Annotated in this window: 91 protein-coding genes and 1 pseudogene (2 of these 92 cut by a window edge); 56 read left to right on the forward strand and 36 right to left on the reverse strand. The window is 43.5% G+C overall.

Annotated features, from left to right (window positions below):
• From pilQ to ACTQ9T_RS00510, 7 genes are all read left to right on the forward strand, one after another.
• On the forward strand, positions 1–354 hold the final stretch of the coding sequence (pilQ, locus tag ACTQ9T_RS00480) for a type IV pilus secretin PilQ (RefSeq protein ID WP_440463744.1). Its footprint begins 2,007 nt before the window's first position; 354 of the gene's 2,361 nt are visible here — the last part of the coding sequence; its start codon lies off the left edge, out of view; it ends in the stop codon at positions 352–354.
• Positions 355–519: 165 nt separating this feature from the next.
• On the forward strand, positions 520–1,080 hold the full coding sequence (gene aroK, locus ACTQ9T_RS00485; protein WP_026037374.1) for a shikimate kinase AroK: 561 nt from the start codon (positions 520–522) through the stop codon (positions 1,078–1,080).
• A gap of 144 nt (positions 1,081–1,224) precedes the next feature.
• A complete protein-coding gene (gene aroB / locus ACTQ9T_RS00490) occupies positions 1,225–2,352 on the forward strand; it encodes a 3-dehydroquinate synthase (RefSeq protein ID WP_440463745.1) in 1,128 nt (375 codons plus the stop codon).
• 65 nt (positions 2,353–2,417) lie between these two features.
• Positions 2,418–3,524: a hypothetical protein gene (locus ACTQ9T_RS00495; protein ID WP_440463746.1), complete on the forward strand. Its 1,107-nt coding sequence runs from the start codon at positions 2,418–2,420 to the stop codon at positions 3,522–3,524.
• A gap of 898 nt (positions 3,525–4,422) precedes the next feature.
• Positions 4,423–8,886 carry a glutamate synthase large subunit gene (gltB, locus tag ACTQ9T_RS00500; RefSeq protein ID WP_440463747.1) on the forward strand — a complete coding sequence of 1,488 codons (4,464 nt, stop codon included), beginning with the start codon at positions 4,423–4,425 and terminating at the stop codon, positions 8,884–8,886.
• Between the two features lie 192 nt (positions 8,887–9,078).
• Complete coding sequence (locus tag ACTQ9T_RS00505; RefSeq protein ID WP_189585753.1) at positions 9,079–10,500, forward strand: FAD-dependent oxidoreductase; 1,422 nt, start codon at positions 9,079–9,081, stop codon at positions 10,498–10,500.
• A 187-nt stretch (positions 10,501–10,687) separates the two neighbouring features.
• Positions 10,688–11,899, forward strand: a complete 1,212-nt coding sequence (locus ACTQ9T_RS00510; RefSeq protein ID WP_439293055.1) for an FUSC family protein — start codon at positions 10,688–10,690, stop codon at positions 11,897–11,899.
• A gap of 70 nt (positions 11,900–11,969) precedes the next feature.
• Here ACTQ9T_RS00510 and ACTQ9T_RS00515 read toward each other — a convergent pair whose 3' ends face one another.
• Entirely contained in the window at positions 11,970–13,103 is a 1,134-nt protein-coding gene (locus tag ACTQ9T_RS00515) for an ABC transporter substrate-binding protein (RefSeq protein ID WP_440463748.1), read from the reverse strand.
• A gap of 358 nt (positions 13,104–13,461) precedes the next feature.
• Between ACTQ9T_RS00515 and ACTQ9T_RS00520 the strand changes: the two genes are divergently transcribed.
• A complete protein-coding gene (locus tag ACTQ9T_RS00520; RefSeq protein WP_189585745.1) occupies positions 13,462–14,274 on the forward strand; it encodes a 3-oxoacyl-ACP reductase in 813 nt (270 codons plus the stop codon).
• A gap of 51 nt (positions 14,275–14,325) precedes the next feature.
• Positions 14,326–14,586 (forward strand): hypothetical protein, encoded by a 261-nt coding sequence (locus ACTQ9T_RS00525; RefSeq protein WP_440463749.1) that lies wholly within the window; start codon positions 14,326–14,328, stop codon positions 14,584–14,586.
• Between the two features lie 100 nt (positions 14,587–14,686).
• Here ACTQ9T_RS00525 and ACTQ9T_RS00530 read toward each other — a convergent pair whose 3' ends face one another.
• Positions 14,687–15,517, reverse strand: coding sequence for an HAD family hydrolase (locus tag ACTQ9T_RS00530; RefSeq protein WP_440463750.1), 831 nt, complete (start codon positions 15,515–15,517; stop codon positions 14,687–14,689).
• A gap of 252 nt (positions 15,518–15,769) precedes the next feature.
• On the opposite strand from ACTQ9T_RS00530, the gene ACTQ9T_RS00535 reads away from it, so the two are divergent.
• Both ACTQ9T_RS00535 and ACTQ9T_RS00540 read left to right on the forward strand, forming a co-directional pair.
• Positions 15,770–15,973: a hypothetical protein gene (locus ACTQ9T_RS00535; RefSeq protein WP_440463751.1), complete on the forward strand. Its 204-nt coding sequence runs from the start codon at positions 15,770–15,772 to the stop codon at positions 15,971–15,973.
• A gap of 335 nt (positions 15,974–16,308) precedes the next feature.
• The gene (locus ACTQ9T_RS00540; RefSeq protein WP_440463752.1) at positions 16,309–16,773 is read left to right on the forward strand and encodes a BLUF domain-containing protein; all 465 of its coding nucleotides are present in this window, start codon (positions 16,309–16,311) and stop codon (positions 16,771–16,773) included.
• A gap of 504 nt (positions 16,774–17,277) precedes the next feature.
• Here the strand turns inward: ACTQ9T_RS00540 and ACTQ9T_RS00545 are convergent.
• Positions 17,278–17,766 carry a hypothetical protein gene (locus ACTQ9T_RS00545; protein WP_439293048.1) on the reverse strand — a complete coding sequence of 163 codons (489 nt, stop codon included), beginning with the start codon at positions 17,764–17,766 and terminating at the stop codon, positions 17,278–17,280.
• A gap of 54 nt (positions 17,767–17,820) precedes the next feature.
• On the reverse strand, positions 17,821–20,127 hold the full coding sequence (parC, locus tag ACTQ9T_RS00550) for a DNA topoisomerase IV subunit A (RefSeq protein ID WP_440463753.1): 2,307 nt from the start codon (positions 20,125–20,127) through the stop codon (positions 17,821–17,823).
• Positions 20,128–20,488: 361 nt separating this feature from the next.
• Between parC and ACTQ9T_RS00555 the strand changes: the two genes are divergently transcribed.
• The 6 genes from ACTQ9T_RS00555 (at position 20,489) to ACTQ9T_RS00580 (ending at position 29,428) form a co-directional block, all read left to right on the forward strand.
• A complete protein-coding gene (locus ACTQ9T_RS00555) occupies positions 20,489–22,282 on the forward strand; it encodes a vWA domain-containing protein (protein ID WP_440463754.1) in 1,794 nt (597 codons plus the stop codon).
• A gap of 360 nt (positions 22,283–22,642) precedes the next feature.
• A complete protein-coding gene (locus ACTQ9T_RS00560; protein ID WP_189585723.1) occupies positions 22,643–24,370 on the forward strand; it encodes an AMP-binding protein in 1,728 nt (575 codons plus the stop codon).
• A gap of 503 nt (positions 24,371–24,873) precedes the next feature.
• Positions 24,874–26,658, forward strand: a complete 1,785-nt coding sequence (locus ACTQ9T_RS00565; protein ID WP_201591874.1) for an AMP-binding protein — start codon at positions 24,874–24,876, stop codon at positions 26,656–26,658.
• A 259-nt stretch (positions 26,659–26,917) separates the two neighbouring features.
• Positions 26,918–27,634: a ribonuclease PH gene (gene rph, locus ACTQ9T_RS00570; protein WP_439293044.1), complete on the forward strand. Its 717-nt coding sequence runs from the start codon at positions 26,918–26,920 to the stop codon at positions 27,632–27,634.
• A 163-nt stretch (positions 27,635–27,797) separates the two neighbouring features.
• Positions 27,798–28,289: a hypothetical protein gene (locus tag ACTQ9T_RS00575; RefSeq protein WP_440463755.1), complete on the forward strand. Its 492-nt coding sequence runs from the start codon at positions 27,798–27,800 to the stop codon at positions 28,287–28,289.
• 302 nt (positions 28,290–28,591) lie between these two features.
• Positions 28,592–29,428, forward strand: a complete 837-nt coding sequence (locus ACTQ9T_RS00580; protein ID WP_189585711.1) for a hypothetical protein — start codon at positions 28,592–28,594, stop codon at positions 29,426–29,428.
• Positions 29,429–29,540: 112 nt separating this feature from the next.
• On the opposite strand, the gene hemJ is transcribed toward ACTQ9T_RS00580, so the two are convergent.
• The 6 genes from hemJ to serB all read right to left on the reverse strand — a co-directional run bounded on the left by hemJ (position 29,541) and on the right by serB (position 35,250).
• Positions 29,541–29,975, reverse strand: coding sequence for a protoporphyrinogen oxidase HemJ (gene hemJ / locus ACTQ9T_RS00585; RefSeq protein WP_010201681.1), 435 nt, complete (start codon positions 29,973–29,975; stop codon positions 29,541–29,543).
• A 76-nt stretch (positions 29,976–30,051) separates the two neighbouring features.
• Positions 30,052–31,122 (reverse strand): biotin synthase BioB, encoded by a 1,071-nt coding sequence (gene bioB / locus ACTQ9T_RS00590; RefSeq protein WP_189585824.1) that lies wholly within the window; start codon positions 31,120–31,122, stop codon positions 30,052–30,054.
• A 335-nt stretch (positions 31,123–31,457) separates the two neighbouring features.
• Positions 31,458–31,964 (reverse strand): SCP2 sterol-binding domain-containing protein, encoded by a 507-nt coding sequence (locus ACTQ9T_RS00595; protein ID WP_189585708.1) that lies wholly within the window; start codon positions 31,962–31,964, stop codon positions 31,458–31,460.
• Positions 31,965–32,204: 240 nt separating this feature from the next.
• Positions 32,205–32,606, reverse strand: a complete 402-nt coding sequence (aciT, locus tag ACTQ9T_RS00600) for an AciT family ciprofloxacin tolerance protein (protein ID WP_227669887.1) — start codon at positions 32,604–32,606, stop codon at positions 32,205–32,207.
• Between the two features lie 238 nt (positions 32,607–32,844).
• Positions 32,845–33,834 (reverse strand): DUF368 domain-containing protein, encoded by a 990-nt coding sequence (locus ACTQ9T_RS00605; RefSeq protein WP_440463756.1) that lies wholly within the window; start codon positions 33,832–33,834, stop codon positions 32,845–32,847.
• 225 nt (positions 33,835–34,059) lie between these two features.
• On the reverse strand, positions 34,060–35,250 hold the full coding sequence (serB, locus tag ACTQ9T_RS00610) for a phosphoserine phosphatase SerB (RefSeq protein ID WP_440463757.1): 1,191 nt from the start codon (positions 35,248–35,250) through the stop codon (positions 34,060–34,062).
• Positions 35,251–35,815: 565 nt separating this feature from the next.
• On the opposite strand from serB, the gene ACTQ9T_RS00615 reads away from it, so the two are divergent.
• From ACTQ9T_RS00615 to ACTQ9T_RS00645, 7 genes are all read left to right on the forward strand, one after another.
• Positions 35,816–37,396, forward strand: coding sequence for a hypothetical protein (locus ACTQ9T_RS00615; protein WP_440463758.1), 1,581 nt, complete (start codon positions 35,816–35,818; stop codon positions 37,394–37,396).
• A gap of 194 nt (positions 37,397–37,590) precedes the next feature.
• Complete coding sequence (locus tag ACTQ9T_RS00620; RefSeq protein ID WP_010201674.1) at positions 37,591–37,824, forward strand: PA3496 family putative envelope integrity protein; 234 nt, start codon at positions 37,591–37,593, stop codon at positions 37,822–37,824.
• A 520-nt stretch (positions 37,825–38,344) separates the two neighbouring features.
• Positions 38,345–38,902: a YecA/YgfB family protein gene (locus tag ACTQ9T_RS00625; RefSeq protein ID WP_010201673.1), complete on the forward strand. Its 558-nt coding sequence runs from the start codon at positions 38,345–38,347 to the stop codon at positions 38,900–38,902.
• A 97-nt stretch (positions 38,903–38,999) separates the two neighbouring features.
• The gene (locus ACTQ9T_RS00630) at positions 39,000–39,524 is read left to right on the forward strand and encodes a hypothetical protein (protein ID WP_440463759.1); all 525 of its coding nucleotides are present in this window, start codon (positions 39,000–39,002) and stop codon (positions 39,522–39,524) included.
• Positions 39,525–39,549: 25 nt separating this feature from the next.
• Positions 39,550–40,002: a heavy metal-binding domain-containing protein gene (locus ACTQ9T_RS00635; RefSeq protein ID WP_440463760.1), complete on the forward strand. Its 453-nt coding sequence runs from the start codon at positions 39,550–39,552 to the stop codon at positions 40,000–40,002.
• Between the two features lie 49 nt (positions 40,003–40,051).
• Positions 40,052–40,540, forward strand: a complete 489-nt coding sequence (locus tag ACTQ9T_RS00640) for a YbjQ family protein (RefSeq protein ID WP_440463761.1) — start codon at positions 40,052–40,054, stop codon at positions 40,538–40,540.
• Between the two features lie 390 nt (positions 40,541–40,930).
• Positions 40,931–41,854 (forward strand): bile acid:sodium symporter family protein, encoded by a 924-nt coding sequence (locus ACTQ9T_RS00645; protein ID WP_440463762.1) that lies wholly within the window; start codon positions 40,931–40,933, stop codon positions 41,852–41,854.
• 140 nt (positions 41,855–41,994) lie between these two features.
• Here the strand turns inward: ACTQ9T_RS00645 and ACTQ9T_RS00650 are convergent, their stop codons facing one another.
• Positions 41,995–43,122, reverse strand: coding sequence for a formate/nitrite transporter family protein (locus ACTQ9T_RS00650; RefSeq protein WP_440463763.1), 1,128 nt, complete (start codon positions 43,120–43,122; stop codon positions 41,995–41,997).
• A gap of 356 nt (positions 43,123–43,478) precedes the next feature.
• On the opposite strand from ACTQ9T_RS00650, the gene ACTQ9T_RS00655 reads away from it, so the two are divergent.
• From ACTQ9T_RS00655 to ACTQ9T_RS00675, 5 genes are all read left to right on the forward strand, one after another.
• Positions 43,479–46,436 carry a valine--tRNA ligase gene (locus tag ACTQ9T_RS00655; protein ID WP_440463764.1) on the forward strand — a complete coding sequence of 986 codons (2,958 nt, stop codon included), beginning with the start codon at positions 43,479–43,481 and terminating at the stop codon, positions 46,434–46,436.
• 408 nt (positions 46,437–46,844) lie between these two features.
• Positions 46,845–47,369 carry a hypothetical protein gene (locus ACTQ9T_RS00660; RefSeq protein WP_193009053.1) on the forward strand — a complete coding sequence of 175 codons (525 nt, stop codon included), beginning with the start codon at positions 46,845–46,847 and terminating at the stop codon, positions 47,367–47,369.
• A gap of 24 nt (positions 47,370–47,393) precedes the next feature.
• Positions 47,394–47,702: a hypothetical protein gene (locus ACTQ9T_RS00665; RefSeq protein WP_193009052.1), complete on the forward strand. Its 309-nt coding sequence runs from the start codon at positions 47,394–47,396 to the stop codon at positions 47,700–47,702.
• 4 nt (positions 47,703–47,706) lie between these two features.
• Complete coding sequence (locus tag ACTQ9T_RS00670; RefSeq protein WP_193009051.1) at positions 47,707–48,102, forward strand: protein-export chaperone SecB; 396 nt, start codon at positions 47,707–47,709, stop codon at positions 48,100–48,102.
• Positions 48,103–48,224: 122 nt separating this feature from the next.
• Complete coding sequence (locus ACTQ9T_RS00675; RefSeq protein WP_440463765.1) at positions 48,225–48,401, forward strand: hypothetical protein; 177 nt, start codon at positions 48,225–48,227, stop codon at positions 48,399–48,401.
• A 226-nt stretch (positions 48,402–48,627) separates the two neighbouring features.
• Here the strand turns inward: ACTQ9T_RS00675 and ACTQ9T_RS00680 are convergent, their stop codons facing one another.
• Positions 48,628–49,758 (reverse strand): sterol desaturase family protein, encoded by a 1,131-nt coding sequence (locus ACTQ9T_RS00680; protein WP_440463766.1) that lies wholly within the window; start codon positions 49,756–49,758, stop codon positions 48,628–48,630.
• A gap of 302 nt (positions 49,759–50,060) precedes the next feature.
• Here ACTQ9T_RS00680 and ACTQ9T_RS00685 point away from each other — a divergent pair, with 302 nt between their 5' ends.
• Positions 50,061–50,447, forward strand: coding sequence for a hypothetical protein (locus ACTQ9T_RS00685; protein WP_440463767.1), 387 nt, complete (start codon positions 50,061–50,063; stop codon positions 50,445–50,447).
• 147 nt (positions 50,448–50,594) lie between these two features.
• Here the strand turns inward: ACTQ9T_RS00685 and ACTQ9T_RS00690 are convergent, their stop codons facing one another.
• Positions 50,595–52,667, reverse strand: coding sequence for a carboxypeptidase-like regulatory domain-containing protein (locus ACTQ9T_RS00690; RefSeq protein WP_440463768.1), 2,073 nt, complete (start codon positions 52,665–52,667; stop codon positions 50,595–50,597).
• Between the two features lie 446 nt (positions 52,668–53,113).
• Here ACTQ9T_RS00690 and ACTQ9T_RS00695 point away from each other — a divergent pair, with 446 nt between their 5' ends.
• On the forward strand, positions 53,114–53,536 hold the full coding sequence (locus ACTQ9T_RS00695; RefSeq protein WP_201591952.1) for a YbaN family protein: 423 nt from the start codon (positions 53,114–53,116) through the stop codon (positions 53,534–53,536).
• 244 nt (positions 53,537–53,780) lie between these two features.
• The gene (locus ACTQ9T_RS00700) at positions 53,781–53,990 is read left to right on the forward strand and encodes a cold-shock protein (protein ID WP_010201661.1); all 210 of its coding nucleotides are present in this window, start codon (positions 53,781–53,783) and stop codon (positions 53,988–53,990) included.
• A gap of 288 nt (positions 53,991–54,278) precedes the next feature.
• Here ACTQ9T_RS00700 and ACTQ9T_RS00705 read toward each other — a convergent pair whose 3' ends face one another.
• Positions 54,279–55,364 carry a YeiH family protein gene (locus ACTQ9T_RS00705; protein WP_440463769.1) on the reverse strand — a complete coding sequence of 362 codons (1,086 nt, stop codon included), beginning with the start codon at positions 55,362–55,364 and terminating at the stop codon, positions 54,279–54,281.
• 192 nt (positions 55,365–55,556) lie between these two features.
• Here ACTQ9T_RS00705 and ACTQ9T_RS00710 point away from each other — a divergent pair, with 192 nt between their 5' ends.
• The gene (locus ACTQ9T_RS00710) at positions 55,557–56,492 is read left to right on the forward strand and encodes a LysR substrate-binding domain-containing protein (protein WP_440463770.1); all 936 of its coding nucleotides are present in this window, start codon (positions 55,557–55,559) and stop codon (positions 56,490–56,492) included.
• A gap of 155 nt (positions 56,493–56,647) precedes the next feature.
• Here the strand turns inward: ACTQ9T_RS00710 and ACTQ9T_RS00715 are convergent, their stop codons facing one another.
• Complete coding sequence (locus tag ACTQ9T_RS00715) at positions 56,648–57,109, reverse strand: universal stress protein (RefSeq protein ID WP_010201658.1); 462 nt, start codon at positions 57,107–57,109, stop codon at positions 56,648–56,650.
• 434 nt (positions 57,110–57,543) lie between these two features.
• Here ACTQ9T_RS00715 and ACTQ9T_RS00720 point away from each other — a divergent pair, with 434 nt between their 5' ends.
• Positions 57,544–60,621: an insulinase family protein gene (locus ACTQ9T_RS00720; protein WP_440463771.1), complete on the forward strand. Its 3,078-nt coding sequence runs from the start codon at positions 57,544–57,546 to the stop codon at positions 60,619–60,621.
• Between the two features lie 72 nt (positions 60,622–60,693).
• Here the strand turns inward: ACTQ9T_RS00720 and ACTQ9T_RS00725 are convergent, their stop codons facing one another.
• Entirely contained in the window at positions 60,694–61,257 is a 564-nt protein-coding gene (locus ACTQ9T_RS00725; RefSeq protein WP_010201656.1) for an NUDIX hydrolase, read from the reverse strand.
• Between the two features lie 541 nt (positions 61,258–61,798).
• Between ACTQ9T_RS00725 and ACTQ9T_RS00730 the strand changes: the two genes are divergently transcribed.
• Positions 61,799–62,536: an NUDIX hydrolase gene (locus ACTQ9T_RS00730; protein WP_440463772.1), complete on the forward strand. Its 738-nt coding sequence runs from the start codon at positions 61,799–61,801 to the stop codon at positions 62,534–62,536.
• Between the two features lie 54 nt (positions 62,537–62,590).
• Here ACTQ9T_RS00730 and ACTQ9T_RS00735 read toward each other — a convergent pair whose 3' ends face one another.
• Positions 62,591–63,922: an oxygenase MpaB family protein gene (locus ACTQ9T_RS00735; protein WP_440463773.1), complete on the reverse strand. Its 1,332-nt coding sequence runs from the start codon at positions 63,920–63,922 to the stop codon at positions 62,591–62,593.
• 81 nt (positions 63,923–64,003) lie between these two features.
• Positions 64,004–65,203, reverse strand: coding sequence for a Na+/H+ antiporter NhaA (gene nhaA / locus ACTQ9T_RS00740; RefSeq protein WP_440463774.1), 1,200 nt, complete (start codon positions 65,201–65,203; stop codon positions 64,004–64,006).
• A 515-nt stretch (positions 65,204–65,718) separates the two neighbouring features.
• Here nhaA and ACTQ9T_RS00745 point away from each other — a divergent pair.
• The gene (locus tag ACTQ9T_RS00745; RefSeq protein WP_189585651.1) at positions 65,719–66,474 is read left to right on the forward strand and encodes a TSUP family transporter; all 756 of its coding nucleotides are present in this window, start codon (positions 65,719–65,721) and stop codon (positions 66,472–66,474) included.
• Positions 66,475–66,952: 478 nt separating this feature from the next.
• On the opposite strand, the gene ACTQ9T_RS00750 is transcribed toward ACTQ9T_RS00745, so the two are convergent.
• The 3 genes from ACTQ9T_RS00750 to radC all read right to left on the reverse strand — a co-directional run bounded on the left by ACTQ9T_RS00750 (position 66,953) and on the right by radC (position 72,907).
• Positions 66,953–68,329, reverse strand: coding sequence for a dicarboxylate/amino acid:cation symporter (locus tag ACTQ9T_RS00750; RefSeq protein WP_201591973.1), 1,377 nt, complete (start codon positions 68,327–68,329; stop codon positions 66,953–66,955).
• A 455-nt stretch (positions 68,330–68,784) separates the two neighbouring features.
• Positions 68,785–71,682 carry an acyl-CoA dehydrogenase gene (locus tag ACTQ9T_RS00755; protein WP_440463775.1) on the reverse strand — a complete coding sequence of 966 codons (2,898 nt, stop codon included), beginning with the start codon at positions 71,680–71,682 and terminating at the stop codon, positions 68,785–68,787.
• A gap of 541 nt (positions 71,683–72,223) precedes the next feature.
• Positions 72,224–72,907: a RadC family protein gene (radC, locus tag ACTQ9T_RS00760; RefSeq protein ID WP_440463776.1), complete on the reverse strand. Its 684-nt coding sequence runs from the start codon at positions 72,905–72,907 to the stop codon at positions 72,224–72,226.
• 194 nt (positions 72,908–73,101) lie between these two features.
• Here radC and coaBC point away from each other — a divergent pair, with 194 nt between their 5' ends.
• Both coaBC and ACTQ9T_RS00770 read left to right on the forward strand, forming a co-directional pair.
• The gene (gene coaBC / locus ACTQ9T_RS00765; protein ID WP_440464438.1) at positions 73,102–74,460 is read left to right on the forward strand and encodes a bifunctional phosphopantothenoylcysteine decarboxylase/phosphopantothenate--cysteine ligase CoaBC; all 1,359 of its coding nucleotides are present in this window, start codon (positions 73,102–73,104) and stop codon (positions 74,458–74,460) included.
• A gap of 39 nt (positions 74,461–74,499) precedes the next feature.
• Positions 74,500–75,282 carry a TSUP family transporter gene (locus ACTQ9T_RS00770; RefSeq protein WP_440463777.1) on the forward strand — a complete coding sequence of 261 codons (783 nt, stop codon included), beginning with the start codon at positions 74,500–74,502 and terminating at the stop codon, positions 75,280–75,282.
• Between the two features lie 48 nt (positions 75,283–75,330).
• Here ACTQ9T_RS00770 and ACTQ9T_RS00775 read toward each other — a convergent pair whose 3' ends face one another.
• The 3 genes from ACTQ9T_RS00775 to ACTQ9T_RS00785 form a co-directional block, all read right to left on the reverse strand.
• A complete protein-coding gene (locus ACTQ9T_RS00775) occupies positions 75,331–76,248 on the reverse strand; it encodes a histone deacetylase family protein (protein ID WP_440463778.1) in 918 nt (305 codons plus the stop codon).
• 118 nt (positions 76,249–76,366) lie between these two features.
• Positions 76,367–77,221 carry a YbjN domain-containing protein gene (locus ACTQ9T_RS00780; protein WP_440463779.1) on the reverse strand — a complete coding sequence of 285 codons (855 nt, stop codon included), beginning with the start codon at positions 77,219–77,221 and terminating at the stop codon, positions 76,367–76,369.
• 64 nt (positions 77,222–77,285) lie between these two features.
• Entirely contained in the window at positions 77,286–78,323 is a 1,038-nt protein-coding gene (locus tag ACTQ9T_RS00785) for a hypothetical protein (protein WP_440463780.1), read from the reverse strand.
• A gap of 133 nt (positions 78,324–78,456) precedes the next feature.
• Between ACTQ9T_RS00785 and ccmA the strand changes: the two genes are divergently transcribed.
• The 5 genes from ccmA (at position 78,457) to ccmE (ending at position 81,896) form a co-directional block, all read left to right on the forward strand.
• Positions 78,457–79,086 carry a heme ABC exporter ATP-binding protein CcmA gene (ccmA, locus tag ACTQ9T_RS00790; RefSeq protein ID WP_189585622.1) on the forward strand — a complete coding sequence of 210 codons (630 nt, stop codon included), beginning with the start codon at positions 78,457–78,459 and terminating at the stop codon, positions 79,084–79,086.
• 56 nt (positions 79,087–79,142) lie between these two features.
• Positions 79,143–79,880, forward strand: coding sequence for a heme exporter protein CcmB (locus tag ACTQ9T_RS00795; protein ID WP_352309480.1), 738 nt, complete (start codon positions 79,143–79,145; stop codon positions 79,878–79,880).
• A gap of 218 nt (positions 79,881–80,098) precedes the next feature.
• Positions 80,099–80,887: a heme ABC transporter permease CcmC gene (gene ccmC, locus ACTQ9T_RS00800; RefSeq protein ID WP_210540477.1), complete on the forward strand. Its 789-nt coding sequence runs from the start codon at positions 80,099–80,101 to the stop codon at positions 80,885–80,887.
• A 44-nt stretch (positions 80,888–80,931) separates the two neighbouring features.
• Positions 80,932–81,153 (forward strand): heme exporter protein CcmD, encoded by a 222-nt coding sequence (gene ccmD, locus ACTQ9T_RS00805; RefSeq protein ID WP_189585616.1) that lies wholly within the window; start codon positions 80,932–80,934, stop codon positions 81,151–81,153.
• 242 nt (positions 81,154–81,395) lie between these two features.
• Positions 81,396–81,896: a cytochrome c maturation protein CcmE gene (gene ccmE / locus ACTQ9T_RS00810; RefSeq protein ID WP_189585613.1), complete on the forward strand. Its 501-nt coding sequence runs from the start codon at positions 81,396–81,398 to the stop codon at positions 81,894–81,896.
• Between the two features lie 272 nt (positions 81,897–82,168).
• Here the strand turns inward: ccmE and ACTQ9T_RS00815 are convergent, their stop codons facing one another.
• The 7 genes from ACTQ9T_RS00815 to ACTQ9T_RS00845 all read right to left on the reverse strand — a co-directional run bounded on the left by ACTQ9T_RS00815 (position 82,169) and on the right by ACTQ9T_RS00845 (position 90,861).
• Positions 82,169–83,017 carry an aldo/keto reductase gene (locus ACTQ9T_RS00815; RefSeq protein ID WP_010201635.1) on the reverse strand — a complete coding sequence of 283 codons (849 nt, stop codon included), beginning with the start codon at positions 83,015–83,017 and terminating at the stop codon, positions 82,169–82,171.
• A 357-nt stretch (positions 83,018–83,374) separates the two neighbouring features.
• On the reverse strand, positions 83,375–84,334 hold the full coding sequence (locus tag ACTQ9T_RS00820) for a MetQ/NlpA family ABC transporter substrate-binding protein (RefSeq protein ID WP_440463781.1): 960 nt from the start codon (positions 84,332–84,334) through the stop codon (positions 83,375–83,377).
• A gap of 169 nt (positions 84,335–84,503) precedes the next feature.
• Positions 84,504–85,190, reverse strand: coding sequence for a methionine ABC transporter permease (locus ACTQ9T_RS00825; protein WP_010201631.1), 687 nt, complete (start codon positions 85,188–85,190; stop codon positions 84,504–84,506).
• Between the two features lie 18 nt (positions 85,191–85,208).
• Positions 85,209–85,979: a methionine ABC transporter ATP-binding protein gene (locus ACTQ9T_RS00830; RefSeq protein WP_440463782.1), complete on the reverse strand. Its 771-nt coding sequence runs from the start codon at positions 85,977–85,979 to the stop codon at positions 85,209–85,211.
• 281 nt (positions 85,980–86,260) lie between these two features.
• Positions 86,261–88,468 carry an ATP-binding protein gene (locus tag ACTQ9T_RS00835; protein ID WP_439293017.1) on the reverse strand — a complete coding sequence of 736 codons (2,208 nt, stop codon included), beginning with the start codon at positions 88,466–88,468 and terminating at the stop codon, positions 86,261–86,263.
• 111 nt (positions 88,469–88,579) lie between these two features.
• Positions 88,580–89,302: a response regulator transcription factor gene (locus tag ACTQ9T_RS00840; RefSeq protein WP_010201627.1), complete on the reverse strand. Its 723-nt coding sequence runs from the start codon at positions 89,300–89,302 to the stop codon at positions 88,580–88,582.
• 311 nt (positions 89,303–89,613) lie between these two features.
• Positions 89,614–90,861, reverse strand: a complete 1,248-nt coding sequence (locus ACTQ9T_RS00845; protein WP_440463783.1) for an efflux RND transporter periplasmic adaptor subunit — start codon at positions 90,859–90,861, stop codon at positions 89,614–89,616.
• 815 nt (positions 90,862–91,676) lie between these two features.
• Between ACTQ9T_RS00845 and pilG the strand changes: the two genes are divergently transcribed.
• The 9 genes and pseudogenes from pilG (at position 91,677) to ACTQ9T_RS00890 (ending at position 105,240) form a co-directional block, all read left to right on the forward strand.
• A complete protein-coding gene (pilG, locus tag ACTQ9T_RS00850; protein ID WP_010201623.1) occupies positions 91,677–92,054 on the forward strand; it encodes a twitching motility response regulator PilG in 378 nt (125 codons plus the stop codon).
• Between the two features lie 334 nt (positions 92,055–92,388).
• Positions 92,389–92,751 (forward strand): response regulator, encoded by a 363-nt coding sequence (locus ACTQ9T_RS00855; protein ID WP_010201622.1) that lies wholly within the window; start codon positions 92,389–92,391, stop codon positions 92,749–92,751.
• A gap of 3 nt (positions 92,752–92,754) precedes the next feature.
• Complete coding sequence (locus tag ACTQ9T_RS00860) at positions 92,755–93,285, forward strand: chemotaxis protein CheW (RefSeq protein WP_440463784.1); 531 nt, start codon at positions 92,755–92,757, stop codon at positions 93,283–93,285.
• Positions 93,286–93,833: 548 nt separating this feature from the next.
• Positions 93,834–94,880, forward strand: a pseudogene (locus tag ACTQ9T_RS00865) (methyl-accepting chemotaxis protein); the annotation flags it as partial.
• A 128-nt stretch (positions 94,881–95,008) separates the two neighbouring features.
• Positions 95,009–95,959: a CheR family methyltransferase gene (locus tag ACTQ9T_RS00870; protein ID WP_440463785.1), complete on the forward strand. Its 951-nt coding sequence runs from the start codon at positions 95,009–95,011 to the stop codon at positions 95,957–95,959.
• 30 nt (positions 95,960–95,989) lie between these two features.
• Positions 95,990–102,949 (forward strand): Hpt domain-containing protein, encoded by a 6,960-nt coding sequence (locus ACTQ9T_RS00875; protein ID WP_440463786.1) that lies wholly within the window; start codon positions 95,990–95,992, stop codon positions 102,947–102,949.
• The gene (locus ACTQ9T_RS00880; protein WP_440463787.1) at positions 102,939–103,934 is read left to right on the forward strand and encodes a chemotaxis protein CheB; all 996 of its coding nucleotides are present in this window, start codon (positions 102,939–102,941) and stop codon (positions 103,932–103,934) included. The genes ACTQ9T_RS00875 and ACTQ9T_RS00880 overlap by 11 nt, the downstream gene beginning before the upstream one ends.
• Before the next feature lie 17 nt (positions 103,935–103,951).
• Positions 103,952–104,536 (forward strand): hypothetical protein, encoded by a 585-nt coding sequence (locus tag ACTQ9T_RS00885; RefSeq protein WP_439293013.1) that lies wholly within the window; start codon positions 103,952–103,954, stop codon positions 104,534–104,536.
• Positions 104,537–104,712: 176 nt separating this feature from the next.
• Positions 104,713–105,240 (forward strand): cytochrome b, encoded by a 528-nt coding sequence (locus ACTQ9T_RS00890; RefSeq protein ID WP_210540464.1) that lies wholly within the window; start codon positions 104,713–104,715, stop codon positions 105,238–105,240.
• Between the two features lie 107 nt (positions 105,241–105,347).
• On the opposite strand, the gene minE is transcribed toward ACTQ9T_RS00890, so the two are convergent.
• The 5 genes from minE to ACTQ9T_RS00915 all read right to left on the reverse strand — a co-directional run bounded on the left by minE (position 105,348) and on the right by ACTQ9T_RS00915 (position 110,308).
• A complete protein-coding gene (minE, locus tag ACTQ9T_RS00895) occupies positions 105,348–105,638 on the reverse strand; it encodes a cell division topological specificity factor MinE (RefSeq protein ID WP_010201590.1) in 291 nt (96 codons plus the stop codon).
• Positions 105,639–105,640: 2 nt separating this feature from the next.
• Positions 105,641–106,453 (reverse strand): septum site-determining protein MinD, encoded by an 813-nt coding sequence (gene minD / locus ACTQ9T_RS00900; RefSeq protein WP_010201589.1) that lies wholly within the window; start codon positions 106,451–106,453, stop codon positions 105,641–105,643.
• A gap of 360 nt (positions 106,454–106,813) precedes the next feature.
• Positions 106,814–107,656: a septum site-determining protein MinC gene (gene minC / locus ACTQ9T_RS00905; protein ID WP_440463788.1), complete on the reverse strand. Its 843-nt coding sequence runs from the start codon at positions 107,654–107,656 to the stop codon at positions 106,814–106,816.
• Between the two features lie 111 nt (positions 107,657–107,767).
• Positions 107,768–108,895 (reverse strand): hypothetical protein, encoded by a 1,128-nt coding sequence (locus ACTQ9T_RS00910; protein ID WP_440463789.1) that lies wholly within the window; start codon positions 108,893–108,895, stop codon positions 107,768–107,770.
• Positions 108,896–109,351: 456 nt separating this feature from the next.
• The gene (locus tag ACTQ9T_RS00915) at positions 109,352–110,308 is read right to left on the reverse strand and encodes an acyltransferase (RefSeq protein ID WP_440463790.1); all 957 of its coding nucleotides are present in this window, start codon (positions 110,306–110,308) and stop codon (positions 109,352–109,354) included.
• A 420-nt stretch (positions 110,309–110,728) separates the two neighbouring features.
• On the opposite strand from ACTQ9T_RS00915, the gene ACTQ9T_RS00920 reads away from it, so the two are divergent.
• From ACTQ9T_RS00920 to ACTQ9T_RS00935, 4 genes are all read left to right on the forward strand, one after another.
• Positions 110,729–111,385 (forward strand): OmpA family protein, encoded by a 657-nt coding sequence (locus ACTQ9T_RS00920; RefSeq protein ID WP_189585567.1) that lies wholly within the window; start codon positions 110,729–110,731, stop codon positions 111,383–111,385.
• A gap of 289 nt (positions 111,386–111,674) precedes the next feature.
• Complete coding sequence (locus ACTQ9T_RS00925; protein ID WP_440463791.1) at positions 111,675–113,123, forward strand: imelysin family protein; 1,449 nt, start codon at positions 111,675–111,677, stop codon at positions 113,121–113,123.
• A gap of 446 nt (positions 113,124–113,569) precedes the next feature.
• Positions 113,570–115,225, forward strand: a complete 1,656-nt coding sequence (locus ACTQ9T_RS00930; protein ID WP_440463792.1) for a di-heme oxidoreductase family protein — start codon at positions 113,570–113,572, stop codon at positions 115,223–115,225.
• Positions 115,226–115,266: 41 nt separating this feature from the next.
• On the forward strand, positions 115,267–115,343 hold the 5' portion of the coding sequence (locus ACTQ9T_RS00935) for an imelysin family protein (RefSeq protein ID WP_439293008.1). 1,072 nt of this gene lie beyond the right edge of the window; 77 of the gene's 1,149 nt are visible here — the first part of the coding sequence; it begins with the start codon at positions 115,267–115,269; its stop codon lies beyond the right edge, outside the window.

Genomic DNA, 115,343 nt, shown 5'->3' on the forward strand with positions numbered 1-115,343 from the left:
AGCTTTAAAGAAGCGGCACTCAGCTTAGAAGCGACGCCAAACATTACACCAGATGGTAAAATTGGCTTGCAACTTGTTATTACCAATGGCACGCCAACGATTATCAATAATCAGGTAGCAATTGCCGAAGATTCAATCTCGACCAATGTCATCGTTGAAGATGGTCAAACCATCGTACTAGGCGGGGTCTTTAAAAACCGTACCACTAATGAGGTATCTAAAGTGCCTTTCTTAGGGGACTTGCCTTACGTCGGTCGTGCATTCCGTCGTGATGTCCGTAGTAACTCTAAAGAAGAGCTACTGATATTTGTTACGCCAAAACTGATCAACGATGGTGTGAGCCGTTTAAATTAATAATCGTGTTATAGGTTATGAATCAAAAAAAGCAAGCCCTAGTGCTTGCTTTTTTTATGGGTAAGTTTTTGTGCATGCGTGGATTTTACTCATAATAATCACTGCTCATTACTAGCCAGAATATCAATGACGTTGTATCATACCTAATTTAGCTGAGTGAGTGTTATGGTGGAGGAATTACCGTCGGTATTTTTAGTGGGGCCGATGGGAGCGGGGAAGACCACAATTGGCCGACTGCTTGCCAAGCAGTTAGGGCGGACATTCGTAGATAGCGATTGGTATATCGAGTCGCAAACCGGCGCTGATATTGCTTGGATATTCGCTAAAGAAGGCGAAGCGGGCTTTCGTGAACGTGAGACACGTGCCATTGATGAGCTGAGCCAGCAAAAGCAGATTGTCTTGGCAACGGGTGGTGGTGCTGTCATGGCTGCTGAAAATCGTGAATTTCTTAAGCAGCGTGGTATCGTGGTTTATCTCAATGCACCAGTTGATGTGCAAATGGCCCGCACTGCCAAAGATAAGTCGCGACCTTTATTACAACAGCCCAACCCCAGAAAAATATTGCAAGATTTATACAGTAAGCGCGATCCATTATACCGGCAAGTGGCTCATATCATTATGCCTACTGGTCATACGTATCCTCGCCATATGGTCAATCAATTATTACAGCAGCTCGAATCCTTGTGTTGCGCGCCTTCTATAACACCAGACTCTAAAGAAGATTAAAGATTAAAGATAAAAATAATAGACTATGGCGTGTCCTCATTTTAATCCATTTAGCGCGCTACCGACTGAATTGAGGACACGCTCTAGATTTATAACGATACTAAGCTAATGTTACTTCACTAAAAAATGCTCAGGGAGACTTTCATGGCAACGGCACTGTTTCATGATGGCTTAACGGTACACACGCAAAGTCATGATTATCCAATCATCATTACTGAAAAATCTGCGACAGAAGCTAGCAGTATGGCGAAGCAAGTCGCACCTTATATTAGCGGTCGCCAAGTATTGATTGTCACCAATGATATTGTGGCACCTTTATACTTAAAATCGTTAGAAGATGAGCTAGCACAGCAATTTACGGTAAAGGTCTGTGTGTTACCAGATGGTGAGCAATATAAGAACCAGACGAGTATTGACCAAATTTATGATGCCCTAATGGCTGAGCATTTCAATCGTGATGTTACGCTTATCGCACTTGGCGGCGGCGTGGTTGGTGATATGACAGGCTTTGCAGCCGCCAGCTTTATGCGCGGAGTGAATTTTATCCAAATTCCAACCACGTTATTGTCGCAAGTGGATTCAAGCGTTGGTGGCAAAACAGGCATCAATCATGCCCAAGGCAAAAATATGATTGGGGCTTTTTGGCAGCCGCAAATAGTACTTGCTGAGATGAGTACGCTAAAAACCCTACCAGCGCGTGAGCTTTCGGCAGGTCTTGCTGAAGTCATTAAATACGCGCTTATCATGGATGCGGATTTTTTGACGTGGCTTGAGCACAATTTACCGGCAATGATGGCTTTAGATTTGGCGGTACTTGGCGAGGCGGTAAAACGTTGCTGTCAGTACAAAGCCGATGTCGTCGCCCAAGATGAAAGAGAGTCGGGTGTGCGTGCGTTATTGAACTTCGGCCACACTTTTGGTCATGTGATCGAAACCCATGAAGGCTATGGTAATTGGCTGCATGGTGAGGCCGTTGCCGCTGGCATGGTACAAGCGGCTGAGCTATCACAAAAACTAGGCTGGTTAACGAATGAGGATGTGGCTCGTATTAAGCGCGTTTTGACATTGGCCAATTTGCCTATCACCCCGCCTGCTATTGACGTACAAACGGCTTTAGACTTGATGGGTCATGATAAAAAAGTGAAACACGGACAAATCCGCCTTATTTTGCTAAAATCAATAGGTGAAGCTGTGTTGACCAATGATTTTGATGCCGAGCTTCTCACTGATGTCTTGTCACAACATAGCTCATCAGAACGTCAAATTTATTGATTGTCACTGTATTGGTATGAGCACAGATTTAAAGCGTTTAACTATATTTCACCAAGGATCTCCTCATGGCAGCATCTAGCTCGTCGACTCGCACCGCTGGTCAGTCATATCGTCGTCAAGCACTGATTTGGTTGTTAGTGACCCTAGTGTTGGGCGTTGCTACGGCTTTGGTCTGGATGTTTAGTCAAACACCAGCGATGGGTGCCAAGATTGAAAATGCCCCGATATCAGCCCCGCAAACATTAAGTGCCGAACTTGAGCAGCCATTAGCCATTGAGTCGCTACATGAACTAGATACGGATGTACAGCCGATCAGTTTTGATACGACGGTTCGTGATTTACGCAGTTATCCTGATGAATTTAAAGACAAGCGTTATCTGCTGGCTAATAAAGGAAAATGGACCGTGCAGGTGATGAATGTTGCAGAAAACGAGGTGATTGTCAGTTATTTAGAAGGCCGTGAAGACCGTGAGAAGTTTTCGTACTTTCGCTATCTTGATGATAATAATCAGATCCGTTATATGCTGACTTATGGTTTGATGAGCAGTCCGCAAGAGGCTGTTGGTGCTGCCAAATTAATTGATTTTAGGCTACCGGCCAATGTGCGTGTCTTGCCTGAAGAAATTAATCGCTATGTCAGTATCATCGACAATTACGAACGCCCTGATCCGGTCAAAGACTTGAGTGCTAGACGCACACAATCTGTTAATTTGCGTCCAACCAAACGTGAATTGCCGGTCCGTCAGACAACGCAAACTAATGATAGTGTCAATGAAAAAACTGTCAGCAATAATGCCAATCGTGGCGGTCAAGAAGCAACTAATGATAGTAGCGAGGAAAGTATCCGCCAGTCGGTTGATACCTCTGCGACCTTGTCAGTCAATGAAGAACGTACTGTTGGTAATGAATCACAATCAATCTCTGAAGTACCGACTAAAAACGAAAATGAGGCAAATAGGTCTAATCAGGACAATAAAACGCCTACGACATCAGGAACGGGTAATAATCCTATAAAAAGACCACCAGTGGTAGTAGCGCCAAAACTACCAAATACGAATAGCAGTAATGGTGCAAGCAATAATTCGAACGCTACTGGTCGAGTCGCCAATACCAATCCTTCAAAAAATAATAGTGACAGCATGAAGGCGCTAATAGAAGATAAAAGTAACTGACCCTTATTGAGTGTTAATTTAATAATGAAACCCACTAACTGTCTCTGTTAGTGGGTTTTTTGATGTATTAGCACTCGTTTTGGCTGTTTTAAAGTGAGGTTTAGAGACAGCTAGGCTTTATGTCTTTTTGCAGTTAAGTCTTAAATTTCTCTCTTTGTATTAAGTTTTCAATCTGGTTTTTCATTGTCCTATAACTAATAGTAATAAGTTGTCTTACAATTTATGGCTGATGAATCGATAGAAAAGACTAGATTTTTTGTTAAGCATTAACTAAGATGAGTATGGGCAACGCTCTGTATAGTTATCGTAAATAACGGTTTAACGAGCAGTCATTTAGTAACTTATTATTAGTGGTAAGATAGTTGCTTACTAAACGGTTGTCGCTTCAAGCGCGGCGATTGGCCCTCTATAGTAAGCTTATTACAAATCGCAAAATCCCTGCTAGTGTCACTTCGATTAGGGTTACTAAGGCGCTTGTATATAGAGTGTCTGATATTCAATATTAATAAAATGCCATATTGTCGCATGCTCAACTAGCCGCTTACTAAGCCACGCTAGTAGGATGTAACACCAAGCGTTAATGAAAGTGCTAATGAGTGGGTAACTGGTATACAGGGTGTTATTTTACCCGGTTGCCATGGGCGGTTACTGACTGTTTATTGGTGCATTTTATTATTACACGAGTGGTCTGTTATTAGATTATCAAAGGATTGGTTGCCAAAGCACTGTGAGAGTTAGAGTTTCCTCTTATTCTCACAGCATAACTGTCTACTGAGCATCGCACTATTTATTAATTCGAATATACGAATATTTACCTACCAGCCCGTTCTGCCTGCGGTCACCAGTTTATACTCCGCATTGGATATATAAGCTGCCCGTTTACTCAAAAGGACAAGCTATGTCAATGATTTCTTCCCATACGCATTTGGCCACGCCGGATGACTTTTCTGATAACTGCGGCTTTGGTTTGATTGCTCATATTGAGGGACAAGCCAGTCACGATTTGGTAAAAACGGCTATTCATAGCCTCAGCTGTATGACGCACCGTGGTGGTGTTGCTGCTGACGGTAAGACAGGCGATGGTTGTGGTTTGCTATTGGCGACACCCACGGCTTTCTTCAAAGACATTGCCCGCGAGCAACAGTTAGTAGTCACAGATAATTTCGCTGTAGGTATGGTGTTTGTTAATCTCGACGAGTCCAAAGCCCAGTACAGTCAGCAGGTACTTGCTGATGAAATTATTGCTGAGGGTTTAGAGATTGCTGGCTGGCGCGACGTACCACTTGATCTAAGTATTGTCGGTGAGATTGGTCGTGAGACCTTGCCAGGCTTTAAGCAAGTATTTGTCAACGCACCTGACACTTTAGATGCGGAAGATTTTAACCGTAAGCTGTTTGTAGCCCGCAAAAAAGCAGAGCAGCGTTTGGTGGATGATGAGCTGTTTTATGTGTGCTCGCTGAACTGTCAAACGATTATTTACAAAGGCTTGGTAATGCCTTCCGATCTACCAGCGTTTTTCTTGGATTTACAAGATGAGCGTTTGGCCTCGCATATCGTGGTGTTCCATCAGCGTTTTTCAACCAATACGTTACCGCGCTGGCCATTGGCACAGCCCTTCCGTTATCTTGCCCATAATGGTGAACTGAATACCATCACGGGTAATCGTAACTGGTCTAAAGCACGTACGCCAAAATTAAAATCAGACAAACTGCCTAACTTAAATGAACTGACGCCATTAGTGAATAGCACAGGTTCGGACTCATCAAGCTTAGATAATATGCTTGAAGTACTGATGTCTGGTGGTATGAATTTGTTCCATGCAATGTCGATTCTGGTACCACCTGCGTGGCAGAATGTTGATAGCATGGATATGGATTTGCGCGCGTTTTATGAATTTTACTCGCAGCATATGGAAGCGTGGGATGGTCCAGCAGGTCTTGTGATTCAAGATGGACGCTATGCGGTCTGTATGCTCGATAGAAACGGCCTGCGTCCTTCACGTTGGGTAACGACCAAGAACGGCTATATTACCGTTGCGTCAGAGGTTGGCGTTTGGGATTACTCGCCACAAGATGTATTGGCAAAAGGTCGAGTCGGACCTGGTCAAATGCTGGTCATTGATACGTTGACTGGTCAAGTCTTAGATACGACTGCCATTGCAACCTTACTAAAAACTGCTCATCCATATCGTAAATGGCTACGTGAAGAAGCGACACGCGTCCGTGATGATGAGCGCTTAGAAGAAACCTTGGCAGCGCAAGCTTGCCGTGGTGATAAGCTAAAAGCTTTACAGAAAATGTATCACATCACTAATGAAGAGCGTACAGAAATCATTCGTCCTAACGCTGAAAATGGTCAAGAGCCAGTTGGTTCTATGGGTGATGATACGCCAATGGCTGTACTGTCGCAGCAAATTCGCCATGTCGGTGACTTCTTCCGTCAGCAGTTCGCTCAAGTAACCAATCCACCAATCGATCCACTACGTGAATCCATTGTGATGTCGCTACAGACTTGCTTAGGTGCAGAAACCAACGTATTTGCGCCATCAGCTAGAGACGCACACCGTATTATTTTATCGTCACCAGTCTTGTCAGCCAGCAAAATGCAGCAGCTTGAAACCTTGGATGATTCGGCGTTCAAAATGGCGCGCATTGATCTGAACTATGACCGTACTGTAGAGCTGTCTGATGCTATCGTGGCTATTTGTGAGCAAGTAGCGACTAGCATCCGTACTGGTAACACGCTGATCGTATTGTCTGATAAAGATATCGATGCCGACAAAGTACCAGCCAATGCCATCATGGTTACGGGCGCCGTACATCACTATTTGATTGGTCAAGGTATTCGTACTGATGCCAACTTGGTGATTGAGACAGGTCTGGCTCGTGACTCGCATCAAATAGCGGTATTGATTGGTTTTGGCGCGACCTGTGTGTATCCGTACTTAGCTTATGACGTCATCGATGATTTGGTTGCCACTGGTGAGCTACTTGGTGATCCGATTCAAGCGCGGGTTAATTTCCGAAAAGGCTTGGATAAAGGTTTGCTAAAAATCTTATCAAAAATGGGTATTTCTACCATTGTCTCTTATCGCGGCGCACAATTATTTGAAGCAGTTGGTCTCTCAGAGGAAGTGGTGGGTCTGTGCTTTAAAGGTGTGCAAAGTCGTATCAAAGGCGCTACCTTCGCAGACTTAGCTGCCGATCAAGCGCAGCTAGCAGCGAATGCCTTTAAACGTCGTGCGCCACTGGATCAAGGTGGTCTGCTGAAATTCGTCTTTAATAAAGAATACCATGCCTTTAATCCTGACGTGATCAACAGCCTACATACCGCTGTACGCACGGGCGATTATGACAATTATCGTAATTATGCCAATTTGGTTAATAGCCGTCCGGTCGCCACTTTGCGTGACTTATTGCAGTTAAAGACGGACAATCCTATCGATGTCAATGACGTCGAAGATATCTCCAAGATTTTGACCCGCTTTGACTCGGCTGGTATGTCGTTAGGCGCGCTATCTCCTGAAGCGCATGAAGCCATTGCTATGGCGATGAATACTATTGGTGGTCGCTCAAACTCTGGTGAGGGCGGAGAAGACCCAGTACGTTATGGTACCTTGCGCAACTCAAAAATTAAGCAAGTAGCCTCGGGTCGTTTTGGTGTAACTCCAGCGTATTTACGCTCAGCAGAAGTGATGCAAATTAAAGTGGCGCAGGGTGCTAAGCCGGGTGAGGGTGGTCAGTTACCGGGTGGTAAAGTCAATGCCTTGATTGCCCGTCTGCGTTATTCAGTGCCGGGGGTGACGTTGATTTCACCGCCGCCGCATCATGATATTTATTCTATTGAAGATTTGGCGCAGCTGATTTTTGACTTAAAACAAGTCAATCCAGATGCCTTGGTTTCGGTCAAACTGGTCTCACGTCCGGGTGTTGGTACTATCGCTACTGGCGTCGCAAAAGCCTATGCCGACTTGATTACCATCTCAGGTTATGATGGTGGTACCGCCGCTTCACCATTGTCGTCTATCCATCATGCTGGTTCGCCCTGGGAGCTAGGTCTTGCTGAGACGCATCAGTCATTGCGGGTCAATGGTCTTCGAGACAAAGTGCGTATCCAAACGGATGGCGGTCTAAAAACTGGTCTGGATGTGGTCAAAGCGGCTATCCTTGGTGCTGAAAGCTTTGGCTTTGGTACGACGCCGATGATTGCTGTTGGTTGTAAGTATTTGCGTATTTGCCATTTAAATAACTGCCCGACTGGCGTTGCCACGCAAAAAGCTCAACTGCGTGATGAGCATTTCATCGGCGAAGCGGAAATGTTGATTAACTTCTTTAAATTTGTCGCTACGGAGACACGCGAGTGGTTAGCAGCATTAGGCGTGCGTAGTATGGAAGAGCTGGTCGGACGTACAGACTTGCTTGACGTGCTAGAAGGCAATACTGATAAGCAGCGCCATTTGGATTTATCACCACTATTATTTAGCCATCCGGCCAGTAGTGGCAAAGCGCAGACCTGTCAGGTAGAGCGTAATGAGCCATTTGATAAAGGCTTACTTGCAGAGCAAATGATTAGTGATATGCTGCTCAATATTCGTCAAGGTAATGGCGGCGATTATAGCTATTTTGTTGGTAACTGTGACCGATCTATCGGTGCTCGTATTTCTGGCGAGATTGCACAAGTATGGGGCAACCTTGGCATGAGTGATATGCCGATAAAACTTCGTTTGACTGGTACAGCAGGGCAGAGTTTGGGCGTGTGGAATGCTGGCGGTTTGAATATTGAGCTTGAAGGCGATGCCAATGACTATGTTGGAAAAGGCATGGCAGGTGGTGAGATTGTCATTTATCCGCCAAAAGGCTCAAACTTTATCGCCCAAGAAACAGCCATCATTGGCAATACCTGCCTATATGGTGCAACGGGTGGCAAGCTATATGCTGCTGGTACCGCAGGTGAGCGTTTCGGGGTTCGTAACTCTGGTGCGCATGCGGTCATCGAAAGCACTGGTGATCATTGCTGTGAATATATGACGGGCGGCATAATGACCATTCTTGGGCGTACTGGTCTCAACTTCGGTGCTGGTATGACGGGTGGCTTTGCTTATGTGCTCGACATGGAAGGGGATTTCTTTGATCGCTGCAATCATGAATTGATTGATTTAAACCGTATCTCAAGTGAGCAGACGGAAGGTCATCGCATTCATTTACAACAAGTGATTGAGACCCATGTAGAGAAAACTGGTAGCGCGTGGGGTCAGACTATTTTGGCTGACTTTGAGCATTATGTTCGTAAGTTTTACTTGGTGAAGCCAAAAGCGGCAAACATTGCGAGTCTCCTTAAAACCACGATGGCTGACCCACAGTAGCTTGTATTAAGTTGATTCAATCAATTAATTTAATCAGAGTCGCCAGTGTTCCGTTTTAAGACACGTTTTAACTCACAGGTTTCGAGTAGGTAAGTGGCAGCAACGACGTAGAGATTTTAAGTCCTGATGTATTAAGTATCGTTGCCTGCCACCACCCATCATAGAAGAGCCTTATATTACAGAGATAACACCATGGCAAAACGCTTAGAAAATAGCTTTCAGTTTTTAGATGTACCTCGGCTTGAGCCGACCAAAAAAGACATCGCGACGCGCTCAACAGAGTTTGTCGAGATTTACAAACCGTTTGAAAATGAATCAGTGGCGCAGCAGTCGCATCGTTGTCTTGAGTGTGGTAACCCGTACTGTGAGTGGAAATGTCCAGTACACAACTACATTCCAAATTGGCTCAAACTGGCGACAGAAGGTCAAATATTTCAAGCAGCAGAATTGTGCCACCGTACCAATACCTTGCCTGAAGTATGCGGACGAGTTTGTCCACAAGACCGTCTGTGCGAAGGTGCTTGCACGTTGAACGACGGCTTTGGTGCAGTGACGATTGGTAACGTTGAAAAATATATCAACGACACTGCTTTTGCACTCGGTTGGCGTCCAGATATGTCTGAAGTGGTATGGACGGACAAAAAAGTCGCGGTTATCGGCGCAGGACCAGCAGGTCTTGGCTGCGCAGATATCTTGGTCAGAAATGGCGTAAAACCTGTCATCTTTGATAAACGTCCTGAAATCGGTGGCTTACTGACTTTTGGTATTCCTGAATTCAAAATGGAAAAAGACGTCATGCGCAATCGCCGTGTGATTTTTGAAGACATGGGTATGGAATTCCGCCTAGAAACAGAAATTGGCACAGATGTCACTATCGATGAGCTATTGGCTGAATATGATGCAGTCTTTATGGGTATGGGTACGTACACCTATATGCGCGGCGGCTTTGCTGGTGAAGAACTGACAGGCGTTTACGATGCGCTAGATTACTTAATCGCCAATGTGAACCGTTGTAATGACTGGGAAAAAGATGCCGAAGAGTATATCGACTTCAAAGGCAAGAGAGTGGTGGTATTAGGTGGCGGTGATACAGCGATGGACTGTAACCGTACCAGTATTCGTCAAGGTGCTGAGCAAGTGGTCTGTGCCTATCGCCGTGATGAAGAAAACATGCCTGGCTCACGCCGCGAAGTGGTCAATGCTCGTGAGGAAGGCGTTGAGTTTTTATTCAACCGTCAGCCTACTGAAATCATTGGCTTAAATGGCAAGGTCAATGGCGTAAAAGTAGTCACTACGCATCTAGGTGCGCCGGACAACCGTGGTCGTCAGCGTCCTGAGCCGATTCCTAACTCTGAAGAGATCATCCCATGTGATGCCGTCATTATGGCATTTGGTTTTAGACCAAGTCCTGCTGATTGGTTTGAGTCTCAGCAAGTGGCGATGGACAGCTCTGGTCGCGTATTGGCCGCAGAAAAACAAACCTTTAAATTCCAGACCCAGAATCCTAAGATATTTGCTGGTGGTGATATGGTGCGTGGCTCCGACTTGGTCGTAACCGCTATTTGGGAAGGCCGCGAAGCTGCGGAAGGTATCCTCGACTATTTGGAAGTTTAGTCAGATTTATTAAATTCAGCAATTTATAAGTAGCGTTTGAACATGAACGTCTTTTGTCTTTTGATAGGCAGAAGACGTTTTTTTTGATTAATGCTTTGTAAATAGAGAATCGACTGCTAGCATGTTTGTGAGTAACCTATGTGTTTGATCATTTATCTCGATTATCAACTAAAAAGAGTAGCCTTGCGTGAAATCAACCCTTTACCAGCGTGTTACTGCTCCATTTACTGAACCTTATGTTCGCTATCAACATGCCGATGTCTTGCATGCCATTCGCTTAGGAACGGCGGTAATATTGGCCCTATTGGTCAATACACTCACCAACCTCCCACATGGTGAATGGACGACCATTACGGTTTTTATCATTTTAGGATTATTACAGTATCAAGGCGCTATCTATACCAAGGCAAAAGAGCGCGTACTAGGGACTTTATTAGGTATTGGCACTGCTCTTGGGGTGTTGTGGTTCAATCAGAATGCGGGTGCGTGGCTATGGGTGGATTATGCACTCATCGGTCTATTAAGCGGTATCATTGGTTATTTAGCAGTTAGAAATCTTGGCTACACAGGGCTACTGACGGGTATTACCATGTTGATGATTGTCTCTGATCTAGGTAACAATAGTATCGGTCAAGACGGCATCTACCGCGCACTAAACATTTTACTGGGTACAGGCGTTTCGGTAGCAGTGACGCTGATTTTGCCGTTGAAGTCGACCTTGATGTGGCGGTTCTTGTTGAGTAGTAACCTTGACGCTTGTAGTAGCCTCTATGCTGGCGTAGGTCATCATATTGACGCAACGGATGGAGTAGTGGACGATTCTGTTCAAAAGTTAAACCCAGTAGCCTTTCCTGTTAAGGAAGTACCCGTTGATAGAGCATTGGTCACAGCGCTACAACAGATCAATAAACGCCTGCTAGCCGTGCGTCCACATATTGCTGCGACAGCAAGTGAGTCAGGAATCGAAAAAGAAACGCTAGAGACGATTCAGCGTACTCATCGTAATATCATAGGCACGATTGATTTACTATTAAGTGCCGCGCCGCGCTTGGCGAATATCGAGATCGATGAAGAAAACCATGTCCTATTGATACATTATCAGCATGAGTTGACTCAAGCCATGCACCATATGGCCGCGGTATTACGTAGTCCAAGCGATGAAGTATTTCGCCCCATTACTCGTATTGCCGTCTCAGAGTATCCGAGCGTACAGCACTTGGCGTTTGAGTGGCAGGGGTATTTTTGGTTGACACAAACTTTGCAAACCCAACTACAGCAGTTGAGCGACTTGCTACAAACCACTAAGCCGCACTGGTTTGCAGCGTCTGGTTTGGGCTATCAGCGCCGTGAGCAGCGCCGAATAAAAGAACAGGGCGGCGAGACAGATCTGCATTTATAACATACAAAAAAACGCTGATCATTTAAGATCAGCGTTTTTTATTGCTAGAATGAATGCTAAACCATGACTATTAGCGACCAGTTTTTAGCTTATCCCAGTACTGCTGATACACTTGCAACGCTTCATCACCCACATCCTCTTGGAACTCAGCTTTTGCTAGTACATCTTTGGATGGGTAAATCGTTGGATTGTTACGGACGCTTTCATCCATAAGCTCACGTGCTGCTATATTTGGTGACGCATAGCCGATCTCTTCACTCACGATTTTTGCGTTTTCAGGGCGCAATAAGTAATCAATAAATTTGTGTGCTGCATCCACCTGTTTGGCGTTTTTTGGAATGACAAAATTGTCCATCCATAAGATAGCGCCTTCCGTTGGATACTTATAAACCAAGCTGGTCAGACCTTCGTCATTGGCCATGACAGCCTCACCATTCCATGTCATACCAAGTGAAGTCTCACCTTCGATGTAGGGCATACGTGTTGCATCAGAATTGAATGTTTTGACGTTTGGCATCAATGTAGTCAGTTTATCGTAAGCGGCTTCGATTTCGTCAGGATTACTACTGTTGCCCGAGTAGCCTAGGGTCAGTAGTGCCATACCAAAGACTTCGCGTACGTCGTTGGTGAGCATCACTTGACCTTTATACTTAGGATCCCATAGGTCATTCCAGCTATTGACGGTTTTAGGATCGACACTGTCACCATTAATCGCTAGACCAGTGCTGCCCCACATATAAGGAATAGAGTATTTATTATCAGGGTCGACTTTGGTATTGGTAAATGAGGTATCGAGGTTTTTAAAGTTGCTCAATTTAGACTTATCTAACTCTTGCAACAGTCCTTCTTTCGCCATCTTTTCGACATAATAAGTCGATGGAATGGCTAAGTCATATTGGCTAGAGTCATCGAGTAGTTTGAGTTTGGCATACATCGCTTCGTTAGAGTCAAACGTGGTGTAATTAACCGAGATACCAGTCTCTTCTTCAAAACCATCTAAAATCTCTTGCGGCATATATTCTGACCAGTTATACAGATTGAGCGTCTCATTGCTCGCCACTGCGCTGCCATCCGCTGCATTGTCAGAGTTGCTACAGCTGGCTAGTGCCAAGCCAACAGCTGCCGCTAATAATGCTTTTGGCACTATGCGACCGATACGGGCCGAGGTATTAATGGTTGGATGGGACGATGATAAATGGGTCAAAATATCTCTCCTAAATAAAGATGATGCAAATCAAAAAAATTGATAAAAATGGCAAGACGATAAATGCCTAATGTCGCTAATAAAACTATTATGGTTATCGCTTTGCACAATTTAAAGAGCTATCTTCAAGACAGTACTTAGTAATACTAATAAAGGTAGCGAGTCGTGCCAATCAAATGAGTATTAAAGCTAACTTAAAGGCAGCCAATGTTTGGTAGGGCTTTTAGAAAATCGCCAACAGTGAATCGAGAGAAGGCAGTATATAACCATGCTATGATTAACGCAGGCCAAAACGCGCTAAGCCCTTAATTCTCATAATACTAAATAACCATACCACAATAATAAAGGATGCAACATCATGACTCAAATTACCTCGACTCACAGCACCTCAGTGATTCCTGCACTGCTCACAGAAAAAGTCGCTATCGTTACGGGAGCCAGTCGTGGTCTTGGCGCACAGATTGCTCAGCAAATGGCAGCAGCAGGCGCAATCGTTTGTGTCAACTATCTCAATAGTGAAGAGGCAGCTAATAGAGTGGTTGCTGATATCATAGCGGCGGGTGGGCAAGCATTTGCATATCAAGCGGATGTCACCGAGCTTGAGCAAGTACAAGCAATGGCGGCTGAAGTCGTCAGCCGTCATGGTCATATCGATGTATTGGTCAATAACGCCTTGCCAAATTATCAGTTTAATCCCAGTGCCGAGTACACCAGCATCGAGACCGTCAAATGGTCGCATTTCTCGCAGCAGATGGATGGTATCGTCAAAGGAGCGGTCAATACAGTACAGGCCGTATTGCCACAGATGAAAGCGCAGCAGATGGGTAAAATCATCAATATCTCAACCAACCTTGTTTATAATCCAGTAGTCACCTATTACGACTATACCACTGCTAAATCAGCATTGATTGGGCTGACACGCAATCTCGCTGCGGAGCTAGGGCAGTATGGCATTCGCGTAAACTTGCTGGCAGGTGGACTGCTAAAAACCACCGATGCAAGCAGTCTAACCACCGAAGAAGTATTCGATTATATCGCGACTACTACGCCGCTGCGTCAAGCGACTTCAGTGGCTGACTTTGCCAATTCTGTATTGCTCATGGCATCAGATTTGAGTTCGGCTATCACTGGACAGTCGATCGCTGTCGATGGTGGTTTGACCATGCCTTAACAATGCCTTGAGTGGTTAGTGTCATTTGATTGAGTTTAGAAGAGGAATGAGATGAGTAATCGTAAACGTACTGGGATTATTACGGCTGTGCTTGGTATCGTCGCTTTTATGGCACTGTTCAATGCTGGCTCACCGACCGCTATCATCGATTGGCCAGTTGAGACATATATGAGTTTGGTGTTTACGATTGGTTGGTTGAGTAGTGTGCCCAATTGGTTGGCTTATGTATTGGCGGCTGTGGTGCTTATTTTGATTATTGTCGGATTTTATAAAATTGGTAGTTGGGTTTATGGATTGATAGTAAGAAGATAAATTTCACCAACTTTTCCCGTTAAAAGTTATCTTGCACCCACAGCTTATCGCCTATGAAAGGTTGTAGCGTGTAACAGTTATCGCACGCTACGGTCTATTTTTATAATGCTACATGCAATCGATCAAGCACCGACTGAATACCGCGCTCTTCAATCGTACCAGTGACAAAGTCTGCACGCGCAATCAATTCTTGCTTTGCATCACCCATCGCTACCGCATAGCCGACCAAGTCAAACATCTCTAAATCATTCATTCCATCACCGAACGCCATACACTCACTGGCATCTACCGCATAATATTTGCACACATCTTTGATACCTCGTGCTTTAGACGCATCGGCTGGTAGTATGTCTGCACCAATCTGATGCCAGTGCACCAGTTTTAAATCATACTGCGCAAAATCGACGTCTTGCATTTTTTCTTGTTGATTATTAAAAAATACCGAGCACTGATAGACAGTGTTTGACTTGTAATACTCAGGGTCAACAATAGAATTGGGTGTGACAGCATTGAACTCGCGCAAACGGTCATTTTCACCTGACCATGCGATATGGGTTGCCGAGTCAAACTTATGAATTAAATCACTCTGCTGGCACAAGCGCACTATTTTATCTGTTTGTTCAGCGGACAACGGATAGTGGCTAATTCGACCGCTTTTATCAAAGCTATACTGTCCATTCATACAAATAATGGCATCTAAGACATCAGCTTCGAGCAAGGCTAAAATATCTGCTGGCAATATCGCTTTGGAGCGTCCCGTTGAAATCACCAGCTTAATATCAGTACCTGCAAGCTGCTCAAGGGTCGCTTTGTTGTGTTCGGCGATAATACCGTTACGGCTCAAAGTATCATCGATGTCAAAAAAGATGATCTTAGGTGTCGAGATTTTAGTGGTCATACTTTCTTTGGCAATTTTATCTTCGATAAACATGATGATCCTATTATTTTTAGTCGTTTCAATACCAATGATTTAGATACTACTACAACATACCCAAAGAGATAAATAACTATCGAGTAACCTGTGATGCTGAAAATTTGGCTACTGATGCAGTATTTGCTTTGCTGGCGGTGTGATCGATTAATGCTTATTCGAAGGATTAACAAAAATCCTAAACGATGTAATTAACTGAACAGTGTTGATTTATTATAAGGTTATATTTAATTATCAAAATTAATTTATAAGATGAGATGGACTGTTTTTTATTCTTATGAGGTACCAGTAGGGATTGAGATGGTCGCAGAATACCGTAGCCGTAAAGGCGAGGTGGGTGGTGCATATAAACCGCCTTGCTCAGGTGGCAAAAGTCATCTATATACGGTAGATGTGCAGGCATGGCAAGGCGATAGTGTCCTTGCTGAGACAACGGTTGAGATGGGTCGCTATTGATGCCTTGATTGTTTTTGATAGAGAGTTGGCAGTCGTCTATGATGCGTTAGGTTACTAGTTGGCCTCTATTTTGGGCTTAAGTTGCGGTTGATAGGCAAATACAGATTAGACTTTTGAACGATTAGAATAATGCTATTACACTGATTTTGACAACTTTTGTAGTACTATTTTACGGTGATAGATGCTGCGTGCTATCCCGTTAAAATTTTTATGCTATAACTCTAAAAATCATGATAGCTGATAAAAAATCGGTCAAAATCCAAAAATTTTATTGATTATATTTTATAATAAAGTGTATCTTAGTTTAGGTAAGCATTTTATAAATAAGGTTTCTTATGCATACAACGACAAGCCATACTCCAGAAAGTAAAAAAAGAAGTGGCGAGCATATTCTTATCAACATGACATATATCGCTAAAAATGTCGATTTGGACTCTGGAATTGAGCTGACTCGTGCACTTGAGTACTGGCGCAGATATTTTGAAGAAAACGATATCGTTTCAGCGTTAGTCATTAGTGAAGGCTACTTCGTTCAAAGTTTTCAAGGAACAAGGCCTGCTATCAATACTGCCTTAGAAAAAATACTTGACGAGCACTCAGCCATTTTTCCTAATATTGTCAATATAGAGGAAATAGAATCGCGTCAATGGAATGGGTTTTTAGTCAAACATCTTACGTCAAGCGCTGAAGATGAAGAGTATGCCCTAAAAAGCTTTTCAGCAGGTTCTGACTATAATCCCTATCTAATGACAAGTACTCAGATTGAAAGCTTTTTAAAAGCAATATTTGAGGAAAAATAGTCCAGCGAATTTTAGACGGGTATAGTCGATCCAATTTAAAAAGAATACAGTGATTCTGGGATAAATTTGGCGAAGCCTCTGGAGTGCGAAGCGCACAGCAAGCGAGGAAAATACATCCCAGTAGAACGCTATTTTGAACGTACCTCTTTTATATTGAACTGACTATATTCTCAGTTCGCACCTGATTTTGAGATATTAGGTCATGACTACAATTATCTCAATATGCTACTTGATACCCTGAAAATTCAAATTGATAAGCTGGTGAAAAGGGTGGTGCAAGACAAAGCGCTTGTCGAGCAATTACACGATGAGCTAGTAAAAATGACGGATTTACTGTAGCAGTATCTGACTAATGAAGAGGATTTAGTCATTTCAATTTTGGAGTTACGGCAGAGTTGATAGTTTGACTTAGTTACTTATAGGATTTTTTCTATACGCTTTTTAAGAGGCTATTACTTCAATCGGTGCGTGGAACGCACCCTACGAAAAATTAAATGCTATATATTATCTCTTATACCTCAATGGAAAGTAGTCTCCAACTTTATCAGGATGATTAATTTCTAAAAATAATTTAAACGTACTATCTATATCTTCCATTAAGGCTTTGCTTTCCATAGGTTTATAAGTATTCGTGATCAACTCAGTTTGAATCCATAATCCACCTCCTTGCCACATATGTTCCCTAATGTGAGGATCATAATCAATGCCTATATAGAGTTTAACAAACTCAATGACAATATCGTCTTTAAAAAAACTCGTACAGAGTTTAAAGTCCATTTGTTTTGATAAGAAATCAAAGCAATCTATTTTTTTATTTCTTACTCGTTCTATATCAGTAATAAAGAGTGCATAAGTTTCTAGCTCATCTGAGAGTAGCTTTCTTGAATAAGCCCACTCAATCAAGTAAAAAAAATAGATCGCATAATACTCTACTTCGATACCAGAAATATCTGAGTTTATTTCAAAGTCATCGAGTTCAAAAATTTTGCTCATAAAGCTATCCTAAGACAATTAGCAGACGTAGCCTGACTTTCTAAAATCCAAAAACTACCCAACCTCAACACTGGTCACATTCTGAAAGCCTCTTGGTAGCTGGCCACCACGATTACCACGTACACCCGTATAGTTAGCCAAGTCATTCGGCTTGAGTGTCACATGGCGTTTGCCAGCAGTAATAATAAGGCTGTCTTGCTGATTCAGTGGCGTGATAGTAAGCACCTCTTCGCCATCTTTTAACTTGATAAGTTTGTTGCCTTTGCCGCGAGCTTGCTCAGGCAGATCATCGAGGCCAAATATCAGTAAATATCCTGCATTGGTTGCGACGGCGATATGGTCAGGTGCTACGCGTGTATTGCTATTCTCACCATCAGCATTGGCAGTCGTTTCTGCTGGTGCATCAATACGTGCAACAGGAAGCAATCGGCTATCAGTGGCTAGGTTAATGACATTTTTCCCTGCCTTTTGATTGCTATCTAGATTACCGACGGTATTGATAAAACCATAACCTGCAGAGCTGGCAAGAATGATGCGTTGTTCGTCAGCACCCGTTAATAGCTGCTCAAAGCTGGCACCGGCTGGTGGCTTTAATACGCTAGTCAACGGGTCGCCTTGACCACGCGCCGAAGCAAGGCTATGCGCATCGATACTGTAGCTGCGTCCAGTGCTGTCGAGTACGTAGATTCTTTCATTAGATTTACCACGGACGTGCGCTTGATAGCTATCACCTGAACGGTAACTCATGCCAGCGGCATCGACGTCATGACCCTTAGCAGCACGAATCCAGCCTGCTTTTGATAGGATGGCGGTGACAGGCTCGCTCGGTACAAGGTCAGATTCTTTTAATGCTTGCGCTTCTTCGCGCTCTGCCAGTGGTGATACGCGCTCATTGCCATGTTCTTTCATATCGGCTGTCAGCTCGTCAATCATCAGATTGGTCAGACTGTCTGGATTGTCCAGATACTCTTGAATGATCGCACGTTCGGCAGCCAGCTCATCTTGCTCGCGGCGTAGCTCAATCTCTTCTAGTTTAGCGAGCTGACGCAGACGAATATCCAAGATGGCATTGGCTTGGATGTCAGTCAGGTCATAATCTTGCATTAACGATAATTTTGGATCGTCCTCTTCGCGAATGATGCGAATGACTTCATCAATATTAAGATAAGCAATCAGCAAACCTGCGAGGATATGTAAGCGCTTGTCGATTTTATCGAGGCGATATTGTAAGCGACGGGTGACCACTGAGCGGCGACAGACTAGCCATTCTTCTAGGATTTCTTTTAGGTTTTTGACCTGTGGTTTACCATTTAAGCCAATCATATTCATGTTGACGCGATAATTGCTTTCTAGATCCGTACTGGCAAACAAATGGCTCATGACGCGATCGACATCGACCCGTGTTGATTTTAGCTCAAGCACGATACGGCAGGCATTTTCGTGATCTGACTCATCATGAATATCAGTAATCCACGGCAGCTTTTTGTCGGTCATGAGCTTAGCGATTTGCTCTTGGATTTTGTTGCCTGAAACTTGGTAGGGTAGCGCATTGATGATGACGAGGTTTTTCTCTTTAGGATCAACATGGAACGTCGCACGCATTTTATAGCTGCCACGACCAGTCTCGTACATCGCTTGCAAGTCTTTTTTACTGGTAATGATTTCAGCTGGCGTTGGCAAATCTGGCGCTGGTATCGACTGGGTAAGCTGCTTAACTGACAGTTCTGGGTTTTTTAATAGACGAATCGCTGCGCGTACCACTTCATTCAGGTTATGCGGTGGGATATCCGTCGCCATACCGACCGCGATACCTGTTGTACCGTTCAATAGTATGTTAGGTAGGCGGGCAGGTAGGGTTGTTGGCTCTTGCATCGTGCCATCGAAGTTATCTTGCCAATCGACTGTGCCTTGACCTAACTCTGCGAGCAAAGTATTGGCATAAGCAGACATTTTGGCTTCGGTATAACGCATCGCCGCAAATGATTTTGGATCATCTGGGCTACCCCAGTTACCTTGACCCGTGATGAGCGGATAGCGATAGCTGAACGGCTGCGCCATCAGTACCATCGCTTCATAACAAGCACTATCACCATGCGGGTGATATTTACCCAACACATCACCGACCGTACGTGCAGATTTTTTAGCCTTGGCAGTCGATTTTAGGCCTAACTCGCTCATCGCATAGACGATGCGGCGCTGTACTGGCTTTAGGCCATCAGCGATGTTTGGCAGCGCCCGATCCATGATGACGTACATGGCATAGTTGAGATAGGCCTGCTCAGTGAACTCTGCGACTGAGCGAGTATCCATCGGCTCATTGGGAATAATTGGGGCGATCGTATGATCAATAACATCAGACATAAAATAGGATTCACTTATCAGTTTTAATAGGTATAGATAATTGGTGCAAGCGTACAAATAGGATAGTGCTATCGTAAAGGAAATTGGCAGAATTAAAAAGGCATAAGTCAGAATAGACGACAGGTCGTGACGCGCTTATATTTTTCTTTTATAGAGCCTTCTTATGATGTTCTGATACATAGCTTTTATGGATTAAGTTGAGTATAGTAAATCTAATATTTGTTTTTTATATTATTAATAAGTGTTCCAATATTTGAGCGCGTTTATCTTATGTCATTCATCTATCATTCATTTATCATTGGCGTAATGTGTCGATACGAACACGCTGCCATTGACCTATTTGCAATAAGGAATATCTGCCATGTCATCTGACCATTTGTCAAAAATGCTTACACCTGCCGTTATTGAAAACAGAACCAAACCCATAGGCAAAAATTTCACTAAAAATGCACTGTTAATTAGTGTTGTAGCCAGTCTAGGATTGACAGCCTGTAGTCCCTCACAAATAAGTAAGTCTGTGCCAGCCGAGACAAGCAGTACCGTGGAACAAGATGCAGCGGTGATGTCAGAATCTGTCATGGCGTCACCCATTGCCATAAACTTGGCCAGCGGACAACAGATGATGATACGTTCTGCACCCCAGACAAGTGTCATACGTCCGTCACCGAGCATCATAGTCACACCAGAGACGAAAGACAACTATCAAAAAAACGAGGCGAATCCTGTACATCGAACTACGGACATGGCGATATCGACCTTATCTATCGATACGGATACAGGCAGCTACGCCAATGTGCGCCGCTACTTAAATGAAGGACAGTTGCCACCCGTCGATGCTGTACGAGTAGAGGAGATGATCAACTATTTTAACTATCAATTTGATGATGGCAAACGCCTTGGCAACGCACCATTTGTTGTATCAACTGAAGTGGTTGATTCGCCGTGGGATAGAGCAGATCAAGGCAATAAAATCGTCAAGGTTGGCATCAAAGCCGTTGATAGTAGCTGGTCACAGAAAACTGATAAACAGTCTATGCCACCTGCCAATCTCGTATTCTTAGTAGATGTCTCAGGCTCTATGTCGTCGCGCGATAAGCTACCATTGGCACAGTCGTCGCTTAAACTATTGACGGAACAAATGCGCGCTCAAGATAGCATCAGTATCGTCACGTATTCGGGCAGTACCAGCGTGGCATTGCCTGCGACCAGTGGTGACCAAAAAGCGAAAATACTGGCTGCGATTGAAAGCTTAAGCGCGGCAGGCTCAACCAATGGAGAAGATGCACTCAAACTGGCTTACAGACAAGCTGAGCAGGCGTTAAAAAAGAACGGCATCAATCGAATTATGATGTTAACGGATGGCGATTTTAATGTCGGTATCAGTGATGTCGATGAGATGTTGGATTTGGTCAAAGACAATCGCGATCGTGGTATCTCTTTGTCTACGGTTGGCTTTGGGCGTGGTAATCTCAATGACCACATGATGGAGCAGATGGCAGACAATGGTAATGGTAACTATAGTTATATCGACAGCTTAACTGAGGCTAAGAAAGTCTTTGGTGATGAGTTAGCAGCGACATTTAACACCGTCGCTAAAGACGTAAAAGTCCAAGTTGAGTTTAATCCTGATGTGGTGAGTGAGTGGCGTTTGATCGGTTATGAAAATCGCGTACTGGCTGAAGAAGACTTCAATAATGACAAAATTGATGCAGGGGAGCTCGGGGCAGGCAAGGCAGTTATCGCCTTGTTTGAAGTGACACCAAAAGGTCAAAAAGGGTTATATAGCGATCGCCGTTATGCTAATAGCAATGCCAGTATTAGTTCGAATAACAAACAAAACTCTAATGAACTTGGCTATCTAAAAATCCGTTATAAAGCGCCTACAGGCGGTAGCTCTAAACTGATTAGTCAACCGATTAACAACACCAGTCATGCTTTGGATAAAGCCAATATTGACACCCAGTTTGTCGTGGCGGTAGCGGGCTTTGGTCAACGTTTAACCCAAAGTGAATATATTAATAATTGGCAATACAGTGATAGCACAAAGCTTGCAAAAAACAGTATCGCAGATAAACCAAGCAGTGACACAGATGGCACGCGCCGTAACTTTGTGACGTTGACCGAGCTTGGTAGTGCGCTTGACGGCAAGCGCTAATGCAACGCATATCAGACGATAGCAACTGATATAAATGGATAATTGTTTAGTAGTGAAAACTGGTGGATATGGCTATTATTTTATAGATAGGCTATTGATATAAATAGTAATATACTACGTCAAGGTGCTTTACGAACTCAGGTAGCAATCTTTTGTATTGAGTAGTTTGTACAAAGTGTGTATGTTAAAGAACAAAGGGCTATTTGCTGCTACATTGTTTACTCATCACCATACGTCGACGTCGTCAGCCTTGCCACCCTGAAGAGGGTTTGCTTGCGCTCCGATGTTTCGTATGTTTATCACTCTGTGATTGGTATGGGTGGACGATAACGCATTATTATTACTAGGAGAGATAAGATTATGGAAAATCAAGGTAACCTCATTCGTCGTAATGACAAGGTATGGGTCAAAACTTACGAAAAACTTGGTATTCAGTACAATATTGACATGCCAGCTGCTAACACCTCTTTAATTGACGTACTTGAGCAGAACTTCATCAATCACGCAGGCAAAACTGCGTTCGTATGTATGGATGTTAAGCTCTCTTACGAAGATTTAGACTGCTATAGCAAACAAATTGCTGCCTATCTACAGTCACTTGGGCTAAAAAAAGGCGATAAAGTTGCGGTCATGATGCCAAACATTTTGCAGTTACCCGTTTCTGTATTGGGTGTACTTCGCGCTGGCATGACCTTGGTCAACGTTAATCCGCTTTATACCACCAAGGAGCTTGAGCATCAGTTAGAAGATTCTGATACCAAAGCTTTGATTCTTTTAGAGAACTTTGCCAAAACCTATGAAGATATTGGCAAGGACTTGGTTGATCATGTGGTCGTGGCGTCCATGGGTGATTTGATGAGCCCATTAAAGGGTCTGATCGTTAATACCGTTGTGCGTCATGTCAAAAAAATGGTGCCTGATTATCATATTAGAGGCAGCGTTAAGTTCAAAAAAGCACTACATCGCTTCCCAGCCAAAAGCTATAAACGCCCTAACAATATCGGTCTCGACGACGTCGCGGTACTTCAGTACACGGGTGGTACTACGGGCGTGGCAAAAGGTGCGATGCTGACCCATGGTAACTTGGTGGCCAACCTGATTCAAAGCGATACGTATCTAGGTGATGCTTTTGATAAGTTTGATGGTAGTAATGAGCAGCCAGTCATTATGACCGCTCTGCCGCTATATCATATTTTCTCATTTACCGTATGTGGTATGTTTGGTCTATACCGTGGTTGTATCGGTCTACTCGTGCCAAACCCACGCGATGGTGCCAGCTTGATCAAAGCTTACAAAGACTATCCACCAGCATTTTTCCCTGCGGTTAATACCCTGTTTAATGCCCTGGCCAACAGCGAAGTTTTCCAAGCGCTAGATCATAGCAAGCTTGAGATGTCTATGGGCGGCGGCATGGCAGTATTGAAAGACACGGCCGAAAAATGGCAGAAGATTACTGGTAATGTAATTGTACAAGGCTATGGTTTGTCAGAGACTTCTCCTGTTGCCTCAGCAAATCCGCATGGTACAGGGGAGTTCTCCGGTAACATTGGTTTGCCAATGCCTATGACTGATATGGCCATCTTGGATGAAGAAGGCAATGAAGTGGCCCTTGGTGAGCGTGGCGAGATTTGTGTTCGCGGCCCGCAGGTCATGAAAGGTTATTGGAAGCGTGAAGATGCGACGGCGGAAGTCATGACTTCAGACGGTTATTTCCGTACTGGTGATATCGGTGTGATGGATGAAGAAGGTTACTTTAAAATTGTCGATCGCAAAAAAGATATGATCTTGGTGTCTGGCTTTAACGTCTATCCAAACGAAGTTGAAGACGCCATGTCAACGCATCCAAAGATTTTGGAGTGTGGTGTTATCGGTATTGATGATGAGAAGAGCGGTGAAGTACCGAAGATTTACGTGGTACGTAGTGACAACAGCCTGACAGCCGAAGAAGTCATCGCTTATGGTAAAGAAAACCTAACTGGTTACAAACGTCCTCGCCATGTTGAGTTTATTGATGAGCTACCAAAATCTAACGTCGGTAAAATCCTACGCAAAGATTTACGAGTGCTTGAAGAAAAAAACCACGGTTAGATAATCAATAGTTAATACTAGACAGTTTGTTATCAGCCGCCTTTTATTGGAGCTGATAACAACTATCGTGGTATAAAATTTCGTAATGACCAAAAATGATAAGGCCGGTTCTATACTGCCTTATCATTTTTGTTTGTTTCTATCAGCGTCAAATAGCTGGTTAATATCCCGATATTATTTGCGCTATTTTTCTTGTTTGACGGCAATTTATCTCATTTTTATCACCATTTTTAAATTGAAGACACGCCTTAGCAGAACTGCTATAGTGCCTGCCGATATATTTTCTTATTTAGCGATAGAATCGCATGAGTTTGGCGCTATAGAGCTGGCATGATTATCGTCGTAAAAACGTATTAGCGGCTTAACCTTTTTGCCTGATTTGTAGTAGGCTTAGTGATGAGTGTCAGGATTGTTCATTTATTGGAATACATAAACAATCCTGACGTTCAGGATATTTTCATCAGATTATTCTATCTTTTTAACGGTAATATTTAGGGGAAGTTATGACGGACAATATCAATAAAGAGACAACAAACGACAGCGCGGCTAAAGATGCTCAGTCAACAATTGAGACCAACACCTTTCCTACGATGCCGACGATAGCTAGTGACCGTCCTTGGCTGAATGCTTACGAGCGCTACAATATCGATGCGACTATCGATATGCCAGATGACAGTACCTCTTTACTTGAAGTGTTCGAACGCAACTTTAGCCGGTATGGACAAAAACCTGCCTATATCTGTATGGGCGCCTCTATTAGCTTTAAGCAATTAGACCTATACAGTCGCCAGATAGCCAGTTACTTACAGTCGTTAGGACTGGTCAAAGGCGACAAAGTAGGGGCGATGATGCCCAATATTTTGCAATATCCTATTGTGATGCTAGGCATCATTCGGGCAGGTATGGTGTTGGTCAATGTCAACCCGTTGTATACCAGCCGCGAATTGTCGCACCAGTTGCATGACAGTGGTGCCAAAGCATTGTTTATCGTCGAAAACTTTGCCAAGACTTACGAAGAGGCAGAAGACAAAGGTCAGGTCAAGCACGTCATTGTCTGTAAGCTCGGTGATATGCTCGGCACGGTGAAAGGAACCGTGGTCAACCTCGTCGCTCGCCATGTCAAAAAAATGATTCCGTCTTATAGTTTGCCAGAGAGCACCAGCTTTAAGCATGCGCTAAATGCGGTCTCAGCTAGCGAGTATAAGCGCCCTGACATGAATCTAAGCGATGTGGCGTTGTTACAATATACTGGTGGCACGACCGGTGTTGCTAAAGGCGCGATGTTGTCTCATGGCAACTTAATAGCCAATATGCTACAGATTAGTGCGCTCATGGACAGCGCTTTTGAAGATGATATCGAAGCTACTGATGTTCTTTTGACGGCGCTACCGCTATACCATGTGTTCTCATTTATGGTTTGTGGGATGTATAGCATGTACCAAGGTTGTGCTGGTTTACTTATTCCAAATCCACGTGATCTTGACGGCTTGATCAAAGAGATGGGTAAATACAAACCTGCTTTTATCCCTGCGGTAAATACCTTATTTAATGGCTTGGTACATAAAGACAGTTTTGCCGACCTAGATTTCTCTAACTTAAAAGCCTCGATTGGCGGTGGTATGTCGGTATTGCCAAGTGTGGCAAAAGAGTGGCATAAAATCACTGGTTTACCTATCGTCGAAGGTTATGGTTTGTCTGAGACATCCCCTGTGGTTGCTTTTAACCCGATGACCATCGCTGAATTCACGGGTAAAATTGGTATTCCGGCTTCTAGCACCGATGTGATACTGATTGATGATGATGAAAATGAAGTCGCCTTAGGCGATCGTGGTGAAATCTGTGTCAAAGGTCCTCAGGTGATGATTGGTTATCAAAATCGTCCAGAAGAAACCGCCGAGAGTTTTACTGTCAACGGTTACCTAAAAACGGGTGACATCGGTATCATGGACGAAAAAGGCTTTATAAAAATTGTTGATCGCAAAAAAGACATGATTTTGGTCTCTGGCTTTAACGTCTATCCAAACGAAATCGAAGAAGCCATGAGCGAGCATCCAGGTGTGGTAGAGTGTGGTGCCATTGGTATTCCGAACGATGATCGTGGCGAAGAACCAAAAATCTTTGTGGTCAAAAAAGGCGATGTGACTGAGCAAGAGCTGCTTGATTTTGGCAAAAAGCAGTTGACTGGTTACAAACGTCCGCGTCACGTGCAGTTCGTTGACGAATTACCAAAATCAAACGTGGGTAAAATCCTCCGTAAAGAATTGCGTAAGATGGAAGGTTTAGAATAAAGTAAGCGCCACATTTAATGGCAACAGCGGCGCAATAGCTTGAGTGAATCTTGCTATTGCGCCGTCGCCACGTTAGGATGTCGTAATATTTAGGTCTGCTAAGGCATCCAGTTATCCTTTATTTCGGAGTGTCAGTATGTTGGAATGCAAGAGTTTCGGAACTTGAGTGTTTCGCTAAATAAATACTGGCTATTACTCAAATAATGACAGACCCCTTATCTTATGACATTGCTTTTAAAACATCGTACTAGGAATTTTTATGCGTATTGACAATCGTGAGCTTGACCAACTTCGCTCGATCAGCTTTGAGCGCCATTATACTAAGCATGCTGAAGGGTCTGTATTAGTCAGCTTTGGCGATACCAAAGTACTCTGCACAGCCAGTGTTGAATCAGGCGTACCGCGTTGGCTCAAAGGTAAGGGTAAGGGCTGGATCACGGCAGAATACGGTATGTTGCCACGAGCGACCAATACCCGTAATCAACGCGAAGCGGCACGTGGTAAGCAGTCAGGTCGCACACAAGAAATTCAACGTCTCATCGGTCGTAGCTTGCGTGCCATGATTGACTTGAGCAAGCTGGGCGAAAACACCATTTATCTTGATTGTGATGTGTTGCAAGCAGATGGTGGTACTCGTACCGCTAGTGTGACTGGCGCAGCTATCGCGCTCATCGATGCGTTAGAAAGTATCCAAAAAACCAAAAAGCTGAAAGCAGACCCATTGATTGGCTTGGTCGCTGCGGTTTCTGTTGGTATGAAAGATGGCAAAGCGTATCTAGATTTGAACTACGAAGAAGACGCCAGCTGTGATACGGACTTGAATGTGGTGATGACTCAGAAAGGTGAGTTCATTGAACTACAAGGTACGGCAGAAGAAAAGCCATTCACCCGTGCGCAAGCAGACGATATGTTGGTACTGGCAGAAAAAGGCATTGCAGAGCTTATTGCGATGCAAAAAACAGCGTTAGGCTGGTAATTCACTGTTAATGTTTAAGATAATGAAATTTTTTTTTGATGCTATTGTTAATCTTCGATAGTTAAGTGTCTTTTGACAGATAGTTGTTTGCTAAAACACATGGTTGTCTTTTAAAAGATAATTGTCTCTCAAAAAACAGTGGTTCTGCAACAGGTAGTAACGCATGCTCAAGCTGACTGATGATGGTGCCAAAATCACTCTGCAGGCTCAACCGCAAACGGCTGATAATGGTCTGTTTTGGTTTGGGTCAGCATTGCTTATTGGTGCAGTTGCAGTGGCTATGGCCATGAGTCTACTCTCTGAGCGCTTGGCTATTGGTGCGCTTGCTTTGCTTATTATCGGTAGTTTTATTTTTAATAAGCAACGCCAACAACGCAAAAAGGCCATGAGTGGCGTTATTAATAACGGCATTTTATGGGTGCGAGCTGGCGAGCTGGTGCATGACAATAATGGTAAGCGTGAGCACATCCATTTGATCGATAGTGATGACGTCAAGCTTATCGGCGAACAGCTACAAATTTGCGATAGTGACAATGCACATAAGTATCATATTAGCGGCTTTGAGACTGTCCAAGAGGCAACCGCTGCTAAAGCTATCTTGCAAGGTCAAGCGCTGACAAAGCGCCATGTCAATATTAAGATGAGCAGCGATTAGCGTCTTTACTAGGGCGTGTCCTCATTTTAAAAATGAGGACACGCCCTAGCCTTATAATTGTGAGCTTATACTTTTCTAAAAATTTCTATCCCACTCCCGTATTATTCGTACTTACATTTTTATCGCTTGTCTAAACCCTTTTTCTCTACTACCACTAGTCTGTCTTTTTATACCTTTTATCGTCAATGAAAAAGGAATAATGCTTGCAGATGCACGCTTAAATAGTTTATAAATAGGATTGGAAATCCAACCCCTATTATTGTTAATGCTATCATTGCGATGCTATTGACAAGGAGCTAGTCATGTCGCGTTTGCCAGTGTCTATGTCGTCGGTCACAACGTCATGTAGTATGTCGTGCAGTCTATTGCTACTCACTGTCGGTGTGGTAGGTCAAGCCCATGCAGATAGTATGAGCGCGCTTATTGCGCAAAAGTCCGTCCAGCCTGAGTACAGTGCCCGTTATACACCAACGCATGCTGCGGTACCTGCTGCCAAAGTGAGTACACGCTCTACGATTCAACGTGCTGGCAGCTATCGATCAAGCCCTGTCAATGTTCGACCAACTAGTACTCCCTCTTATTCAACCACTAGTTATTCTAACAACAACCCTTACGCGAATCCGCCAGCTGTCAATACTTCTTATCGTTATCCTGACGTACAACGTCAAGCACCTAGCGCGCTACCAGCATTTTTATCCGGTAATTATGACAACGTCGATAGTGAGTATTTACCGTTGCTCAGTAATGCTGAGACCCAAAGCAATATGGCAGCGCGTGAGGTGGTGAGTACAGCGCGCAAAATGGCACTGAACGAGCGATCGATTATTCAAGGCGGCTGTTGGGATTATCTGGATGCGGTATTTAAACGGGCAGGGGTGACGCGTGATACGGTGCATAGAGGGACTTATGGTCAAGGTCCGTACGCCAATAGTGGCGAGATTGAAGTCGGGGATTGGCTCTACTATATTAATCATGGCTACAATGGTGTTGAGCATAGTGGACTGTTCGTCGGCTGGGTCGATGAGCGTGCAAAGCAAGCCTTGATACTCAGTTATGCGGGCGAAAACCGACGCGAACCTGCACGTTATCGTGTTTATGATTTGAGCAATGTTTATCAAATCATGCGCCCTAGTGTCTAAGCATCCCTAGCACCACATAGTGTGATAAAAAAAGCGTCCGTTACTTATTAAAGTAGCGGACGCTTTTTATTTTTAGGCCGTTAGTTCTAGAAATTAGCCATTGTACTGAGCTCTAGAAAGGTTTTACCACCACTAAAATTACGATAATGACCAAAGCAAATACTGGCACTTCATTAAACCAGCGCCAAAATTTATGCGACTTATAATGTGGATTATCCATCAGTTTTTTACGATAAAAGCCGCATGCGCCATGATAGCCAGACAGTAGTACGACCAGCAAGAGCTTAACGTGTAGCCAACCTTGAGTTTTATACACATCCCAGCCTAGACCTAACATCCATAGACCGAATACCCATGTCGCTATCATCGACGGTGTCATAATACCGCGATAGAGCTTGCGCTCCATAATGGTAAAGCGCTCTTGGCTAATGCTATCATCACTCATCGCATGATAAACAAACAAGCGTGGCAAATAGAAAATCGCCGCAAACCAGCACACCATAGAAATAATGTGTGCTGCTTTAATCCAGTTAAAATAGTCTGCCATCTAGGTTTCTCTTACTCAGCTTTGATTGTCTACTGCTAGTTGGTTATACGGTAAAGTGGAATGTGTTCATCAGGCCTTAATCAGCCATCACGACTTGTGTTTGATGACCGTTCATCGCATCCATCACAGGCAATACTCTAGGCGCTCTTGGTGCGGCAAACTGCTTTGTTAGACCAAGCTCACGCATGAGTCTGTCATCGCCTGATTGACTGGCGTTACCAGTGGTCAGAAGTTTGTCACCATAAAAGAATGAATTGGCACCTGCCATAAAGGCCAGTGCTTGCTCAGAGTCAGATAGGCTTTCGCGACCAGCCGACAGGCGCACATAGCTGGTTGGGCAGCAAATACGTGCCACGGCAATGGTACGAATCCATTCAAGTACAGGCAGCTGACCTTCTGCTAACACCTTATCGCCAATCGGGGTGCCTTTAATGGGCACCAATAGATTGACCGGAATCGACTCTGGTGCTTTGGGCATTTTTAGCAGCTCGTGTACCCAGTCGATGCGATCGTCACGGCTTTCACCCATACCAACGATGTTGCCGCTACAGACATTGATACCTGAGTTGCGCACGTTATTGATAGTATCTAAGCGCTCGTCATAGCTGCGCGTGCTGACAACTTGCTCATAGTAGCGGCGCGAGGTATCCAAATTATGATTGTAATAATCCAATCCTGCATCCGCCAATTGCGTTGCTTGATTGGTATCAAGCATACCAAGCGTCATACAGGTCTCAAGACCTAACGCTTTTACTTCTTTGACCAGTTCAACCACATAGGGCATGTCTTTGGCGCTAGGATGTTTCCACGCCGCACCCATACAGAAGCGTGATGAGCCACTGGCTTTGGCACGTTTAGCAGCGGCAATGACTTTATCGACTTCTATGCGTTTCTCTGCTTGCAGGTTGGTGGTATCGCGATGATGACCTGATTGCGAGCAATAGCCACAGTCTTCTGGGCAGTTACCTGTTTTAATAGACAGTAAGGTGCTGATTTGCACTTCATTCGCTTTAAAATGTTGACGGTGGATAGTTTGTGCTTGTAATAATAAATCCATCAAAGGCAAATCAAAGAGCTGAGAAATTTGTTCACGGCTGTGTTTGCTGGTCACATTTTGGTCTGTTTTAATCGCGTCTGTGGCTAGCATCGCCAACAACTCATTGGTTGTATTGGCTTGATTGTTAAGTGTGTCAGTTTGGCTGTCGGCGTTAGGTTCTGAGATACTAAGCAGTCCTGCCATAATATAAGTCCTTTTATAACGGTATTAAAAATATGGATATTTGCGTCTTTTATTGTTTTAAAGTATTTAATGGTTCTAAAACAATAAAAAAGGCTGCGATATAGTATACCGCAACCTTTTTAGAAAGTCAGAACGAGACTAGATAGTATTTAGAATGACTACAATTAAGCACATTAGAAACATCTTAGAGGCACATCAATAGTCATTGCTGGCTATTCATTTATTTAACTGTTTATGTCTGACTATTTACCCAATTTATGCTTAGCAACACCAACCCAATGCTCAGCAAATTTCTGTGCTTTATAGGCATAAGGTTTGGCTTTATCAAGATAAGGCTTACACTCTTCTGGAATGGCTGGCACGATGTGTTTGGCAAGCTTGTTGAACCACATCATTAGACTGTAATCACCCTCGATGCTCAGGTTACCTTCTTGTACTGCTGTCATAAAAGCAGGCAGACTGCCTTGGGTCAAAAGCTTAACGCCAGTCATAGAGTCTTTGAAATTGATGGTTAAGTCCGCTTCTTTTGCATGACCGCTATGTTGGCTAAACTGTCCATTATCAAAGCTAAAAGAACGGGCAATATCAGATTCAGTACTGGCAAATTCAATCGTGACTTTGCGATCAGCAAATAGTGCTTTGACGTCTTCATTGTCGCTATCAGCTAGCATAGACAAGCGATAACCAACCACGGCCAATAATGCATCTAATGGGTCAGATTTGATATCTAATACAGGAATAGTAAACATAGTGGAACTCCTAAAGGGTGGGGCATAACAATAAAGCGTACTTTATACCAGTTTTTATGATAAATATATAATTAGATTATAAACTATTGAGTGGTATCAATTCTTTAGGAGTTAAGTAGAGCGTGTTAAGTATCTTGTAACATTGGTCGTTTAAGGTTGACCGATTGCTTGGCATCTGTGTTTTTGATTACTTGATTTTTGATTATCTACTTTCTGTTTAATGGTTTTCTGTTTAGCTGTCTAATGAAAACGCGGCTGATAATCGTCGTCGTAAACAGGTGTGTGCTCGACATAGCGAGCCGCTTCCAACTCGCGCTGCTGACTGACAGACTGACTCACATCGTCGTAGCGTAATGCTCGATACAGCACCCAGACCGCCAAAGGTAGCCAGCTTATTCCAATAGCGATGACGTAGCTGTGCCATTCTGAAAGCTCTGATAGTGTAGGGCGACCTGACAAGATATTTTGGATAACTTCGACGCTCAACCAGTAGACCATGCCGCCAAACAGATATAGCAAGAGCCAACGATGCGATGAGAGAGCAAGTGCCACGACCACACCTGCTAGCAGCCCATAACCAAGCCATGCCGCGCTGCTCCACGCATCAACACCGATAAAAGAAAAAATAGTCAGTAACATCATTCATCTCGCTATTCATAAGGTGAATTCCAATGAGTCTATTATGAAAGGTTATTGAACAAAGCTGAAGAGGGTGTAGGCGACTTTGCGACAACCGTTGACGTTTGGTTTTTTGAATGATTTTGACCATTTAGCGTGGGGAGTTGCTAGAAAAAGCGCCGCAAGAATGGGCGCTTTTTATTGGGAACGACGAGAAGGTTTTGCTAATTCTAGATGAGATTAATACAAGCTTGAGGCAGGGCTAAGCTCGATTGGTACGGTTGCCCCACCAAGACAATAGCGAGACTAAAATAGCACCGAGTAGCATAAGTCCGACTGTGCTTAACCAGTGCGCGCCAGTAGGATATTGCCATGGCATGACATTGGTGATCGCCTCGCTATTTAGAGAACCTAAGGCGTCGACTTTCCACGGCCAGACTTTAACCAAAGATCCGGCGATAAAGCCTGTGAGCAAGGCTAATGTAGCTTGATAATAGCGAGACAATAACCATTTAAGCGCACGAGTAAATAATAATAATCCCGTTGCCATACCCGCCATAACAGTAAAAATAATGGTGAAATTATGAGTATGGACAGCCTCCAATACCGTATCGTATGCCCCCATCAACAGTAAGATAAACGACCCTGAAATACCCGGTAAAATCATCGCACAAATAGCAATGGCTCCGGCAAAAAACAGATAGGGTAAGCTTGGAGTGGTGGTCAGTAAAGGCAAGCTACTGATAGTAACAGCTGTTACTATCCCAATGATAAACAGTACTGCTCGCCCTATATTCCAGCGCTTAATTTCGCTTAATAAAATAAATACGGTTGCGACAACCAGCCCAAAAAAGAATGACCAAATCAGTAATGGCTCATTGTCCAGTAGATGCTTGATCATACCAGCCAAGGTCAAAAAACTGGTGGCAATACCGAGTAGCAGACATAATAAAAAAGTGGCATCCACTTGTCGCCAAACCGCAACTAAACCTTTGATGCCACCTTCTTGGCGGAATATCTGCCACAGATGAGGGCCAATACTACTAAGTGCATTAATCAGGCGTTCGTAAATACCTGCAATTAGTGCAATGGTGCCACCAGAGACACCAGGTACGATATCAGCGGCGCCCATGGCCATACCTTTGAAATAGACGCCTAATAGCTGTTTTGGGCTGTCAGTGGTAGTCACACTGGTATCTAATGGTTGCGGCACTGACGACTCGCTTGGTTTGGGTGATTGGGGTGCCGTCATAGACAGTCCTTGAGTGATTTAAGATGAGCGTTGAAGGTGAGTGCCAATATTTAGAGTAAAGTCATGAGTTAGACTAAAGTCATGCTCAGGCAGTAAGGTTCAAATTGTGTTATTAAAATAGCGCCATAGTCAGTGGCAACAAAATATAAAAACTATAAATATAAAAGCCAGATTAATGACAAAGACATTAACCTAGCTTTTTATAGTGTGTCCAGCATTTAGACATTACTCAGTAGGAGCAAGTGCGGGATAGCCAAGCGCGTAGAGCACGCCTTCTAGACCAGTCACATTAATCGCTGCATCGGCACGTGCTTGCACAATAGGCTTAGCATGATACGCGACCCCCAAGTCAGCAATCGCCATCATCGGCAAATCATTGGCACCGTCACCGATACAGACCACTTGTGACATCTCGATACCCAAACGCTCAGCAGTATGTTCGACGATAGCGGCTTTTTTAGTACCATTAACGATGGGTAATTGTATGTGGCCAGTGACCTCACCTTCGTCGATGTCTAAAGCATTGGCATGAACTTCGTCAATGCCCAATTGCTCAGCAATATAACGGGCAAAATAAGTAAAGCCGCCAGACACCAATACCGTATGATAGCCCAAGGCTTTTAGTGCGCTGATGGTAGTGCGAGCGCCCACAGATAGCGTTAAGCGGCTGCATATATCATCGAGCACATCCGTTGAGATACCTTTTAATAACGCCACACGCTGAGCGAATGACTCATCAAAATCAATCTCACCGCGCATCGCCGCCTCAGTGATGGCTTCGACTTCTTCACCAATTCCCGCTGTTTTTGCCAGTTCTACGATGACTTCTTGTTCAATCAACGTTGAGTCCATATCAAAGCAGGCAAGCTTGTGGGTACGCAGCATATGACCGACAGATAAAATATGGCAATCAACAACGTTTAAGTCGTCCGCAATATCCGCGCTGTGCGTTTTTTTATATTGCTCGGCCAAGTCATGACGCAAGCGCGTGGTCAATTGATCATCGATGATATGAGCCGCCGCCGTCTTCTTGCCAGGGTGCATGAGCGTGTCGGTTACTGGCACCAGTAGATAGCGGAATACTTGCGCATGGGTAAAGGGAAGACGTTGCGCATCTGCTGCCATCGGTTCTGTATCAGAAACCGTGATATTGACAAAGCTTGCATCGGTGTCTTCGGCGACGGTTACCAAATGCCAGCTTGGTTGCTCATCGACCCACGACTGAATATATCGATGAATATCCATTGCTGACACTTGAGTCGGCAGCACTACGATGAGTGCAAAAACAGGCAGCGACTGTAGCGCATCAAAATCTTGCAAATTGGTATCATCAGGTAATAATGCCGCAATAGAATCGACGGCTTGTTGCCATGCTTTGCTGTCTTTTGGTAACGAATAAGAGGTATTTTTTGGCATGGCTCAATTGTCCCTTGTATGCTCATATAAGATTGGGAATAATAACAGTTTTACTGAGCAGCGCCTATAGATGACGCGCAAAGTATCGCAGGTGTCTAAAATTGCCTGTCAGGGCGCAAAAACTGCTCAAATGCGATAAAGTTAGCATGATAAATTTATAAAGCGACTAACGCTATAAGGCTTATTATGGTGATATAGTAGATGAGATAAACTGACCACTTGGTATAGTCATTCCACTATAAAAGTATTACAGCGTTAACCTCGCTTGAAGTATCACATATACATCTACACTCGGTTGCCTTGTACTACTTTTAAATTGAATCGACTACAACGATGTTGTGGCAAAGACAGCAGCGGTGTTAATGATGCAGATTGCGATACTATCATGAGTTAAGTTTAGTCCGATGGGCGAGAGCTATTTGCCGTCATAGTAGTTTAAATAATGGTGATTGGTTTCAGTAACGCTCTATCAATATGCACGCATCACAATTTTCTAAAAATTAGCCAAAAAATGAGCAGTAGCCTCGTTTTTTAATTTCTCTTCTCCAAAAAAGTTTACCATATCATGACGTATTTAGCGCCGCGGCAAGGGTTGTTTGCCATTATTCTTCTGGTTAGTTTTTGTTTGCAGACTCTATTATTGGTCATCAGTACCGACCAACAGCTGAGCAAAAGTCGTGCGTTAAAAGGCGAGCAGATGGTCGCCCAGCTGATTGATGAGGCAAGGTTGTCTTTAGAAAACAAAGACCGTGTCAGTCTCAGCGTTATTGCCAATCGCTATACCAGCGAGCAAGACGTCACACGGATACTGATTAAAGACAACAACGACGACATCTTGGTGCCTGTTGGCAATGCGCCAATGCAGCAAGGCGATACCATTCGTCAGATCGCCACCAATGGCGATGCGGTGATTGGCAGTGTGTCGTTGACATTAAAAGATATTAGCAAGGGCGAGATTATCGCTATGCAATGGCCGTTTGTCATCGGTACTATGCTGCTGCATTTGTTGCTTTGGCTGATTTATGGTTATCTGGCTCGTCCTACTAAAGAGCAAATCAATGCGCTCAGCCGTGATGTCGAAGATTTATATCGCGAGCAATATCGGCAGGTTGATCAACGCAGTGACTATCGTGAGAATGCTCGCGAGAATGATCGTGGCTATGCGGATGATGCGAATGGTTCAAATGACAAGCGCTCAGCCGATAACGAGAATGACAATACTAGAAACAGTAGCACTAGAAACAGTAGCAGTAAAAATGAAGGTCGTAATCTTGATGATAATCAAGTGACTGCTGAAACCAATGATAAAAATACAAATACCCGCAAAATTGACGTCCATAATGAAGTCAATGCCTATCTAAGGGCGCAGCAGAATCAAGATGCGATGACGGAAGACACCGGTCTTAATGCTGACAATACTTCTGAATATCGTACAGATGATCAGGCTACCGATGCAACGCAAAACGATGGGCGCAGCAGTGATAATGGCACTCATAAAGTCAATGGCAGTACCTCTCAATTATCTACCGCTAAGCTATCTGCCACACGCGCAGTTGACACGGTCAGTGTCCAAATCGTATTTCATGACGAATTTAATATGCTTGAGCGTCTAGCGCCTTCCCAGCGCTTGCCTTACCTTGCGCTATGTACGCAGTTACTCAATCAGGCAATAACCGAGCTACTCAAACAACCGCTGTTGATGGGTGTGAGTGCGATGAATGAACCACGCTTTGACGAAAGCGGTGCCTGTGCGGTGCTCAAAGCGGATAATAGCCATGCCAAAGTCGCGCTAGCAGGCGTGATGCTTGGCAAGCTCTACCTGATGCTCAATAAGATCATCCACGACAAGCATATTGAACTGTCGCGTTTTGCCTTGTCAGCCAAAGCTGGCGTGAGTGATGATGCCCAAGCCGATGCCATGACCCAACTGTTACAAAGTGTGGGCAAAAAAGAGCAGATGTTGATATTGCTGCCTAATGCTGGACTCAAACAAATCAGCAACCATGTTCAAGTACACAGCATCATGCGTCCGACAACTGTCTATGAGCGTGAGTGCGCGATATTTGATGGTGGCAATGACTCGATGATTCAGCGTTTGGCAGATGTCCGTAACGCAGTTCTGATGATTGAAGAAACGGATGAGTAATATGCTTCATCGCTATTAATGCTGCCACTTTCTCTACAATTGCCTGCGAGATAGCCTTTACGATTGTTCTTGTGTTTGTTGCTAAATAGGGCATAGTGATAAAAAGGATTGACAATGCCCAGTAGAGACTTTATAAGGCATATATATATTCACGTATTTTTAATACCCTTGCCAAAAAATGATAGGAGTTTGTCATGAGTGACGCTGATATTGACGACGATTTTGATGATGATTTTGTCGACGATGATGATGCAAAGATGGTAGAAGAGGCTGAGACTAGTGTGCGTACGCGCCTAAGTAGTCTTGAGAAGCGTCGACTAATCGATAATTTGCTAGAAGAAAAGCGTTTGGCTAAAGAGTTAAAAGACGATCTTGACGATCTAGATAACTTCGATGAAGATGGCGATGATTGGGATGATGATTTTTAGGTTTTAGACTTAAGTTAAGGATCCTGTTAGGTTAGCCAAGCAGATGATACGATTAAAGTAGGCCAAGTAAACCAAACTAAGCCAATGCCTTAGGGGTTGATCGTGACTGAATTGTGCTAAGCTGGCTGTACCATATTTTGGTTTTCAATGCTTGGTTTTGAACGCTTGATTTTAGTTCTTAATGATTGCTGTGCCACTTAGGGCGTTTCATCAATTAGCACATGGATACATTTAGTGGTCTTAAAATGGTTGAATTTTGCCAAATGTCGTCAGAAATCTTGTCAATAGATTCATATTTACGGCAATTTCTTTCTTGTTTGGCTGCAATTTCCCTTATTTTAGGCCTCACAATCTAAATGATGACACGCCCTCGCTATATTCAATAAATTTATTTTATAAAGGTTGTTTGGTTTTAGGTGTGTCATCCAAGCAATTGCTATCCTCTTCTTATTCACCATCAGACATTTAATCGGTCGTTTGTGGTGACTGACGCAATCCATCTTTCAAGGATTATTACATCATGAGTAACCAACTAAGTTTTGATGAATTACTAGATTATTTGGACAATCAAGAGAGCCAGTTTGTGCTCGATAGTGTCGCCGCGCATGGTTTTCTGACAGCGACAGTCATCGGTCGTCCATTGCCTAATTGGATGGATGCGCTATTTGAAGGTCATGCTAGTGAGATTCCAGAAAATGTCATCGATGGCATTAAGCGCTGGCGCGACTCTATCATCGCTGAACTAAAAAATGAGACACCTATCGAGCTACCGTTTGGTGAAGGTGCTGGCGACGAAGAAGTGGCTGTCGATTTTTCTGACGAGTCAGATATCGTTGCTTGGTCAATTGGTTTTGTCGATGCCATGTATGGCGATGAAGCCAGTGATTGGTTTGAAGATCAAGACACCGCAGAAGACGTGGCAGTATTGACCTTACCAATGATCGTACTAAGCGGTATCGATGATGAAGATCCAGAGCTATCTGAGATGCGTAAAGACGAAGACAAAATGGTACAGATGGCCAATAGCATCGAAGGCAATTTGACTGAGCTGTTTTTGTTGTTTCATACCAACGACTAACAGTTAAAAAAAATACCTTTTATCGTAATTGAGAGTGGTTCTAGCTTTACTTAAAGCGCTGCTATAATAATATTAGCTTGTTAGATTAGAGAGAAATATGAAAAAATCATTACTACCACTACTTTTAATCGCAGGTTTGGCATCAGGATGCGCAACAACTTCTACTCTATCAACTAAAGACAATGTTAGTGTAGCGAAGGTGAAGTTAGACTCTGTCAATGTCAATTTAAATCAAAAATATGATAACCCTGTATTTTATAGTCAAGGTGATATTGAATACTACCTGAGTAAGTGTTTAGTTACTGAGTTGTCTAAAGAGGGCAAGTATCAAGCGAATGCAAAAGCTAGTGTAAATATAAATATAGATTATAAGAGAGTTTATACTGGTGAAGCTTTTGGTATGCAAAAATCAGTTTCTAGACCAAGAATTGCCTATAACTATAAGATATTGCAGGACCGCAAAGTTTTACAGCAGAAAGAAGAAAAAGATTTGAGTATCAATGCAGGTTTATTAGAGAATTTGAAAACAGTAGCTACTATGGATGTAGGTAACACCGAAAAAGAGGCGGAAAACTCTTATTTAGATGCACTGTGTAGACATATAGCCGAACAGGTTTATTAATTTTTCTAATTAGGTCTTAAATATTATGCAGCTCTCCAACCTTGAACACTTACCCAATTATCAAATCACCGAGCGTCTCGATGTGGTGTACGGCAGTACCGTGCGCTCAAAGCATGTCGGTAAGGATTTGTTCGCCAGTCTAAAAAACATCGTTGGCGGCGAGCTGACTGCCTATACTGAGCTACTAGAAGAGTCGCGCCAAGAGGCGATAGATCGCATGATTGTAAAGGCCGAAGCACTCGGTGCTGATGCTGTCGTTGGTCTGCGATTTTCGACCTCTAGCATCGCGCAAGGTGCGTCAGAGCTGTTTGTCTATGGTACTGCGGTCAAAGCAGTACCTGTGCAACAGCAGCCTGCATCACCGCCACAGTACCCATCTGGTCACACTCCACCTATTCAAAATGCACCTACTCAAAATCCGCAAACGCAACCGCCAACTCCAGCGGATGATTTACCACGTTTCAATCCTTTTGGTTAGTTAATTAAGTTTTAAAACACTAAAGCTTTTTTATGATAAGAGACGTGCCATGAATAATTCTATGACTCAATTCCTCATTAACTACGCGCCGCTTATTATATTATTCGTGGTGGGGTGGTTCTTTGGATCGCGTCATGAGCGCCAACACTTAGCACAGCTCAGTATCGCAGAGCAAACCTTGGGTCACATCGTGGTCTCAAGCGAGCGCTTTTATTACCCCAAGCTGGCAGCCGATAGTAAAGGTGAGCTGGTGCTGGGCAGCGTGGTGATTGCCCAAGATTACTTTAAGATGATTATCGCTCGGGTACTGAGTTTATTTGGCAAAAACTTAACCACTTATGAGACTTTGCTAGATCGCGCACGGCGTGAGGCTATCGTCCGTATGCGCACGCAGGCACAGGCCAAAGGCTACAATCATATCTATGGTTTACGTCTTGAAGTCACTAGTATCAATCAATTGGGCAGCATGGTCGAAGCCATTGCCTATGGCACAGCAGTGGTCGATATCGACACAGCAACTGACCACCTAAATAGCTGAGCCAACGCCTAATTATCTGTAAGTTTCCATAGCTTTTCCGATAGTCATCAATGCTTGTTTCTTCAATGCCATCGTAAGCATGCCATCCTAAAATTTATATTTACATCTATCAGCGTAAATAACTCAAACCTATATTTCATTACAAAAGCCCATTATTGACCGGGGAGTAACTGAATGATGTAAGTCATGAGCACGCGACAACGCTATACTTAATTTTATCGTTCGATATGCTGGTGTACGTGTATTAGCAGGATTGGCTTATACCGCTAGCGTGAAAAATATCGTTATAAATTCTACAGCAACCTAGCCATTAAGTGCTTTGATCAAGTGCATTAAGGACAAGCGCTGTGTGTCGACCTATAGACAGGTCTTATCTACATGGATGTAGTTATGGAAAATCTTGAAATAGTCACCTTAGTAAACTCAGTCGTTATTCCCCTTTGCCTATTTTTGATTATGATGGGCATGGGTATGACCCTCATTACCAACGACTTTAAACGTGTTTTGAAATACCCAAAAGCGGTCAGTATTGGCTTGCTCAATCAGCTTATCTTGTTGCCGATTATTGGTTTTGCACTGGCAAATATTATGCCGTTGCGACCTGAGTATGCGGTAGGAGTCATGTTACTCGTGCTCTGTCCGGGTGGCACCACTTCCAACTTATTTACCTTCCTTGCCAAAGGCGATGTAGCGTTATCAGTCACTATGACGGCCATTGCTAGTGTCGTCACGGTATTTAGTATTCCTGTTGTCCTGAGTTTTTCACTGATTCACTTTATGGGTGCTGGCAGCGAGTTTCAACTGCCGATTATAAAGACCATGATTTCTTTATTCGTCATCACCATTCTGCCTATTAGTATTGGTATGCTGATCAAACGCTTTGCGCCAAGGGTTGCTGATAGCTCACAAGTCATAGTCTCTCGTTTTGGCGTGACGTTTTTGACATTCTTAGTGGTGTTTTTGAGTTATGTACAAAGAGATATCATCGTTGAGGCCCTTATCGCTACCGGACCAGTATCGTTGCTACTAAACCTGTCAACCATGGCGCTTGGTTACTATAGCAGTAAATGGTTGGGCTTAAACCTAGCACAGCGAACGTCCATCACTATGGAAGTTGGCTTGCAAAACAGCACCTTGTCTATATTTATGGCGCTCACGCTATTGTCTAATTACGACATGTCGATGACACCAGCTATCTATACGTTAGTCATGTTCTTGACCGCTGGTATATTGGTGAGAGTATTTAGCTCGAAGTTCAATAAGCTGAAGAAAAAAGAAATAGAACAAGGGGTTTTGGCCGCCCGTATGCTTTAAAAGTGTCATCAGTGTTGAGCACTTATTGCTTATAAAATATTGCCAGCGCACACTCTTAAATAATGAGTTTGCGCTGGCATATTTTTGTACGAATCATAGGCTTTATGAGTTGATAATGAGTTGATAGTCATTTGATTACTCTAGCGATCTCGTCTATCCATCCTCGCTATTTTGTTGTCTTTATTTTGCTGCTTAACTTTGGCGATATCAAATAAGAAAGTACGGTTTTTGAGAACCGCGACAAATACCACGCCGCCGACGGTATTGCCCAATATCACCACCACTAAAAATATCAAGTAACGCCAAAAACTGACGGTATTGCCATACAATAGAGCAGAAAATACCTCAATGTTACCCACGATACTATGATGCAAACCCAAAAAGCCAATACTGCCTGTGATTAAGGACACCAGCACGATACGGCTAAGGGTATCGCGTGCCGAGGTGACAAGCCACGCAGCAACGCCCATCATCCAACCTGCTAGTACGGCGCTACCAAATATAACCCACCATTCAAATCCTAAAACATGCTCGGAATAGGCGTCGATATCGCTGACATCAAACAGATGCATATGCAAACCCAAACCGATCATCAACGCTGCAAATAAACAGCCGCCAACGATATTGCCAGCGATGACAATCCCCCAAAGCCGCATGAGTTTGTTTAATGGTTCGATACCATTGAGTACCGGTAGGCTCAGCAGAGACGTTTGTTCAGTGAACAATAGCGACTGACCAATGACGACGATAATAAAGCCAATCGGATAAAGTAATGACGCCAGCACCATGGCATATTGATTGGGCATTACATCGGTCAATAGGGCGAATGCGGACAAAATCATAAACAGGCTAATACCAATCTCCAATCCTGCAGTAAAGGCACTGGTAAATAACGAGCCAAGAGAGCGATTAAAGGTTTCTTTGGCATCGATGACTTGCTCGACTAAGATGCTGGCATAACTTTTTGGCTCGCTTAAGTTGTCATCGCTGGCCACTTCTTTGATGGTTTCTTTGTCTTCGTCACTGATTTCTTTTGGCAAATCTTCATCTTTTATGGCGTCACCTTTGGGCAAACCTTCATTTTGGTTTGCGTCTTCAGAGTCATTTTGGCTTTCATTTTGAGCATCATCCTGATTGGTTCCAGTAGCCACTTCTAACGCCTCGTTATTGTCCTTCTTATCGGCATTGTCACTACTCTGCGCCGCGTGAATACTAGCTGTCGAACTCGGATCATTATTTTTATTAGAATTGTCTTTGGTATTAGGCATGACAGTAAACTTATATAAGAGGAGCGGTGAGTGAAGGATATAAAAATAACGGTCAAACCAGTGTCAACGTCATAGCCGTTGCCATGTTGCTGCAATGCAAAAAAGCTTATTTTAATAAGTTACAGTAAGGCCATAACGACTGCAAGTATCGAAAAAGCATTCGATACTAACAAAATCTGCTCATATAAGATAAAATCATCCTACTAACTTTTTTGTTTGCTCGAATCACCTATTATTATCCAGCGTTAGCGCTATGCCTGAACCCAGCTTGCGTTGGTTAATTGTATGAATTCAGCGATAACCATACTTTTGCTTACTATTTATTTAATCCATTTACGTTTTAGTCTGAGAGCCTTATGAGTAAACCTAATAGCAAAAATAATTTAACCCAGTCTATCCAAGCCGCCTTAAGCCAACTTGAAAACGCCTATAATCCTGCGGAAGTCGAAGCAGGCATGTATCAAGGCTGGGAAGACAGCGGCTATTTTCAGCCGACGTTTGATAAAGATGAGTCGTTCTCTATCGCGCTACCACCACCGAACGTCACTGGCTCGCTGCACATGGGACATGGTTTTAACAACGCAATCATGGATGCGCTCACACGTTACCACCGCATGGATGGTGATAACACGCTGTGGCAGCCAGGTACGGATCATGCAGGTATCGCCACTCAAATGGTTGTTGAGCGTCGCTTAGAAGCACAAGGTATCAAGCGCCGTGATATGACGCGTGAAGACTTCATCGATAAAGTGTGGGAATGGAAAGAAGAGTCAGGCGGCAATATCACTAGCCAAATTCGCCGTTTGGGCAGCTCGGTTGATTGGTCACGTGAGCGCTTTACCATGGATGATGGTCTATCTAACGCGGTAAAAGAAGTGTTCGTTCGTCTGTTTGATGATGGCCTTATCTATCGTGGTAAGCGTTTGGTTAACTGGGATCCAAAGTTTCAAACGGCATTATCTGACCTAGAAGTAGAAAACCACGATGAAAAAGGCAGCTTGTGGCATTTCCGCTATCATTTCACGGATACAGATTTAACGACCCAAGATGGTAAAAACTATCTGGTCGTCGCCACCACACGTCCTGAAACGCTCCTTGGTGATACGGCTGTTGCGGTCAATCCTAGCGATGAGCGTTATGCACACTTGGTCGGTAAAACCATTACCTTGCCAATCACTGGTCGCGTCGTGCCTATCGTCGCTGATGATTATGTCGAAAAAGACTTCGGTACGGGCTGTGTCAAAATCACCCCAGCGCATGATTTCAACGACTATGAATTGGGTCGTCGTCATAGCTTGCCATTGATCAACATCCTTGATGAGCGCGCCAATATCTTAGCATCGATGGAAGTCTATCCTGACTTGCAAACGCGTGAGCCAACGTTAGAGACCACGCCAAGTGACTATGCTGGTTTAGAACGTTTTGCTGCGCGTAAGTTCCTTGTTGAGCAAGCAGGCGAGCAGGGCTGGCTAGAAGATATCGAAGACTACGCGCTAAAAGCCCCGCGTGCTGAGCGTGGCGGTACGATCGTTGAGCCGTGGTTGACCGATCAGTGGTATGTCGCAGTTAAAGAGCTGGCCAAGCCTGCGATTGATGCAGTAGAAGACGGCAGCATCGAGTTCGTCCCTGCACAGTACAAAAACATGTATATGTCGTGGATGACCGATCTGCAAGACTGGTGTATCAGCCGTCAGCTGTGGTGGGGACATCGTATCCCTGCATGGTATGACGATGCGACGGGTGAAATCTATGTCGCCCGTGACGAAGCCGAAGTACGTAGTAAATACAGTCTCAGCGATGATATCGTATTGCGCCAAGATAATGACGTACTCGATACGTGGTTCAGCTCTGGTCTATGGACGTTCAGTACGCTTGACTGGGCAGACGTCAACGCCGATCCACGCGTGATGGACACCTTCCACCCAACCAGCGTGTTGGTGACAGGTTTTGACATTATCTTCTTTTGGGTTGCTCGCATGATCATGATGACCATGCACTTCGTGAAAAACGAAGACGGCACGCCGCAAGTACCGTTTAAGACTGTCTATGTGCATGGTCTGGTACGTGATGGCAATGGTCAAAAAATGTCAAAATCGAAAGGTAACGTCTTAGATCCGATTGACCTAATCGATGGTATTGATCTAGAAGCGCTGGTAGAAAAACGCACCAGCAATATGATGAATCCAAAAGACGCGGCCAAAATCGAAAAGCAAACGCGTAAAGAGTTCCCAGAAGGCATCCCAGCCTTTGGTACGGATGCATTGCGCTTTACCTTTACCTCATTGGCCAGTACCGGTCGCGATATCAACTTTGATCTAAAGCGTGTCGAAGGCTATCGTAACTTCTGTAATAAAATCTGGAACGCCAGCCGTTTTGTACTGATGAACTGTGTCGATAGCGAAGGTGCTGCCAAGCCTATCGACCAAGCGGCAAACCCTGACGTATGGGAATTGCCAGAAAAATGGATCATGAGTCGTCTGAACTCTACCGTTGCCGATATCCATCAGCATTTCGCTCAGTATCGTCTCGATATGGTCAGCCAAGATATCTATGAGTTCATCTGGAATGAGTACTGTGATTGGTATGTTGAGCTTGCCAAAGCCAGTTTAAATGATGACTCGGTATCGGACGAACGCAAAGCGCAAATCCGTTATGTACTGCTGCACGTGCTAGAGACGGCGCTACGCTTTAGCCATCCAATCATGCCGTATCTGACCGAGCAAATCTGGCAGACGGTTGCACCGCTACTGAATCGCAAAGACACCGATAGCATTGTAGTCGCTGACTATCCAAAAACGGATGAGGCACAAATCAGTGAGCAGGTTGAGGCGGATATGGCGTGGCTACAGGAGCTCATCGCTAGCGTCCGTAACATCCGTGGTGAGATGAAACTGGGCAATGCCGTACGTCTGCCAGTACTACTACAAAATATCTCTGCTGATGAAGATGCGCGTCTATCACGTATCAAAAACCAGTTCAAAGCGCTTGCCAAAGTCAAGAGCTTAGAGATTATAAATAGTGGTGACGGCTCTGATCAAAAGATTCCGCTATCGTCATCGAGCATGGTCGGTCAGCTACGTGTACTCGTACCGATGAAAGGTCTAATTGATCCAACAGCTGAGCTGGCACGTTTGGGTAAGTCATATGATAAGTTGAAAGGTCAAGCCGAAGGTATCGCGCGTAAGCTAGGTAATGAAGGCTTCGTGAGTAAAGCACCTGCGGAAGTGGTCAATGCTGAAAAGGCCAAATTGGCTGAGCTAGAAGGGCAGTTGACCGCGATGACAGCGCAGATGGAGCAGTTAAAGGCGTTGTAAATAAGGCGTAAATATCTATAGTAATAAAGAACGCTGTCACAATTGTGATGGCGTTTTTTATTGTTTACTTTAAAAAGATTATTGGACTGCAAGTCATAACAGATAACTGTGAGAAAGGTTTTTTACAAGCTTAATCGATAGAATGTAACGAAAAAATAGACTTCTGTTAACATTATTTGTAATGAAGTCACTATTTAAAAAATGTATAATCTATGCGTAAGAATAAAATATCATATTATTCAAGATGTATATTAGGAAATATCGATGTAACTCTATTGATAATACTATTATGATGAATATGTTCAAAGGATACAATCTCATTAAAGTATGCTCTTAAAGATACTGTGATTAGCGTAGCTGAATGTTATTACACACTCTAAACCTTAAATGTTACTGGTCGTTTCAACTGTGAATATATCTACACTAAAAGGCATCCACGGTACGACTAAGTATCATGCAGAATCTATCCTCGTTAACGGATTTAAAGTAGACCCTGATGGAAAAGTGGGTAAAGCAGGACGAGGAGTATACTTCTGGCATTATCTCCATGATAGAAGTACTGCAGTATATTGTGCCAATGCATGGACAAACTTTGCTAAAAAACAGGGTTCTTATGATCAAGAAAAGGATTGTACATTAGTTAACATTGAGGTAGAAATATTAACTAATGTCGATAGTATATTGAATTTTGAAGGTCAAGTTCAGGAGAGCTTTAATAAAGCTTTTCCTATAGGTAGTTACGATGAGAGCAGCTATGGAGCAAAATTAGATGTATTTATTGAAGAATTGGAAAGTAACCTTTCTTGTAAGTTTAATTTAGTAAAAATTAATTTATCTGTGCCAAATTTGGGAAGAAATGTAGCGTTTGCTAATTCTTTTCCAGCTATCATTATCAAAGACGACGTAGATATCAATATATTAGATAGTTTCTAATATTAAAATTTAAGGGGAATATATATGAACCTTCAGCAAGCATTAGAAAAAACAGTTGAAAGAATTCAATCTACTGCAAAAGAAGATATGAAGGAAAAGCTTTCAAGAGTAGAAAAAAAAGCTTTTGTAAGCACTTTAAACCAATTATGGAAATTTAACATATCATCTTCGGAATCAGATGAATTTTCTGTGATTGAGGAGACTATATTGGTAAGCCATATTTGTGCGAAAAGATATAGAACAACTGATAGCCTAAAAGTAATACTGAAGACTATTGATAATTCTGTAACTAATACTACTTGTAACAGTAAAAAATATCTTTTAGCTGCGTGAGAATATGAAACATCATCCGATACAACTTAAATCAATACAGGTAAATAAACTCTACTTAGAAGTTCTAAATAGAGATATAGCCACCAAAGAAGAAATAGAAATTGATGTTCAATTTAAAGTCGGTTCTAAATTACCAGCACCTGACGATGATATTATTATAGTCAACTTTATTTGTAATGTTACTCAAGAAGATGGATTCAATATACAGATTGATATTTTTGGAATATTCGCTTTAGAAGGTAGTTTTCCAAGAGATAAGTTAGATCATTGGTCTCGTAATAATGCTCCTTTAATACTTATGCCTTATGTCAGAGAGAATGTTGCATCTTTATGTGTACGTTCTGATTTGAATTTCCATTTGCCTTTGGTAGAGGTGCCTACTATACGGTATGGAAAATAGTAGTAAATAATTCTATTCTGTTTCAAACTAAAAACCGCCACAGCAAATACTGTAGCGGTTTTTTAACGTCAGTAATTAGTCTATTATCTTCAAAGGAATAATACGCTAACGTAAGGAACACCATGAACCATCTCACCGTCGGACAACGCGCGCCTTTAAGCAACCTTGCTATTGACGATAGCGCACCCATCACGCTTAAGTTTACTCGCCAAAGCTCAATAGAGATGGACATCAGCTGCTTTGCCTTAGACGCAGCGGGCAAACTGATCAATGATGATTACATGAGCTTTTATAGTTGATTATCATAATCAAACCGTTGGGTGTCGCAAGCTCCACACCAACCTACGATATGCAACTCACCCTTAGTATCTGAAATTCAGTTTTTAGCTTGCATAGGGCAAAAGAGCCGTTACCGTGTCATGCTGTAGCGGCTTTTTTATTTCTGAGGCAGCAACTAATCGGTAGCGTACGTGGTATTCATAAGGAATTTACCACTCCTGTAGCAGATAAGAACCTAAATTCAGGTCAATTTTTTTTGCGTTGTTTGTGTTGCAGCGGATATGTTAACTGCGCCACAAAGCCCTCTGGTATGTTTGTATTGGCTGTCGTACCGTACTTTTTGGGTAAATGGTCTGGCAGATGAGCGGTTTTAAATATCACATCATAAATGGGCAGAAAAGCGGCAAAGTTTTTGTCCCACGCCTCTTTTTCTGATGAATGATGCCAATGATGAAACTCTGGCGTTGCAAGCAGCCAGCGAAAATACGGAAAACGGAAACGTACATTGGCATGAATAAAAATGGCGTGAAAAGAGATAAACACCAAATAAGCATAGGTTGCTGCTGGAGAGAAGCCCATAAACAATAATGGAATATAACCGACAAAGCGATTCACAATCAGCTCAAACACATGCACCCGACTTGCCGCCAGCCAGTCCATGTGATGCGAAGAATGATGCACAGCATGTATGCGCCACAGTGACGGGACTTTGTGCATACTGCGATGAATCCAGTAACTAAAAAAGTCCACTATGATCAAAATCTCTATAAATTGCAGCACTAAAGGCTGACCACTTACCATCTGATGCCATGAAGGATTAAGCCATTGGTTAAATAAAATCTGCGCAGGAATGATGGTAAAAAAGCTCAATAGCTGTATACCTAAATGACTAAACATGAAGTATTTAATGTCGGTTACCCAGCCAGATCGCAACAGTTTTTGTTCTTTATATTTGGCATAAAACCGCTCCATAGGAATGAACACCAGCGCGGAAATTACCAGCGTTAAAATAAAATAGTCCAAGCCTGCATACATACTACGGTCATAGTAATTGGGCTCGATCTGTCCTGATGCGAGCAGCGCTGCAAAAGCATTGAGTAACATACCCGCCATTCCCCAGCGCTTAGACGGATTGCGTAGTAGGCTAATAATACCTGACACAAAGCCAATAACCACACTGGCAAACAACATACCTCGTAAAATATTGGCATTATATAAGGGTCTAAAATCTGGCGTGGTGAGCAGATTGGGGAATAAAAAACACAAAGCCGCAAGCGTAGCAAGTATGCCCAAAGACACCGCAACAAAGGCGGACACTTGTCCTGAGCCTTTTTTTATTTCACGGTCTTCAAAGTGCTTTCGGAGTAATTTGCTCATAGATTTAATTTGCTAATGCCATTTGAATCTAATTTAGCATTGTTTAGCACAAATGAATATGTTAATTACTCAACATTTTTAGACAAATACTGTGGATTTTCATAATTGAGGTAGCTATAGTTGATTCACAATTCACCCTTAGCACATAAAACAAAAGCATCTAAAAACAAAAGCTTTTAAAAGGAAGTTCTTAGCTTGCCTAGGGCGAAAAAACCGTTACCGCATTACGCTGTAGCGGTTTTTTTATGCTTGTTATACTATGAAATGCAGAAGGGAAGACTCATAGTCAAAGGAGAGACGCCATGCAAACCACTAAACTGCTTACCTTGAGTATCTTAATAGCAAGTTTAACGGCTTGCGTCTCACCACCGACGAATGAAGACACCTTAACAGATGCCGACCTTATTCGAGCTGTCCAGCAAAAAGAATCAGCACCAACCGAAGGCGCGCAGCAGTGGGTGATTGGCTATCATCATGGTACCGCAGTCGTCAAATCCTTCCAGTGCGCAGACCTCTGTCCGCAGAATGCTTTGCGAGTGATTTATTATGACGTGCCTTATGTACAGAGCTGCGCCCGCATTGGCGGTGTCAGTAAACAGATTTTAGTTCCGATAGCAATTACCGTCGCCCCAAGATCATTTTGTTTTCCTAAGGCAATTGCGGACAACTGGGAAGGTTATCTTAAATAAGCAGATACTGAGTAAGATGCCATCGAATAAAGCTCAAATTTAGCAATTAGCTTTTGATTCCTAATCTGTTTAGTACGGAAAAACCGCTCACAGTCTAGACTGTGAGCGGTTTTGAGTTTTAGTTAAGAATTACGACAGTTGTAATCTTTAAAGCGTCGGATAGGCAGTGCGTAAAGCGGTAAGAATTTGATTCTTGGCGACTTCGTTATAAAGCCCACAATCATTTTTTTCTGACTCTTTTAAGCCTCCAAGAGCAGCTTCATTATAAGAACCTGCGTATACATCATCGTTGTAATTGACATACGCGATGGGTGCATCGTCATCAGTAAGGTCTCTCACACCAGCGATCCAAGGTATTCCCGCCCATGTGCCTCTTCTAGAATCGGTAAACCCTTTTATAGCTTGTTCAAAGGTTAAGGTAGGTAACTTATAGATAAGTTCAATATAATCGACGTTGACGCTACCAGTAAGTGTCTTTTTACAACTGGCACCACTACTAAATACACTCAATGAAGTAGGCAAGTTATTGAGTGCGTTAATCACGTTATCGGGTATATCATTGTAATCATCATCATTGTTCTCAAGAGCAAATACGTTACCAATTTTTTGACCAGAAAGTGAGACATCGGTATAAGTCCCCGTTGATACGTATCCATTGCTCAAGCTTTGCGTATATCTATTATTGCTAAAAACTGTATTGAATTGCTCAATATTAAGGGCGTTATCAGTGGTCACAGAGTATTTAAATGCAGGGCTTATCCCCATCGTCGTTAATAAAAGGAGGCTTTCTGCCTCAACACCCTCGTAATCTTGGGTGACATATAATGATTTTTTAATGCTATTAAGCGAGTTACTGCTTTTAGTACTCAAGGTACTAAATGAGATATCTTCAAGCCCTGAAGCGTTATCAGAATCAGTTTCAAAATTAAAAGTATAACCAATTAAACCGGTCGTATTTTGTTCTGTGGGTGGCTGAAATGGCGTATCTGGTATTACAGGTGTAGGTGTCACAGGGACAGGCGCTAGCGGTAGCTCATCAAATGTCCCGCCCACATCACTATTATTGAGGTCTATTTCACCATCACCATCACTATCAATAGTTTCTATTTCGATACAATTACCATTATTGATTTGATAAGTACCATTTTGTGCCAAGGCAGGAATTCGAATGGTATTGAATTTAACCGAATATAGATAAGAAGATAAGGTTAAAGGCGTATTAAAAGGTACTTTGATACTAAATTTACCTTCGCTATCAGCCGCACCAGCACTAAAGAAACTGCCTCGCCCTGTTACCTGACCAGAAAAATCATCTTTGGTATACGGTTTTTTAGTTTTGGCATCAATTACACAGCCTTTTAATAGTGCGTAATATTCTCCGATAGGAATGTCGAGATTCCATAGCGTAAAGTGAGAGACTTGTCCTTTATAACTACCGTCTGCTTGACGAGTAGCGACACCTTCTTTCACCCAAACAGTTTGTTCTTCATCGTAATACCACAAAGGAATAGAAGGTAGGTTTTGGTCGGTTGATACTTTAGGGTAAATTAAAGTAGCCTGAGTGCCTTTCTTGAGATTAAGCGCTGCGCCTGTAGCAGGGTCAGTGAGCTTGACATCAATGACACCGACGGTGACCAGATCTGTCTGCTGACTGCCATCATTGTTTTGTCCAGAAAAAGGCTGTGCAAAGGACTGTGCCCCTGCGATAGAGTCTGGATTGTAGTAGTTGGCAGCGATATTGACGGTACCTGTGTAGCTGCTGCCATCTGCTTTGACGATACTATTCGCTGGGATGCTTATCTTAGCGCCTGATACTTGTAGTTCACTAATACCTGCACTGGTGGCGAAGGCGTTTGTGACTTGATCGACAGTCAAGGTAATGTCTAATTTATGCGAACGCTTAGATGCTACTTTGAATTCACGCGCCATCGTTAGATAGCCTGTCTTACGTACTAAAATGACTGCATCAAACTTTGATTTATCTAAGCTCAAAGAATAAGTGCCTGCGCTATCAGTAGTCACCGCACTTTTACCGATTTTGACTTCAGCACCTACCACAGGGCTGCCATTGGCATCTTTTATCATACCGCTGATATGCTGTTGTTGAGTGTTTGTGTCAGGCTTATTGGGCTGAGCGACTGTATCATTGTCATCACTACAAGCCGTTAAGCTCAAAGCAGCAAACAATATACTGGCAGTTAGGGTGTTGAATTTGGTCATAAAAAGGTCTCTTATTTAGACAGTACTTTGGTTTATCTGCGGATTTTAATGGTTTTGATCTCTGTAATTCATTGAAGAAAAGCCTGTAAAAACAACGTTTATAGAAATCGATTTGATAACAATGTCTTTTGATAGAAGCAAAAACTACTGATATAAATAGTTACTAATGAACATGAACTAGCAACAAATAAATTATGCCTTATAATCAAACAATATTCTAGTAATTAAAATAGAGGCTATCTATTATTTTGTTAATCATGGGCGTTAATATTTGGTGAGTTACAGATTGAGGGTTCGTCGGTGTGAAAAATGACATAAAGATGCAAAAATAATATTGAGCCGATTTAGCCTTTATTGCATGCTTAGCTACCTATATAGGTAGTTATTGCACAAAACATAAATAACTACTTACCCCAACTGATGCATCGTTGAATGACACTACTTATATGACCAATCATAAAAAAACATTTTACTATAGACCTAATACCAATCAATCGAGAAGCCCCGCAGTGCGTTGGACGTTTGTCATACTGGGTTGGGTGTTTTTTATATTGGGTATTATAGGAGTGCTGTTACCCGTGATGCCAACTGCGCCTTTTATACTACTGGCAGCAGGGTGCTGGGCACGCAGCTCACGGCGCTTCCATTTTTGGCTGATCAATCACAAATACTTTGGGAAGTTTGTCCGTGATTGGGAAAATAATCATGCTGTACCTCTCTATGCCAAGTGGTTGGCAACGATAATGATGACTATATCGACGGCAATGTTATTTTATCGCTTGCCAGCCGATACGATGTGGGTGGCATGGGCGGTAGCCACTGTTTGTAGTGGGGTTGCGGTGTATTTGTTCCGCTTGCCAAATGCCTAAAATCGTTGCAATTTGAACCAAAAATGACTAATAAAAGGGCTTTGTTACACGAAATGTCAGATAAGGCTTGCGATACTAGGATGTACCCCTTATAATACGCCCAAGCTTAAGAGCAGTTCTGCACCAAATCATTACCTCGTAGTATTAGTTATAATCCTTCGTTTTAATATTTATCGTTCAGTAGCTATTTGCAAGCGTTACCGGTCACTAGGCCATTAATAAATTAAAAAGTAGGATTATCAATATGTCAGATACTCAAAAAGGTACAGTTAAGTGGTTCAACGAAGCTAAAGGCTTTGGTTTTATCGCTCCAGAAACTGGCGCAGACGTTTTTGCTCATTACAGCGAAATCACTGGTTCAGGCTTCAAAACTTTAGCTGAAGGCCAAGAAGTTGAGTTCACTGTAACTCAAGGTCAAAAAGGCCCACAAGCCCATAACATCGTTGCTATCTAATCTGTCTTTATAGACACTTAGAGCAAGATGAAAAAAAAGCGAACCTTCGGGTTCGTTTTTTTTCATCTGTCATTCAGTATTAGATAATATAGTCAGTGAAAAGTAATATCGATACATCACGCACTGCTAATATCAATTTTTTTGCTTGCTGTGCCTATGCAGACAGAGGCTACAAAAAATGGATATCGGCAGTATCGTCGCGTTTTTGGGGTATTTTGACTATATATTAAAAAGGCCTCCGACTATAAATAGTTGGAGGCCTTTTTTTTAATGAGTGTGGTGAATCTATCAGATAGAGCTAATGCCAATATTAATCAAGCCACCGCCAATGATTAGCCAAGCAAACATAATAGCACCCAAGATTAGTGGCTTCACGCCAGCTTGCTTAATCGCGCTCAGATGAGTCGTCAAACCCAGTGCAAACATCGCCATCGTTAGCAAAACATCATCAAACATGACCATACTCTGCTCAAAGCTGTCAGACATCGGTATCCATGTGTGCAGTATGACGATAAGAATAAAAATAAAGGCAAACCATGGCACGTTGACTTGTTTAACACGGTCTATAAATGATACTTTTTCGCCATGACTATCATTGTCACCCTTGGTCAAAGCAAAGGATAAAATCAGTAGAAAAGGGGCGAGCATCATGACGCGTATCATTTTAGTCACGACGGCTGTATTGCCAACTTCAGGATTGATCGCGTTACCTGCGACCACGACTTGCGCGACTTCGTGTATTGTCGAGCCAGTATAGATGCCGTATTGTTGAGCATTTAACCAAGGCTGTAACCAACCAATATGATATAGGAATGGATAGAGTAGCATCGCAATAGTGCCAAAGACGACGACGGTTGCCACAGCGATAGTAACTTTATGCGCTTCTGCTTTGACCACTGGCTCTGCGGCAATTACAGCGGCTGCTCCGCAAATACTAGCGCCTGAACCAATCAATATAGTCGTTTTTTTATCGACTTTTAGCCATCTCGTACCCAGCCAATAGGTCAATAAAAAAGTCGATGTCAGTACCAGTGCATCCGTCATAATCGCTGGCATACCCACGCTAGCCACTTGGGTCATCGTTAGCTTAAACCCATAAAACATAATCGCTAGGCGCAAGATTTGACCTTTGGCAAAGCATACGCCAGCATTTAGCTGCTCAGCGAAATTAGGGTATACGGTATTGCCTAAGACCATACCGAGCAAGATTGCCAATGTTAAAGAGGACAGTCCGACGATACGCCCGTTTGACCAAGTGTCTAGACCAGTATTGAGCCATAAACAAAATAAACTACCGACCAGCACCACGACCAATCCTGCTAAGTGCCGATTGCTTGGAAAGTAACGATTTACTGAGTGGGTAAAAGCGTGCATGACAGAGCTATCCTATTATTGCTAATCGACATAAGCATAAACTTATGAATAGACAGTATAAGATAAGCTGATTTATAATAAAAACAGATTAATAAGATACAAACTATCGAAAATTTGGGTTAATAGGGTTGTATTGACCGTTTGATATTAAAAGATTAGTCCTAAAAGACGGGCATAAGGTGTCATTAATTAATGAAAAAAGCGATGCAGACGCTACCGAAGATTACGCTAAAACAATTGGCGGTATTTGTGAGTATTTATCAGACGGGTAGCACCAGCCGTGCCAGTGAAGCGCTGCATTTATCACAGTCAGCCGTCAGTAGCGCGCTGACTGAGCTCGAATCCAGACTGCAAATGCCGTTGTTTGAGCGCGTTGGGCGTAGGCTTAATCAGCATCCAAATGCCCATCCCATTTATGTGCAAGCGCAGGCAATTTTGGGGCAGTCACTGACGATTGAACATTATCACAAGCATCAAGCAGGACAGATTCATATTGGCGCGAGTACGACCATAGGCAACTATGTATTGCCACCGCTGCTGGCTGAGTTGTATAGAGCCTTGCCAAATGCAAATGTGAACACTTATATCGCCAATACCCAAGAGGTAGTTGCGGAGGTCGAGCAGCTAAATATAGATATTGCGCTAGTAGAAGGGATGCCGCGACCTGCGGATACTAAGGTCATTGAGCAGCGTGCATGGCGAACGGACACCTTGATGGTCTTTGCCAAACGCGATAGCAAATGGTTGACAAACATGGCAGCGTATAACGATGTGGATAATTGCTACGAGATTAGTATTGAACAACTGGCAAAGCTACCCTTGTTAGTACGCGAAGCAGGTTCGGGTACTCGGCAAATTATCGATGAGCAATTATTACAGCATATGCCCGATGCCGAAGTCATCATGGCCATTCAGCAATCGGAAGCGATCAAGCATATGGTCAGTGCCGATATTGGGCTGGGTTGTCTATCACAGCACGTGATTGAGGCAGAATTGGTCAGCGGTAAGTTAGTACAAGTAAAAGTGGCAGGCATCGATTTGTCGCGAACTTGGTGGCTAGTGTGGCACAAAGCCCGCCATCAAAGCCCAATTTGGCAAAGCTTTATTGATATTTTGACATCAGAATGAGGGGTAGAGACAGATAATAAAAAAATGTCCCATAGCCATGACTATAGGACGTTTTATAAAATGTTCTGTTTAGTTTGTAATATAAGCGGCTCAAGTCAACTCATTAAAGCTAAGCCGCCTTTACACTTAAGCATTGTTTATTGAAAGGTGATTGCTTATTTATTAACTGGCTTATCCAGTCTCACGACTAAGCTATCGCAGGGGACATTTGGCAAGATATTATCTGCTGTTGCCCCACTAAGCCATGCCACGATACCATGGCGCTCATGACGACCGATAACCAGTAAATCAACATCATGCTTATGACAATAATTGACGATACCTTCGCTACTAGAGATGGCGGTGGTCACCTCGGCATTGACGGCAGTTAAGCCATTACGCTCTAAAAATTGTGCTAGCTTGGCTCGTGCTTCTTGGCAACGCTCATCGTCAATCTGGTCATATAAGCTAGAGGCGGGCACCAGCTCATAGCCAAAACCAACCATCGTATCTTTGACAATATGCAGTACAGACAGCTTAGAACCCGGACGGTTATCGACGATTTGTTTGGCTTTTTGCGCTACTGTGTCGGCATCAGATAACAAATCGGTAACCAGTAAAATATGTTGGTAACTCATGAGGTGCTCCTCGTAGCAAGTAGTCTTAACTATAGCACTACTGATGACTGCTGTTAAGTAATGTCGGCATACTTTTAAAGCGCTAAGGTATTGCCCTTCCTAATTGTACTATAGTTGGATTCAAATAATTTCGATACAAGGAAACCGAGCGCAAGTTATACATTAGTATGCTTAGCGCGGATGACGATGTAGCGGATTTATATGGATTTGACTATATCAGCGCTGCTCTTTCTTAGGATAATGCCTTGACTTCTCTGTCTGCTAGCCCCATCTATTAGCGCTAGACCCATTTTTTCATTGCTATAGCTTACCCACCATAAAACCGATAAAATTTTGAGCGTTAAGTTTTAATGATCATTTTATCACGCACATTGTTACCATTCTATTTACCCTGAACTGCAGGGCATTATCTACATAATGAGCTAAGGACAACTATGACTGACACCGCATTTACCGCTGACCTAACATTGCACTCCGCATTTGAGTTGATTGAGCATCGCCATATTGAGGCGCTATCGATGGATGTGCTGATCAGTCAGCATGTCAAGACTGGTGCGATGCATTATCACTTAGCACATCCGAGTGATGAAAATGCATTTTTGGTAGGCTTTCGCACCCAGCCAATGGACTCAAAAGGCGAAGCGCACATCTTAGAGCATGTGGCTTTATGCGGTTCTGAGAAATTCCCTGTGCGTGATCCGTTTTTCTCAATGATTAAGCGCTCGCTCAATACCTTTATGAATGCGATGACCGCTGCTGATTGGACGGCTTATCCGTACGCCACACAAAACAAAAACGATTACTTCAACCTGCTTGCCGTTTATCTTGATGCGTCATTTTTCCCGAATATTCATCCGCTTGATTTTGCTCAAGAAGGTATTCGTGTTGAGTTAGATGAAAATGACAAGCCGCAATTTAAGGGTATTGTTTTTAATGAGATGAAAGGGGCTATGAGCGGCGAGATTGATCAGCTGTACCATGCTGTTGCCCATCATCTCTTCCCAACGACGACGTACCATTATAATTCGGGCGGCGAGCCTGCTGATATTCCGGACTTGACCCATCATGAGCTGGTCGAGTTTCATCAAAGCCATTATCATCCATCAAACAGTGTGATTATGAGTTTTGGTAATATTCCTGTCGCTGAGACGCAGGCGAAAATCCATGAAGATGCCTTGATTCAGTTTGAGGCGGGCAAGAAGCATGTATCGCGTCCAGAGCAGCGTTTGTCTGCACCCATTAGCGCCACCGACACTTATACCGCTGACGAAGCTGGCCCTGACCAAACCCATCATGTTGTGGCGTGGTTATTGCCATCGATTACCGACCCCAAGCAACGCCTTGCTTTGCGTCTACTAGAAGGTGTGTTGATTGAGCATGCAGGTTCGCCGTTGCGTGCTTATCTGGACAGCCATCCACTCGGCAAAGCACCAAGCCCACTCTTGGGTCTTGATGACAGTCATTATGAAATGGTCTTTTATACGGGTCTGCGCGGTTCAAATCCAGAGCATGCCGAAGCAGTCGAGCAGGGCATTATTGATTTGCTGACCGAAGTTGCAAACTCACCAGTCGATGACGAAACGATTGAAACCATTCTGCATCAGATTGAGATAGATCAGCGTCATATCGGCGGTGACAGCATTCCTTATGGTTTGAATCTCATGCTAGAAGGCTTTAGTACCGCCATTCATGACGGCAATCCAATCGATGTGTGGGAAGTTGACGAGCATCTACAATGGCTGCGTGAGCAAGTAAAAGACGAGCAATGGTTGCCCAACTTAATCAAAATACATCTACTGGATAACAATCACCGCGTGCGCGTGACCCTAACACCAGACAGCGAAAAAACTGCTCGTTTAGCGGCAGCTGAGCAAACGCGTCTCGACACTATCGCCATGGATTTGACCGCTGATGATAAAGCTATCTTGCACAAGCAAGCATTGGATTTGGCAGCGCGTCAAGCAGCACCAGATGATTTGAGCTTATTGCCAAAAGTTGGCTTGGATGACGTACCGACGGATATCAGCTTTAAGCAAGGCAAGCAAAAACAAGTAAATTTGAGCGGGCAAGACAGCACCTTATTTGAATATGAAGCAGGCACCAATGGCTTGTATTATTATCAAGTAATTGTGCCGTTGACCGATGCGATTGGTAATGCAGGTACAAGCGAGTTACCCGTCAATGAAGTCATTAATCATCCGCTACTGCCTATTTATTTAAGCTTATTGTCTGAGCTAGGTACCGACTCGCTAAGTGCCCATGAAATGCAAGCCAAGCAAGCGGCGCATTCGTCAGGTGTGACAGCGCGTATCAGCCAACGTACCAATATTGATGATAGTCAGTCTATCAGCAGTTATTTTGTGGTGGCAACGCGCGCACTAAACCGCAAGCCTGAGGCGATTGATTTGCTCAAAGAAGTGATGGAGCACAGCGTCTTTACGGAGCATGATCGTATCAAAGAGATTCTGCAGCAGCGTCAAGCAGGCTGGCAATCAAACCTTGCCGGTTCAGGGCATGCTTATGCCATGCAAACGGCCAGTCGTGGTATGAGTCGTCAAGCGCAGTTAGAGTATGTGCGTAGTGGTCTGCCAGCATTGAACGCGTTAAAGGACTTTTTAACCCATGCCAGTAATGATGATGCACAGTGGGATAAATTAGCCACCAGCTTGATGGATTTACATCAACGTTTCATCAGCCTCCCTAAGCATGCCGTCATCATCTGTGAAGCCGAGCAAACTGAACGCTTAAGCAATTTGATTGTCGATAGCTGGAAAGACAGCCAAGCGCCACGTATTGCCGCGCAGCTAAGCAGCTCTGATGCTAGTATTGAAGACAATATCCCAAGCGAATTTGCCGAGTTACAACTTGATGCGGCACTAAATGGTGAGAAAGACGTTGTCAAATCGTTAGAAAGTGGTGTCGCGCTCGATGTTGAGGACTTGGCATGGTTGGTGCCGACCAACGTCTATCACAATGCTAGTGCCTATACGGTTCCAGCGGCTGATCATCCGGACACAGTAGCCTTGATGGTATTAGCGCCTTACTTGCGCAATGGCTATTTGCATAGCGCCATCCGTGAGCGCGGCGGTGCTTATGGTGGCGGTGCGGGCTACGATGCCAATGCTTGCGCCTTTAAGTTCTTTAGCTACCGTGATCCGCAGTGTGCTGAGACCTTTGCCCATTTTGATGCCAGTATCGAGTGGCTATTAAATGAGCCGCAAACCGATGAGCAATTGGAAGAAGCCATCTTGGGTATCATCTCTGGTATGGACAAACCGGGATCTCCAGCAGGCGAAGCGATCAAAGCATGTTTTTCTGACCTGCATCATCGCGGTGCTGACTGGCAGCGTAAAATGCGTGCGTCAATTTTAGCCGTGACTATTGATGATTTGCAGCGCGTTGCCAAGCAATATTTGCAAGGGCAAAAACATGTGCGTGCAGTCTTAGCGCCTTACGACAAAGAAGAAAAGGTAAAAGATCTCGGTTTTGAAGTTTGTAAAATAAAAAGCTAAGGTGGTCAGACTTACCATGAAGCACAAAAAAGCCAAGCATTAAGCTTGGCTTTTTTGTGCCTAAGCACTCAATTAATACCGTTTAATGCTTTGGTCTTTACCAATATAATCTTGATGCACAGGGAATTTATCATGGCTATCGAATTGCTTACGATCTTCAAAGTAACTGGTTAGCGTGCGACGTACGGCTTCAAAGGCGATGCTATCCCATGGAATGTCTTCTTCACTAAATAACGCACAATCAAGACTCTCAGAGCCAATACCATAAGCGCCATCTTTTAGATCGTTCAAGTAAATCGCATAAATTTGCCCAATATCAGGGATATCATAGAGGCAGTATAAATGGGGGTTGGTCACCACCGCTTCAGCTTCTTCAAAGCTCTCACGCGCCGCGCCATCAGCGATGGTTTCGCCATTCTCCATAAAGCCTGCTGGTATCGTCCATAAGCCATATTGTGGCTCAATCGCTCGGCGGCATAGCAATACTCGGCCCTTGTGAACGACCAATGAGCCACAGATGACCTTTGGGTTTTCGTAGTGAATATAGCCACAATTTGGACAGACCAAACGCGGGATATTATCGGTGGCCGGTATTTTACGTTCAGCCTCGTGGCCACATTGTAGACAATAGCGCATATAAACTGCCTTGTTATTATGATAAGAAAGGATATGGGGTGTCACTGTAATAGCTTGGGTGTGCAGCGTTATACTTAGGGTACAACAGTCATGCTGCCGTACGATCGTAAATAACAGCCATTACCTTAAGATAGCACATATTTTCTTCGCACAGAATGATGATAACAGTAACGCATCATTTCACCGCAGAGACGTTATTTGTTGCTATAAAAGAAAGGCTCTCAATTAATTCTTATGATACAAATAGGCAGTCACATAAATAGCATGCAGTAAACAGGCGATTGCGCTAATCTAGATTGAGACATTATTTCGGGTCTTTAGTTAGCACACGCTCTAGGGCATGTCCTCAATACTATGTTCCTTGTTTGACGGCAATTTACCTCATTTTTATCACCATTTTTAAAATGAGGACACACCCTAGAAATTATTAAATGATAAATTTATAGATTTGATGATGATAACTATCATTTTATGACTATTGTTTTTATGAATATCTTATTGTGACAAGGCTTTATACTGATAAAAATACAAGGCAATTATAATGTTACTTCCCCCGCAGTCTGTAAGTTTTGATGAATTGTCAGTCGCTGTGCCAGACTTTATTCGTTATCCCACTATTAGAAAATTGGCAGAGCGAGTGCAGCATGAGACATTAAATGCTGTCACCAGTCCAGCAATGTACAACGCTGGTGGCACCTCTCGTCGCACTCGCATTTTAGACAGCTTATATCAGACACCCATTGCCGATGCCTCAGTATTGGTTGCCATCACCCATGAACGCCATCCTAAGCTGCTATTGACACGCCGTGCTGCCCACATGAATAGTCATGCTGGCGAGGTATCTTGTGCAGGCGGTAAGCATGAAGCTGGTGATGGTAACAATGTCGTTACCGCATTACGTGAGGCTTGCGAAGAGACGGCGCTACCACCCAATAAAGTCCAGCTACTCGGTCAATTGCCGATCCAAACGTCCAAAAGCGGTATGAGTGTGCGCCCGATTGTCGCGCTTATTGCGCCAGATTTAATATTAGTACCTGAGCTTGGCGAAATCTCACGCATTTTTTGGGCAGATTTTGAAACCTTATTAACTCAGCCCACCGTAGAGTATGCGATAGAATATGCGATGCAAGATCAAATGGCGACCATCCTTACGCCCAGCTGGCAAGTGGATGGTGAAACAGTATGGGGTTTAACGGGACGAGTCATCGCTAGCTTATTAGAAACGGGGTTTGATCGGCAGCTTGAATGGTATTACCGTATACAAGATACGCGCAATTAACACGCAGGGCAGTTGAGTTTTTCGCTTAAAATGTTCAACAGACCCTAGTCATCATTACTTATAGTAGTCGTCATTTTTTTTGAGCCACCAATTCATATTGTCTTGCCGTTTGGCACGGAACGCTTCTAATTTATGCGCCACAGCTTGATTGTGCTGGCGCGCTGTATCGAGAGCAAAAAGAATCGGTACTGAGGACAGAACGCCAAAGCGGATTTTCGATTTGGGCAAATCCAAGCCATCACCGATATCATCGCCGACTAGCGTACGTGTCACACTGGCATTGACCATTTCAACGAAACGCCCACGGCGATTGTCTTCTCCCATCAGCTGACGCGGCAAATCATGCAGGGCTTTTGCTAGCGGCTGTCCCATCTTAAAATCAAGCTGTTGAATCGATAAATAAGTATATAACCACTCCCAGCAAGCCGCTTCATCTTTTGGCAAGCGCTTTAAATCAACGCCCATCCAATAGCTGGCCAGATTCCATAAATGCAAAATCCCTTCTGCTTCCTCAGGGCTGATGCGTGCACCCAGTAGGCGTAGGCCGCGCATAATCAACAATGAAAACTGCAAATGCGTAGCAATCATATCGGTTTGATTAATAGGAAGACCCCAATAATCTGTGTTCCAGCTGCCATCTGGATTATGATGCTGGTCGGCATTTGCTATGACACCTTTAGCAGCATTGCCTTTACCTTTGAGTAGGTTTTGCCGCACCAGTGTATGGATTTGCCGTACCTGAATGGACTGCCGCCACCCCTCAGAGCCAATCGCTAGCACTTGCTCGATGGGCTGGCGGTCGTTAGCCATATTTGCAGTTGATTGTGGATGCTCAGAGACCGCTAGAATATAAGCATAAGTACGCATCAAGCGCGGTAGCGCATCGTGCATCAAAGCACCGGTTTGAATCAAAGGCAAGGAAAGGGCAGGGATGCTATAGCCAGCCATCAGCGCGACGTTACGAAGTAGCCAAATAAGCATCAGCGGATAACGTCGATAGGCGACTGCGCCAATTTGCGCAAGCTTAGGATCAAACCAATCTGGATGGCTGCTAAATTGTTCAGTTAAGGCGCTAAACGAAGGGTGGGTTATGGGGTCATGAGTTGGAGTATCGTCAAGAATGATATGCTGTAAGGGTTTAGAAAAACGAATACCGTCAGCTGCTAAAGTATCCGCGAGTGGATCACCGATATCATAGCCCGCGACTATCTCGTCTAATAAGTCTTGCGAGATAGCAAAGTCTTTTGGTAATAAATAACGCTTAATGCGCTTTAGGACCTGTAAGTCACTGTGATCATCGACAGCAGTGGTACGGCCATGACGCTGATAAGAAGTTGCCGACTGACGATAGGTGTCTAAATTTAAACCATTGTGCTTTTTGTTCATATTTATCTCTACACCTATCATCTATCGCGTGCGTCTGTTGCTTACCGATTACCTCATTGTTCCATTGGCCCATCAATCGAATTAATGACGGGTCAGATCTACCGAAGTACTGTTAATGTCTTCTTTTAGCGTTGCTTTGAGCATCATGTAACCGGCGATACCAGAGACAATTGAACCCATGATAATACCCAAACGCTCATCGAATAAGGTCGTGTCGCCTGCGAATGCTAAGCCACCGATAAACAAACTCATGGTAAAACCAACCCCGCATAGTAAGGCTGCACCATAGATTTGCTTAAAGTTCATCCCTCGTGGCATGGTCGAGATGCCAAGTTTAAAGATTAACCAGCACATTATCATTACGCCCAGTTGCTTACCGATGAAAAGACCAGCGGCGATACCTAGCGGTACTGAGTGAAATAATTCAGCGAAGCCTGCACCTTTGAGCGAGATACCCGAGTTGGCAAACGCAAACAGGGGCAAAATACCAAAGGCAACGGTGTTGTGTAGATCGTGTTCTAGCTCTTCTACTGGCGAGTGCTCAGGATCAGTACGATCGAACATAGGAATAAATAGGGCTAACACCACCCCTGCCAATGTCGCATGAATACCAGATTTGAGTACCGCAATCCACATAATCACGCCGATAAGTAGATAAGGGGTGATGCTCGTCACATTGCGACGATTGAGTAAATATAAAAACGGCAGACACAAACCAGCGACAGCTAATGAGCCCAGTGACAAGTCGTTGGTATAAAATAAGGCGATGATTAAAATGGCACCAATATCATCAAAAATAGCAATAGACACCAAAAACACCTTTAATGAGTTTGGTACACGATTGCCAAGCAGGCTTAAGATACCCAAAGCAAAAGCGATGTCTGTCGCCGCAGGGATCGCCCAACCTTTCCAAAAATCAGGTTCATTATAGTTAAAGAGCAAATAGACAATGGCGGGCATAATCATGCCACCCAGTGCCGCTCCAGCAGGCAGGATAATCTGCTTAATGTTAGAGAGCTCACCAATCAAGACTTCACGCTTTAGCTCAAGTCCGACTAAGAAAAAGAAAATAGCCATCAGACCATCATTGATCCAATGATGCGCATCTTTGGCAATACCAAATTCGCCAATACGAATGGATACAGGGGCATGAATAAAAGCCTCATACCAAACGCTGAGGGGACTATTGGCAATGATCATTGCAGCAATGGCAGCCAATGCTAAAATGATACCGCCTGCTGCCTCAAATTCGAAAAATGCCTTAATTCTTTTTATTGCCATATCATCCTCATTTACTAAATACAATTTGCTAAATAATGCAATAACCTCAAGTATCTATACTGTTAAATTGGACAGTGTCGCAGATAGACGTTAACAGTTTCTCATAATCTCATTCATATGCACAACAAAATCCGTCAAACTGAAACCATAAACCTATCTTACCCTATTAATAAGAGCGAAATGCCAGCGCGATGGCGAGAGGCAAAGCAGGAATAAATCATAAAATCTGTCATTGATAAAAATATTATTCTTAAATATTTCAATAACCTGTTAGACAAATCTAGCAGACTTCAGCTCGTTTTTGGCTTTTTTTAGTCTTTTATCTCTATAATGAGCGGCATTACGCAGTGTTCTGTCACAGCTTTGATACATATCAGCAGTACTATTGGCTAGCTACTAGCAAAGTTGGTAGCAACACTAGTAGTGATCATTTATTCTTATTTCTTAAAGCCAGTTCTTAAAGCCAGTTTTTAGGGCTTCTTCATTTTTCATCATAAAGTTTACAGGTCGGTGTTATGGACTTATCATTCTCTCTAGAGATTATTTTAATGCTGACAGCCGTGGCAGCGCTGGCAGGTTTTATTGACGCTATCGCAGGTGGTGGTGGCTTATTGACCATACCAGCCATGCTACTGGCCAATATTCCCCCAGTGCTAACGCTAGGCACTAACAAGCTGCAAGCCGCTTCAGGTGCGCTAGCAGCGTCCATTACGATGATTAGAAAAGGGGTCGTCAAGCCACAACGTATCAAGGTGGCCATTATTGCTGCTTTTATCGGCTCGGTCATCGGTACGATCGCCGTACAGATGTCACCACCTGATTTGCTCGAAAAGCTGATTCCGTTTTTAATCGCAGCGATTGGTCTCTATACTTTGTTTGCGCCCAGACTTGGTGAAGTAGAAGCCGCACCGCGTATCTCAGAAGGCAAATGGCAAAAAGTCGTGGCACCTTTGATTGGTTTTTATGATGGTTATATCGGCCCAGGAACTGGCATGTTCTTTGCGCTTGGTAATGTGGCTTTGCGTGGTCGTCAGATCATTGAAGCGACAGGCGCGGCAAAGGTCTTGAACTTATCGACCAATATTGGCTCGCTAATTTTCTTTATTTTGGGCGGTAATGTATTGTGGAAAGTGGGGCTAGCAATGATGGTTGGGCAGACGATAGGTGCGTATTTTGGCTCGCACATGGTGGTTAAAGGCGGTAGTAAGCTGATTCGTCCGATGATTGTATTGGTGTGTTTTGCCATGTTGACCAAATACGTTTTTGGTTAAACAACAATAGGGTCTGTTGAACATTCAAATATTAGGATTGCTGATTGCTAAAATCGCATCAAACGTTTTATCAAATCAGGCGTAAACTGACGATAATGTCGAGACCTTAGCTAGGTTTACAACAACGTTTGGGGTGATTTTAGCATCAGCCTTTCAGGGCAGGGCTATTTTTTGCCAATACATGGCGAAATTGTCTAACCTAGAATGACTAGGCGTCAAAAATTTCACTGCATATTGCCTAAAAAATAGCCACTGCCAGTGCCACATTTGAATGTTCAACAGACCCTAATAAGTAATCTTATATGTCTCAAAAAAACCTCAGCCGATTTGGCTGAGGTTTTTTATTTTATGAATGTCTATTTATAGTCGATTCAATTTAAAAGTAGTACAAGGCAACCGAGTGTAGATGTATATGTGATACTTCAAGCGAGGTTAACGCTGTAATACTTTTATAGTGGAATGACTATAGCAGTGTTGATTAGCGACGACGATCTACATCATCATACTCACTACCCATGATGCCATCACTAAAGACTTCAGAGAATTCACGCTCGTTGTCTTCATCAATATGACCGTCAAATACGTCTTTCGCGCCAGCGTCAGGATCGTTATAAATAGCCAGATCCATTTTGCCTTCTGATTTTGCTACGATGGCAGTTACTGCCGCATCACCACCAACGTTGACAGCAGTACGTAACATATCGAGGATACGATCCACACCTAAGATTAAGCCAATACCTTCGATTGGTAAGCCAACTTGAGCAAATACCATAGAGAGCATGATCAGACCAACACCAGGAACACCAGCAGTACCAACAGACGCCAGTACCGACATCAAGATAACCGTCAGATACTCGGTCACGCCCAAATCAATACCATAAATATTGGCAATGAAGATGGTTGCTGTACCTTGCATAATAGCCGTACCATCCATGTTGATGGTGGCACCAAAAGGAACGGTAAACGAAGCGACAGAGTTATTGACACCCATACGCTTGGTAACGGTACGCAAGGTAATAGGAATCGTCGCGTTTGAGCTTGATGTACTAAAAGCAAAGATCTGTACTTCGCGCATTTTTGCCAAAAAGGTCTTGATAGACAAGCCTGAAGCAAGCTTAAGTACAATCATCATGGTGATAAAGAAATGGAAGGCCAATGAGCCGACCAATACCGCAACATACCCAAGTAATGACCAAATTAAGTCTAAACCAAGCTCAGCCATTGCCTTGGTCAATAGAGCAAAGACACCATATGGGGCAAGGTTCATAATGATAGTCACCATCTTCAAGATGACCTCATTGATTAGTTCTAGGCTCTGTACCAAACCTTTGGCAGGCTTACCAACCATCAGAATACTGACACCGATGAGAATCGCAAAGAAAATAATCGATAACATATCACCGTTTGCCATCGCGCTGATGGGGTTGGATGGGATGATGTTTGAGAAAACATCAAGCAATGGCGGCGCTGATGCTGCTTCAAAAGTGGCGTCAGTGCCAATGTTCATGCCCTTACCGATACCAAATAGCGAGCCAAGTCCAATCGCCGTCGCAATAGCAAGCGCGGTGGTGAACATATAAATCATAAAGGTTTTGGTACCGATACGACCAAGCAGACGAATATCACCAATACCGCACACACCACAAATCAATGAGATAAGTACTAGCGGTACGACCAACATTTTGAGTGAGTTAACAAATAGCTTGCCAATAATAGCGAGGAAGCCGTTTGTAATATACGTATTAACAAAGCCGCCTTCAGCGTTTAGTCCTGAATAGTTTATAAACAAACCCAGTATGATACCGAGCGCCATGGCAACCATGATCTTGCCCGTCAGTCCCATATTTTTCCACATAACCTCTATCCTTTTATATGCAACGCTCAGTAGTCAGTACGGCAATAAATCAATATGTCTATGATTGTTGTCTCAACGCCTGATGGTGTTACGTCTATATGTTTTTGTGTGTTACTTAGTGTCAGTTTTTTGACAATATAAAATAATTGTTAAGGGTACTGCAAGATTTTTTTATCATTTAAATATCGTGACATTAGCGATTTTTTCCGTTTCACTTATTTATTTGTCATAATAAAGACCTTAAACGCGAGTAAAGTGCATGTTAAATAGTAAATATAGACGGCAATTTTTTTGGCAAAAAAAGCGAGACCGCCTATTTTAGACGGTCTCGCTTGTGATTATCTATCTGATTGATTTAAATGAATTTTTTACAGTAAGGATTTCGTATGGTTAAAAGGTTAAAGCGATATCTGTCATAAATAGACGCCTGTCAGGGAATGGGACTGCCTGCACCTTTAGACCTTGTCGCTTTCATCACGACGGAGGCCATCTTGCCATTTGCTGTCCTTGACTACCTCAGATTGTGTATTGGTTGAAGTCGACTCTGAATCGTTAGACACTTCAGATTCTGCTTTATTCAGACCATGATTATAGCTCATACGCTGGTTAAGCGTTGATTCGGCATCACGATAACGAGGGTCAAGTGCTTCTGCTTCTGGATCAGATGCTTCAAAATGCGTTTGCCCGCGTACTTCTTCGACGGTACTTTGCTCATCTACCATTTTTACATCGCCATCGCTCTCATAGCCATGATCAGGGTTGGCATCACCGGTTTGATCTTGAGGATCTGTGGCTACCATCGTGTTACTAGGCGCTGTGCCATTTTTTGCTTGAGCCTCATTTTTTAGCTGCGCATAATCAGTCAGCTTGTGCACGGCGTTCTCTAGGGTATGTGGGTTTTCACGCTCTTGCGCTTTCAATAGATGTCCGTCGAACACATCTGTTAATAATGAATCAAACCGTAACCCATTATATTGAATCAGTTTTTCAGCTTCTTCTTCAGTGATATCACCATTTTGGCTAGCATAGACCACATGATCTTCGAAGGTTAAGCCTTCAAAGCTGTCTTTATGCTCTGCTTTTTTGAATTTCTGCCACAAAGGTTCAATGTCAAGTAAGGTTTGATACGCATGCTCCATGCGACCGCTGACATCATCAGGCAAGGTATTATAATAGACCATGGTCTTGAGATAATCACGGAACGGGTTGGCTTCATGGTCATCCATAAAGACATCGCCCAGTTTGGTTTTTAACTCATCGCCCGCTGGGGTAAAGATGCGACCACTCGGGAAAGTCACAAAGCTGACGACACCAGCCGCCATACGATTTGGGAAGTTGGCAAAGAAAGAAACAAAGGCTTCTTGAATGGTATAGAGGCTGTTTTGTAGCGCGACCTCGGCATGTAAGCGTTCAGCTTCTGATTTGCTGCCATGCTCATAAAACTGCAAAATAGCGGTCGCAATGAACAAGTGACCATGAATATCTGCCAAACGACCAGAGAGCATCTCTTTGCGCTTCAAGTCACCAGCTAACAATCCTAAAGCCATGTCAGCTGTCAAGGCAAAGCTAGCACTTAGACGGTTGATATGTTTGTAATAAGGGCGGGTAAAGTCATCGGCAAAGCTTGGTGCATCGCTACTGCCACCGATATAACCAGCGATAAAGGCTTTTGCCCCGCGGTTAAAGGTATAACCCAAATGTTTAAAAAATAACGTATCGAACTCTTTGGTCGCAGATTCTTTGTCTTCACTTTGCAAGAGTTGTAATTCGTCAAATAAATACGGATGACAGCGCATCGCCCCTTGACCAAAAATCATCAAAGAACGCGTTAAGATGTTGGCACCTTCAACAGTGATAGAAACGGGAATCGCTTGGTATGGCGTTGCCAAAAAGTTACGAGGCCCCATTTGTACAGCGCGTCCACCGACGACATCCATACCATCGTTAACAACGCTACGCATGGTTTCTGTCGCATAGTATTTTGCCATTGCCGTCATAACCGATGGCGTGCCACCTTGATTCAATCCGCATGTAACGAGATGTCGGAACGCTTCTAACATATAAGTATTACTTGCCATACGGCTAGTGGCGTCTTGTACACCTTCAAATTTACCTACTGATATTTTGAACTGCTCACGAACTTTGGCAAACGCACCAACCGACAGATACGTCATCTCACTTGCTGAAGTGGATAAGGCTGGTAGAGAGATACCGCGACCCACACCCAGACATTCCATCAGCATGCGCCAACCGCGCCCAGCGTTCTCAACACCACCGATGATATAATCTAGTGGGATAAAGACGTCTGTGCCATCGACCGTACCATTCATAAATGGTGAGCCGATTGGGTTATGACGTGGCCCTGTGATGACCCCTTCGTGGCTAGCAGGAACCAACGCACACGTAATGCCGTAATCGGTTTTGTTAGGGTCACCAAGCAAACCTTCGGGATCGTGCATTTTAAATGCCAATCCAACCACAGTAGCGATAGGGGCAAGGGTAATCCAGCGCTTAGAAAAGTTCATACGCAGACCAAGCATTTGCTCGCCTTCGTGAGTCCCGTAACACACCACACCTGTATCAGGAATAGCGCCAGCATCAGAACCGGCTTCAGGACCAGTTAGACCAAAGCATGGCACTTCTTCGCCTTTTGCTAAACCGGGTAACCAGCGTTGTTTTTGCGCGTCCGTCCCATAATGCATGAGCAGCTCACCAGGGCCAAGCGAGTTTGGTACCATACAGGTCACAGCTGCGGTGGGTGAGCGCGAGGCAATTTTACTCATTACCCTACTTTGGGCATACGAGCTAAACTCAAGACCACCAAACTCTTTAGGAATAATCAGACCTAAGAAGCCATTGGCTTTAATAAATTGCCATGCCTCAGGCGACAGGTCTTTGTCTTCGTGCTGAATTTTCCATTCATCAAGCATGGCGCACAGCACTTCTACTTCATTGTCTATAAAGCTTTGTTCTTCTTCTGACAGTTTTGGATATGGGTAATTGGCAAAAGTGTCCCAGTTCGGCGAACCCATGAATAGCTCTTTTTCCCACCAGCTCGTACCCGCATCGAGAGCTTCACGCTCAGTATCACTCATGCTTGGCATTGCGCCGGCGAGTATCTTATAGACAGGCTTGGTAATCAATGACTGACGGATAGGCGCGACAAGCAGCACCAAACACAATATCAATATCGGTATGCCTAAAATAAGTGACCATGGACTGATAATGGCGGTCACGACCACGGTAATAATGGCGACGATACTACCAGTGACGCGCGATAGAGACAGCAAAAAGATGGCCAAAACTGTGGCTAACTGTATGATTACTGCCAAAATAAATAAGCCAACTGCCATGACTGTCTCCTTGGTAAAACCTAACTGGAAAATGAGGTAAAGCTCAGAAAGAGATTATATTAAGAAAGCATTTTATTTAAAATAATGGGTTTTAAATCAATTAACTTTGAATCTAAAACCTTTTAAAATAAACAATGTCATTATTTTTATAGCAATCATATTAAAAATCTATTGGTGAACAAACTTATAAACGTCTATCACAACGTCATTCTGACTCAAAGAACCATTCTTGAGTCAAAAAAATGCGATAAAACTAGGATTGCTGACCATTAGAAATATACATTTGATGCTCTACAAAAACTAATAAATCAAAATATAAATAACTGAGGGAAAGTTAGCTACTAATATGAAATAGTTATCGATAACTATCAATAGCGAAAGTGCTATTCTGTGTCGAGGATATGTATCATATATCTAGATATATCGCCAATAAACCAGCGTTATAATTGATTCAAGATAACGGCGTTTTCATTGTCAAAGTATTATGGCTTTAACCTCGCTTGAAGTATGGTGTATAAATCTTTACTCGAATATTTTTCGACTAACCGAAAGGCGCTAAGCAGCTTTCGGCATAAGATAATGTCTGATTGCGTCCAACGATGATGTGGTCAATCAAGGACAAGTCTATCAAATCGCAGGCTTTCTTTAGCTCGTAGGTCAATAGATTGTCTGCCGTTGAAGGGGTCGCATCGGTATGCGGATGGTTGTGCGCGACGATGAGTTGACTGGCAGCATGGCTCAACGCATGACGGAGTACGTGTTTGATACAGACCGAGCACGACGAGATACCGCCAGTAAACAGTATTTCAAAGTTTAGCAGGTTCAAGGCATTGTCTAAGCAAAGGACGGCAAAGACTTCACGGTGCTCACCGCGCAATTGGGTGCTGATATAGTCCTTGACGACTTGTGAGCGTCCCAGTGCTTGACCTGTCTTTAGCTTATTGTCTAAATAACGCGTACCCATCTCAAGCGACGCCAATATCTGTGCGTACTTGGCAGGGCCGATACCATGACAAGCAAGCACAGTTTGTGGCGGCGCTGCTAAGAGTTCAGCAAGACTGCCAAACTGATCGATTAGATGACGTGCCAGCTCAATTGCCGACTGCGACTGCGTGCCAGTCCGTAAAAATATCGCCAATATCTCAGCATCTGTTAAGTGAGCGGCGCCAAATTTTAGCAGTTTTTCTCGTGGTCTATCATCTTCATGCCAGTCTTTGATCGCCATTGTCACTCCTTAATGAGGGTTGGATGCTAGATATATGATATAAATGCGGAAAACGTTACCCAACTTATCTCATAATTGTTACTATAAGCGCAATTTTATCTTTCAATTTCTTTACTGATGCCACGCTTATGTCGAATGTTATCCTTGCTATCACCGGCGGTATCGCCGCTTATAAATCTGCTATATTTGCCCGTCTGCTAATCAAGGCAGGCTTTGATGTGCGTGTCATTATGACCGCAGGTGCGCAGGCTTTTATTACGCCATTGACCCTACAGGCATTGACCGGTAATGAGGTGCATATCTCCTTGTTAGATGAGCAAGCAGAAGCGGGGATGGGTCATATCGAGCTTGCTAAGTGGGCGGACTTGATCGTCATTGCGCCAGCCTCTGCCAATACACTGGCGCGCCTCGCGATGGGCATGGCTGATGATTTGTTGGCGACCGTGTGTCTAGCAACGACGGCTCCCGTTATTATTGCTCCAGCGATGAACCAGCAAATGTGGGCGCACCCAGCGGTGAATCTGAACGTCCAGACCCTACGTGATATGAATTATCAAATCATCCAGCCCGCTAGCGGTGAGCAAGCGTGTGGTGATGTGGGGGCAGGTCGTTTGCCTGAACCTGAGCAGCTATTGGCAGAAGTATTATTATTCAATGCGATGCAAACCACGCCGCAATTATTGGTAGGTAAAAGAGTGGTGATTACTGCTGGACCAACTGTCGAAGCGATTGATCCGGTACGCTATTTGTCTAATCACTCGACTGGCAAAATGGGCTTTGCATTAGCGCGTGCTTGCGTGGCTGCTGGTGCAGACGTTATTTTGATTGCCGGTGGCAAAGTGGCACTGCCCACACCGCTCAATGTCACGCGTATTGATGTGTTGTCCGCGCAAGAGATGCTAATTGCTGTACAGCAATGTGTGGATGGTACGCACAGTGCGCTACAGTATGTGCCTGAAGATGAGCATGACCATTCCCACGATCATTCTCACGATCACAGCCATGAACATGCGCATCATCATGAACATCATAGTGAGTGTGATTGCGGTGATGATCGTAGCCATAACCACAGCCATGAGCTTGACAATAAGCATCATGCTCATAGCGAGACTCAAAATGTAATGGCGGATATCTTTATTGCCACTGCGGCTGTCGCCGACTATCGTACTGAAGAAGCTGCCCCGCAAAAAATTAAAAAAACCCAAGATGCCATGACGCTGAGTTTGGTCAAAAACCCTGATATCTTAGCGACCATTTCGCTTGCTCATCCAGAGCTGTTTGTCGTTGGTTTTGCGGCAGAAACGCAAGATATCGAGCGCTATGCTCGCGGTAAGCTGGTGGCTAAAGATTTAGATTTGATCGCTTGTAATGATGTCTCACGAGCAGACATTGGCTTTGCTAGTGACGACAATGCTATGCAAGTGTTTTTCTCTGAGCGCTATGAGCAAGCGGCAGTGACGCTGGAGAAGGCGAGCAAAGATAAGATTGCTGAGCAGTTGGCTGGCATCATTGGTGAGACAATATGGCAACGCCACAATGGTCACAGTGCCTAGTTATGTCACTCTTAATCCAGATGTTAGGTCTTAATAGTTATGGCTAATATAATGGATAGTGATAGCACCCAGACGTTGTTACTGATGGTAATCTTTGCGCTGGCATCGTTGCTACATGGTATTAGTGGGCTGGGTGTGACGTTGGTGACGACCACTGCGCTTGCTAGCATCTACCCGTTACCACATGCCATTGTGCTAGTTATCTTCCCTTCGTTATTGCTTAATGCCATGACTTGGCTGGCGGGTGGCGGGCGCACGATCTGGCAAAATTTCATCTATTACGGCAGGCGCTATTGGTTACTGGCGTTGACCAGCTTACTTGGTAGTATTCTAGGCGCGAAGCTCTTGCTATGGGTCGATAGCGCATATATTTTATTGCTATTGGCAGCGGTTATTGGTTTTTACGTCATAAGCAGCTTGCTTGGTAAGCAACTCCGGCTACCTGCTACCAAGCCTGTATTAATCATCGTTGGCTTTAGTGCAGGTGTGATTGGCGGCTCGACCAATGCCATGTCGACCATATTGATGATGTATCTACTGTCTGCCAGCGATGATAAGAACACCATCGCCAAAGTCGGCAACATGTGCTATTTCTTAGGTAAAATTGCCCAAATCATTGTATTACGTGAGCCTATTATGGCGCTCAGCAGTGGTGAATGGCAGCTGATTACTTTGCTCAGTGTTTTATCTATTGCCGCGCTTTTAGTTGGTATCCGCTTACGTCGTTATTTACCACAAGCACGCTTTCGTCAGCTCATTTTATTGATTCTCACGGGGCTTGGGCTGCGTGTGGGTTGGCAAGGGATTGCAGCGTTTTTATAAACTAGCTCGCGAGGCAGCTGGCTGTTTCAATGCTATTTTATGCGCGTGTTATTCTGTTATTTCATCAAAAAATATCTGTTGCGCCAAACGAAACGTATTGCAGTGCGCTTCAACCACATCTTCAATATCTTCTGAATAACCACCGCCCATCACGATAGCGATAGGAATGTTGGCAGCTTTTGCTTGGCGTAACACATATTCATCACGCGCCTTACAACCTTCTATCGTCAGCCCAAGTTTTCCTAACTTATCGGTCGCCAGTACATCGACAGCAGACTGATAAAAGATCATATCTGGTGCAACGTCGCTAATTAAGCGCGGTAGCGTGTCCTCTAATATCTGTAAATACTCAGCATCACCGGTATCGTTGGCAAGTTCAATATCTATGTCAGATATTTCTTTGCGAAAAGGATAGTTCTTGGCGCCATGCATACTAAACACAAAAACCCGCGGCTCATTCGTCATGATACTGGCATTGCCGTTGCCTTGATGCACATCCAAATCGACCACCAAAATCTTTTGCGCCTGTCCACGATTTAATAATAAATTACTCGCAATACAAACATCATTAAACACGCAAAAGCCCTCGCCATGATCGGCAAATGCATGGTGAGTACCGCCGGCAACATTCATCGCGACGCCATATTGCTGAGCATAAAGCGCACATTCATAAGTCGCATGGGCAATATGACGACCACGATCGACTAAAGCTTCGGTCATCTCAAAGCCGATAGGGCGTGCTTCCTTGCGCGGTAAGGTTTGGGTTTTAAGCTTATACCAATAGTCCATAGTATGAGTGGTCAAAATCTCTTCTTCGCTTAATCGCGCAGGCGCAAAGAAATTAACCATACTGATAGTGCCTTCAGCCAATAGCCGCTCAGGAATCATGGTGTATTTTTGCATGGGAAAACGGTGCTTTTCAGGCACGGCATATCTAAAAATATCAGAGTAAGCAATTTTGAGCATAGCGTTAAAGGATGTCTTTGATGAAAAGTGTTTTAAGGATAGATAGGTTTAAGCGCTTTGAAAGTAAGGTATTGGTGAGAAATTGTAAAAACCGCAAATATCTATTGTGATCAGCTGATTACTGAACAAACTGCGTTGGCAAAAAGAAGGTTTTAGAATCTGATTGTTGACGCAGCTCTATTAATAAAGTCTGCATGTCTTCAGCAGGATCTTGATTATTGAGCAAATCACTAAACAGCTCATTTGCCACAGTGGTCATTGCAATGACACTTTGTAGTAAATGCTCGATAATTTCGTCATTAATACCAACGGTTTCGACATCGACAGCGTGCTTATAGCGTATCTCGCCATCGTTGATATCCATTTCTAGGTTACCAATCAGCATGTCATAATTGATCTGAGTAATCAGTAGCATCGCGGCACTTTGATGACTTTCTGGTATTAAAAATGGCAAAATTCCATAGACTGCCAGTAGCTTGGTTTTTTCTTGTACACGGAACAAGTAACCGCAGTTCAGTTGTTTATGACGCATTCTCAGCGACAAATGATGCGTTGTTTGGTTGTCACTGCTTTTATCGTCACTGGTTTGGGGGCGATAGTGAGTATAGTGCCATTGCTTATCATTAAAGTACTGTTTTAGGCAGTCGACAATAGCTGTGTCATGACCCTCATGTTGCCCTGCGTTTAAATGAGCTTTGGCCTGCAGGTACTCGCTGTGGTCATTATTGTTATGGTGGGGCTTGTTGTCACGCTGACCAAAAAAACTGCCAGTAGAGTCAGCCGTATTTGCCTCATCGCTATTACGAGTGTTGGCGCTAGAGATTCCGGCCTGCATCAGATCAAGATCAATTTCATCGTCAGCCGCTGATGACTGCGTCGACAAGTTTGCGCCATCGACAACAGACTGCGGTGCTGAGGCAGTCAGTAACCGTTTGAGTTTTTGCCACAAGCTGAGTTTGTTACGTTGACTCATAAGTATTGTGCTGACAAGTAAATGGATGATATTAAAAACTGACCACTAAGTAAAAAACAGTCAGTTACTTATTGTTAAACATCAAACCCTCTTTGATAGCGGGCTGTGCATAAAATGATTGCAACATCTCACGTATATGCGCTGTAAACCACTCGCTTTCAATGGCATCATGCACCACAGGCAATAGAGCGGTACTCAATTGCGTCATGGCTTGCTCATCTATATATAAACTCGCGGCTACCGTTGCCATGCTATCGCCTTGATGGTTGGCATACCACGTATCGATGCTGGCTGACACGAGGCTGTGCAGATAAGGCGACATGCGCAGGCGGTTATAGCTCTGTTGGATGCTGGCTTCGATATGCTCGATACTACTATTACCAGGCTCATCACTTAAATAATTTTGCAGTTGGCTGATCGGCTGATCTTTGATTCTTGCCCAACCGCTTACTAGCAACCGAGCGACTTCGTCATTTGATAAGTGCTCTTGGGCATTGGCTTCTGCACGACGTGCTAAATCTTTAATATTACGATGCAAATATGTCTGTAATTTTTCATCAAGATTTCTATTGGTCGCCTTTTCAAAAGAGCTGCGGCCAAACTTCATCAGTTTGCCAGCAGCGCCTGCTTTATCCAGCGTGGTTTCCATAAAGTCGTTAATCGCGTGATAGAGCGTTTGCGTCAGCAAATCTGCAAAAGTCTCGTTGCCGACCAGCGTATGAATCAAGATATTACGCTGCTGCTCATGGCTACCCACATAATTGGCTAGGGTCTGCACTTGAGTGTCATCCACCAGCTCAGACAACGGGACATTGTCATTGACTGGATGATAAATAATCGTATGCAAGATATCGCGAATATCTTTACGTATCACATCCGTCATCGGTTGGTTCAGTAGCCAATCGTTGATCAGATGTTGCAAATCATCGGCGCTGACATATTTATTCAATGGCTGGGCAGCAAACCACTGCCAAGCCTCTATGCTTAGCGGTTCTGCTTGTTGCCGCAACCATTGCTGCATAAAGGCAACTTGTGCGTCGACTAAGCTATCTATTGTTAGCGCTGGCGTACCTAAATTTTGGCTATCTTTTGAAGTCTGCATAGGTTTTGAGGTCATAGTTATCGACAATTTGTTATACTGTGTGGTTGGGGTAAGCATAAAGTATTATGCCACGAACATGATATTTGTTGGTGACGAATATTGACTGCTGCTTGATAAATAATGAGAGGTTTGAATGACAGCTCTGAATACCGCCTTACTTACGCTTGATGAGCTGACCGTTCAGCGCGGTGAAATCCCTCTATGTGAAGGCGTTGCGCTCGATTTACCTGCGGGCAGTATTTGTCACTTGATTGGTGCTAATGGTACGGGCAAAACGACGCTACTGATGCAGCTGGCTGGATTATTACCAGTGTTGGAAGGTCAAGTTTACTATCAAGGAACAGCCAGTTTACCGGTTCAGCCTTTATATGTGTCGCATCAGTTGGGCATACATCCAAATTTGACCGTCGCGCAAAATCTGACTTTTTTGCTGAATTTATACGGCATTAGCCCAAGTGTTGCTGATATTGATGACGCCTTAGCTTGGGTCGGACTGCAAGGCTTTGAGACGATTAGCTCAAGCCATTTATCTGCTGGACAAACTCGCCGTATCACCCTTGCGCGCTTATATTTATTGACCCCTGAGGTGACACCGTTATGGCTACTTGATGAGCCTTTTACTGCCCTTGATGTCGATATGGTGGCGCGGATGGAAGACAGATTGCGTGAATTTGCCAACATGGGCGGCGCTATATTAATGACCAGTCATCAGGCAGTCGGTGTAGCCAACCAAGTGCTCGATTTATCCGGTTATATGGTTTGAATGCTAGGGCGTGTCATCAGTATAAATGTGCCAAGCATCCGTGGAAGAGCGAATAAATGATAGAAACAGACAATCCAGTACAAGTAGCGAATAAAAGCTCAAACGTTAGCGTATCACCTGCGCGCGGTATCAGCTTTGTGCAGTTATGGCGGCGCGAGTGGCACGTGAAGCAGCAAGGAGCGGTACAGTGGTTGTACCCTTTGGTGCTGTTCTTAGTGATTATCACTTTGTTTCCGCTAGCGGTTGGTAGTGAGCCTGCGCTATTGCAGCGCCTTGGCGTGTCGGCAGTGTGGATTGCCGCTCTGTTGTCACTGGTGATGGGTGTCGACGGCTTGTTTAAGCCTGCCCTTGATAATGGTACGCTGGCGCAATTGGTTGTCGCAAAAGCGTCGCTGCCGTTATGGGTGTTGATTCGTTTGGTTATCCATTGGATCTTTAGTAGTGGTATTGTGGCGGCATTGAGTTTGCTTGCCGTGCCATTGTTTCAGCTTAGCTGGTTTGAGGCGTGGATATTAATGGCTTCTATTGTGACGGGCAGTCCGATGCTATTGATGTTATCAGCGGTTGCCAGTAGTTTGACGCTGTCATTAAAGAATGGCGCGGTGCTGGTGCCTTTGATTGCTTTGCCGATGCAGTTACCGGTATTGATTTTTGCCACCGGAGCAGTTGATTTATTTGCCACTGGTCTTAATGGCTTACCGATACTGGCATTATTATTGGCAGGGAGTATTATTTCAGTATTAATCATGCCATGGGTGATTGCCATGACCTTAAAAATGTCATGGCTCAATTAAACAGTAGACTTTTTTTACTATCAAAACCCAGTCATTTAAACCCAATGTATTAACAGCATGTTGAAAACTGGCAACTTTGCTATAATAGCCAGCTAACTAAGCAAACAATCACTTGTAGATTCTATCCAGTGTTTAACGCCGGCAGGTTGACAGATAGTCGCGCCCATGATGCGCTATATCGGTTACAACCAATACGCTGTGCCAATAGGTTTATTCCCATGCCCAACCTGAATAACGTCTCATCTCCTAGCCTGTGGCAGCGCATCTGGCAGGGCTTTTTGACCACTGTGGGTACCAAGCAGTTTTTTCGTATTTTTTCGCCTTGGGTCAAGTGGTTGGCAATATTAGCTAGTATTTGCCTATTGATCGGTAGTGTCTGGGGTCTCGCTTTTGCGCCGCCTGATTATCTGCAAGGCAATAGCTATCGCATTATCTTTATTCACGTGCCTGCTGCCAGTATTGCCATTTCTATTTATTTTGCCTTAGCAGTGCTCGGGGTTATTTATTTAGTCTGGAAAATCAAGACCGCTAGTCTAGTGGCGCAGGCGCTTGCTCCGCTGGGATTCTTGCTCTGTGTGGTTAGCTTAATCACGGGCTCTATTTGGGCGAAACCGACGTGGGGTACTTACTGGGTTTGGGATGCACGTTTGACCTCTATGCTCATTTTGGCATTTTTGTATGCGGGTGTGATGGCGTTATTTGCAGCGTTTGAGCATACGGCCAATCGTGGTAAAGCCGCCGCTATTTTGTCTATTGTTGGCGCAGTAAACCTGCCTATTATTAAGTATTCGGTACAGTGGTGGAACACCTTACATCAAGGCTCGACCTTTACCTTAACTGCTGCACCAAAAATGTCAGCGGATATGTGGATGCCATTATTACTAATGATTATTGGTAGTTATTTATTGGTCGCGACATTAGCGATTTATCGTACCAACACGCTGATCTTGTATCGTGATCAAGGCAAAGCGTGGGTCAAAGAATATATTCGCGGGCAAGCCAAATGACTGCAATGACTGTCGCCAAAACAAATAACGGCTAGGAAAATATTATGCAGCCTTACTTTTATAGCGTATCTGAGTTTCTCGCCATGGGTAAGCATGGTGTTTTTGTTTGGTCATGCTGGGCAATTACCGTTGGCGTGATGTTGGCTTTTATCATTTATAGTCGCAGGCAGCGACAGGCCCTAATCAAGCAGCTAACCATTCAGCAGGCTCGACAAGCTCAACGTACGGCTAAAACCCCTAATCCTGAAACCAAGCAACCGATGTAAAAATTATTTTAATATCATCGCTTTAGCTCAAAAAATTATGACCTCTTAATTGTAAAGATATGACCTCGTCAGTTGCTAAGGGCTTATTGATTTATACGAAAAATGCTACCATATAGCCATTAGAAGAGTACGATTAGAAAGACATTTTTAGAACGTTTTTCTAATGGTAGTTTCTTTAATATTTTCTGTTTTATAGGCTGTCTATAGCCTACAAAACAGCGACTCATCAATGAGGTAGTGGTATGAACGCAGTTCGTCGCAAAAAACTGATGTGGGTTATGTTTACGTTGGCAGGGGCGGCAATCGCCGTCGTATTGGTGATTTATGCCATCGGACAACAAACCGACTATTATTTCGATGCCACAGCCATTGCGCAAGGTGAAGCACCCCAAGATAAGCGTATTCGGGCGGGCGGCATGGTAGTCGCGGGTAGTGTCCGACGCGCAGAAGACAATCCATTGAATGTTGAATTTGCTATTACTGATTTTCAATCGACCGTACCTGTGACTTATCAAGGTATTTTGCCAGATTTATTCGCTGAAAACTCAGGCGTCGTCGCCACGGGCAAAATGCAAGGCGATACCTTTGTGGCAGGGGAAGTATTGGCTAAGCATGATGAAAAATATATGCCGCCAGAAGTGGCCAAATCAATGAAAGAAAACAACCGTAGCGGTGCAGTGCCTTCTTCTGAGCAATACAATCCTGCTGAAAAGGTACATGAGACGGACACTTTACAGCAGTAATTTTCTAGGGCGTGTCTTCATTTCAAAAATGGTGATAAAAATGAGATAAATTGCCGTCAAACAAGAAAAATAGTGCAGATAATATCGGGATATTAACCAGCTATTTGACGATGTTTGGCAAGATTTAGCCATTTTTAGCCCATTCAGATGACTATCGAGTGAATTGAAGACACGCCCTAGTCAATTCAACAGTAAAAAGAGCCGCTAATAATGTATTAGCGGCTCTTTTTTTACACGAATTTTGGTACTAATGGATCTTCATTATCTAGACCTTAATCATCCCATACAGGGCTGTAGTCAGGATGCTCAATTTTACGACCATCGCTACTGGCAAGTTTACCAATCTTCTCTAACTCATCTGCACTTAACTGCACCTTCATTGCATCCAAGTTACCTTGCAAATGGTCAGGGTTAGACGTCTTCGGAATGGCAACACGGTGCTTGTCTGATAGAATCCAAGCCAATGATATTTGTGCTGGCGTGACGTTATGCTTATCAGCGATTTCTTTAATAACCTCATTATCGAACACATCACCGCGTGCAAGTGGCGAATAAGCTTCCAATAAAATATGGTGATTGTTTAAAAAAGTCTGTAAGGTATTTTGCTTAATAAAAGGGTGAAACTCAACTTGGTTGACCACGATTGGTACATCCGCATATTTCTTGGCTTCAATGATATTAGCAATATTAAAGTTGGAGACCCCGATATGACGCGTCAACCCTTGTTTCTGTAATTCACATAACGCTGGAATGGTTTCAGATAAAGGGACACGGTCATCCGGCCAATGCAAGAGCAATAGATCGACATAATCTGTACCCAAATCTTCTAAAGAGCGTTTAGCGGCTGCGACCAATTTCTCAGGCTCGAACTTCATATCATCAGGGAAAATCTTTGTCGTCAAAAAGAATTTATCACGAGCGATACCGGATTGCTTAATACCTTCGCCAACTTCTTTCTCATTACCATAAGCTTGGGCGGTATCGATATGCTCATAGCCCATTTTAAGACCTTGGCTGACGACATCGATACAATCTTGACCAGTTGACTGCCAAGTGCCAAGACCTAATACCGGAATGTTTGCTTGTCCAGCAGTACGAATATTATAATTTTTTGAACTCATATTATTATCCTTATGTGCAAGTTTTCATATTATTAGTTGATGACTTTATTCAGTTCATTAGCATTTGGTTCATTGGCTCAGATTCCACTTCGAATACTGATCATGTAGAAAGCCAGAACCGATTCAACTGCACTTACTATAAGGAAAATGAGGACAGTACGATAGAGTAGGTGACGCTTTCCTACAAAGGGCAAACAGGCTGTAACGTCATTTTTAGTAACTGGTAACCACTAGATACAGGTTTAAAAGAGTAATAATCACAAAATCGAGGCCATAAAAAACGCCCACTACTATTCAGCAATGGGCGTTCGTCATTAGCATAATACCTATATGTTCAGGTATTTTTCGATCTAAAAATTATTGAGCAGTAGCTTCTACTGGTGTAGATTCTGTCGCGGTATCCGTGTTTGCACCGTGATCAGCACCCCAGATTTTTGGGTATTTATAACCAGGGAAAGTATCATGAGCATACTTTTTAAAGGCTTCAGAATTATAAGCATTGGTTACGTCTTCAACCCATTTCTTACCAGTATCCGCTGATTTAATCGCTGACCAGTTGACGTAAGCAAAGCTAGGCTCTTGGAACAAGGCTTCAGTCAGTTTGATACCAGCGTCAGTAGCATAGTTACCGTTGATAACTGCAAAGTCAACTTCATCACGCGCGCGTGGTAGTTGGGCAGCTTCTAGTTCAATGATTTCGATGTCGTATTTGCTGTTATCAGCGATATCAGCTTTTGACGCAGTCAATGGATCGATGTCGTCTTTTAGCTTAATCCAGCCAAGATCATTCATCATGACCAAAGCACGAGCAAAGTTACTTGGATCGTTTGGTGCAGAAACACTCATGCCTTTAAATGCAGCATCAAGATTGGCTTTTTTACCTGAATAGATACCAAGTGGTGCTGTTGGTACTTGGAACACTTCAACTAGGTCAAGGTTGTTTTCTTTTTTGAAGGTATCAAGGTAAGGTTTATGCTGGAAAATATTGATATCCAAATCACCTTCAGCCAGTGCAAGGTTCGGGCGCACATAGTCGGTAAAGGCAATCAGCTCAACTTCATAACCTTGTGTTTCAAGCGTGTTTTTCACTTGATTGCGAACCATATCAGCAAAGTCGCCTTCAGTGGTACCGATAATGATTTTGGTATGATCAGGATCGATATCGCTAGCGGCAGTTTCTGCAGTTGACCCTTCGGTAACTGGCTCTTTGGTCGCTTCTGGTGCTGATGAATTGCTGCAACCGACTAAGACCAAGCCTGATACACCAACAGCGGCAAATGCGGTCGCTAACTGACGGCTGATATCTGTTAATTTCATAATATGTCCTTTAATGAATGGGATTGAGTAAAACGTTTATCGTCTGAAAATTAAAAAAGCAACATTATAAATAGTAATGCTGCTTTTTGGTATAGGAGCTGAGATAAGGGTTGAGTATGGCCAAAAATAAACCTAGTCGCTCGTGATGTCAAGTATTCTCTAAAGCGGTTTAACGTTTATCTAAACGATTGGCGAGCCAATTGCCAGAGGCTTGGATTGAGATAACCATGATCGATAATACAATCACGATAAAAATCATCACTTCAGTTTGATAGCGATAATAGCCATAACGAATGGCCAAATCACCCAGACCGCCACCACCGATCATACCAGCCGCCGCTGAATAAGACAGCAGACTGATACAGAGGATGGTCACTGATAGCACCAGTCCTGAGCGCGCTTCGTTTAGTAAAACTTTTATGATAGTAAAAGGTCGTGCGCCCATAGACTCGGTTGCTTCAATAATACCGCGTGGTACTTCACGTAAGTTTTGCTCCACCAAACGGGCAAAGTAGAACGAACCTGCAATCGCGAGTACTAGCGATGCGGCGATGGGTCCAATACCTGTGCCGACGATGGCTTTAGTAAATGGGCTCATGGCAATCATCAAAATCACAAACGGGAAAGCGCGCATAAAATTGGTGATGCCGCCAAGTACCCCGTAGAGGGTTTTGTTTTGCAAAAACTGTCGATCACTGGACAAAAATAAGAATATGCCAAACAGTCCGCCAATGACAATGGCGACTGTTGTAGAAATACCAAGCATAACAAAGGTATCGATAAAGGCACTTATAATTTCTTTGCGCAGCACCAACAATTTATCTATCGAGGCGGATAATTCACTACCAGTTAACATGTTTTTTCTCCTGCCTCATTAGTCTTCGTGCACTAAGCCTTGGCCAATAGGGGTGGTTGCTTGAATCAGACCGTCTTTGACATCTGCAACTTCTAATAGTTGTCCTTGATGTAGTAGTGCTGCACGATGACAGAGCCTACGAATGACGCTCATCTCATGAGTCACAATGACAATGGTGACGCCAAGTTGTTCGTTGATATCGCGTAGACAGGTCAGTAGACTGCGCGTCGTTGCAGGATCAAGCGCACTGGTAGGCTCATCGGCCAATAATACTTTGGGGCTGGGCGCAATCGCGCGTGCAATACCAACACGCTGCTTTTGTCCACCTGACAGCTGCGCAGGGTAGTGGCCAGCACGATCGATCAAGTCAACAATCTCAAGACATTCCATAACCCGTTTATGAATATCACGGCTTGGATAACCAGCAACGGTCAAATTAAATGCTACGTTATCAAACACCGTGCGATTGGACATCAGATTAAATTGCTGAAAAATCATACCAATGTTGTGACGAGCAATACGCAAATCGCTGGCAGACAAGGTGGTCAAATCAGTACCATCTATCACTACTTGACCAGAATCTGGACGTTCAAGTAAGTTAATCAAACGCAAAAGGGTGGATTTCCCTGCGCCTGAGTAGCCCATCAAACCAAAAATTTCACCTTGCTGAACAGACAATGAAGTCGGTTCGACAGCGGTAAACCAATGCGGCTTACCGTCTTTATCTTTGATTGATCGGTCGCTTAAAAAACTTTTGGTCACATCGTTTAAGACAATCATGTCACTCATGGAGGGCTCAAAATTTAATAGGTTTATGATGGTTATAGAATAATTAGGCTACAACTTACTAATGACAGCGTCAAAGTGGATGGTCGCTACCATTAACAATGCAATAAGGGGCGGTAATATAGCATATTATGTAATGTTTTGGATATGCACATCCGTGAACGGCTTATGACTAATGGTTATTAGTTATAAGCTATCTGGAAAATTTAAGTTGTTGTATGAGAAGGAGGTAATGACCAGCAGAGTAAAGGAGGTTCTGCCAGTTGCTAGTGATGATTATCGTGCTAGTGGTTATTGTCGTGATAGTTATAATGTGGATCTTGCTTTACGGGTATAACGACCAAAAATCTGGTGTGACCATTAATAGTATCAGTCACGATACGCCCTTGGTGAGCAGTGACGATTTGCGATACCAAGGATAAGCCCAAACCTGAGCCTTTGTTTTTTTGCTGCAAGCGCACGAATGGGCTAAAGACTTCTTCGCGTTTGTCTTCAGGAATACCTTCACCTTCATCAATGACCGCCAGCACCACGTATTTTGGTAGCGGGCGTATTGGGTCGGCTTTGGCTTTTTTCATGTGCTTAGTGAATAAATTTTCTTTACGCACTGTGGTCGGCGTCTCGCTCTCGCTTTGAGCATTGTCTTTAATATCATCTTTGCTAACAGTTTCATCGGTCGTTAATTTATTGGTTTTCCGAGATTGAATATTATCATTTAATAGCGCATCAGTGGATTTACTGGTCGCTTGGTTGTTAATAATTGCTTCGTTATTACTACTGATTTCTACAGATTTTTTACTGTCAGGAACGGCTTTCCATATGACTTTTTTGATTTTCTCAGTCAATTCCGTGGTAAAGCTCTGGTAGTTGGCGATTAGGGACGATTCTGAATTAACGTTGACCGCATTGTCACTGATTATAGAATCTCCAGCAGTATTTTCTTCAACATCGGCACAATTGCTAGCGTCTGTTGCTGAGGTGCCAGTTTCTAGCCCAGTCATGTCAGTTATTTTAGTGTTGTCAGTGATGACGTCAGTTACATCCACATTTGAACCGTCATCATCAGCATCGTTATTATCAAACACAATGCTCTCACCATTTCGATAAATCGGTGGTGCTGGTAGTGTGATGAGCGCGGCTACTTTTTCTGCTTTGTCTTTGTCAGTATTGGTTGTAGGAGACCCATTAGAAATTTCGTTAAGTTGTGCCGACGTTTGCTGTATTAAGTTATCAGAGGCATGTGATTCATCATAATGGTCAAAATCTGAACTGTTATAATCAGCAAAGCTACTACAAACCACTGTTTGCAGCAAATAATCTGGAATGGTATCGGCTTCATCAACAGTCTGAATGCCATAGATCAAGACGGTAACCGGTGGCTTACCATGTAGCATGGCATTGGTTAAGAGGTTGCGAATGAGATGGGTCAGCATCGGTGCCTGACCATCAATGACGATATGCTCACCTATCAAAGTGGCTTCAGAGTAATGCTGACGCTCTTGATTCACTAAGTCATACAAATCCAAATGCTCGACTTGCTGCATGACATGACCAGCATCTAAGCGACTCACCAATAAGATACTTTCAACCAAATCATTAAGCCCCGACAAATCTCGGTTGATCGCTTGCGCACGTTTATCAAATTTTGCTTTGGTATCTGTTGGCATCGCATTTGCCAGCATATCCATCATCTCGATTTGTAGGCGGATACGGGTAATCGGCGTACGCAGCTCGTGAGAGGCGTGCGCCAATAGCAGATTGTTGGCATTAATAAGGTGCTCAATTTTTTGTGCCGCTTGGTTAAAGCCGCGTGCTAACGAAGCAATTTCATCGTTACCACGTGCATTGACTCTTACCGTAAAATCACCATCACCCAATTGGGTCATTTGCTGGCTCATTTGATTGATACGCCACGTCATAGTGCGAGCAATCAACCATAGAACGCCTGCCATAATTAATAGCAGCAATAGGGTACCAGTAAATAAATTTAAGGCAGCGGAGAGCACAGGTTTTTTTGGCGGCAAGCGTGATTCGTACAGCAATGTATAACCAGTGCTGCTATATACTTGAGCCTGTTTGGTAGGGGAGGTGTCTGAAAGGGATGGAAAAACTTGTGAAAATAAAGAGGGAGTGGGCGGTAGCACTAACGGCAAGTCACTATTGTCAGTCTGCATAAGCAAACGACCTTCGTTGTCGTATAACCCCATCTTTGCTTGTAAGGATTCATCAAAGATATCAAAGCTTTTTTTGACTACAGCCAGCATAAAGCGTGATTGTAAACGGTTGTCCTTACTAATGGAGATATTCAGCTCATGCAAAAAAGGATCAATTTGACCCAAAATCTGCGTGGCCAATACTTCTGAGCGGATACCCGCATCTTTGTCATGCACCAGCTGTGTCAATAGCACCATGGCTACTGCAAATAAGGTAAGTGCCAGCATCACGCTGGCAAATAACTTGGCAAATACGGAGCGAAAACCCAATTGCTGCATTAAACCATCTCTATTGTCAGATGCTCGTATCAATTCATATCACGCCATTCGTCTGATTTAATCCAAACTATGGTGACAGGCTCGATTAATTGTATATCGAGCCATTTAAGATTAAACCTGATCGGTAGCAAACTGATAACCAACACCGCGTACAGTAATAATACGCTTTGGTTGGCGTGGATTGTCTTCGATCAAGGCACGTAAGCGTGAGATATGAACATCGATAGCACGATCAATATTGTCTGAGCTGTCATCATTTGGCATGGCTTGCCACAATTGCTCACGATTCAGTACCTTACCAGAATGGGTGGCAAAGTAGTGCAGCAATTGAAACTGATGCGTCGTCAAACGCACAGGTAGCTCATCGATCGTTACTTCGTGGCTATCAGGGAACACACTGAGACGGCCAAAGGTCAAACTGTCCGATTGACTGTCTGCTTGATTTGGCTGCTCGTGACGACGAATGACCGCTCGTATCCGTGCCAATAGTTCACGTGGCTCAAACGGTTTAGAGATATAGTCATCAGCGCCCATCTCAAGACCCAATACGCGATCGGTAGTATCGCCTTTAGCCGTTAGCATGATGATCGGCACTTTATTGGTCATATTGTTTTTGTTACCGCGTATCTTTTGGCAAACCTGCATGCCATCCATATCAGGTAGCATCAAATCAAGGACCACCAAGTCAATACCGCGCTCTTTGGTATCTAGCAACTCTAGACCTTCTTGACCAAGTCCTGCATGATGCACATCATAGTAATTCATGGTCAGATAGTCGCTGATTAGTTCTGCTAAATCTGGATCATCTTCAATTAACAAAATCTGCTTACTCATAGCTTGTCCTCTAGTTGTTGTTATGGTTTGTCAAGAAATCGCTTTTTATTAAAATTCTAGCGCGCCTCGATATCTATATTATCCTAAATCTGCATTATCCTAAATCTAAGTGCTTGTAAATCTAAGTGCTTCTAAATCGTTATTGTCCTTAATCATAAGACATTGACCGTTAAGATAGGGTTAAAGAAACATGATTAAGCTTTCAGTCAATATAAGACAAAGTAATAATACTATATTGCCTAATTAACACGTGACTAAACAAGACACGCTTTGTTAATGTTTCTACACAATGTAACTGTCTCTACTGCTCTCTAAGAAACCACTACTTTTTTACCTTTAGATTCAATGGTTAAGTCGGCAAGACAAATTAAACTGTCATTGCTAATGCCTGCAATTAAATACTGCTTGGTAATAGGATCGTATTCGACGACCTCAACTGGCTGACGAGTTAGGCGTTGGTCTTGCTTAATAATCCATACATTGGCGCTCAAGGGTCTTAACGGTTTATAGGGTGGGCGCTGCAACTCTGTTAAGTCAACGTCATGTAACGCGCGTTCGGGGACAATCGTACCGACATCGATCTGACCATAATTGACACGCCCCGTCACTTGCATATCAGGCTGTAATTTCTCGCGACTGATTTCATTATTGACGACATTTACATGAACCAAAAGCTGTTTGGGCTGAACTGTTGCCGTCAACCTGCTAACTTGTCCAGTAAACTTATCTGACATGCCTTCAGCGGTAAAATTGACCGTCTGTCCGACAGAAAGCTGAGGCTCAGCTTGAATGGGTACAATGCCGATGAAATGTAATTCAGTTTCATCACTGAGCTGCAAAAGTGGTTGGCGTGCGTCCATTTTTTGTTCAGCTTCGGCATACAGCTTTTCGACACGTCCTGAAAAGCTGGCACGCACCGTCATCAATTTGTAGGATGGTTTGGTACTAGCAGGTGCATTTTTGCTGGCTATTACATTATTTTTATCAGCGCTAGTTTTATCACCGCTAGACTGAGGCGCTTCAGCGTTATTTTCATTAGCCTTTCTCGGTGTCAGTGTCAGTGTCAGTGTCGGTGTCGGCTTCGTTGTCTGGCTTAGGTTATCAGTCTTGTTCTCTGTTTTATTATTTTGTGTAGATTGGTCTGATGTTGCAAATTCTGTATTTTCAGCCGTGGAGGTAGGAGCTGACTCTGTGGGTTTACTAGCGGCTTCCTGACGCTGGACAATTAACAGTGGCGTGCCTTTTTCTACCCATTGATTTTCTTCTACCAATACCTGTTGGACAGTGAGCGCTTTTGCTGCGGTGAACTGGGTCTTCTTGATTGGTTCAATACGGCCTTGGAGTCCTATGCTTGGCTGATAGCGTGATGGCTTTATACTTAAAATATGGTCAGGCGTCATGGTAACGCTATCATCATCAATGATAATGGGTGTCTCTACCGTCTCACTATTTTCAGCGGTCACAGGCTCATCAGTAGGGGGCGAGGGCTGACAGGCAGCAAGCAATAATAAAGCACTGCACAAATACGCACTATTTTTTAGACCTATAAAAACTCTCATACCAATTGCCCTCATAAACATTGGTTTATTATATAGTGAATCGGGGCGAGGGCAAATAATAGTGCGATATTTACGCAACGAGACAGAGTTATTGATTTCAAACGCATGACTGGAAGAGGAAGAGTCATAATCAGAGTATTTTTGCTAAACCGATGATTAATTTGAACATAAATTCACTAAATAACTGGAAAACAACGAGTAACTGTGCTAAAACGAACATATTAAAATACAGTGATACATATTTATCACAAATGAAGATGATTCGGTAAGATAGCTGTTGCCTCTACCCAATGTTAAATTCTTACCACGCTTCTTTGATGAGTGTTATGCCCGTTAAATTGTTTGTCTTTATAACGATTGTGCCTGCTAATTTTGACAGGTTTGAAATTTACATAAGAAAAATGACTGGGCATATAGGCGGTTTTATACAGTAAGACGCTTTTTAGCCACATGACTTCTTAGCTATATGACCTCCCGTTTAAGTATTTATCTCATTTTTATTATTATTTTCAAAATGGGGACACGCCCTAGTGATGGTCATAGAAATCTGACAATTATCTTCGTAAATTAAACTCAGATTAGAAATTAATTTACGAAGATAATTGACGATAAAGTGCGTATAGTAACTGAAGGTAACGTCATGCTTGATAGACAATACTGATAAAGAACATGTTAGCTATTATGACAGCGTAAAATGCAAACTTAGTCGTTCATATCAATCCAAGAATAAGCCATTTTATAAATTGGAATAACTGTTAAAATTTTGCACTGACAGATAGCGCTACGAATAAATAGTCATTCATAGGATAATGATAATGGAAAATAATTTTGAGGGTCTGAAGGTCATGGTTATCGATGACTCAAAAACCATTCGCCGTACGGCAGAGACTTTATTACAAAAAGCTGGCTGCGAAGTAGTAACCGCTATTGACGGTTTTGATGCTTTAGCCAAGATTGTTGACAACAATCCCGATATCATTTTTGTTGATATCATGATGCCACGCTTGGATGGCTATCAGACTTGTGCATTGATCAAAAACAACCCTGATTATGCCAGTAAGCCGGTGATTATGCTGTCATCTAAAGATGGTTTATTTGACAAGGCACGTGGACGTATTGTCGGTTCAGATGAGTATTTGACTAAACCATTTAGCAAAGATGAGCTTTTTGAAGCAATCAATCAGTACCGTTAATAACCAACCATTTTATAAAACTGATAATTAGACAGTAATATTGGTATGCTTTATATGTGCAGCGGTACGGCTAGTGCAAGTGGCTAAGAAGACTGTCATACAAAAAGCAACTATTAGCTGTCGTGACTGTTCCATGAATTAAGATTTCAGGTTAATTAAATAGCCGTGTTAGAAATAGCTCAGTGACGATCACAACAGTATTGTTTAGTGTTTACTACTTTATATATATCATCGTGGAAATAGTGCTGCCCTCGAAAGTGTCAGGCATTATTTTTAATAGATTTGTCTCAATAATATATCCCAACGGATATCATCGAAAATAAAGGAAATTTCCATGGCTACTATTTTAGTCATTGACGACTCGCCATCAGAGATGGCGAAATTTCGCGACATGCTTGCAAAAAACAACTATCAGGTGCTTGAAGCAACCAATGGTGAGCAAGGCTGTCAAATGGCAACTGATCATTTACCAGATGTCATCTTGATGGATGTGGTCATGCCTGAAATGAATGGTTTTCAAGCTACTCGTAAGATAACTCGTGGCAAAACAACATCGCATATTCCTATCATTATGATTAGTACCAAAAATCAAGAAACGGATCGTGTTTGGGGTAAGCGCCAAGGCGCTAAAGAATACATAACTAAGCCAGTTGACGAAAATGGTCTGGTTAATATTATTCGCAAAGTAATGGGGTAACTTGTGGCTTCCAAAGGGTTTATTGAGCTTCTGCGTTTCGCAGATTTGGCACGCGCACGTAAAAGTGGCCGTCACGGTGGACAAGAATCCGACTGGCAGGGTGTGGTATTTGAGATTGGTGGTCAGCGCTTGGTGGCACCAATGGGTCAAGTCTCAGAAATACTCACTATGCCAGAATTCACCAGTCTGCCCTTAGTAAAGCCTTGGATGATTGGCATCGCCAACATTCGCGGACGCCTATTACCACTGACGGATTTGTCTGAGTTTTTGCAAGTTCCTAGTCGGTTGGCGCAAATGAGCCAACGCAAGGTTATTGTGATCGATCATGATAATGTGTTTTCAGGATTACTTGTCGATCAAGTACTTGGTATCGAGCAATTTACTCGTGGTGAATATCGCCCAGAAGCGCTTGAATATAACTCGCCATTCTCTCCTTATAATCATGGCAAGTTTTTTAAAGATGAACAAGATTGGTATATTTTTATGCCAAGCTTGTTAGTGCAAGATTTGCAGTATGCTGATGCAGCGCTATAACGGTCTTTCATACGGTATTTGCTGCCATGAAATACTCGCCTGCTAGCACGATGAAAAGAAACACCGACTGACATAATACAGTTGTATGTCAGCATTCATACAGGCTTTGCTAATCACTATTGTTTCGATAACAATATGATTGTCGGAGTCAGTCACGATAAGACTTTGACGATTGTTCGAAAGGGATACGCAAGATGAGTGATGTTATAAAGAACTCTGTAACTGGCAATAGCAAAACAACGCACACGGTTAAAGACGCCAATAATATTTGGAAATTATTATTGGGGTTTTTTGCTTTATTGACCGTGGTTTGTCTAATTTGGCTAGTCAATTCATTGTCATCAGTAAGTCAATATCTGCCTGATTTTAATCAATCAGTAGTATTGCCAGTGATTATATTTGTAGTAGGTGTTGCCGGTATTCTATTTGCCTTATATAAGTTACTTAGTCAGCGTGGCGGCTCAGAGCGTCTACTCATCGAAAAAGAGACCTTACGTCGTCGTCAAGAAGCAGAAGCAGAATCCGAGCGTGCGCGCCAAATTCAAGAAGAGAATGAGCGTAACCAGATTGCAATTTTGCGTTTGCTTGATGAATTGGGTGATTTGGCAGACGGTGATTTGACGGTCAATGCGACTGTATCAGAAGATTTCACTGGGGCGATTGCCGATTCGGTAAACTTCGCCATTGACCAATTACGTCAATTGGTACTGGTTATTAACAGTACCGCTGATCGCGTTTCACAGTCCTCAGAGCAGACGCAGATGAATGCGGTTGAGCTTGCTGAAGCCTCGGAAAACCAAGCGCAAGAAATCGCTGGTGTATCCGCAGCAATTAATGAGATGACTGTCTCAATTGACCAAGTTTCAAACAACGCGGCAGAGTCTGCAACGGTTGCCCAGCGCTCGGTTGCTATCTCTTATAATGGGGCAGAGGTTGTACAGCGCTCCATTGAAGGCATGAACGTTATTCGTGATCAGATTCAAGAGACGTCAAAGCGTATCAAACGCCTTGGTGAATCTTCGCAAGAGATTGGTGATATCGTTGGATTGATTAATGATATTGCGGATCAGACCAACGTATTGGCATTGAACGCGGCCATTCAGGCGTCAATGGCAGGGGAGGCTGGTCGAGGTTTCGCGGTAGTTGCTGATGAAGTTCAACGTCTCGCTGAGCGTTCAGCCAATGCTACCAAACAGATTGAAACACTGGTAAAAACCATTCAGGCAGATACCAACGAAGCTGTGATGTCAATGGAATCCACAACCTCTGAGGTTGTACGCGGTGCACGTTTGGCCAAAGATGCTGGTGAAGCACTAGAAGAGGTACAGAGCGTTTCTAATACGTTGGCAGATCTGATTCAAAACATCTCAAATGCCGCCCAGCAACAGGCTGAGTCTGCTGGACATATCTCTCACACGATGAATATCATTCAAGACATTACCTCACAAACCTCATCTGGTACGATGGCTACAGCGCGTTCTATTGGTGAGCTAAGTGAAATGGCTGCTGCCCTTCAAGAGTCGGTTACTGGCTTCAAAGTATCGAATGATGATGAGCAATTAGAAGCTGAAGAAAACCTATTGACCAACGCTTAATAATTAGCGAATGTGTAATAGGTAAGTATCATAATTAGTCATCAAGCTTAGGGTTTTGTTATCTTGAGATGTTAATCAAAGTGCTGCTCTAGTAGTGATGCTGGGCAGCAGTAATAATAGCAGGTCACGTGGATAAGCATACTCAACAAGACGTTAATGTAGTCGATAAAGCCAATCCCGATTTGGTGACAGTCTTAGGGCAAGTTAATGCCTTTGATACACAGCAATGGCAACGTTATATAGAGCAAGAAATTGGCTTTGTTTTACCTCCTATCCAACGACAGTGGTTGGTAAATGCGATTGACCGTACGGCTGCCGCGCATGGACTATCGATTTTGCAATTATGGCGTCAACTGCCAAGCAATGATGCGCTGCGCCAGCAATTATTGGACAAAGTGCTGATTGATGAAAGTCGCTTCTTTCGTCATATGCCTTCTATAGACTTCATTACAGAGTGCGCCTTGCGACACCAGCGACTGAGTCTAATAGATGACAGTATTGATGAGACGTTTCGCATTTGGAGTGTTGGTTGTGCCAGTGGACAGGAGACTTGGTCGCTTGCCATGAGTTTGGCATCAAAGCAGCTGGTCAATTATGCCGTATTGGGTACAGATGTCAGCCAAAAAGCAATTACGAAAGCACGTTTGGCACAATATGACAAACGTCAAAAAACATTGATTCCGTCAAGCTGTCAGCAGTTTATTTACCCATTACATTCTGAAACTGTACCCGATCAATCGACTGTTTTTGATTCATCTATAGTAGAAAGTACTATTAACGACACTCAAGAACATTGGCAAATCGTGCCAACTTTACAGCAGTATGTTAGCTTTGCTTTACACAATATTATCGGTCAAGAACCACCCACGTCCGATCTACAGCAGGTCATCATCTGCCAAAATATGCTGCTATATTTTCGTAAATTTGATCAACGAGATATTCTTAACAAGCTGTCAGAGCAGTGTGCGCTAGGTGGTTATATAGTATTGGCTCCAGGTGAGGCGTTGTTTTGGCGTCCTTCAAATATGCGCCGTATTGCGCACCCAAAAATTAATGCGTGGCAAAAGATCAGTGCCTAAATTAGCGCCTAGACGAGTTAGGATAAATCTATGAAAAACCAGCCCAATGACATGGTGACGCTCGAGTGGTTATTACCACTTTTTAATCAGCAATTATCACAAGTATCTGATGGCTGGCAATTAGACGCTGACAGCAATAATTACGAGCAAATGGTGCAGCACTATCATCAAGTTGGTGGTGCTTTAACTATGATTAATCTGCCTTTGCTGTCAAATTTAGCGACTAAGCTGAGTCTGTTGGCAGGGGCGGGTAGCCAAGATGGTTTTACCCCTGATGATCGCCGCATCGGTCAGTTTTCTCATCGGCTGTTACAACGTGAGCTGACGCAATATATGCGTACAAGCAGTCATCATACCGCTCTAATCAGTAGAGCGGCTGATGATCTTACTCAGTCGCTATCACGACTGGGTATAGCGACCGACCATTTGTCAGCGCAATCTACTATAGCCAGCAATGCTCATTACAAAAGCCTAGTCGATGGCGGTATTAATTCTGAAAAAGTTATCGATGATATTGAACTAGTCGTGCCAAGCCACGCGGTAGATGCTCATCTAGACACTCAGCAGTATCAAAAATTACTATTGGTTTGGCGTCAGCAAGTACAGGCGCTACTGGTTGCCAATAGCAATCAGCCCTCAGTACTGACGGTCTTAGAAAAAGTAAGTGAGTATTTATGGCAAACCACGCAAGACGATGATTTGCAGCGTCTATGGTATTTAACCGAGCTGTGGTTGCGCGACCTTGCTCATAATAAAACACCGTTGCCTAAGCACTATGCTCCGCTATTGGCAAAGCTTGAGCAAGTGCTAGAGTCTTGTGGACATCAAGCCGAGTTGGCGTCGAGCATTATTAAAGAATTGCTCGCCAGCCTCTATATTGAGCTGAGTGGTCTTGCGCAAAGCAGCGAGCATACTCAGTCTATCCTTAGTAATCTACCGCAAAGTGCAATAATGGATGCACGTTTTTTACCTCGTATACTGAGCGAGCTTGAGACCCTCATTTTCAGTCTCGATCAACCGCAGACTTTATTGAACCCATTGCAACGCATAAATAGTCAGCTCGAAGCTCGAGGGTGGACTTTTTATGCCTCAAAAGCTGCATCCATCATTGCTGACATAGAGCGTGCCCTTTCCTCAGAGATTGGGTTTGCGCAAGAACAGTGGCAGATTGAACGCCAGCTTCAAGAGTTATATAGCGCTATTTACAATACAGAGCAGGCAATATCTACAAAGATCGGTGATGCCGCTGATTTTACGCCGGTGTCTGATGTAGCAGCGAGTGTCGACGCACAGTCAGATTCTAGTACGGACATCAACTCTACTAGTAAAGACTTACGTGAATTGCGCATTGCTGTTGAAGACATAAAACAAAGCTTTAACGCATATATACAGCGTCAGGATATTGCTCTCTTACCTGAGGCTGCTGATTTTACTAATATTGGTCATGCTTTTGATGAAATGGGATTGCCTTCAATCCGTGAAGCGACTGATGCTATAGCCAGCCTATTTGTACAACTCACCACTCATGAAATTGACGTGCTCAGTTGGAAGGTTACCCAAGCATTGGCTGAAGGTCTGACTTCGATAGAGCTGTTGCTTGATTATCTGGCTCAGCAAGTTTTTGACCAACCGCTATTAGCGTTGGCAAATCAGCATATTGATAATGCTGCCACATTGCTCAGTGAGTATATTCAAGCACCTGAAAGTGTTGATCAAAGCTTACTTAGCCAAAAAGTCGCGGCGACCGATGTACTGCGCTACGATGATAACGGTGAGATTGCGCCAGTTACTGAGCACGCTATCGATGACCAAATTCTTAAAGATCAAGACTTTGATGCGGCAATTTTGAGCCATGAAACGGCGGTAGAAGATGAGTCGAATAACCTCATCATAAATAATACCGTCGGTGATGATTTCAGCACTGTTAATGATAGTGAAGCTTTGCTACGTGCGCGTGAACAAGTGAAGCCAGATAGTTTTGATATAGATGAAGATATTCGTGATATTTTCATTGAAGAGGTGACAGAGGTCGTCGAGGACTTAGAAGATTTTTTACCAATTTGGCAACAGGATTCACAAGATCTAACACCTTTAACAGAAGTGCGTAGAGGTTTTCATACGTTAAAAGGGTCGGGGCGCATGGTTGGTGCCTTTAGTATCAGCGAGATGGCGTGGTCAATCGAAAATCTGCTCAATCGACTTTTAGACAAGACACTGCCTGTCACTGATGAGGTCGTTGCGCTAGTAACAGAGACGACCAAGCGACTTTCAGTTTTAGTTACAGATTTTACGGCGCAACAATCGCCAAGCTTTGATCCTGCGGTAACCATCTTACAAAGTCATAATGTACTAACGGGACAGCCAGTTAACACGGGTTTAAACATTGCCGTATCTGCCTCATCGGACACTGAATTAGACGAGGCTTTGGACTCGGATAAGACAATGGCAACTGCTGCATATAACAATCTGGCAGACACGATTGATGAGTCTAAAAATGAACAGGAAGTAGGCGAAGATAGAAACGTCATAGACTCTCTTTCTGGTCTGATATTACCTACTGTACTCATTCCTTTCATGCAAGAGACGCAGCAGTTACCGACAGATGCGAATGATGCCGATCCTGATATCAAAGAGATATTTATAGAAGAGGCGAATGAAGTGTTGGACGACATCGTGCCTTTATATGGGCATTGGCAGCTGTCTCCCACTGATTTGAGCGATTTGGCAGACATTCGTCGCGGATTCCATACGCTAAAAGGTTCTGGTCGTATGGTTGGTGCCAACTATACCGGTGAGCTGGCATGGTCAATAGAAAATATGCTCAATCGCATTTTAGATAAGAGTATTGTCGCTTCAGCTGATATGAGACAGCTTATTACCGATGTGTTAGCAGCATATCCTGCCATGCTCACCACGTTTGAAAGTGGCAGCCAAGATTATCCAGCGCTAGTGCCACTATGGATTGCCTGTGCGAACGCTTTTAGTAAGCAGCATGGTAATGAGTTCAGCTATGCTAAGTTATATGAGCAAGCGCTTACCTCTACTGAGCAACCTTCAGTATTAGAGTATGATAGTACGATCGAAACTAGTGATGAAGACATTGATAATATGCTGCAGACCATTCATTCGGCTAATGAAATGATGGCAGAAGCGCCAGTCATTTTGACGCATCAGAATGCAGAAGAAAAAGCATTTTTTGAGATTTTCATCGACGAAGCAGAGACCCTATTACAGGAGGTTGATACCTTTGTTAATGAGCATCAAGGTCAGCCCTATGTTGCAGTTAGTGATCACATTGTTCGGGCATTCCATACCCTAAGAGCCGCTTCAGGTTCTAGCGCGTTGGCAGCGATTAGCGAAATCAGTGCAACAATAGAGCAGAGTCTGGAGCTGTTGCAACAGCAAGACATTCCTATGAGGGCGCAACACTTAGAGGCGTTAGCCCAGTCTGTGACACTGATTAATGGTTATCTTAATAATTACAAACCAAACGTCGAACAGCAAGATATATCGGTAGAAGAAGCGCAGAGCCAGCAAGATATTGCGTCATTGCAAGCGATGCTGGGTGAGCATTATGCTGTCGGCGATTATAGTGAGATAGCAGACAATAAACTCACTATAGAGCAGCTATTCGACGAAAATATTGATGAACTGCTCGATGCTGAATGGCAATTAAATGAGGCGCTGAGCCACTCCGAAAGTGAGCATGTCCAGAAATATATTGAACAACAACTGGCACAAATAAATTATCTGGCTGGCAAAGCGGTAGATATTCCAAAATTCACTGCAATTCTAAGTGCCTTAGCTGGGGTTTATAATCATCTGCAAGCCAGTCCTGAAACAGCAGCTGATACAGACATTCAAACCACGTTGTTGGCTGGGCATGCGCAGTTAGTAGGGTTGTTCGATGCATTGGCCGGTAGCACGTCATTAAAAATCGATGGGCACGTTCTTGAGGATTTACAGCGTATTGCTAATGGTGCTGACACTGAAGATGACATTATTGATGAGGATAATGATGGTCTGCCTACCGTGCAAAGTGTCTCTGCCGCTGAGTTTCAGCTAGAGTCTATCGATACTGACATTGAACTGTTAGAGATCTTTTTAGAAGAAGCGCAAGAGCTTGATGATGCCCTTGCCGAAAGCTTTAATAAGTGGCGTGCGGATATTACTAACATCAATACGCTAAAGGTATTACAACGTCATCTGCATACCATCAAAGGTGGTGCACGCATGGCAGGTATCCGCAGTATTGGAGACTTGACCCATGAAGCAGAGAGTATCTATGAAGCTTTTGTAGAGCACAGACGCGCGCCAACCACACAGTGGCTTGAGATTATGCAAATCGTGCAAGATACCTTGTCGTTGCAAGTCATGCATATGGTAAATCATCAGCAATCATTTTTTGCTCCCGAACTTATCGAGCAGTTACAACGTTTTGAGAAAGCACAAGTATTGCCAGATACGGTTAATTTGATTGTACCAGTGCCAAAACATCATACTGTCGCTGAGCCGCAAGCTGTTGAAGATGACTCTATACTCAGCAATGTCGAAAACACAGAAATCCTAACGCTTGATAGAATGATTAAACAGTCATGGGCCAATGGCTTACCGGATCCTGACATATTAGAAGTATTCTTAGAAGAAGCAGAAGCGCTGACCAATAACAATCAATATCTACAGTTATTTTTAGATAACGTGAGCGATACGGTTGCCTTACAAGCGCTACAGCGTGACTTGCATACCCTTAAAGGTGGCGCAAGAATGGTCACGGCTAATGGAATAGCGGACTTGGCACACGACATGGAGTCGGTCTATGAAGATCTTGCCCATCATCGTCGTCCTGCTACAAAAAAAGTCCTAGAGCTACTCGTGGCCTGTCATGACTGGATGGCAGATGCACTATTTATTCTCAAGCAACAAGTCAACCCGCCAACGCCTGCTTTATTAATAGAGGCGCTACAAGAATTTAGTAAAAACCCTGATAGCTTAAAACAAATACCTAATGAATCTCTGCAAGCGCAGCGCAAAGCGATTTTGACTGCCAAAGAAAATCGAAACTCAGCAGGTATGGTAAAAGACATCAGTAAAATGCCGTCGATGATCGGTGAGTTTACGGAGCAAGAGCAGAGCGCTAGTAGCAATGAGATGATCCGTATCTCAGGTGGTTTGATTGAGCATATGATTAACTTGTCTGGCGAGTCAGCGATTAACCGTGCGCGTATTGACATGGGCATGAGTAGCTTGACCAACAGCCTTGAAGAGATGGGCATCACGGTACAGCGTTTGGCAGATCAGTTACGCCGAATGGAGATTGAGCTTGAAGCTCAAATCTTATCGCAGATAGATGATGAGTTGATAAGCCATGAAGGTTTTGACCCGCTAGAGATGGATCAATACTCTTCTCTGAATCAGTTATCAAAATCTCTGACAGAGTCGGCATCAGATTTGGTTGATATTAATCATACTCTTTTAGAAAAAACGCGTGATAGTGAGAGCTTATTATTACAGCTGTCACGGACGCAAACTGAGCTACAAGATGGCTTGATGAATTCGCGTATGGTGCCATTTACGCGCTTAACACCGCGCCTTGAACGTACGGTACGCCAAACGGCTAATGAGCTTAATAAGTCGGTTGAGCTGACAATTATTAATGCTGATGACGAAATGGATAGAACCATTCTAGAGCGTATTACGTCGCCGCTTGAGCATATGCTACGTAACGCCGTCGATCATGGTATCGAAGACAGTACAACGCGTCTGAAAGCTGGTAAAGAGCGCAGTGGTAACATCACTTTAGAGGTGTTGCGCGAAGGCAGTGAAATTGTCATCAACTTATCCGATGATGGGCGCGGTATCGATGTCGAAGCTGTTCGCAGCAAAGCTATTGATCAAGGCCTTATCGATGCAGCAGACAGTAGTCTGACCGATCTTGATATCATGCAGTACATCTTTAATGCGGGCTTAAGTACCAGTAAGCAATTAACACAGATCTCAGGGCGCGGCGTTGGCATGGATGTCGTTATCAGCGAGATTCGTCAATTAGGTGGCGTCGTGTCTGTAGTCTCTGAGCTGGGCAAAGGGTCGCGTTTTACCATGCGCCTACCGCTCACAGTAGCCGTATCGGATGCCCTAGTAGTGCGAGCAGCAGATCGCTACTATGCCATACCACTGGTTCAGATTGAGCGTGTGGTACGTATCAATCCAGAAAAGCTTTATGATTACTATCAGTCAAATGACGCCACGCTAAACTTTGAAGACGCTGATTACCGTGTGCGCTATTTAAATGAGATTTTATCAGGTAATAAACTCAATGAGCTGGTGGTCAATACCAATACGAGCTTGCCGGTGATTATCATCAAAAACCGTACTGGACAGAATATTGCCCTGCAGGTCGATCAGATAGCTGGGTCACGTATTGAAGTCGTAGTAAAACCATTAGGACAACAATTCTCAAACCTATCGGGTATTTCAGCCGCTACCATCATGGGTGATGGCTCGGTCATGCTTATCTTAGATTTGATTGCCTTGATGCGTAATGCACCAGCGCTTAAAAAAGTCATGCCATCTATTGGCTCTAAGCAGAGACGTTTAGAATCCCAGCCGACGGTTATGGTCGTCGATGACTCGGTCACGGTACGTAAAGTAACGTCGCGCTTCTTAGAGCGTCAAGGATATAAAGTTGCCGTTGCCAAAGATGGGGTCGATGCGATTGAGATACTACAAGAGACGATACCGGATCTTATCTTATTGGATATTGAGATGCCACGTATGGACGGCTTCGAAGTAGCCATTCAAATACGCCACAATAAACGCTTGCAGCATATTCCGATTATTATGATTACCTCACGTACTGGTGAAAAGCATCGTGAGCGTGCCCTAGAGATTGGGGTGAATGACTATATGGGTAAACCATTCCAAGAAAATGAGCTACTGAATAAAATCCAAATGCTATTGGGTGAAGAGGTCAGCTTAACTTATGAAGGATAAGGCCCCTGTTCCATTAGCGTTCAAAAACAAAAGTGATATCAAGGTGCTGGTGGTCGCAGAAGATCATCACCAGCGTATGGCCTTTTCGGATACCGTACGTGGTTGTGGTTTTACCCTCATTGATTGTGTATCACAGGCGCAGTTGCACGATAAGTTTGAACGTTATGAAACACCCATTGATATTTGGTTGATAGACAGTGATTATGATGACAGTGTAGCCACGGCTACTGCTATGTCTCAATCAATCGGGGTTTTGGTAGGTTTTAGTCAAGCGCCTTATTTAAATGAGGCAAAGCAGTATGCTAAATGGCAACGCAAACTAAAACGTAAGCTTGCACAGATGCTACTCCTACCAGCATTGGTAGATACCAAGGCTTACCAGAGCGATACCAATGACTGGCAGTATGTTGTGTTTTTGGGTGCGTCTATGGGCGGTCCTAGCGCTGTAAAAGAGTTCTTAGATAACTTGTCACCCACGCTACCCATTTGTATTTTATTGGCGCATCATTTCAACCAGACGATGATTGGGACGCTCCCACGTATACTGAATCGTCATAACGATTGGCGCTGTCAGGTCATTACCTCGTCGCAACGTTTACAGGCGGGTCAATGTTTGATTGCGCCTATTGATAAGCAAATTGTTTGCGATTCGACCGGACGGATTATATTACTTGCTAAAGCATGGGAAGGTGATTACAAGCCCGCTATTGGTCAGATCTTAAAAAACACCAGTGATGTTTATGGTAGTGAGCTGATCAATATTATTTTTTCAGGTATGGGTAACGATGGGGCTCAGCATCTGGATTTAATCCAAGATAATGACAGTCAGTTGTGGGCGCAAGATCCAAGTGTCAGTACTTGTCCTAGTCAGCCACAAGCGATTGTTGATTCTGGATATTGTGGTTTTATTGGTAGCCCTGTGGCTTTAGCACAAAAACTTACCGACTATATTGGTGAAAGGGCGGCTGTTGCCTCTTCGCATTAATCTATTGTGAGCGACGTATGAAACAAATTCTAAAACATTCGTTTGAGGCAGTAAGCTTGCTAACCACGAACAATGGTATGCTAGATGTCACTATCGTTCCAGCATTTAATCAGCCTGATTGGATTATTCCGAGCAGCCTGATTTTGAGTGTGGATGACTTTGATGAGCATATTTGGACTTATCTGTGGCAACAACAAGAAGTCGCTGTATTCCATTTGCTATCCAGTGGGCAAACGCCAGAAAAGATCATCGTATTAGAGGGTAATACGGCTGCCCATCGCATAGCATTACAGACTGTCGGTGAACTGCACCAGCTACAAGTACGTATCTCTGACGTTAAGGATATTGAGCTTCCTGAACAGTATACGAGCAATGCGAATATCAATTATAGCGTCGCCCAAAAAACGAAGAATAGCGACAGTGAAACGGTTCAAGCGACTGGTGAAAATCTGACAAATAGCGAAATCGACTACGTCAAAGAACGCTTTCAAGAAAACGTTGTAGAATCCTACTTGTTTCAAACCGTAATTATCGATAACATTCTCTACTTGGTGCCTGATTTGGATAAAATTGCGCATCAATTGGTTGATTTAGACAGCTAGCTTTTTTAGTAAGTGTGGCCTATAGTGAATAGCAATTCCTTAGTCTTAATCATGACTAATGATCACGACTAATGATAGTGACCAGTAACGTCGTCAAGACTAACCTAGCCACAATGACTGTACCGCCTGTTATTGTCTTTATCTATAAATGTTGGTTAGAGTGAATAGAGCAGCCTATGAATAATATCGATGCGAATGTTTCAAAGTGGTCAATCGCTAGCCGCTTATTTCACTGGATCAGTGCGGTTTTATTGCTGGTAACGTGGCTCATGATGCTGTTATACCAAAATCTTAATGACAATCTCTATATTGGACTACACAAGGCCTTTGGTATAAGCTTGTTATGTTGGATGATAGCGCGAGTTATCAATCGCGTCTTTACCAAAGTACCACCAGCGTTACCGATGCCTAAGTGGCAGCTGTTGATGTCAAAGTTGTCGCACTTTGCGCTGTATGCTTTGCTAATCGCGATGCCATTAGCTGGCCTACTGATGTCAGTCTATGGGGGTCGACGGGTAGATATATTTGGTTTATTTCAGATTCCTGTCTTTGTTACCCCAGATAGAGGTCTAGCGCGTTATTATAATGATTTACATGCTGATATTATCTGGCCCATGATTATTGCCTTTACTGTATTGCATATCGGTGCAGCTTTGTATCATCAGTTTGTCAAAAAAGACAATTTGATCGCACGTATAAAGTAACGACGAATCTAGAAATATACGTCCACAAAAAAGCCCTCAGTATTTTACTGAGGGCTTTTTTAGACTAGGGCTTAACTAGAGCGCTTGTTCCATATGCTTTGAACAGCTTACTTTTTATGCTCAGGCAAGTTGATATTCATCTCTAGCACATCTAAGCTGTCTTCAGAACGATGATTGATATTCACATCGTCAATTTGCACGCCATTGACGTACTTATTCACCACTTCTAGTATTTCACGTTTCATTTTTTCGATACGATCCGCTGTTAAGCGGTTGTTTAAGCGATTTTCGCTCGCAACGATAACCTTGAGACGCTCAGTGGCTAAATTGGCACTGCCGACATTGCTGCTGTCATCAGTACCAAATAAATTGCTCCAAAATCCTTTTTTCTTACTCATCATTAACCCCCAAACCAGCGCTGTAATAAACTCTTTTTCTTCACGTCAATATGACGTAACGGCCGCTCTTCGCCTAAGAAACGGGCGACAATGTCATCATAACATTGACCAGCGATGGAGTCGGTATAGTGAATAACCGGTTCACCGTGGTTAGATGCCTCAAGCACTGAATGGCTTTCAGGGATAACACCAAGTAAGGGTACTTTTAGGATATCATTAGAGATGGTATCGATATCCATCATCTCATTCGCTGCCGCACGTTCGGCATTGTAGCGAGTGATAACCAAATGCTCACGGATAGAACCTTGGTTCTCTTCGATTTTTTTGGTACGGCTTTGTAAGATACCGATAATACGATCCGAGTCACGTACTGAAGAGATCTCAGGGTTGGTCACGATGATCGCTTCATCAGCATGATACATCGCTAACTGGGCACCGCGCTCGATACCAGCAGGAGAATCACAAATGATGTAGTCAAACTGCTTAGACAGTTCAGCCATTACTTCGGACACCCCTTCGTCTGTCAGCGCATCTTTGTCACGCGTCTGACTGGCAGGTAGGATATATAAGTTCTCAAGCTGTTTGTCTTTGACCAGTGCTTGTGACAAGCGCGCGTTACCGCTGATGACGTCTACAAAGTCATAAACAATTCGATTTTCACAGCCCATGATCAAGTCTAGATTACGTAGACCTACATCAAAATCGATAACAACTGTCTTATAGCCACGCAACGCCAAACCGGCGGCAAAAGAGGCACTAGTGGTGGTTTTGCCCACACCGCCTTTACCTGAAGTGATTACAACAATCTTCGCCACAATGGCACACTCCTATGAATCAATGGGATATCTATTAAATAAAATAGCGCATTCTCTTATGCTTATTATTCACATGTAATATATGCGCTGCGAGCGTAAGCCTAGCATAAATAAACAAAAATTTATAGCAAGTCTGCACTAAAGCGAAAAACAACGATTATCTGCGTTAAGTGCTCCTGCCTATAGGTATTAGCACTGATAGATAGGTTACATAGTGGCAGAGTAAATTATTTGTCTTGAGACAGTTTTGTTAACCAAACTTACTGAAATATTAAGTAAGATATTTAGCCATTACTTTCTCAGTACTACAGCAAATGCCTTTAAGATTTATATATAAAATTCGACAAATCAGCCGTCTAACTAAGCATCATCCATCACGGTAAATACCAAACCTTGACCTTCTATAAAGCGTACTTGTACTGGTTTGTCGATTACGTGTTCCGGTAAATTGTCTCGTAGGCAGTAAGTGCCTGCGACTGACACCAATGACGGGTTAAAGACCTGACAAAAGATACGAGCATCTTTGTCGCCTGTTGCCCCTGCGACCAAACGACCTTGGGCGCGGCCGTAGACATGCAAGCTGTTGTCGGTAATCGCTTCAGCGCCACTGTTGACACTGTTGGTCAAAATCAAATCCCCACCGACGTGGTTAAGGCTCTGTCCTGAACGTAGCATTTGATCATAGATGAGGCTGGTGATATGTTCAGCGCTTACCAAGGTTTCTGCTGGAATATTGGCGATGGTCGTCTCGGTCGCTGTCTCAAGTGCGGGTTCAGACGCTGCGGCTACGTCATTCGTGCTGGTCGACTCTGTACTTTTGGCTTCTGACGCTTTATTGACTTGAGCAGTGGGTTTTTTACTGGGTAGAATACGCTCGATACGTTTGCCGTCGGCAGGAAATATCGCCAATCGCTGCTCACGTGCTTGTGCATCTAACACACCTGTCACGACACCGATAGGTTGCAGTCCCCATGACCATAACAGCTCTACCAATGCAGATAGATCTTGTTCGACCTCGCTATCAATGAGGATAGGTATATTGCTGGATTTGTTGCTAAGCGTTTCAGCAAGCTGAGCCTCGATAGCGCTCAAGTCATCAGTACTGAACTGCAAGCGCGAAAAGGTGAGCATCTTGCCGTAAAAAGCGAGAGCAGGCGTGGCGCTCGGAGTTGGGGTGCTGTTGTCGTTATCTAAAATCGTCATAAGATTGATCCTCAAAAAATATCGTATGGCTGCATGCGTACTATATTTATTATTATTTAGTGGTTATTTATTTAGGTGCTGGTTATTTATCAGCCATTTTTAGCAAAAATGTTATAAGTTAAGCATATCTTGGTGCTTCCATTGCTGCACTTTTATTTGTGCTTCAAATGCTGTCAAACTGTCCTCAATAATGCTAGAAATCAAAGTATCCAACGCGGTGTTGTTGGTATCGATTTGTGCCACACCGCTGGCAATAGCGACCATCAATGCATCAAGACGTTCAGCATCGAGGAGACGCTCGTTTAAAGCAATGACCACATTTTCGCCAATATTGTGTCCCACATGCTGCAATTGCGACTCAATCAAGCCACCAGCGATGGGTATCATGCGCAAGTAGCGACGTAACTCTGGCGTATTGGCCAAACCTTCTTTAATCGCTTCGCCCATCGCACCAGCTAGCATGTTATTGCCTCCTGGTGAGGCCGTCAGCGCTTGCAGCTTTGGCGCCAGCTCTGTGCGTAGTAGCGAAAGTAATGCTGTTTCAATCTCATGACGGTTGCGAGCAATCGTTGATTCGATCAATGATTTGTGCGTTTTGGTGTCGGTAAGCTGCACACGAAAATTATCGATTGCAGTCAAAATGACGCGATCTGACAACTCTTCTAATAGCAGATCAATATAGAATTTGATGCGGTCAATCCACGACTGCGGTAGTACTTGATAGCCAAGCTGGTAGAGTCGGCGGCCGATGACCACTACTCGAAATAACCGTAGCGCGCGTAGCTGCGGAAAACAGCCCAATACCTCATACCAGTGGATAAACGGGAAAAAGAACCAGCGATAATAAACCTTTTCTTTAATGGCAATTGCCCAGCGTAATAATAGCTCGACGACTAAGAATATGGTGAAAAACCCACCCGCCGTACGCAACGGATCATGCAAGGTGCCTTGATACCAGTTAAGCGCATCACTTAGTGTCAGCCACCCTGCAACATTGCTACTAAAGTTACTCATCAAGATGGCATCTATGCTAATCAATAAGAGATCAATACTAATAGCAACAATCATCAAAATGTCATAGGTCAGCTTAAAGCGACTTGGTTTGGGACGATTTGACTGTGGTGACTGCTCGCTTGAGGGTTGAGTGCTCGGAGATTGACTGCTTGCTAAGTTCGATGACTCATTTGGCATTGCTGCGGTTATTGGCGAGCTTTTTGTAGGAGAGGCGGGCACAGTCATACCTTTTAGTAAGAAATGGCATAAGAAATAATGTCATCAGTAGACAGGGTCAGTGATGATATTACAACTGAGTAAGCGAGCGTTTTAATGACTATTCACATTATCAATGAATGCCATCAAAAAACAACCCATCAACCATTATAATTTGGTATTTTATATCAATTGAGTAAAACCTGATATTAGGGCGTGTCCTCAATCTGAACAGTAAACTGTAAACGGGTTAAAAATGGCTAAATATTTGCCAAACTGCGTCAAGTAGCTTGCTCATATCTCGATATTATCTGTAATACTTTCCTTGTTTAGCTGCCATTTATCCCATTTTTATCAGCATTTTCAAAACGAGGACACGCCTTAGCCAGCTTTTAGTGTTTATATTGCAGCATAAAAATTATAGCAACATTGTGATTTGCAGATTTACTGAAAAAAATAATTTATCGTTCGGTCTATTTGCTCTGCCTATTTGCTCTGCGGGTTATCTGCAAAGTCAGCAAGCATGGTGGTAATAAGGTCATCTTTTTGACACCATATCTGTTCAACCCAATCAAACATTTTAGCCTTTATTGCCTCATCCTCTTCATAGCCACCATTTTTGATACCAGCAAACAATTCGTCAGGTATTTTAATATACCGAACGTCAACGCCCAAGCGTGTGATATTGCCTTTCCATAGATCACCATAGGTTGGCACGCCATCCGGATAAACAATGGTCATATCCAAAATACCATCGATGTCATCCCCTAAGGCATTGATAGCCAGCGCCAAGCCACCCGCACGCGGTTTCAGTAAATGCGTATAAGGTGAACCTTGTTTGGCATGTTTTTCTTGGGTGAAGCGCGTGCCTTCTAAATAGTTTAATAAGGTGAACGGTTTGTCTTTTAATAACGCGCAGGCACGCTTGGCTTCTTCAATATCTTTGCCCTTTAATGCAGGGTTTTTGGCAACCTTTTCTTTAGGATGGCGGCGCATCATTGGGAAGTCTAAAAAATAAAAGGCTTGACCAACAATTGGGATGTAAATCAGCTCAAACTTGGTAAAAAATCGGGTGAGGGGCAGGCGCTGTTCACCAATGTATTGCACGATACTGGTATCGACCCATGACTGATGATTGCTAACCAGTAGGTATTTACCGGCCATATGGACGTCATCGGGTAAGTTGATACGCCAATCTTTACGTGGCAACATATTATCGATCAAGGCGTTATTACTACTAATCCAATGGGCAGCAATTTTTATCACGGTTTTATCCGCAATGGGTGCTCCAGTAATCATCTTGGTCGCGCCCATTAGCCATAGCGGGATACTATAACCAAAGCTATTGGCCGCGATGACACCGGCTGCTGTAGTCAGCGAAACTGCCTTGCCCAATTTTGGGGCGCGTTGATGTATTTTTTGAATAGTAGAGGTCAGGCGCATGTTTAATCCCTGTCTATCGATATTGTTGATATATAAATACTCCATTTCTGAAGTCGTTATTTGCAAAATTTTTGGCGGTTTTATAGGGTTGAAATCGCGCTATATGTTTAGTGGTGTTATTAGCGCTGCTTCACGGTCGACTTTATTGCATGATTTTAACAGAAATTATTCATAGTGTACGACTGTAAACGTGACTTGCCATGTCTGGCCTAGCAGAGATGGATAATACAAAGGAGAAGGGTGCGAACCCTCCTGCACTTCTCATACATAGATGTGACAAAATATTACACATAAATAGATGGTAATTGCCATAATAATAACGAACGCAAAAAAGCACCTAAATAAGATTTATAAATAATCTTTATAAAAAGCACAGCTTAATAAAGCACAATTTTAATTTAATACTTAAGAGGAAATATTATGCGTAATACATTAATGATTGCCGCAGTCGCATCTGGTTTAGCACTTAGTGGTTGTGCTACTGATCCAAACACTGGACAGCAACGCTTGAACAAAACTGCTATTGGTACATTGGCAGGTGCTTTAGGTGGTGCAACCATCTCTAAAGCAACTGGTGGCGACAAAACTGGCCGTGATGCAGCTATTGGTGCCGCATTGGGCGCTGGTGTTGGTTATTACATGGAGCGTCAAGCTAAGCAACTTGAGCAACAGATGGCTGGTACAGGTGTAACGGTTGAGCAAAACCCAACGACTGGTAACATCGACTTAGTTATGCCAGGCAGCATCACCTTCTCATTTGATGATGCTACGTTGAGCTCATCGTTCAAGCCAACACTTGATAAACTTGCTTCAACGATGAACCAGTACAACAAAACATCAGTTAACATTGCTGGTCATACCGATAGTAAAGGTTCAACGTCATACAACATGGGTCTATCACGTGATCGTGCTTACTCAGTGGCTAACTATCTGACTGCTCGTGGTGTTGCTTCTAACCGTGTCAACGTTGTTGCTTATGGCGAATCACGCCCAGTAGCTGATAACAACACTGATTATGGTCGTCAGCAAAACCGCCGTGTTGAGCTAACCATTAACTCACCACAAAGCGTAAACTAATAAATGGTTTGATAACCATTAGTTTTAGCCGCTTACAGTAAGAATAGTGCAAAAAAGGTCAGCAATACGCTGGCCTTTTTTTGGGCTTAGAATTTGATAAGGCAGCTTTTGATCAACGGTAAGACCCAATCCTTAAATTATATTTGATAATAGTTATCAATAACATTATAATTCGCAAATATTTGAATATTTCAGCAATAGTAATGACAGTGTTTAGCAGCTATGACCCTATACATCAGTCATTTATTGTACTTGCCTTTTTTTATAATGTATCTCATCGAGGACGTGTATGAATATGACCACAGTGACGAGCCGTAAAATTTTACCGACTACTTTAGCCGCTGCGCTTGCAGGGATACTGCTGGTATCGGGTTGTACCAAGCAAGCCAATGACGATACCGCCACTGATGCACAAACAGAGGTACAAAATACAGACGCTGCCAATAATAAAACCACATCAGGCGCAGAGCAAGCCAATATCGATCGCTTGGCACTTAGCTATGTAAATATGGCTCATGCTGCCTATAAAGATTCATTAGACACCGCAAAGACTTTGCAGACGGCAGTGAATGCTTATGTAGATGCGCCAACTGAAGCGAATCTTGAAGCGGCAAAAGCTGCCTATAAAGCGGCGCGTCAGCCTTACTCACAGACTGAAGTGTTTCGTTTTGATGAAGCATTTGTGAGCGCTGATGACCAGCGTGAGATTGGTAGCGTCGATGGCTGGGAAGGACAGGTCAATGCATGGCCGCTCGATGAAGCGCTCATTGATTACGTCAGCGACGACTATGAAGGTGAATATAACAGTCAAGACAATATCATCAATAGTGATAGCATTGCCGTCGGTAGCATTAAGCAAGATACCAGCACGATTACGCCGCAACTGTTAGCAGACATGAATGAAATCGGTGGTAGCGAAGCCAACGTAACGACCGGCTATCATGCGATTGAGTTTATGCTATGGGGACAAGATACCAACGGCGTCGGTGAGGGTGCGGGCAACCGTCCGATCAGCGATTACAATACCACCGATGGCGAATGTACTAGTGGTGAAAGCGCCAATACCGATGCAAGCATTTGTGAGCGTCGCGGCGAATTCTTAAAGGCCGCTGCGCAGTTATTGGTTGATGATTTGACCGCGATGGAAGCCCAGTGGCAGCCTGACAGTGAGCATACCTTACGCAGCGATATGATAGCGCGTAAAGATAACAATGGCCTGCGCCAGATTATGTATCAGATGGGCAGCTTGGCATTTGGCGAGCTGGCCTCTCAGCGTATGCAGGTCGCTTTCGTCACAGGATCTACCGAAGACGAACATGAGTGCTTTAGTGACTTGACCCATCTGAGCTACGCCAATAATGCTCGCGGTATTCAGAATGTCTTTAATGGCAGCTACAAGACCCTCGCGGATAAAACCGTGGGTGGATATGGCGTGAAGAACTACCTGATTGATACGGGTCATCAGGATGTTGCTGATAAGCTGGCTGCTGACTTTAGTAAAGTAGAAAGTGATTTTAATATCATCGTCGAAAAAGGCGAAAAAGAAGGTATTAAGATTGATCAAATGATCGCGACCGTTGGCCAAGCAAGTAAACAAGGTATCTCTGCTGAAGAGCAAAATGCTCGTCGTGGTTGGATCGAGACGGCCATTACCAGCTTGCAGGAATTGACGACTGGTATCGAAAGCGCGGCAAAAGCGGTTGGTATTGATAATCTAGATGCTGATGCGGGTTCATAGTTTTAAGCTAGGCTGTTTATACGCTTACTAGGGCGTGTCTTCATTTCAAAAATGGTGATAAAAATGAGATAAATTGCCGTCAAACAAGAAAAATAGTGCAGATAATATCGGGATATTAACCAGCTATTTGACGATGTTTGGCAAGATTTAGCCATTTTTAGCCCATTCAGATGATTATCGAGTGAATTGAAGACACGCCCTAGCGTCAGTTGTATTCATTTATAATGCCTGATAAGTCGCTATAAGTGAATGAGAATTATTTTCATAAGAAAGTAATTTATGTATAATACACACGTTGTCAATCTCGGTTGGCAATGTGTTTTTTTATGCCCTATTAAAATAACGCTACCAGCCAGCTTTCTTACAGTTGTACCCTGTTGACTGTAACGACATATTGTTATGGTGCGCGATTTTGATGGTTCTATACTAGCGCTAAGGCAATGCTTATGAACGCCATTTCTGCCACGAAAGACAAACTATCTATGTCTCTTCATACCTCTTTATTGTCTAAAAATACACCGTTAAAGCTTGCGATTAGTGCTCTCTGCGTCTTGTCACTTACGGCTTGTCAGCCCACTGACAGCTCATCCGCTAATAAGAATGACGTCAATGCTGATAAGCAGGATCAGGATAAAGCCTTGTCTGCTGAACGCAGTCAAAATATCGAAGCGCTGGCTGGGGTACCCATGCAGCAGCTTGCCTCCTTTGACCCGCAAGAGATTAAACAAGGCGGTGATAGCGGTATTAGTATTACCAGTGCTGAGAGTTACTCAAAACCTTCATCAAATCTCACCGCCTTACGCAAAGGTTCTTTTTTCATTGGTAATGCGTTCTTTCAACAACCGTGGGTGATTGCCCCTGCTAGCACGGACAGCCGTGACGGTCTTGGCGCGTTATTCAATGTCGCCGCCTGCCAATCATGCCATGTCAAAGATGGTCGTGGGCACGCGCCGATGAGCAGCAAGGACGATGCTGATAGTTTATTGATACGTCTGTCTATGCCAGCGACAACGGATGAGCAGCGTCAGAAATTGCAGGATTCCCTGATCGAAAAAGTGGTGCATCCTATGTATGGCGGTCAGCTACAAGATCGCGGTATTCAGGGCGTACCGGCTGAAGCGCGAATTGCGGTACAGTGGACCGATATGCCAGTTACTTTTGCCGATGGTTATGTCGAAACCCTACGTGCGCCTATCTTTAAGTTGACCAAACCCGGCTATGGGGCGTTTGATAATGAAATGATGGTATCACCGCGAGTGGCTTTACCAATGATTGGGCTTGGGCTCTTAGAACAAATACCTGACGATGATATTAAAAAACAAGCGGTCAATAACAATAGTACTAGCGACATCAGTGGCAAGTTTAACTGGGTGATGGACCCGCAAACTGGCAAGCATGCGCTTGGTCGTTTTGGTTGGAAAGCCGGTCAAACCAAGCTGATTACACAAAACCAAAGTGCCTTTAATGAAGATATGGGGCTGACCTCAAACATTCGTCCTCATGAATCCTGCATGCCGAGCCAAACCGCTTGTATTAACGCGACTACTGGCGCTGATGAGCAAGGTAATGGTAAGCCGCCCGTCGAAGTGAATGATGAAATAGCCAAGTTTGTAGAATTTTATACGCGGAATTTAGCGGTGCCACATCGTCGCAATGCCGATGATAAGCTGGTACTGGCTGGTAAAAAACGTTTTTATGATATGGGTTGTCAAAGTTGCCATACGCCAAGATATCAGTTGCCAAAAACCGATGACGATCATCTTGAGCAGCATGGACAAGTCATTTATCCTTATACGGATTTGCTGCTGCATGATATGGGTGATGCGCTTGCCGATCGCACGATAGCGGGCAAACTACCAGCAAAAGATGCGCAAGTTGAGTTTTTGGCCAACTCATACGAGTGGCGTACTCCTGCATTGTGGGGAATTGGTCTGGCTCAAACCGTCGATCCACAAGCGACCTTTTTACATGATGGTCGCGCGCGCACGCTGATGGAAGCGGTACTATGGCATGGCGGTGAAGCAGAAAACCAACGCCAAAAAGTATTGAAATTAGATAAGCAAGGACGCGCTGAATTAAACGCCTTCTTAAAATCATTATAAAAGTGATATAAATTACTACTTATCCCATTACCGAGAAACTTATGAAAATAAACCCTGCATTAGCAATGGCGTTATCGGCACTGAGTGCTGGATTACTCATCAGTTGTGTCAAGCCTGC

The organism is Psychrobacter sp. ASPA161_6 (genome assembly GCF_051970285.1).
Classification (GTDB): Bacteria; Pseudomonadota; Gammaproteobacteria; order Pseudomonadales; family Moraxellaceae; genus Psychrobacter; species Psychrobacter glaciei.

Excerpts from the sequence above, each read along its gene's own strand:
- ACTQ9T_RS00645 (WP_440463762.1), top strand. The coding sequence starts at position 40,931 with ATGGAAAATCTTGAAATAGTCACCTTAGTAAACTCAGTCGTTATTCCC.
- ACTQ9T_RS00505 (WP_189585753.1), top strand. The coding sequence starts at position 9,079 with ATGGCAAAACGCTTAGAAAATAGCTTTCAGTTTTTAGATGTACCTCGG.
- nhaA (WP_440463774.1), bottom strand. The coding sequence starts at position 65,203 with ATGGCAATAAAAAGAATTAAGGCATTTTTCGAATTTGAGGCAGCAGGC.
- ACTQ9T_RS00855 (WP_010201622.1), top strand. The coding sequence starts at position 92,389 with ATGGCTACTATTTTAGTCATTGACGACTCGCCATCAGAGATGGCGAAA.
- ACTQ9T_RS00685 (WP_440463767.1), top strand. The coding sequence starts at position 50,061 with ATGCAAACCACTAAACTGCTTACCTTGAGTATCTTAATAGCAAGTTTA.
- ACTQ9T_RS00825 (WP_010201631.1), bottom strand. The coding sequence starts at position 85,190 with ATGTTAACTGGTAGTGAATTATCCGCCTCGATAGATAAATTGTTGGTG.
- ccmA (WP_189585622.1), top strand. The coding sequence starts at position 78,457 with ATGACAGCTCTGAATACCGCCTTACTTACGCTTGATGAGCTGACCGTT.
- ACTQ9T_RS00560 (WP_189585723.1), top strand. The coding sequence starts at position 22,643 with ATGGAAAATCAAGGTAACCTCATTCGTCGTAATGACAAGGTATGGGTC.
- ACTQ9T_RS00785 (WP_440463780.1), bottom strand. The coding sequence starts at position 78,323 with ATGCAGACTTCAAAAGATAGCCAAAATTTAGGTACGCCAGCGCTAACA.
- ACTQ9T_RS00880 (WP_440463787.1), top strand. The coding sequence starts at position 102,939 with ATGAAGGATAAGGCCCCTGTTCCATTAGCGTTCAAAAACAAAAGTGAT.
- ACTQ9T_RS00845 (WP_440463783.1), bottom strand. The coding sequence starts at position 90,861 with ATGAGAGTTTTTATAGGTCTAAAAAATAGTGCGTATTTGTGCAGTGCT.
- hemJ (WP_010201681.1), bottom strand. The coding sequence starts at position 29,975 with ATGGCAGACTATTTTAACTGGATTAAAGCAGCACACATTATTTCTATG.
- ACTQ9T_RS00555 (WP_440463754.1), top strand. The coding sequence starts at position 20,489 with ATGTCATCTGACCATTTGTCAAAAATGCTTACACCTGCCGTTATTGAA.
- ACTQ9T_RS00920 (WP_189585567.1), top strand. The coding sequence starts at position 110,729 with ATGCGTAATACATTAATGATTGCCGCAGTCGCATCTGGTTTAGCACTT.
- ACTQ9T_RS00670 (WP_193009051.1), top strand. The coding sequence starts at position 47,707 with ATGAAACATCATCCGATACAACTTAAATCAATACAGGTAAATAAACTC.
- ACTQ9T_RS00690 (WP_440463768.1), bottom strand. The coding sequence starts at position 52,667 with ATGACCAAATTCAACACCCTAACTGCCAGTATATTGTTTGCTGCTTTG.
- ACTQ9T_RS00725 (WP_010201656.1), bottom strand. The coding sequence starts at position 61,257 with ATGCGCTATTGTCTACAATGTGGCCACGAGGCTGAACGTAAAATACCG.
- ACTQ9T_RS00930 (WP_440463792.1), top strand. The coding sequence starts at position 113,570 with ATGAACGCCATTTCTGCCACGAAAGACAAACTATCTATGTCTCTTCAT.
- ccmE (WP_189585613.1), top strand. The coding sequence starts at position 81,396 with ATGAACGCAGTTCGTCGCAAAAAACTGATGTGGGTTATGTTTACGTTG.
- ACTQ9T_RS00595 (WP_189585708.1), bottom strand. The coding sequence starts at position 31,964 with ATGTTTACTATTCCTGTATTAGATATCAAATCTGACCCATTAGATGCA.
- ACTQ9T_RS00840 (WP_010201627.1), bottom strand. The coding sequence starts at position 89,302 with ATGAGTAAGCAGATTTTGTTAATTGAAGATGATCCAGATTTAGCAGAA.
- ACTQ9T_RS00655 (WP_440463764.1), top strand. The coding sequence starts at position 43,479 with ATGAGTAAACCTAATAGCAAAAATAATTTAACCCAGTCTATCCAAGCC.
- ACTQ9T_RS00815 (WP_010201635.1), bottom strand. The coding sequence starts at position 83,017 with ATGAGTTCAAAAAATTATAATATTCGTACTGCTGGACAAGCAAACATT.
- ACTQ9T_RS00540 (WP_440463752.1), top strand. The coding sequence starts at position 16,309 with ATGCATACAACGACAAGCCATACTCCAGAAAGTAAAAAAAGAAGTGGC.
- ACTQ9T_RS00495 (WP_440463746.1), top strand. The coding sequence starts at position 2,418 with ATGGCAGCATCTAGCTCGTCGACTCGCACCGCTGGTCAGTCATATCGT.
- ACTQ9T_RS00665 (WP_193009052.1), top strand. The coding sequence starts at position 47,394 with ATGAACCTTCAGCAAGCATTAGAAAAAACAGTTGAAAGAATTCAATCT.
- ACTQ9T_RS00915 (WP_440463790.1), bottom strand. The coding sequence starts at position 110,308 with ATGCGCCTGACCTCTACTATTCAAAAAATACATCAACGCGCCCCAAAA.
- ACTQ9T_RS00830 (WP_440463782.1), bottom strand. The coding sequence starts at position 85,979 with ATGAGTGACATGATTGTCTTAAACGATGTGACCAAAAGTTTTTTAAGC.
- ACTQ9T_RS00770 (WP_440463777.1), top strand. The coding sequence starts at position 74,500 with ATGGCTAATATAATGGATAGTGATAGCACCCAGACGTTGTTACTGATG.
- ccmD (WP_189585616.1), top strand. The coding sequence starts at position 80,932 with ATGCAGCCTTACTTTTATAGCGTATCTGAGTTTCTCGCCATGGGTAAG.
- ACTQ9T_RS00625 (WP_010201673.1), top strand. The coding sequence starts at position 38,345 with ATGAGTAACCAACTAAGTTTTGATGAATTACTAGATTATTTGGACAAT.
- parC (WP_440463753.1), bottom strand. The coding sequence starts at position 20,127 with ATGTCTGATGTTATTGATCATACGATCGCCCCAATTATTCCCAATGAG.
- ACTQ9T_RS00730 (WP_440463772.1), top strand. The coding sequence starts at position 61,799 with ATGTTACTTCCCCCGCAGTCTGTAAGTTTTGATGAATTGTCAGTCGCT.
- ACTQ9T_RS00620 (WP_010201674.1), top strand. The coding sequence starts at position 37,591 with ATGAGTGACGCTGATATTGACGACGATTTTGATGATGATTTTGTCGAC.
- rph (WP_439293044.1), top strand. The coding sequence starts at position 26,918 with ATGCGTATTGACAATCGTGAGCTTGACCAACTTCGCTCGATCAGCTTT.
- ACTQ9T_RS00755 (WP_440463775.1), bottom strand. The coding sequence starts at position 71,682 with ATGGCAGTTGGCTTATTTATTTTGGCAGTAATCATACAGTTAGCCACA.
- serB (WP_440463757.1), bottom strand. The coding sequence starts at position 35,250 with ATGCCAAAAAATACCTCTTATTCGTTACCAAAAGACAGCAAAGCATGG.
- gltB (WP_440463747.1), top strand. The coding sequence starts at position 4,423 with ATGTCAATGATTTCTTCCCATACGCATTTGGCCACGCCGGATGACTTT.
- ACTQ9T_RS00835 (WP_439293017.1), bottom strand. The coding sequence starts at position 88,468 with ATGCAGCAATTGGGTTTTCGCTCCGTATTTGCCAAGTTATTTGCCAGC.
- ACTQ9T_RS00775 (WP_440463778.1), bottom strand. The coding sequence starts at position 76,248 with ATGCTCAAAATTGCTTACTCTGATATTTTTAGATATGCCGTGCCTGAA.
- ACTQ9T_RS00680 (WP_440463766.1), bottom strand. The coding sequence starts at position 49,758 with ATGAGCAAATTACTCCGAAAGCACTTTGAAGACCGTGAAATAAAAAAA.
- ACTQ9T_RS00925 (WP_440463791.1), top strand. The coding sequence starts at position 111,675 with ATGAATATGACCACAGTGACGAGCCGTAAAATTTTACCGACTACTTTA.
- ACTQ9T_RS00675 (WP_440463765.1), top strand. The coding sequence starts at position 48,225 with ATGAACCATCTCACCGTCGGACAACGCGCGCCTTTAAGCAACCTTGCT.
- ccmC (WP_210540477.1), top strand. The coding sequence starts at position 80,099 with ATGCCCAACCTGAATAACGTCTCATCTCCTAGCCTGTGGCAGCGCATC.
- ACTQ9T_RS00640 (WP_440463761.1), top strand. The coding sequence starts at position 40,052 with ATGAATAATTCTATGACTCAATTCCTCATTAACTACGCGCCGCTTATT.
- ACTQ9T_RS00630 (WP_440463759.1), top strand. The coding sequence starts at position 39,000 with ATGAAAAAATCATTACTACCACTACTTTTAATCGCAGGTTTGGCATCA.
- radC (WP_440463776.1), bottom strand. The coding sequence starts at position 72,907 with ATGGCGATCAAAGACTGGCATGAAGATGATAGACCACGAGAAAAACTG.
- ACTQ9T_RS00615 (WP_440463758.1), top strand. The coding sequence starts at position 35,816 with ATGACGTATTTAGCGCCGCGGCAAGGGTTGTTTGCCATTATTCTTCTG.
- ACTQ9T_RS00795 (WP_352309480.1), top strand. The coding sequence starts at position 79,143 with ATGATAGAAACAGACAATCCAGTACAAGTAGCGAATAAAAGCTCAAAC.
- ACTQ9T_RS00885 (WP_439293013.1), top strand. The coding sequence starts at position 103,952 with ATGAAACAAATTCTAAAACATTCGTTTGAGGCAGTAAGCTTGCTAACC.
- ACTQ9T_RS00650 (WP_440463763.1), bottom strand. The coding sequence starts at position 43,122 with ATGCCTAATACCAAAGACAATTCTAATAAAAATAATGATCCGAGTTCG.
- ACTQ9T_RS00605 (WP_440463756.1), bottom strand. The coding sequence starts at position 33,834 with ATGACGGCACCCCAATCACCCAAACCAAGCGAGTCGTCAGTGCCGCAA.
- bioB (WP_189585824.1), bottom strand. The coding sequence starts at position 31,122 with ATGCTAGCCACAGACGCGATTAAAACAGACCAAAATGTGACCAGCAAA.
- aroB (WP_440463745.1), top strand. The coding sequence starts at position 1,225 with ATGGCAACGGCACTGTTTCATGATGGCTTAACGGTACACACGCAAAGT.
- ACTQ9T_RS00750 (WP_201591973.1), bottom strand. The coding sequence starts at position 68,329 with ATGTGGAAAAATATGGGACTGACGGGCAAGATCATGGTTGCCATGGCG.
- ACTQ9T_RS00820 (WP_440463781.1), bottom strand. The coding sequence starts at position 84,334 with ATGAAATTAACAGATATCAGCCGTCAGTTAGCGACCGCATTTGCCGCT.
- ACTQ9T_RS00635 (WP_440463760.1), top strand. The coding sequence starts at position 39,550 with ATGCAGCTCTCCAACCTTGAACACTTACCCAATTATCAAATCACCGAG.
- ACTQ9T_RS00545 (WP_439293048.1), bottom strand. The coding sequence starts at position 17,766 with ATGAGCAAAATTTTTGAACTCGATGACTTTGAAATAAACTCAGATATT.
- ACTQ9T_RS00530 (WP_440463750.1), bottom strand. The coding sequence starts at position 15,517 with ATGTTTATCGAAGATAAAATTGCCAAAGAAAGTATGACCACTAAAATC.
- ACTQ9T_RS00780 (WP_440463779.1), bottom strand. The coding sequence starts at position 77,221 with ATGAGTCAACGTAACAAACTCAGCTTGTGGCAAAAACTCAAACGGTTA.
- ACTQ9T_RS00525 (WP_440463749.1), top strand. The coding sequence starts at position 14,326 with ATGAGTAATCGTAAACGTACTGGGATTATTACGGCTGTGCTTGGTATC.
- ACTQ9T_RS00890 (WP_210540464.1), top strand. The coding sequence starts at position 104,713 with ATGAATAATATCGATGCGAATGTTTCAAAGTGGTCAATCGCTAGCCGC.
- ACTQ9T_RS00875 (WP_440463786.1), top strand. The coding sequence starts at position 95,990 with ATGAAAAACCAGCCCAATGACATGGTGACGCTCGAGTGGTTATTACCA.
- ACTQ9T_RS00695 (WP_201591952.1), top strand. The coding sequence starts at position 53,114 with ATGACCAATCATAAAAAAACATTTTACTATAGACCTAATACCAATCAA.
- minC (WP_440463788.1), bottom strand. The coding sequence starts at position 107,656 with ATGACGATTTTAGATAACGACAACAGCACCCCAACTCCGAGCGCCACG.
- ACTQ9T_RS00720 (WP_440463771.1), top strand. The coding sequence starts at position 57,544 with ATGACTGACACCGCATTTACCGCTGACCTAACATTGCACTCCGCATTT.
- minE (WP_010201590.1), bottom strand. The coding sequence starts at position 105,638 with ATGAGTAAGAAAAAAGGATTTTGGAGCAATTTATTTGGTACTGATGAC.
- ACTQ9T_RS00745 (WP_189585651.1), top strand. The coding sequence starts at position 65,719 with ATGGACTTATCATTCTCTCTAGAGATTATTTTAATGCTGACAGCCGTG.
- ACTQ9T_RS00520 (WP_189585745.1), top strand. The coding sequence starts at position 13,462 with ATGACTCAAATTACCTCGACTCACAGCACCTCAGTGATTCCTGCACTG.
- ACTQ9T_RS00535 (WP_440463751.1), top strand. The coding sequence starts at position 15,770 with ATGAGATGGACTGTTTTTTATTCTTATGAGGTACCAGTAGGGATTGAG.
- ACTQ9T_RS00575 (WP_440463755.1), top strand. The coding sequence starts at position 27,798 with ATGCTCAAGCTGACTGATGATGGTGCCAAAATCACTCTGCAGGCTCAA.
- ACTQ9T_RS00700 (WP_010201661.1), top strand. The coding sequence starts at position 53,781 with ATGTCAGATACTCAAAAAGGTACAGTTAAGTGGTTCAACGAAGCTAAA.
- ACTQ9T_RS00580 (WP_189585711.1), top strand. The coding sequence starts at position 28,592 with ATGTCGCGTTTGCCAGTGTCTATGTCGTCGGTCACAACGTCATGTAGT.
- ACTQ9T_RS00715 (WP_010201658.1), bottom strand. The coding sequence starts at position 57,109 with ATGAGTTACCAACATATTTTACTGGTTACCGATTTGTTATCTGATGCC.
- ACTQ9T_RS00710 (WP_440463770.1), top strand. The coding sequence starts at position 55,557 with ATGAAAAAAGCGATGCAGACGCTACCGAAGATTACGCTAAAACAATTG.
- ACTQ9T_RS00705 (WP_440463769.1), bottom strand. The coding sequence starts at position 55,364 with ATGCACGCTTTTACCCACTCAGTAAATCGTTACTTTCCAAGCAATCGG.
- ACTQ9T_RS00565 (WP_201591874.1), top strand. The coding sequence starts at position 24,874 with ATGACGGACAATATCAATAAAGAGACAACAAACGACAGCGCGGCTAAA.
- ACTQ9T_RS00910 (WP_440463789.1), bottom strand. The coding sequence starts at position 108,895 with ATGACTGTGCCCGCCTCTCCTACAAAAAGCTCGCCAATAACCGCAGCA.
- aroK (WP_026037374.1), top strand. The coding sequence starts at position 520 with ATGGTGGAGGAATTACCGTCGGTATTTTTAGTGGGGCCGATGGGAGCG.
- ACTQ9T_RS00735 (WP_440463773.1), bottom strand. The coding sequence starts at position 63,922 with ATGAACAAAAAGCACAATGGTTTAAATTTAGACACCTATCGTCAGTCG.
- pilG (WP_010201623.1), top strand. The coding sequence starts at position 91,677 with ATGGAAAATAATTTTGAGGGTCTGAAGGTCATGGTTATCGATGACTCA.
- aciT (WP_227669887.1), bottom strand. The coding sequence starts at position 32,606 with ATGATGTTACTGACTATTTTTTCTTTTATCGGTGTTGATGCGTGGAGC.